The sequence below is a fragment of the Ruminococcus sp. 1001713B170207_170306_F1 genome, assembly GCF_015668065.1.
GTDB lineage: Bacteria > Bacillota > Clostridia > Lachnospirales > Lachnospiraceae > Blautia_A > Blautia_A faecis.
The window spans coordinates 57672-143158 of sequence record NZ_JADPEX010000007.1; the positions used below are offsets into that span (position 1 = coordinate 57672).

The 85487-nt window shown below is 43.1% G+C and carries 81 protein-coding genes and 2 pseudogenes (1 of these 83 only partly in view); 67 read left to right on the forward strand and 16 right to left on the reverse strand.

Annotated elements, in window-relative coordinates; all coding sequences use genetic code 11:
- The 12 genes from I4V84_RS06380 to I4V84_RS06440 all read left to right on the forward strand — a co-directional run.
- On the forward strand, nucleotides 1-737 hold the 3' end of the coding sequence (locus I4V84_RS06380; RefSeq protein WP_195991448.1) for a GGDEF and EAL domain-containing protein. Its footprint begins 946 nt before the window's first position; 737 of the gene's 1683 nt are visible here — the last part of the coding sequence; its start codon lies off the left edge, out of view; the stop codon is at nucleotides 735-737.
- A 576-nt stretch (nucleotides 738-1313) separates the two neighbouring features.
- Nucleotides 1314-2285, forward strand: coding sequence for a hypothetical protein (locus I4V84_RS06390; RefSeq protein ID WP_226815465.1), 972 nt, complete (start codon nucleotides 1314-1316; stop codon nucleotides 2283-2285).
- Nucleotides 2286-2538: 253 nt separating this feature from the next.
- Nucleotides 2539-3255, forward strand: a complete 717-nt coding sequence (locus I4V84_RS06395) for an ABC transporter ATP-binding protein (protein ID WP_118583251.1) — start codon at nucleotides 2539-2541, stop codon at nucleotides 3253-3255.
- A gap of 7 nt (nucleotides 3256-3262) precedes the next feature.
- Complete coding sequence (locus I4V84_RS06400) at nucleotides 3263-7333, forward strand: FtsX-like permease family protein (protein ID WP_195991449.1); 4071 nt, start codon at nucleotides 3263-3265, stop codon at nucleotides 7331-7333.
- 441 nt (nucleotides 7334-7774) lie between these two features.
- Nucleotides 7775-10426, forward strand: coding sequence for a valine--tRNA ligase (locus I4V84_RS06405; protein WP_118583247.1), 2652 nt, complete (start codon nucleotides 7775-7777; stop codon nucleotides 10424-10426).
- A 14-nt stretch (nucleotides 10427-10440) separates the two neighbouring features.
- A complete protein-coding gene (locus I4V84_RS06410; RefSeq protein ID WP_195991450.1) occupies nucleotides 10441-12453 on the forward strand; it encodes an LTA synthase family protein in 2013 nt (670 codons plus the stop codon).
- A gap of 373 nt (nucleotides 12454-12826) precedes the next feature.
- Nucleotides 12827-14119, forward strand: coding sequence for a folylpolyglutamate synthase/dihydrofolate synthase family protein (locus I4V84_RS06415; protein ID WP_173735234.1), 1293 nt, complete (start codon nucleotides 12827-12829; stop codon nucleotides 14117-14119).
- 67 nt (nucleotides 14120-14186) lie between these two features.
- Nucleotides 14187-14339 carry a hypothetical protein gene (locus tag I4V84_RS06420; protein ID WP_021925740.1) on the forward strand — a complete coding sequence of 51 codons (153 nt, stop codon included), beginning with the start codon at nucleotides 14187-14189 and terminating at the stop codon, nucleotides 14337-14339.
- 15 nt (nucleotides 14340-14354) lie between these two features.
- Complete coding sequence (locus I4V84_RS06425; protein ID WP_173716392.1) at nucleotides 14355-15719, forward strand: hypothetical protein; 1365 nt, start codon at nucleotides 14355-14357, stop codon at nucleotides 15717-15719.
- Nucleotides 15720-15842: 123 nt separating this feature from the next.
- Nucleotides 15843-16187 carry an STAS domain-containing protein gene (locus I4V84_RS06430; RefSeq protein WP_173716393.1) on the forward strand — a complete coding sequence of 115 codons (345 nt, stop codon included), beginning with the start codon at nucleotides 15843-15845 and terminating at the stop codon, nucleotides 16185-16187.
- On the forward strand, nucleotides 16187-16612 hold the full coding sequence (spoIIAB, locus tag I4V84_RS06435; protein ID WP_118583239.1) for an anti-sigma F factor: 426 nt from the start codon (nucleotides 16187-16189) through the stop codon (nucleotides 16610-16612). Before I4V84_RS06430 ends, spoIIAB begins: the two co-directional genes overlap by 1 nt.
- Before the next feature lie 12 nt (nucleotides 16613-16624).
- Entirely contained in the window at nucleotides 16625-17347 is a 723-nt protein-coding gene (locus I4V84_RS06440) for a SigB/SigF/SigG family RNA polymerase sigma factor (protein ID WP_195991451.1), read from the forward strand.
- A gap of 93 nt (nucleotides 17348-17440) precedes the next feature.
- On the opposite strand, the gene sstT is transcribed toward I4V84_RS06440, so the two are convergent.
- From sstT to I4V84_RS06455, 3 genes are all read right to left on the reverse strand, one after another.
- On the reverse strand, nucleotides 17441-18664 hold the full coding sequence (sstT, locus tag I4V84_RS06445) for a serine/threonine transporter SstT (protein WP_118578572.1): 1224 nt from the start codon (nucleotides 18662-18664) through the stop codon (nucleotides 17441-17443).
- 202 nt (nucleotides 18665-18866) lie between these two features.
- Entirely contained in the window at nucleotides 18867-19367 is a 501-nt protein-coding gene (locus tag I4V84_RS06450) for a QueT transporter family protein (protein ID WP_148461260.1), read from the reverse strand.
- A gap of 253 nt (nucleotides 19368-19620) precedes the next feature.
- Nucleotides 19621-20244 carry a helix-turn-helix transcriptional regulator gene (locus I4V84_RS06455; RefSeq protein WP_148461261.1) on the reverse strand — a complete coding sequence of 208 codons (624 nt, stop codon included), beginning with the start codon at nucleotides 20242-20244 and terminating at the stop codon, nucleotides 19621-19623.
- A 176-nt stretch (nucleotides 20245-20420) separates the two neighbouring features.
- Between I4V84_RS06455 and I4V84_RS06460 the strand changes: the two genes are divergently transcribed.
- The 10 genes from I4V84_RS06460 (at nucleotide 20421) to I4V84_RS06505 (ending at nucleotide 26423) form a co-directional block, all read left to right on the forward strand.
- Nucleotides 20421-20612 (forward strand): DUF6462 family protein, encoded by a 192-nt coding sequence (locus tag I4V84_RS06460; protein WP_148461262.1) that lies wholly within the window; start codon nucleotides 20421-20423, stop codon nucleotides 20610-20612.
- 15 nt (nucleotides 20613-20627) lie between these two features.
- Nucleotides 20628-20948: a hypothetical protein gene (locus tag I4V84_RS06465; protein WP_148461263.1), complete on the forward strand. Its 321-nt coding sequence runs from the start codon at nucleotides 20628-20630 to the stop codon at nucleotides 20946-20948.
- Nucleotides 20879-22114: an AAA family ATPase gene (locus I4V84_RS06470; RefSeq protein ID WP_148461264.1), complete on the forward strand. Its 1236-nt coding sequence runs from the start codon at nucleotides 20879-20881 to the stop codon at nucleotides 22112-22114. The genes I4V84_RS06465 and I4V84_RS06470 overlap by 70 nt, the downstream gene beginning before the upstream one ends.
- Nucleotides 22115-22188: 74 nt before the next feature.
- Complete coding sequence (locus I4V84_RS06475; protein ID WP_148461265.1) at nucleotides 22189-22617, forward strand: hypothetical protein; 429 nt, start codon at nucleotides 22189-22191, stop codon at nucleotides 22615-22617.
- Nucleotides 22592-23017, forward strand: coding sequence for a hypothetical protein (locus I4V84_RS06480; RefSeq protein ID WP_148461266.1), 426 nt, complete (start codon nucleotides 22592-22594; stop codon nucleotides 23015-23017). The genes I4V84_RS06475 and I4V84_RS06480 overlap by 26 nt, the downstream gene beginning before the upstream one ends.
- Nucleotides 23018-23032: 15 nt before the next feature.
- On the forward strand, nucleotides 23033-23314 hold the full coding sequence (locus I4V84_RS06485; RefSeq protein ID WP_195379275.1) for a hypothetical protein: 282 nt from the start codon (nucleotides 23033-23035) through the stop codon (nucleotides 23312-23314).
- 63 nt (nucleotides 23315-23377) lie between these two features.
- Complete coding sequence (locus I4V84_RS06490) at nucleotides 23378-24259, forward strand: sigma-70 family RNA polymerase sigma factor (protein WP_148461268.1); 882 nt, start codon at nucleotides 23378-23380, stop codon at nucleotides 24257-24259.
- A gap of 345 nt (nucleotides 24260-24604) precedes the next feature.
- Nucleotides 24605-25009 (forward strand): RusA family crossover junction endodeoxyribonuclease, encoded by a 405-nt coding sequence (locus I4V84_RS06495; RefSeq protein WP_227198737.1) that lies wholly within the window; start codon nucleotides 24605-24607, stop codon nucleotides 25007-25009.
- 323 nt (nucleotides 25010-25332) lie between these two features.
- Nucleotides 25333-25536, forward strand: coding sequence for an antA/AntB antirepressor family protein (locus I4V84_RS06500; RefSeq protein WP_227198736.1), 204 nt, complete (start codon nucleotides 25333-25335; stop codon nucleotides 25534-25536).
- Between the two features lie 230 nt (nucleotides 25537-25766).
- Nucleotides 25767-26423: a Rha family transcriptional regulator gene (locus I4V84_RS06505; protein ID WP_148461271.1), complete on the forward strand. Its 657-nt coding sequence runs from the start codon at nucleotides 25767-25769 to the stop codon at nucleotides 26421-26423.
- 164 nt (nucleotides 26424-26587) lie between these two features.
- Here I4V84_RS06505 and I4V84_RS06510 read toward each other — a convergent pair whose 3' ends face one another.
- Nucleotides 26588-27130 carry a Uma2 family endonuclease gene (locus I4V84_RS06510; protein WP_148461272.1) on the reverse strand — a complete coding sequence of 181 codons (543 nt, stop codon included), beginning with the start codon at nucleotides 27128-27130 and terminating at the stop codon, nucleotides 26588-26590.
- Nucleotides 27131-27177: 47 nt separating this feature from the next.
- On the reverse strand, nucleotides 27178-27411 hold the full coding sequence (locus I4V84_RS06515) for a helix-turn-helix transcriptional regulator (protein ID WP_148461273.1): 234 nt from the start codon (nucleotides 27409-27411) through the stop codon (nucleotides 27178-27180).
- 410 nt (nucleotides 27412-27821) lie between these two features.
- On the opposite strand from I4V84_RS06515, the gene I4V84_RS06520 reads away from it, so the two are divergent.
- Together I4V84_RS06520 and I4V84_RS06525 are read left to right on the forward strand one after the other, a co-directional pair.
- The gene (locus I4V84_RS06520; RefSeq protein WP_195991452.1) at nucleotides 27822-28430 is read left to right on the forward strand and encodes an ElyC/SanA/YdcF family protein; all 609 of its coding nucleotides are present in this window, start codon (nucleotides 27822-27824) and stop codon (nucleotides 28428-28430) included.
- A gap of 136 nt (nucleotides 28431-28566) precedes the next feature.
- Nucleotides 28567-28953, forward strand: a complete 387-nt coding sequence (locus I4V84_RS06525; RefSeq protein ID WP_173769813.1) for a HEPN domain-containing protein — start codon at nucleotides 28567-28569, stop codon at nucleotides 28951-28953.
- 97 nt (nucleotides 28954-29050) lie between these two features.
- Here I4V84_RS06525 and I4V84_RS06530 read toward each other — a convergent pair whose 3' ends face one another.
- The 4 genes from I4V84_RS06530 to I4V84_RS06545 form a co-directional block, all read right to left on the reverse strand.
- Nucleotides 29051-31693, reverse strand: coding sequence for a DEAD/DEAH box helicase family protein (locus I4V84_RS06530; protein WP_195991453.1), 2643 nt, complete (start codon nucleotides 31691-31693; stop codon nucleotides 29051-29053).
- Between the two features lie 15 nt (nucleotides 31694-31708).
- Nucleotides 31709-33388 carry a site-specific DNA-methyltransferase gene (locus I4V84_RS06535; RefSeq protein ID WP_173769815.1) on the reverse strand — a complete coding sequence of 560 codons (1680 nt, stop codon included), beginning with the start codon at nucleotides 33386-33388 and terminating at the stop codon, nucleotides 31709-31711.
- 21 nt (nucleotides 33389-33409) lie between these two features.
- Nucleotides 33410-33844 (reverse strand): helix-turn-helix transcriptional regulator, encoded by a 435-nt coding sequence (locus I4V84_RS06540; protein ID WP_173769816.1) that lies wholly within the window; start codon nucleotides 33842-33844, stop codon nucleotides 33410-33412.
- Nucleotides 33845-34027: 183 nt separating this feature from the next.
- On the reverse strand, nucleotides 34028-34786 hold the full coding sequence (locus I4V84_RS06545) for a hypothetical protein (protein WP_173769817.1): 759 nt from the start codon (nucleotides 34784-34786) through the stop codon (nucleotides 34028-34030).
- A 6-nt stretch (nucleotides 34787-34792) separates the two neighbouring features.
- Here I4V84_RS06545 and I4V84_RS06550 point away from each other — a divergent pair, with 6 nt between their 5' ends.
- The 5 genes and pseudogenes from I4V84_RS06550 to I4V84_RS06570 all read left to right on the forward strand — a co-directional run bounded on the left by I4V84_RS06550 (nucleotide 34793) and on the right by I4V84_RS06570 (nucleotide 38355).
- Nucleotides 34793-34945 (forward strand): hypothetical protein, encoded by a 153-nt coding sequence (locus I4V84_RS06550; RefSeq protein WP_173769818.1) that lies wholly within the window; start codon nucleotides 34793-34795, stop codon nucleotides 34943-34945.
- A 115-nt stretch (nucleotides 34946-35060) separates the two neighbouring features.
- The gene (locus tag I4V84_RS06555) at nucleotides 35061-35246 is read left to right on the forward strand and encodes a hypothetical protein (protein WP_173769819.1); all 186 of its coding nucleotides are present in this window, start codon (nucleotides 35061-35063) and stop codon (nucleotides 35244-35246) included.
- Nucleotides 35230-36240, forward strand: coding sequence for an Rpn family recombination-promoting nuclease/putative transposase (locus I4V84_RS06560; protein WP_173769820.1), 1011 nt, complete (start codon nucleotides 35230-35232; stop codon nucleotides 36238-36240). Before I4V84_RS06555 ends, I4V84_RS06560 begins: the two co-directional genes overlap by 17 nt.
- 87 nt (nucleotides 36241-36327) lie before the next feature.
- Nucleotides 36328-36621: pseudogene (locus I4V84_RS06565) on the forward strand (recombinase family protein); the annotation flags it as partial.
- A 144-nt stretch (nucleotides 36622-36765) separates the two neighbouring features.
- On the forward strand, nucleotides 36766-38355 hold the full coding sequence (locus I4V84_RS06570; protein ID WP_195991454.1) for a glycoside hydrolase family 43 protein: 1590 nt from the start codon (nucleotides 36766-36768) through the stop codon (nucleotides 38353-38355).
- Between the two features lie 319 nt (nucleotides 38356-38674).
- Here I4V84_RS06570 and uvrB read toward each other — a convergent pair whose 3' ends face one another.
- Entirely contained in the window at nucleotides 38675-40663 is a 1989-nt protein-coding gene (gene uvrB, locus I4V84_RS06575; protein WP_173735237.1) for an excinuclease ABC subunit UvrB, read from the reverse strand.
- Between the two features lie 250 nt (nucleotides 40664-40913).
- On the opposite strand from uvrB, the gene I4V84_RS06580 reads away from it, so the two are divergent.
- The 10 genes from I4V84_RS06580 (at nucleotide 40914) to I4V84_RS06625 (ending at nucleotide 50885) form a co-directional block, all read left to right on the forward strand.
- Nucleotides 40914-41489, forward strand: a complete 576-nt coding sequence (locus tag I4V84_RS06580; protein WP_187564997.1) for a chromate transporter — start codon at nucleotides 40914-40916, stop codon at nucleotides 41487-41489.
- On the forward strand, nucleotides 41486-42055 hold the full coding sequence (locus I4V84_RS06585) for a chromate transporter (RefSeq protein ID WP_173769825.1): 570 nt from the start codon (nucleotides 41486-41488) through the stop codon (nucleotides 42053-42055). Before I4V84_RS06580 ends, I4V84_RS06585 begins: the two co-directional genes overlap by 4 nt.
- A gap of 92 nt (nucleotides 42056-42147) precedes the next feature.
- Nucleotides 42148-42690, forward strand: a complete 543-nt coding sequence (locus tag I4V84_RS06590; RefSeq protein ID WP_118578562.1) for a TIGR00730 family Rossman fold protein — start codon at nucleotides 42148-42150, stop codon at nucleotides 42688-42690.
- Between the two features lie 444 nt (nucleotides 42691-43134).
- Entirely contained in the window at nucleotides 43135-44175 is a 1041-nt protein-coding gene (gene hrcA / locus I4V84_RS06595; protein ID WP_187564996.1) for a heat-inducible transcriptional repressor HrcA, read from the forward strand.
- A gap of 28 nt (nucleotides 44176-44203) precedes the next feature.
- Nucleotides 44204-44854, forward strand: coding sequence for a nucleotide exchange factor GrpE (gene grpE, locus I4V84_RS06600; RefSeq protein ID WP_195991463.1), 651 nt, complete (start codon nucleotides 44204-44206; stop codon nucleotides 44852-44854).
- A 115-nt stretch (nucleotides 44855-44969) separates the two neighbouring features.
- Nucleotides 44970-46853 carry a molecular chaperone DnaK gene (gene dnaK / locus I4V84_RS06605; protein ID WP_148461282.1) on the forward strand — a complete coding sequence of 628 codons (1884 nt, stop codon included), beginning with the start codon at nucleotides 44970-44972 and terminating at the stop codon, nucleotides 46851-46853.
- Nucleotides 46854-47008: 155 nt separating this feature from the next.
- Complete coding sequence (dnaJ, locus tag I4V84_RS06610; RefSeq protein WP_195409404.1) at nucleotides 47009-48196, forward strand: molecular chaperone DnaJ; 1188 nt, start codon at nucleotides 47009-47011, stop codon at nucleotides 48194-48196.
- 160 nt (nucleotides 48197-48356) lie between these two features.
- The gene (locus I4V84_RS06615) at nucleotides 48357-49037 is read left to right on the forward strand and encodes a phosphatase PAP2 family protein (RefSeq protein ID WP_243284041.1); all 681 of its coding nucleotides are present in this window, start codon (nucleotides 48357-48359) and stop codon (nucleotides 49035-49037) included.
- Between the two features lie 145 nt (nucleotides 49038-49182).
- A complete protein-coding gene (prmA, locus tag I4V84_RS06620) occupies nucleotides 49183-50136 on the forward strand; it encodes a 50S ribosomal protein L11 methyltransferase (RefSeq protein ID WP_195991455.1) in 954 nt (317 codons plus the stop codon).
- A 2-nt stretch (nucleotides 50137-50138) separates the two neighbouring features.
- Entirely contained in the window at nucleotides 50139-50885 is a 747-nt protein-coding gene (locus tag I4V84_RS06625) for a 16S rRNA (uracil(1498)-N(3))-methyltransferase (RefSeq protein ID WP_173716407.1), read from the forward strand.
- Here I4V84_RS06625 and I4V84_RS20345 read toward each other — a convergent pair.
- A pseudogene (locus tag I4V84_RS20345) lies at nucleotides 50882-51052 on the reverse strand (DUF6783 domain-containing protein); the annotation flags it as partial. The gene I4V84_RS06625 and the pseudogene I4V84_RS20345 sit on opposite strands and share 4 nt — an antisense overlap.
- A 47-nt stretch (nucleotides 51053-51099) precedes the next feature.
- Here I4V84_RS20345 and I4V84_RS06630 point away from each other — a divergent pair.
- Nucleotides 51100-52254, forward strand: a complete 1155-nt coding sequence (locus I4V84_RS06630; RefSeq protein WP_118578554.1) for a cysteine desulfurase family protein — start codon at nucleotides 51100-51102, stop codon at nucleotides 52252-52254.
- An 82-nt stretch (nucleotides 52255-52336) separates the two neighbouring features.
- Nucleotides 52337-53518: a tRNA uracil 4-sulfurtransferase ThiI gene (gene thiI / locus I4V84_RS06635; protein ID WP_118578552.1), complete on the forward strand. Its 1182-nt coding sequence runs from the start codon at nucleotides 52337-52339 to the stop codon at nucleotides 53516-53518.
- Between the two features lie 91 nt (nucleotides 53519-53609).
- Here thiI and I4V84_RS06640 read toward each other — a convergent pair whose 3' ends face one another.
- On the reverse strand, nucleotides 53610-53846 hold the full coding sequence (locus tag I4V84_RS06640) for an HPr family phosphocarrier protein (protein ID WP_021925019.1): 237 nt from the start codon (nucleotides 53844-53846) through the stop codon (nucleotides 53610-53612).
- 295 nt (nucleotides 53847-54141) lie between these two features.
- On the opposite strand from I4V84_RS06640, the gene mtaB reads away from it, so the two are divergent.
- From mtaB to I4V84_RS06685, 9 genes are all read left to right on the forward strand, one after another.
- Nucleotides 54142-55473 carry a tRNA (N(6)-L-threonylcarbamoyladenosine(37)-C(2))-methylthiotransferase MtaB gene (gene mtaB, locus I4V84_RS06645; protein WP_195991456.1) on the forward strand — a complete coding sequence of 444 codons (1332 nt, stop codon included), beginning with the start codon at nucleotides 54142-54144 and terminating at the stop codon, nucleotides 55471-55473.
- A gap of 265 nt (nucleotides 55474-55738) precedes the next feature.
- A complete protein-coding gene (locus tag I4V84_RS06650) occupies nucleotides 55739-56011 on the forward strand; it encodes an IreB family regulatory phosphoprotein (protein ID WP_021925017.1) in 273 nt (90 codons plus the stop codon).
- A 2-nt stretch (nucleotides 56012-56013) separates the two neighbouring features.
- Nucleotides 56014-56463, forward strand: coding sequence for a Holliday junction resolvase RuvX (ruvX, locus tag I4V84_RS06655; protein ID WP_118578548.1), 450 nt, complete (start codon nucleotides 56014-56016; stop codon nucleotides 56461-56463).
- On the forward strand, nucleotides 56450-56704 hold the full coding sequence (locus I4V84_RS06660) for a DUF1292 domain-containing protein (protein WP_118578546.1): 255 nt from the start codon (nucleotides 56450-56452) through the stop codon (nucleotides 56702-56704). The genes ruvX and I4V84_RS06660 overlap by 14 nt, the downstream gene beginning before the upstream one ends.
- Nucleotides 56705-56902: 198 nt before the next feature.
- Nucleotides 56903-58765 carry a ribonuclease J gene (locus I4V84_RS06665; RefSeq protein WP_226815527.1) on the forward strand — a complete coding sequence of 621 codons (1863 nt, stop codon included), beginning with the start codon at nucleotides 56903-56905 and terminating at the stop codon, nucleotides 58763-58765.
- A gap of 11 nt (nucleotides 58766-58776) precedes the next feature.
- Nucleotides 58777-59115 carry a YlbF family regulator gene (locus tag I4V84_RS06670; protein ID WP_148461290.1) on the forward strand — a complete coding sequence of 113 codons (339 nt, stop codon included), beginning with the start codon at nucleotides 58777-58779 and terminating at the stop codon, nucleotides 59113-59115.
- A gap of 9 nt (nucleotides 59116-59124) precedes the next feature.
- Nucleotides 59125-59673, forward strand: coding sequence for an endolytic transglycosylase MltG (locus I4V84_RS06675; protein ID WP_118578542.1), 549 nt, complete (start codon nucleotides 59125-59127; stop codon nucleotides 59671-59673).
- Nucleotides 59670-60326 carry an O-methyltransferase gene (locus I4V84_RS06680; protein WP_195991457.1) on the forward strand — a complete coding sequence of 219 codons (657 nt, stop codon included), beginning with the start codon at nucleotides 59670-59672 and terminating at the stop codon, nucleotides 60324-60326. Before I4V84_RS06675 ends, I4V84_RS06680 begins: the two co-directional genes overlap by 4 nt.
- Complete coding sequence (locus tag I4V84_RS06685) at nucleotides 60319-61545, forward strand: U32 family peptidase (RefSeq protein ID WP_118578538.1); 1227 nt, start codon at nucleotides 60319-60321, stop codon at nucleotides 61543-61545. Before I4V84_RS06680 ends, I4V84_RS06685 begins: the two co-directional genes overlap by 8 nt.
- Nucleotides 61546-61634: 89 nt before the next feature.
- Here the strand turns inward: I4V84_RS06685 and sigK are convergent, their stop codons facing one another.
- Entirely contained in the window at nucleotides 61635-62264 is a 630-nt protein-coding gene (gene sigK / locus I4V84_RS06690; RefSeq protein WP_118578536.1) for an RNA polymerase sporulation sigma factor SigK, read from the reverse strand.
- Nucleotides 62265-62573: 309 nt separating this feature from the next.
- Between sigK and I4V84_RS19875 the strand changes: the two genes are divergently transcribed.
- The 12 genes from I4V84_RS19875 (at nucleotide 62574) to thrS (ending at nucleotide 79063) form a co-directional block, all read left to right on the forward strand.
- Nucleotides 62574-66167, forward strand: coding sequence for a DUF5717 family protein (locus I4V84_RS19875; protein ID WP_243284042.1), 3594 nt, complete (start codon nucleotides 62574-62576; stop codon nucleotides 66165-66167).
- A 4-nt stretch (nucleotides 66168-66171) separates the two neighbouring features.
- Nucleotides 66172-67449, forward strand: coding sequence for a DUF5716 family protein (locus tag I4V84_RS06700; RefSeq protein WP_187564991.1), 1278 nt, complete (start codon nucleotides 66172-66174; stop codon nucleotides 67447-67449).
- A gap of 12 nt (nucleotides 67450-67461) precedes the next feature.
- Nucleotides 67462-68244: a hypothetical protein gene (locus I4V84_RS06705; RefSeq protein ID WP_173719316.1), complete on the forward strand. Its 783-nt coding sequence runs from the start codon at nucleotides 67462-67464 to the stop codon at nucleotides 68242-68244.
- 132 nt (nucleotides 68245-68376) lie between these two features.
- On the forward strand, nucleotides 68377-69270 hold the full coding sequence (locus tag I4V84_RS06710; protein ID WP_195589042.1) for an amino acid ABC transporter substrate-binding protein: 894 nt from the start codon (nucleotides 68377-68379) through the stop codon (nucleotides 69268-69270).
- 186 nt (nucleotides 69271-69456) lie between these two features.
- Nucleotides 69457-70107: an amino acid ABC transporter permease gene (locus I4V84_RS06715; protein WP_173716412.1), complete on the forward strand. Its 651-nt coding sequence runs from the start codon at nucleotides 69457-69459 to the stop codon at nucleotides 70105-70107.
- Nucleotides 70108-70177: 70 nt separating this feature from the next.
- Nucleotides 70178-70870: an amino acid ABC transporter ATP-binding protein gene (locus I4V84_RS06720; protein ID WP_195991458.1), complete on the forward strand. Its 693-nt coding sequence runs from the start codon at nucleotides 70178-70180 to the stop codon at nucleotides 70868-70870.
- Nucleotides 70871-70966: 96 nt separating this feature from the next.
- Complete coding sequence (purB, locus tag I4V84_RS06725) at nucleotides 70967-72400, forward strand: adenylosuccinate lyase (RefSeq protein WP_118578518.1); 1434 nt, start codon at nucleotides 70967-70969, stop codon at nucleotides 72398-72400.
- A 61-nt stretch (nucleotides 72401-72461) separates the two neighbouring features.
- Nucleotides 72462-73742 (forward strand): adenylosuccinate synthase, encoded by a 1281-nt coding sequence (locus I4V84_RS06730; RefSeq protein ID WP_118578517.1) that lies wholly within the window; start codon nucleotides 72462-72464, stop codon nucleotides 73740-73742.
- Nucleotides 73743-73992: 250 nt separating this feature from the next.
- Complete coding sequence (locus tag I4V84_RS06735) at nucleotides 73993-74814, forward strand: HAD family phosphatase (RefSeq protein ID WP_118578516.1); 822 nt, start codon at nucleotides 73993-73995, stop codon at nucleotides 74812-74814.
- A gap of 347 nt (nucleotides 74815-75161) precedes the next feature.
- Nucleotides 75162-75677: an SEC-C metal-binding domain-containing protein gene (locus I4V84_RS06740; RefSeq protein ID WP_118578503.1), complete on the forward strand. Its 516-nt coding sequence runs from the start codon at nucleotides 75162-75164 to the stop codon at nucleotides 75675-75677.
- A 207-nt stretch (nucleotides 75678-75884) separates the two neighbouring features.
- Nucleotides 75885-76631, forward strand: a complete 747-nt coding sequence (locus tag I4V84_RS06745) for a YdcF family protein (RefSeq protein WP_195991459.1) — start codon at nucleotides 75885-75887, stop codon at nucleotides 76629-76631.
- A gap of 494 nt (nucleotides 76632-77125) precedes the next feature.
- On the forward strand, nucleotides 77126-79063 hold the full coding sequence (gene thrS, locus I4V84_RS06750) for a threonine--tRNA ligase (RefSeq protein WP_334285731.1): 1938 nt from the start codon (nucleotides 77126-77128) through the stop codon (nucleotides 79061-79063).
- Nucleotides 79064-79235: 172 nt separating this feature from the next.
- Here thrS and I4V84_RS06755 read toward each other — a convergent pair whose 3' ends face one another.
- The gene (locus I4V84_RS06755) at nucleotides 79236-80105 is read right to left on the reverse strand and encodes a shikimate dehydrogenase (protein ID WP_173716416.1); all 870 of its coding nucleotides are present in this window, start codon (nucleotides 80103-80105) and stop codon (nucleotides 79236-79238) included.
- A complete protein-coding gene (locus I4V84_RS20350; RefSeq protein ID WP_306467801.1) occupies nucleotides 80102-80302 on the reverse strand; it encodes a DUF6783 domain-containing protein in 201 nt (66 codons plus the stop codon). The genes I4V84_RS06755 and I4V84_RS20350 overlap by 4 nt, the downstream gene beginning before the upstream one ends.
- Between I4V84_RS20350 and I4V84_RS20355 the strand changes: the two genes are divergently transcribed.
- The 5 genes from I4V84_RS20355 (at nucleotide 80222) to I4V84_RS06775 (ending at nucleotide 83806) form a co-directional block, all read left to right on the forward strand.
- Nucleotides 80222-80605 carry a DUF6783 domain-containing protein gene (locus I4V84_RS20355; RefSeq protein ID WP_334285732.1) on the forward strand — a complete coding sequence of 128 codons (384 nt, stop codon included), beginning with the start codon at nucleotides 80222-80224 and terminating at the stop codon, nucleotides 80603-80605. The genes I4V84_RS20350 and I4V84_RS20355 overlap by 81 nt on opposite strands.
- Nucleotides 80499-81227: a type I 3-dehydroquinate dehydratase gene (aroD, locus tag I4V84_RS06760; protein WP_334285733.1), complete on the forward strand. Its 729-nt coding sequence runs from the start codon at nucleotides 80499-80501 to the stop codon at nucleotides 81225-81227. The genes I4V84_RS20355 and aroD overlap by 107 nt, the downstream gene beginning before the upstream one ends.
- Nucleotides 81228-81478: 251 nt before the next feature.
- On the forward strand, nucleotides 81479-82324 hold the full coding sequence (locus I4V84_RS06765) for a sigma-E processing peptidase SpoIIGA (protein ID WP_195991461.1): 846 nt from the start codon (nucleotides 81479-81481) through the stop codon (nucleotides 82322-82324).
- 15 nt (nucleotides 82325-82339) lie between these two features.
- Nucleotides 82340-83068, forward strand: coding sequence for an RNA polymerase sporulation sigma factor SigE (gene sigE, locus I4V84_RS06770; protein WP_118584312.1), 729 nt, complete (start codon nucleotides 82340-82342; stop codon nucleotides 83066-83068).
- 192 nt (nucleotides 83069-83260) lie between these two features.
- A complete protein-coding gene (locus I4V84_RS06775; protein WP_334285730.1) occupies nucleotides 83261-83806 on the forward strand; it encodes a hypothetical protein in 546 nt (181 codons plus the stop codon).
- 107 nt (nucleotides 83807-83913) lie between these two features.
- On the opposite strand, the gene I4V84_RS06780 is transcribed toward I4V84_RS06775, so the two are convergent.
- Nucleotides 83914-84798, reverse strand: a complete 885-nt coding sequence (locus I4V84_RS06780) for a hypothetical protein (protein ID WP_148463753.1) — start codon at nucleotides 84796-84798, stop codon at nucleotides 83914-83916.
- Between the last annotated feature and the right edge of the window lie 689 nt (nucleotides 84799-85487).

Consider the following 85487-nt stretch of genomic DNA (forward strand, 5'->3'; position numbering starts at 1 on the left):
ACCAGCCTCTGGTGAACGGAGAGACTCAGGAGGTTTATGGTGCTGAGACTCTGATGCGTTTTTATCTGCCGGATGGAACGCTGGTTTCCCCAATGGAATTTATTCCGATCCTGGAGGAAGACGGAACCATCCGACAGGTGGGAGAGTGGCTTTTGAATAAGGCACTTGCCCAGGCGGCACTGTGGCGCATGGAGAATTCTGATTTTGTAATTTCCGTGAATGTTTCTTATATCCAGATACTTCAGGAAGGTTTCAAGGAAATGGTGACACGGATCGTGGAAGAATCCGGCACACCGGAGAAGCAGCTGATCCTGGAGCTTACAGAGAGCTGTAAGGTATCGGATCCCAACGGTCTTCGGGATGATTTTGAATATTTTAAAAATATGGGGATCAATATGGCACTGGATGATTTCGGCACGGAGTACTCTTCCATTGCATTGCTTCGCAAGCTGAAACCGCAGTGGATCAAGATTGATCATACTTTTGTCAGTTCCATTCAGGATGATGAGATGGATCAGGCGATTCTGGAATATATTATGAATCTGAGTAAGCAGACCAGAATAAAGGTTTGTGTGGAAGGTGTGGAGAATGAGGAAATCCTTTCCGTTGTCCAGACTTATAAGCCGGAATTGCTTCAGGGATACTATTATTCCAAACCCTGTCCAGCGGAGGAATTTTCGAAGAAATATTTCAATGGGAAAGATAAGACAGGCAGCTACGGTTGTCTGAAAAAATAATTCTGATAAGCGCTTTTTTATACGCTCTAAGGGAAATACTAGTACATCGTTTTCGAAATAACTATACCACTCACTTGTCTGTGAATCCGATTGCACAGGTATAAAAGCCTCGGCGTAGCCCGCTACGCCTACGTTTTTATACCTGCACACTCGAATCCACATCCTACGTGATTGGTATAGTTATTTACGAAGCGATGTACTAGTCTTTCGTCTATTGCAAGTGCCCCCGATACAGATCGGTATAGCTTTAAACTGTAATTTGATCATTACATTAAAGGGCAGACCTGCTATGGTTTAGATAAGCTGATCCTGAATAATAATTATGCAGACGCTACCAATATGAAAGAAGCTGTAGAGGACAGTTTTATGCTGCGCAATTATGGCACAGAAGATGGAAATGAAGCATTACAAAAAACAGAGTCAGGTGGTGTATAATAAGAAAAACGGAGTTGAAAAGCCATGGTTAATCCGTTATAATTTTCATATATAAATACATGAAAAAAGTGTTTTTTCAGAAAATTGTATGTTGCTGGTCATGGGGTGGACAGCAACGACTATATGAAGGGGGATTTTTCTATGACGAAAATGAAGAAGATTTGCATACCTGTTCTTGCAGCTGCAGCCCTTGCATTTTCAGTTCCCGGAACTACGCAGGAGGCAGAGGCTTCCTGTAATACTTACCGTGTGAATGTTGTTACTGGATATCTGGCTTTGCGGACAGATACATCCTATAATAGCGGTAATGAGATCGGAGAACTTTACAGTGGTGATCTGGTGGAGGTACTGGATTATACTGGCGCCACTGGTTACTGGTATGTATACTCTCCTAAGTATGACGATTTCGGATATGTGAATAATGATTATCTGGATTCTGTGACATCTTCCGTATCTTCCTATAATACAATGTGGACCGTAAGCGTTTCCACCGGATATCTGGCTCTTCGCAATGCACCGGAATATGATGCATCTAATGAAATCGGTGAGCTCTATTCGGGAGATACCGTCTGGGTTTCCGACAGTAGCAATTCTCAGTACTGGTATGTGTATTCCCCGAAACTGGACGGCTATGGATATGTGAACCAGGAGTACCTGTACAGAGAAGAGGGACTGGATACAGATTCCAGCTATTTTGGCGAAGTAAGAACGGTCAGTGTAGCCAAGGGCTATCTGGCACTTCGCAATATGAAGGCATATGATGCTTCCAATGAAATCGGGGAATTATATTCCGGCGATACCGTACAGCTTCTGGACACAAGTGATTCCCAGTACTGGTATGTGTATTCCCCGAAATATGATACCAATGGATTTGTAAACAAAGATTATCTGGTGGGTGGAAATGCATATGCTACCTTGTATGTAAAAGTGCCTACCGGATATCTGGCTCTTCGATCCGCTATGGGATATGATGCGGCAAATGAGATTGGTGAACTGAATACCGGTGATACTGTGGTAGTAATTGATTCCAGTTCAGATAAATACTGGTATGTATATTCTCCACGCCTTATGAAATACGGATATGCAGATTGTAATTATATATTCTGCAATTGATGAGCAGGAAAGAAAAACAGCCTCTGACTTTTTTACTGGGAAAGTCAGAGGCTGTTTTTGAAATAACTATAATTTTTATAACTGCACACTTGAATTCATATCCTACGCGATTGGTATAGTTGTTACTGTTTACTCCGTGACCAGTAACGTATAGTTATCTTTATAGAAATTTCATACTTTCTCTGATTGAACAAAAAAACCTGCAATGCTATACTAAAATTAAAATATATTTGAAAAACAGGAGTGTGATAAATTGCAGGGTACCACAGAAAACTATATTCACCTTGAAAAGGTTTCTAAGATTTATGGAACGAAAGAAGTAAAAATAATCGCGGTAGATGAGATCAGCTTTAACATAGCTAAAGGCGAGTTTGCCGTGATCGTAGGGCCCAGTGGTGCTGGCAAGACTACGGTTCTGAATATTCTGGGCGGAATGGATACTGCCACCAGCGGTCAGATCTGGGTAGATGGAAGGAATATAGCGAAATACAATAACCGCCAGCTCACCAGCTACCGCAGGGACGATATTGGATTTGTTTTTCAGTTTTATAATCTGGTTCCCAATCTGACAGCCTTGGAAAACGTAGAACTGGCAGGACAGATCTGTAAGAACCCCATGGATCCGAAAACTGTTTTGGAAGAGGTGGGGCTGAAAGACAGACTTGGAAATTTTCCTGCCCAGTTATCAGGTGGTGAACAGCAGAGAGTTTCCATTGCAAGAGCTCTTGCTAAGAATCCGAAGATGCTCCTTTGTGATGAGCCAACAGGCGCTCTGGATTACCAGACTGGTAAGGCGATTCTCAAGCTTTTACAGGATATGTGCCGCCAGAAGGGGATGACAGTAGTGGTTATCACTCATAACTCTGCATTGACGCCTATGGCAGATCGCGTGATTAAAATAAAGAACGGCAAGGTGGCACAGATGACTTTGAATGCCCACCCAACCCCGGTAGAAGAAATTGAGTGGTAGGTGAGAGATGAAAGCATTAAGAAAAGAATTCTGGATGGAGATCCGAAAAAGCAAATCCAGGTTTATCTCCATTCTTCTGATCGTGGCTCTTGGAGTGGCCTTCTTTTCCGGTATTCAGGCTTCCTCGCCGGATATGCGCTATTCCGGGGATGCCTATTATGATGAAAGCAGCCTGATGGATATCAAGGTTGTGGGCACAATGGGCCTGACATCTGATGATGTTTCTTCCATAGAAAGTATAGATGGCATCGAGTCCGCAGAAGGTGCCTGGTCTGCCGATGTGATGTGCGGAGAAGGCCAGAAGCAGAAGGTTCTTCACATTGAATCCATAAATGACACAGTGAATAAACTGGATGTGCAGGAGGGACGCCTTCCGGAAAAAAGTGGAGAGATTTTTCTGGATAGCACATTTGCCTCTGCCAATGAATATAAGGTAGGAGATAAGGTTGCTTTACGTGAAGATGGAGATTCCACCCTTCTTGTGACCACAGAATATACGGTAGTGGGAACTGGAAGAAGTCCTCTTTATATTTCCTTTAATAGAGGAAATACTACCCTTGGAACTGGTGAAGTCAATGGATTTGGATATGTGCTTCCAGAAGATTTTGACCAGAAAATTTATACGCAGATTTATGTGACCGTTCATGGGGCAAAGGGTCTTACAAGTTATACAGACGGTTATGAGAATCTGATCGCCAAGATCAAAGGCCGTGTTGAAAACATAGCGGATGATCGCTGTCAGATCCGCCTTGCAGCTGTGAAGGCAGATGCACAGGAGGAAATCGATGATGCCCAGAAGAAGCTGGACGATGGGAAAAAAGAGGCAGATGAAAAGCTTGCTGACGCAAAAGAAGAACTGGATAAAGGTGAAAAGGATTTAGAAGACGGCAGGAAAGAGTATGAAGATGGAAAATCCCAGTTAGAAGACGCAAAAACAGAGCTTGCCGATGGAAAAAAACAGCTGGAAGATGCGAAGACAGAGCTTGCTGATGGGAAAAAACAGTTAGAAGATGCAAAAGCGCAGCTTGCTGATGGAAAAAGTCAGCTGGAATCTGCCAGGAGTCAGCTTTCCTCCAGCAAAAGCCAGCTTGACACTGCCAGAAGCCAGCTGGATGATGGATGGAGTCAGGTAAATGCAGCAAAAGCCCAGCTTGCTGACGGACAGGCTCAGCTTGATTCCGCGCAGAAGCAGGTAACCAGTGGTCTGGCAGAATTAGAGGAAAATCAGAAGACTTTAGATGAAAATAAAGCGAAACTTGCAGATGGAAAAGCCCAGATTGAGGCAGGCGAGCAGCAGTTAGAAGCCGCAAAGCAGACTTTGACAACAAAGCAAAGTGAACTGGATCAGTCAAAAGCGGAGATCATTGCCGGACAGCAGCAGATCGAAAGTACCAGAACCCAGTTAAATGCCCAGAAGCAGCAGATTACAGATGGACTTTCCCAGGTATCAGCAGGAGAAGCACAGCTTCAGGATGGAATAAGTGCTTTGGAAAGTGCAAAAGCTCAGCTGACGGAGCTGCAGAGTCAGCTTGAGATAGTACGCGCAAGTTACAACGCAGCACTGGAAAATCCGGATGCTTCCCAGGAGGAAATAGATATTCTGGCAGCTCAGGTGTCTGCACTGGAAGAACAGGAGGCGGCGGTAAGCCAGCAGATTCAGGCAAGTGAAGCGCAGATTGAGAGTCAGCGGCAGCAGCTTGCAGCGACCAGAAGTGAGTTGGAAAGCGGGCTTGCAGCAGTCGAGGATGGACTTTCCCAGCTTTCTCAGAAAGAAAGCGAGCTGAATGCTGGACGGGAACAGATAACAGCAGGTCAGGCAGAGATTGACGCCGGATGGATTCAGATTCAGGAACAGGAGAATACTCTTGCTGCTTCGAAAGCTGAGATAGAGGCAGGGGAACAGGAACTGGAAAAAGGTCAGAAGCAGTTAAAGGCAGCAAAGAAAAAACTGAATAAAGCCCAGAAAGAAATTGATTCCAATGCAGAGACCCTGGCTGCCGGACAGGCGGAATTGGATGCCAATGTGGCAAAGCTGAATGACAGTGAAGCGCAGTATGCTTCCGGTCTGGAACAGTATAATTCCGGTGCCCGGCAAATCGCGGAAAATGAGGCAAAGCTTACTTCCGGAGAGCAAGAAATTGCAGAAAATGAGGCGAAGCTTGCCGATGGTGAGAAAGAAATCGCAGACAATGAGAAGAAGCTTGCAGACGGTGAAAAAGAGATTACAGACAATGAGAAAAAGCTTCAGGATGCGGTTAAAGACTTAAAAAAAGGTGAGAAAGACCTTGCAGATGGAAAGAAAGAGTACGAAGACGCCAAAAAAGATGCGGAGGATGAGATTGCCGAGAATCAGCAGAAGCTGGATGATGCGAAAAAGGAACTGGAAGATCTGGAAATGCCGGAGTGGATGGTCACAGATAGGGAGGAGCTTCCGGAATATACGGATTACGGTGATAATGCAGACCGTCTTCGAAACATCGGTCAGGTTTTCCCGGTCATCTTTTTCCTGGTAGCGGCATTGATCAGTCTTACCACTATGACTCGTATGGTGGAGGAGCAGCGAACCCAGATCGGTACCTTGAAGGCATTGGGATATAAGAAGTCTGCTATTGCAGCAAAATATATCTGTTATGCATTTTTTGCAACTCTTCTTGGCAGTGTGCTGGGAATGCTGATCGGAGAGAAAATCATTCCATACATTATTATAACTGCTTATGGGATTATGTATCACAATGTGGCAAATACCATTTCCATTGATTATCAGCCTGGCTTCGCATTGATCGCTTCCACAGCCTCTGTTGTATGTACAGTTGGAGCGACTCTTTTTGCAAGTGGAAAGGAGCTGCAGGAGACACCGGCCTCTCTTATGCGCCCACCGGCTCCGAAAGAGGGCAAGCGGGTATTGCTGGAGCGGCTCACATTTATATGGAAGCATTTAAGCTTTTCCTGGAAGTCCACAATTCGAAATCTTTTCCGTTACAAGAAGCGCCTGATCATGACGGTCTTTGGAATTGCAGGAAGCATGGGACTGATGCTGGTTGGCTTTGGGATTCAGGATTCCATCAGTGATATTGCCGCTATTCAGTACCGGGAGCTTCAGCATTATGACGGAATGGTGATTGAGGACAGCGATGCTACAGAGGAAGAACATGCAGAGCTGTTTGAATACATGAAGGAAAATGAGCAAATCGCCCATTGCAATCGGGTACAGATGACGAAGATCAGTGCTCCGAAAGGCAGCTCCAACATCAGTATTTATCTGTTTGTGCCAGAGAGCCTGAGTGAGTTTGCAAGGGATGTAACCTTAAAGAACCGTATTACCGGGGAAACATATGAGCTTACCGACGAAGGTGCTGCTATTTCCGAGAAAACAGCATCCCTGCTGGGATTAAAGGTGGGGGATATGATTCCCCTGAAAAAGGGAGATAAGGAATATAAGGTGAGGGTGGCTGTGATCACAGAGAATTATATGAGCCATTACCTTTATATGACGCCCAGGGTTTATGAGCAGACGTTCGGGGAAATGCCGGAGTATGAGAACATTGTGTTTACTATGCAGGAAGACTGCAAGGATGATCTGGAAATGGCAGGAACCCGGATCCTTGCTAATCCTGGTGCTCTCAGCATCAGTTATACCAGTAGTCTGGCATCACAGGTTGACCGTATGCTGAGCACTCTGGATGCGGTGATCCTGGTGCTGATCGTTTCCGCAGGAATGCTGGCTTTTGTGGTATTGTATAATCTGAATAATATCAATATAACAGAAAGACAGAGGGAACTGGCAACTTTGAAGGTGCTTGGATTCTATGACGGAGAGGTCTCTCAGTATGTGCTTCGGGAAAACGTGATCCTGACAGTGCTTGGAATTATGTTTGGAGCAGTGTTTGGAATTCTCATTCACAGGTATGTGATTACTACGGTTGAGGTGGATGCAGTTATGTTTGGACGTAATATTAAGCCGTTGAGCTTTTTATACAGTGGAATTCTGACAAGTATATTTTCCATTGTGGTGAATGGGGTGATGCATTTTAAGCTGAAAACCATTGATATGGTGGAATCCTTAAAGAGTGTGGAATAAAAATTATTGTAATTGTGAAATTTTTAAATTAGCTTGACAAGCCGGAAGAATGCAATTATAGTTATATCCATAAAAGTGGCGGCTTTTTCCGGCTATTTACAAGGAGATCAGACCGCTGCAGCGAAAAGCGTTGAAGAAGAGGAGTAAGTAAATGCCCTCCCAGAGAGAAATGTCCAGGGATAACTGTGGTGGAAGACATTTCGAGATCCGCATTCACTGAAGGTAGCTTCTGAGCCGGGAAACTGAACAGGCAGTGATATCTGCAGTAAGTTTTCACGCAATTCCAGCGTTACAGGAAAGAGATATGTGTACAACAGAGCGAAGACTGTAAATACATTCAGGGAAACAGTACTTTGCATTTTGCACATAATGAAGGTGGTACCGCGTTAATTTCGCCCTTCACACAATTGTGTGAGGGGCTCTTTTTTTAGGAGGAAAATTATGAGCAAAGAACTTGCAAAGACCTACGATCCAAAAGGAATCGAGGAACGTCTTTACCAGAAATGGATGGACAACGGATATTTTCATGCAAAAGTAAACCCGGATAAGAAACCATTTACCATTGTTATGCCGCCGCCAAACGTAACAGGACAGCTGCATATGGGACATGCACTTGATGAGACCATGCAGGACATTCTCATCCGTTTCAAGAGAATGCAGGGCTACGAAGCACTGTGGCAGCCGGGAACTGACCATGCAGCTATTGCTACAGAGGTTAAGGTTACTGAGAAACTGAAAAAAGAAGGCATCGACAAGGCAGAAATCGGCCGTGAGAAATTCCTGGAATATGCCTGGGAGTGGAAAGAAGAGTACGGCGGAAAAATTATCAACCAGCTGAAGAAGCTTGGTGCTTCTGCAGACTGGGAGCGAGAGCGTTTCACCATGGATGAGGGATGCTCCAAGGCCGTACAGGAAGTCTTCATCAAGTTATATGAAAAAGGCTACATCTACAAAGGTTCCCGTATTATCAACTGGTGTCCGGTATGCCAGACTTCCATTTCCGATGCAGAGGTTGAGCATGAGGATCAGGACGGATTTTTCTGGCACATCAATTACCCGGTTGTTGGAGAAGAAGGAAAATTCGTGGAAATCGCAACAACACGTCCGGAAACACTTCTTGGAGATACTGCAGTTGCAGTAAACCCGGATGATGACCGTTACAAAGACATTGTTGGCAAAATGCTGAAGCTTCCTCTCACAGACAGAGAGATCCCGGTTATTGCCGATGAGTATGTTGATAAAGAATTTGGTACCGGATGCGTAAAGATCACACCGGCACATGACCCTAACGATTTCGAGGTTGGAAAGAGACACAACCTTCCGGAAATTAACATCATGAATGATGATGCTACCATCAATGAGCTGGGTGGTAAATACGCCGGCATGGATCGTTACGAAGCAAGAAAAGCCATGGTAGAGGATCTGGACAAGCTTGGTCTTCTGGTAAAGGTTGTTCCGCACAATCACAGCGTTGGAACTCATGACCGCTGCCATGCAACCGTAGAGCCGATGATCAAGCCTCAGTGGTTTGTAAAGATGGATGAAATGGCAAAAGCTGCTATCAAGACTCTTGAGGATGGAGATCTGAAATTCGTTCCGGAGCGTTTTGACAAGACTTACCTTCACTGGCTGGAGAACATCCGTGACTGGTGTATTTCCCGTCAGCTGTGGTGGGGACACAGAATCCCGGCTTACTACTGCGATGAGTGCGGTGAGACTGTAGTTGCAAGAGAAATGCCGGAAAAATGTCCGAAATGCGGATGTACGCATCTTCATCAGGACGAGGATACGCTGGATACCTGGTTCAGCTCTGCTCTGTGGCCATTCTCCACACTTGGCTGGCCGGATAAGACACCGGAACTGGAGTACTTCTATCCAACAGATGTACTGGTAACCGGATATGACATTATTTTCTTCTGGGTTATCCGTATGGTATTCTCTGCTCTTGAGCAGACTGGCAAGACACCGTTCCATCATGTACTGATCCATGGTCTGGTAAGAGATTCCCAGGGCCGCAAGATGAGTAAATCCCTTGGAAATGGTATTGACCCGCTGGAAGTAATCGACAAGTACGGCGCAGATGCTCTTCGTCTTACTCTGATGACTGGTAATGCACCTGGAAACGATATGCGTTTCTACTGGGAGCGTGTAGAATCCAGCCGTAACTTTGCAAATAAGATCTGGAATGCTTCTCGTTTCGTTCTTATGAATCTGGAAGGAAAGGATGTAACGGAGCCGGAGATTGGTTCTCTTTGCGCTGAGGACAAATGGATCCTTTCCAGACTGAACAATGTGATCAAAGAAGTAACCGACAATATGGAAAAATATGAGCTGGGTATTGCGGTTCAGAAGATCTATGATTTCCTGTGGGATGAGCTTTGCGACTGGTACATTGAGATCGCCAAGGTTCGTCTGTGGAAGGCAGAAGAGGATCCAAAGGCGGCAAACGAGGCTCTCTGGACACTTCGCACAGCGCTGACCCAGGGACTGAAGCTGCTTCATCCGTTTATGCCATTTATCACAGAGGAAATTTATTGCACACTGCTTCCGGAGGAAGAGTCCATAATGATCTCTGACTGGCCGGTATATAAGGACGAGTGGAATTCTCCTGAGGCTGAGCTTGCAATCGGAAGTTTCCAGGAAGTTGTCCGTGGCATCCGTAACACAAGAACCAGCATGAATGTTCCGCAGAACAGAAAAACACATCTGATCATTGTTGGAAAAGATGCTGCTATCTGTCAGATGTATGAGAACAGCAAGAAATCCTTTGCAAATCTTGCTTTTGCAAAAGAAATCCATGTTCAGCAGGATAAGACTGGTATCGGTGAGGATGCAGTTTCTGTTGTTGTTTCCAATGCAGTTGTTTATATGCCTCTGGAAGACCTTGTTGACAAGGAAAAAGAACTTGAGAGACTGACAAAGGAGCAGGAGAGACTGACTAAGGAAATCGCCCGCTGTGAGGGAATGCTGAATAATCCAAATTTCGTAAATAAGGCTCCTGCTGCCAAGGTTGATGCAGAGAAGGAGAAGCTTGCGAAGTACAAAGAGATGAAAGATAAGGTTGAAACACAGCTTGAGCAGCTTAAGAGATAAAAAGGAGATTTTGCATGAAGCTGAGCAAATTTTGCAATAAGATTTCCCTGATTCTCCAGGCACTCTGGTGCACAGTGCTCTATTTCCTTATAGAGGCACTGTGCCGCCATTCTGTAGTGGAGGCCTGGGATTATATGACGGGAAAACCGTTGGTATTTGCTTATAATACGATGTTTATTTTTACTACAATGCTGATCGTTTATCTGTTTCACAGGCGGTGCTTTTGGAGAGTTGTGGTTTCCGTTTTCTGGCTGTTTCTGGGAATCGTAAACTGTATTCTTCTGATGAACCGTGTTACACCATTTACCGGACCGGATCTGCATATGCTGACGGATGGTATTGCAATCATGCAGAAATATCTGCCGTTTTATGGTGTGGTGATCGGATGTATTTTGATCGGAATTGTGGTGCTGGGGCTTTTGATCCTACTGGTCAAGGGACCGAAGTATGAGCAGAAGATTAAGTACCGGTATGTGATTCCGCTGGTAATTGCTGGTTTTGTGGCTTTTGGAGGCGTGACACAGCTGGCTCTTGAAAAAAGGGTTTTGTCTAATTATTTTGGCAATATTGCGTTTGCTTATGAGGATTATGGTTATCCTTATTGTCTGGCGACTACTATTTTTAATACAGGCATCAGTGAGCCGAGGGATTATTCTGAGGATGAGATTAACCGGATCGAGAAGACAGAGTCCAATCTTCCAAAGACCAAGGAGGATGGAAAGAGACCGAATATTCTGTTCCTTCAGCTTGAGTCTTTCTTTGACCCGACACTGGTAAATTACCTGGATATTTCTGAAGATCCAATCCCGAACTTCAGGAAGCTGATGAAAGAGTATTCTTCCGGATATTACAAGGTTCCTTCTGTTGGAGCTGGTACGGCAAATACGGAATTTGAGACCATTACAGGTATGAGTCTTCACTATTTTGGACCAGGTGAATATCCTTATAAGAGTATTCTTAAGGAGACTACCTGCGAAAGTGTGCCCTATGTTCTGAAAAATCTGGGGTATTCTACACATGCGGTACATAATAATGAAGCCAACTTCTATGGAAGAAGGTCTGTTTTCCCCAATCTGGGATTTGACACCTTTACTTCTGAAGAGTATATGGCAGATGAGAACCTGCAGAATCCTCTTGGATGGGTAAAAGACAGTGTGTTGACGGATGAAATCATTAAGTGTCTGGATTCTACTGACAGTCCGGATTATGTGTATACCATTTCCGTGCAGGGACATGGTGATTATCCAAGCGAGCCCATTCTGGACAATCCTTCTATTACAGTTTCCGGTTCTCCTACGGATGAGCTGAATTGTAAATGGGAGTACTATGTGAATCAGATTCATGAGATGGATCAGTTTGTGAAAGAGTTAACAGATGCTTTGGCAGACTATCCGGAGGATGTGATCCTGGTTATGTATGGGGATCATCTGCCGACTATGGGACTGACTGTGGAAGATCTGAAAAATAAGTATCTTTTCCAGACGGAGTATGTAATCTGGGATAATATGGGACTTACCAAGAAGGATGAGAATCTGGCTTCTTATCAGATCGCAGCAGAGGTTCTGGACAGAGTTGGTATTCATGAGGGTACGATCATGAAATATCATCAGGCAAGAAGAAATACCAAGAATTATCAGGTCGATCTGGAGACACTGCAGTATGATGTGCTGTACGGTCAGCGATATGCTTATGGAGGAGAAAATCCTTTTGAGAGAACAAAGATGCGGATGGGACTTTATGATGTGACCTTAGATTCCATTCGGTTAGTGTCGGATACAGATTGGACTTATTATATCCAAGGCACGAATTTCACCCCGTCCAGTCAGGTGAAGCTGAATGGGGAGTGGTATGATACGGCATATGTAAGTCCGAACATGCTGGTGATCTCGGGTACGGAGCTGTCGGATTTTGACAGACTGGCAGTTGTACAGAGAAGTAACAGTTCGACGAGGAAGGCTCTTAGTAAGAGCTTTGACAGAGCGGTTTATGCATTGTATGATAGTCAGTGGAAGGTGAATTCCCGATAGGAACGTTTCCCGGCTGGGCACCTGGTCTCATCAGGTCTGCTCTGAGCGCGGTGTGCGGCCCAAAAAAATTAAAAACATCAGAATTTTGCTGAAACCGAAGAAAGGAGAGGACAAATTTGCTCCGCTGGAGCTCAGACTGTGTCCTCTCCTTTATTAACCCCAAATTCTGCCGTATGAGATTTTTTCGGAACCTCTCTGATTTCTTCTGTGCGAGGTTTGTCGGATAAAAAGTTACGATTAGGGGTGGACTTCTGGTGTGACTATTATATAATGGTAGAGTAATGTAACGATTCAGAAGGCAGTATTCTGCCAGGCTTACTATGAGCATGAGAAGTTACGGACGAAATACGATAGATAAATGGTGGTTTAGATTATGAATTACGAGGAAGCGGTTGCTTATATTGAGGAGACTCCGAAGTTTACCAAAAAGAACAGTCTGGAGCATACGAAGGAATGTTTGAGGAGACTGGGGAATCCACAGGAGAAGTTTAAGGTGATACATGTTGCGGGAACGAATGGAAAGGGGAGTACCTGTGCGTTTCTCACATCTATTCTCAGGGAGGCAGGGTATTCCTGCGGTCTGTTTACGTCTCCCCATCTGGTGAAGATCAACGAGCGGTTTCAGATCAATGAGGTGAATATTGATGATGACACCTTTTTGAAAGCTTTTGAGAGAGTGAAAGTGCTGGCGGACGAGCTTGTGGCTGAAGGTAGTTACCATCCTACTTATTTTGAGATGCTGTTTCTTATGGGAATGGTGATCTTTGCAGAGGCAGGGGTGGACTATGTGACTTTGGAAACCGGGCTTGGCGGAAGGCTGGATGCGACTACAGCGGTAGAGAATCCTGTGGCTTGCGTGATCACATCTATCAGTCTGGATCATATGCAGTTTTTGGGAAATACGGTAAGAGAGATTGCAGGGGAGAAGGCTGGAATCATTGTTCCGGGAGTTCCTGTAATCTATGATGGAAATGACAAGGATGCGGCAGAAGTGATCGCTGCGAAGGCAAAGGAGCTTGGAAGTCCGGCTTATAAAGTAATTCAGGCTGGAGCAAAGGTACTGGGAAATAATAAAGACGGCATTGATTTTTCCCTGGAGGACGATTATTATGGGGATACCAGGTTCCATATTCCTTTTATTGCATGGTATCAGGTGATGAACGCATCTCTGGCGCTTACAACTATGGAAGTGCTGAAAGACAGGATTCCGGTGACCATGGAACAGCTGCAGGCAGGAATTGCAAATACCAGATGGCAGGGCAGAATGGAGACCATTTTGCCGGGCGTGATCGTGGATGGTGCGCATAATGAGGATGGCGTGCGCAGGTTTGTGGAGACTGCAGAGCGGTTTCAGAAGGAGTATCCGCTGACACTTTTATTTTCTGCTGTGAATGATAAGGATTACCAGGATATGATCCATACAATTTGCAGTAGGATAAAATTCCGTAAAGTTGTGACCACAGAGGTTGGGGGATACCGTGAGGTGCCGTCTGCGGAGCTGGCAGAGATCTTTTGCAAAGAAGGCTGTAAGGATGTTGGAAACTCTGATAATATTGAAGAAGCTTTTCATATGGCGCACGAGGCCAAAGGAGAGGACGGAATGCTGTTCTGCGTGGGTTCTCTTTACCTGGTGGGAGAGATTAAGACACTCTTGTTGAAAAAGTAAATTGTCTGCAGAAAAAAGAAAACATGGGATTTCTGGTTGATTTTTCAGGAGTCTGTGGAGGAATTTTATGATCGATTACGAAGAGGAACTGAAGAAATTTGAGCCCTGTCTGGATGTGACAGACGCGGAAGAGGCTATTTACGATAGAGAGCTGACGGATATTCTGGACATTCTTCAGGAAATGCTCAGGGAGTCCAAAAGCGGACGCAGGATGAAATAGAATAGGAGATACTTAATGAACTGTATGAATTGCGGTGCGTTCCTGGCTGATAAGGATCTGGATTACTGTCCTCATTGCGGGTGCAACGTCCTGATCCAGAAAAAGGTGGAGTATCTATCCAAACTTTATTACAATCAGGGCTTGGAGAAGGCAAGTATCCGGGACCTTTCAGGAGCTGTTAACTGTCTGAAGCAGAGCCTTACCTTTAACAAGAGAAATATCCAGGCGAGAAATCTTCTGGGTCTTGTGTATTTTGAAATGGGAGAGGTGGTCGCTGCTCTTAGCGAGTGGGTGATCAGTAAGAATCTGCAGTCTACCCGGAATATTGCGAATGAATATATTAATCGTCTTCAGGCGAATTCGAATAAACTGGATGCTATTAATGAGACAATAAGAAAATATAATAATGCCCTGGCTCTTTGCAGGGAAGGTCATGAGGATATGGCTGCTATTCAGCTTCGCAAAATTCTGAACCAGAATACCAAGCTGATCAAAGGCTATCACCTGCTGGCGCTGATCTATATGAAGAATCATGACTGGGGCAAGGCAAGAAGAACCTTGAAAAAGGCGGCTCGTATTGATAAGACCAATACAACTACATTACGTTTTCTTCGTGAAGTAGATGAGAGAACTGGTGTAACGACCAGACTTGAGAAACAGAAAAAAGGACTTTTTGGTGCCAAGGGCAAGACAGAAGGTTCGGATGAGATTTCCAGAAGTACTGTGGTACAGCCGGCAGTTTACAGGGAAAATTCCAGAATTTCACTGTTTGTGACACTTATGGCGGGTGTGGCAGCAGGTGCGGCTGCATTTTGGTTTCTGGCAGTTCCGGCTATCAAGCAGGGGATTTACAGAGAAGCCAATCAACAGATTGTAAAGTACAGCGAGTCTCTGGTCAGCCAGGGTGCGGAGCTTTCCAAAGCCCAGGGTGAGGCGAAGGAATCCGGAGATGTGGCAGAGGAAATCACCCAGCAGCTTGATGCCGAGCAGAAGAAGAGTACCAGTTATCAGGCACTTCTGAATGCGTATGCAGCGTATACACAGAATGAGTATGATGCAGCTGCATTGGAAATCCAGAAGGTTTATGAAGATCAGCTGGGAGATGATGTAATGGGAATTTACAATACCATCTGTTCAGCTACTGGTGTGTCTGGAATCACGGAAGACAGTAAGTCTGAGGGCAGCGAAGATTCCTCTGATTCCGAAAGCAATGATGGAACTGACAATACAACAGATGGTTCTGAAACGGATTCCTCTGGTTATGACAGTTCTTACAATGATGCATCTGGTGACAGTGGGTATGATGAATCCGGATATTCTGATTACAGCGACGAAAACGGCTATTATGATGAAAATGGTGATTTTCAGTATTATGAATAAAAATTTCTGAATTACAATAATGAGAAACCTCTGAACCGGGGATGTGCGGGATAGACCTGCACATCTCTTTTTCTTTTTTCTGTGCAGAGGGTCAAAATAGAGTAAAAAAGGGGGATTTTATTTATGAAACCTGTTTTTGAAACTACGGGAACCTGTCTGAATATTAAACTGCCTGAGGAACTGGATCATCCGGCTTCTGAGCTGATCCGGAGAGAATCAGACAGGATTATGGGAAAAATATATATCAGAACCATTTGTTTTGACTTTGGAAATACTGTTTTTATGGACAGTTCGGGCGTAGGTTTGATCATGGGGAGATACCGGGCTCTGGGGATGCGCTCTGGCTGCATGAAGGCCTGTCATGTAAACGGATATATTGAAAAATTGCTGCGGCTTTCAGGTGTGAGTAAATTTCTGGAACTGGAAAGAACAGAAAATGAGATGCAGCTGGAAGGGAGGGGAGTCTGATGGGAAATTCCAACGAAATGACCATTATTTTTGACAGCCGTCCGGAGAATGAAGGGTTGGCAAGGGTAGCTGCCGCGGCATTTTGCACCCAGCTGAACCCCACACTGGAGGAAGTAGCAGATTTGAAAACGGCTGTGTCAGAGGCTGTAACCAACTGTATCATCCATGGCTATCAAGGAGAGGTACATAAGATACGGATGAAGTGTGTCAGAAAAGAGAGAACAATTTATCTGGATATTGAGGATGATGGCATAGGAATTGCAGATGTGGAAAAAGCAATGGAGCCCTTATATACGACCCGCGCTGATCAGGACAGATCAGGAATGGGGTTTACTTTTATGGAAGCATTTATGGATGAGGTTAAAGTCACCTCACAGGTTGGAAAAGGAACCTGTGTGCATATGAGCAAAAAAATCGGTAATTGATCAGGAGGAAACATGGATCACACTCTTGCTCTCATTGGGCGCATTCACCAGGGAGATAAAGAGGCAAGAGATACTTTGTTTTCGGAAAATATGGGACTGGTATATAGCGTTGCCAGGCGTTTTCTGGGGAGAGGGGTGGAAATGGAGGATCTTTTTCAAATTGGAAGCATCGGGCTTTTGAAGGCTGTAGATCATTTCAATCCTGAATTTGATGTGAAGTTTTCTACTTATGCAGTACCAATGATCATTGGAGAGATTAAGCGGTTCCTTCGGGATGATGGAATTCTGAAGGTGAGCCGCTCCATAAAAGAGAATCAGTATAAAATCTGTAAAATGAGGGAGGAATTGGAGAAAAAGTTAGGCCGTGAGCCGGATCTAAGAGAACTTTCAGATGCTATGGATATGCCGATGGAAGAATTGGCGATGACGCTGGAATCGGCTGCAGAGGTAGATTCTATTTACAAGACTGTGTATCAGGGAGATGGAACGGATTTGCAGCTTGTGGACAGGCTTCCGGAAAAAGAGGATCGCCATGAAAAGCTTTTGAACCGGATTTTTCTGGAGGAGATTCTGGAAAAACTGGAAGGAGAGGAGAAAAGACTGATTGTATTTCGGTATTTTCAGGATATGACACAGACAGAGGTTGCAAAAAAAATGGAAATGTCCCAGGTTCAGATTTCCAGAATGGAAAAAAGGATATTGAAGAAGCTAAGAGAAATCTCCCACAAATTGTGACGCACATCTTGCAGAAAGCCTTTTTCAAACACGCTCTGGAAAAGGAGAAAAAAGCAAAGTATTTTCTCATATTTTCCAGAGCATTATTGGGTGTTAGAATTTAATCTCTTTTCCTTCCAGACGCCACTGTCTGAACTCTGCAGAAGCAGAGAGAAGCAGGTCAGAAGAGGAGTTAAGGGCTGTCTCAACTGAGTCCTGGATAACTCCGATAATAAAGCCTACGGCTACAACCTGCATGGAAATGTCGTCAGAAATTCCGAAAAGGGAGCAGGCCATAGGAATCAGAAGGAGGGATCCGCCGGCAACACCAGAAGCACCACATGCAGAAAGGGCTGCAAGAAGGCTGAGGATGATAGCTGTTGGGATATCAACGTGGATTCCAAGGGTAAAAGCAGTTGCCATTGTCATAACGGTGATGGTGATAGCAGCTCCGTCCATGTTGATGGTTGCACCAAGAGGAATGGTTACGGAATAGGTGTCACGGTCGAGCCCCATCTCCTCACAGGCTTTCATATTTACTGGAATATTGGCAGCAGAACTTCTGGTGAAGAATGCGGTGATGGCACTTTTTTTCAGGCAGTGCAGAATCAGCGGATATGGATTCTTTCGGATACACCAGTAAACCAGAAGCGGGTTTGTTACAAAGTAGATGAAAAGCATGCTGCCTACCAACAGCAACAGTAGTCTTCCATAGGTAGTGAAAATGTCTAATCCATTGGTGGATACGGTGTTAAATACCAGACCGAAGATTCCGAAGGGTGCCAGGTTGATGATCCAGCTGACCACCAGGGATATTCCGTCTGCAATGTCAGCAAGGACTTTTTTTGTGGTGTTATTTGCTGTACGAAGGGCAAGACCAAGAAGGATGGCCCAGGTAAGGATACCTACATAGTTTGCATTCACCAGGGAAGATACCGGGTTGGCAACAATATTCAGAAGAAGGTTGCTGAGGACCTCCACAATACCCTGTGGGGCACTGGCGTCTGCGGCTGCATTGGTAAGTGTCAGGTGTACAGGGAAAATCATGCTGGCGAAAACGGCAATCACAGCTGCCAGTACAGTGCTGAACATGTAAAGGGCAACTACTGTTTTGATAACGCCGCCATGGGATTTTCCTGCGTTGCACAGTGAACTGAGAACCAGAAAGAATACCAGAAGGGGTGCGATGGCTTTCAGAGCACCTACAAATACATCGCCAAGGATGGCAATGCTGGTTGCACCGGGGGCTGCAACTCCAAGGATGGCACCAAGAATCAGACCAACGACGATTCGTTTCACCAGTGCAATCCCGGTCCATTTGTTCCATAAATTTTTCATTTGTTTCTTTACCTCTTTCCCTCTTTAATTTGATAAAAGATTAATCAATTAATTATATAGTATGCAGGGAGGATTCGCAATAAAATATATGATGAAATTGATGAAAATGAGAGACTTTTTTGGAAAAAAGAAAAAATAGAGAAAAAAATCCGGGTAAGGAGGATCATAAAAACCTCTTACCCGGGTTTGCAAATTAAAAAAATTATTTAGCAGCAGCCTGTTTGCCAAACAGTGTATTCTTGTACTTGGAAAGTGCAGTGAGAAGTACCATTCCAAAGATTCCGCAGGAAATGATCTCTCCGGCACCTACCGTAAGCATCATAAGTGGAATCGGAAGATTGACGGAATAGCCGTAACGAAGTACGAATGGAACCAGAACTGCATTGGCTACGATTGGTGGAACTGGCGCCAGCCATTTGTTGCTGTTACGAAGTTTGTAGGTAAATACAGCTCCGATGAGGGTAGCGATACTTCCGAATGCAATATCCAGAGGAATTGCACCGCCAAGCAGGTTGGCAAGGATACAGCCTACAAAAAGACCAGGAATGGCAGCTGGTGTGAAGAATGGAAGAATGGTCAGGGCCTCGGAAATTCGAACCTGAATCTCTCCATAACTAAACGGTGCAAACACCAGTGTCAGTACAACATAGACAGCCGCAATCAGCGCTGCCTGCACCAGAAACAGGGTACTTTTGTTTTTCATATTCATTTGTCTCCTTTAGTTTTGTTTTACGAGTGGAAGGTCACGAACACTCGATTCATTTTGCGCCGGGAATCGGCGGAAAAGCCGCTTAAGACCTTATTTTTCTGGGCTTTTCAACGGGCATGAGTATAGCATATTTAGGAGAGAAATGCAAGGGGAAATGTGGTCGTACCCACAATTTACCCACAATGGAATTTTAATAATCAAAAAGTTGCTTTAATGCTGCCAATTGGAGAGGATAATTGGCATTTAATTATTCAAAAGGTTGGATAAGACTTAGGGAACTAACTACCGCGTCATATTGGCTACATAATTCATTTCGGTGCAGATCTCGATATGCACTAAAAAAGTCTTCCCATGAATTATCATCTTTTAATATAGGATTGTTAAAATCGCGCAGGATTTTTTCTTTCCATGCCTGGTATATTGTACTGTCAATGGTTCCATCCAGATAGAGAGCACGAGTCTTTTTCCAAGCTGTTAAAAACGTATTTAAAACAGAATCTGTAAATAAAATTGCAAGGCGAGCTGTTTCTGTGCAGGGATCGGTTTCGTTACAAGCATCAAACCACAAAGAAACTGAGCCATCATCTAACGCAAATAATCTTTTTATATAATCTGAATAGGTTTTTGCTGCAGGTTCTTCATTTCCTGCAGTAGAATCATCTCTTAAGCCAAAGAGCCAGTCAATAGAACAATCACATGTTTCTGCCATTTTTATAAGCGTCGGTGTTGGTGGCACTTTGGAACCATTCTCGTAGGCTGAAATTGAAGCCATTGTACATCCTACCTTTTCTCCAAATTCTTTTTGGGTAGAACCATCTCTTTTTCTCAATTCTCTTAAACGCTCGGGAATAAAATTTATTTTTTTCGTCATAATATTGAGCCTCCATAAAATTATTTTAACGTTATCTTTGTTTATTACATATTATCACTGTACATGTAAAAAATCAATAGAAATTAACAATAAAAACCTGTATTGACAAAATATATATTACAGTTCATAATATCAATATAAATTAATAAATATCAACGATAAAAGGAGAGGACAACATGAGAGAAGCGAGAAAAGAGATGCCAGAAATTAAAACTGGAAAGATTGAACAAGCGTGTGCAAGGTACGGATTAGGACGGAATACCATGCGTAAGGTAGCAGGTGAAGCCGGTGCAGAAATTAAGATTGGTAAATGTTATCTGATCAATTTTTCAAAAGTAGATGCTTACATGGACAGCCTGGCAAACTAAAAATGGTATCGCGAAATGACAGTACAAGAAGAAGTAAACGCGGTTGTGAAAGCTGCAAAAGAGTATCGGTGGGGATCAGAACTTTATGAGCGGATGAGAAACCTAATCATTCGGGCAAATGTGAATATATTTAATATTCTCAGAAATAACCTGCTGCCAGAGGAATATGAGCAATTAGATCTGGAATATTGCGAGTATTTCCGCCCAGGACAAAAAGAGCTGAGCGAATGGGTAAGATCAGAAAGAAAGAGAGGTGAGCATGAAGCGTGGAAGGAAAAAAGAAGACGGCTTCTGGAACAGAAAAAGAAGCTGCTCTTGCGGAGCTTGACAGAGTAGAAAGGGAACTGGCAGAGCTTGGCCCGGATCCAGCTCTGGAGGCAGACAAGAAAAGTAATGCAGTCCTGGATAAGGGAAAAACCAGACCATTGAAAGAAGTTAAGTATCCTGTAGCAGTGAGTGCAAGTGAATTAAAAAAGATGGAAATACCACAAATTGTGTGGATTGTGGATAGGCTTCTTCCAGTTGGCGTTTCAATGATTGGTGCACCTAGTAAGTATTTTAAGAGTTATATGGCTCTGGGACTGTGCCTGGCTGTATGTACAGGTGAAAAGTTCTTAAGTTTTCAGTGTAACAAATACGCCTGTCTGTATCTGGATCTGGAAAGTACAAAGCGTAGACCAAAGAGCCGGTTAAAACAAATTATCCCAAACGGTGACTGGCCTGAGAATTTTTACATATTGACTGCAGAAGATGAAGTAAGCAAGATCAATGAAGGATTTACAGAACAGATTGAACATCAGTTAAATCAGCATCCAGATATCAAACTTATTATTGTAGATGTATTCCAGATGATTCGACAACCTGCTAAAAGAAACCAATCGGGGTATGATCGAGATTATGACGATTTTAAGGTTTTGAAAAGAATTGCAGATAGTCATGAAATTGCATTACTACTCATTCATCACACAAGAAAGATGAAAGATCCAGGGGATGTTTTTAATGAATTGTCAGGATCTGTTGGAGTTATGGGAGCATTAGACTGTGCGTGGATTATCACGAAAGAAGATCGGTATTCTGATGAGGGTACTTTGAATGTTACAGGACGTGATATGGAAAGTCAGAAGCTGAAGATACGTTTTAATAAATGTACATTTCAGTGGGAGTATGTTGGCACAGAGGAAGATGTAAATAAACAGAGAAGAATAGCCTGGTTTGCTCAGAATCCTATTAGAGAAACTATCCAGAAATTGGTGCAGCAAGGGAATGGATATTGGGAAGGTACTGCAGATGATATAAAAACAGCTAGTAAATATTTATCTTGGGAGATTAATGAAGATGTACGAAAAATAGGAAAATTTATTAGAGAGTTTGATGATTTATTTCAGGGGATTGATGGGATAAATGCAGTGCCCGGAAATTCAAAAACAAGAAGGTGGAAATTTAATGCTACTGATGATACTAATAATACTAATAATACCAATGCTACTAATGCTACTGAGTAATATAGGGAGCGATAGGTAGCGTTGTAGCATGGTAGCATGTGTTTTTTTACACAGGCAAAATCAGGTAGTGGAAAATGAAAGATTATTTCAAATATTGTAATGCTTTTGTCATTTTAACAAGAGAAGGAGTGGTTTTAACCTCTGATGATACAAGAATTACCCCAGAAGAGGACAGATATTTGCAGAATTTAAACAGAAGATTAAGTGAAAGAAAGTATAAGCGAGGAAAAGGTAGCATGACATTGGATATTAAAGCTTTAAGAGAACAGCTAAATAAAACCAGGCGTGATATTGATCGGAATGTTTATCTTATAAAATCGGCTGAAGCTAAGATGTTGAGAGTGGATCCGGGTGGCGGTGAATTTTACGATCTGATTGATACAGTAGAAAATGTCAAGAGTGAAATTGAAAAGTTGAAATGTAGTGAAGTACAGTTGATGAAAAAAGCATGGGACTTAGAGCAAAAGGAGCGGTCTGATGAAAGAACAGCAAATATGGATTAAGACAATGGATTCGGCAGCAGAGGTTGGAAACCTTATTCTTGCACTGTTTGAAGAGGATGAGGATTATAGCGGAGAAATGCGTGTTCTGGTTGGAAAGCCAGAAAGTGGGGGATATGAAAAGCTGAGCCACATATATGACTTGTCAAGTATGGCTGTGAATGTTATGAAAGAGCATTATGGAGACAGAAATGTGGAAGTTATCACCAAAGAAAACGGCTATGGTCTGCTGCCAGATTATGAAAAGGGAAGTATGGAAGCGATAGAGGAACAGCTGAAGAATATTGATCATCATTTAGAATCTATCAGTGGTTCTTTGAAAAAGCTTTCTCGCTGTGTAACGGAAGCTCCGGAAAGAGATGTCTTTACTATTTGCGGAGCTGTTTCAACCTCGGAGTACTAGTGAGAAAGGAGAACAATGGTAGAAGAAGTTTTGAAAACAGGTCAGCGCAATGCTCTTTCACCGGAATATCTGGCAAAGAGGTTGAACCTTGGAACAGTCAGGGCATTGCAGAAACAGGTAGAGAAAGAACGCTGGGAAGGTGCTGTTATTCTTTCTACGTCCATTCCTCCGGGCGGTTACTATCTGCCAGAGAATGAAAGAGAGGTAAGGCAGTTTATCAGAACCTTGGAGAACAGAGCTGATAATACCCTGGGAGCACTGAAAAGTGCCAGGGCATATCTGGAAAAAGCAAAATAGCCCACTGCACAAGGCAGCAGGCAACCGGATTGTATGCAGTTATTGTAAAGGGGGTGTTGCCTTGTGTCAAGCCAGAAGATGAGCAATAAGCAGCTTGTGTTGAGAATCAAAGCCGGTGAGAACGTTGCTGATAATATGCTGCAGCTCTGGCAGCAGAACCAAGGATTTATCAGATCTATTGCAAAGAAATATGCAGCTTATGAGGAAATTGAGGATTTGATCCAGCAGGGATATTTTGGAATGTGCAATGCAGTAAATGGGTATGATCCAGAAAACGGTGTTTCTTTTCTGCACTATGCTTCTTTCTGGATCCGGCAGAGTATACATGGCTACATAGAAGATTGCGGAAAAATTGTGAGATTGCCAAGACATTTCCGGGGGAAGTTGACGAAATACAAGCAATTCACTGCTGCCATGTATGCGGAGCTTAACCGGAGACCGACTGATCAGGAACTCTGCTATTATCTGGATGTCGGATATGAGAAGCTGGAAGAACTGAAGCGGGCAGCAGTCTTGGATAAAATGGGGAGTCTTGATGTACCAGTAGGAGAAAACGAAGAAAGTACTCTGTGTGACGTCGTAGCGTGTCCAGATTGCTCCGAAAATGAAATCCTGGATAAAATACAGGCTGAACAGTTAAAAACGGTTATTTGGACTATTGTGGATGATTTGCCGGGAATAGCTCCGGAAGTTCTCAGGGCAAGATTCCAGGAAGATCTGACACTGAAAGAAACTGCTGCAAGGGTAGGGACCACAGTAGAAGCAGTCAGGCAATGGCAGAGCAAGGGACTTAGAGAACTGCGGAAACCTTCCATGAGCAATGAACTCAAACCCTTTATCTGGGATGATTATGTATACAATCAAGCTCTTCGTGGTAATGGTGCAGAGCACTTCAATCGGACTTGGACAAGCAGTACGGAAAGGATTGCCCTGGAAGAATGGTAGGATGGAAATTCCAAAACGAAACGAATCTTTCCTATACGCGCGTAGAATGTCAAGTTTTCTCAGGTTTTTGCTGTAATGTCCATGGGTTTTAAAACGACGAAACAACACGAATCAGGCTGCTTAAAAACAAACACGAATACCTTATAAAACCAACGAATCTGTGGCATGTAAAGGGCGGAATGTTCCGTAAATACTGGCTGGAACGCTCCATAAAAAAGCGAGCGTTCGGAAAAGAAAAACGAACGTTCGGGAAGAAATTGCATTGCAGCGTTGCAAAAGACAAATGCAACGCTGCGATTTCGGGATGTTAAGAAATGTTAAGGTTTTGCGGAGGTTATTCCGGGAATACTCAAGAAAACTCCAGTTTTTAACGCAGTAGTTACTGAAGCTGCCGGGGAGCAGCGTTTTCTCAATGAAGCATATATCAAAGTGCGGATCCAGGCTTTTTATGAGGTCCCCAAGAGCTGTTCCAAGGTAAGAAGGACGGCTATGTTAAACGGGGAACTCCTTCCGGCAAAGAAACCGGATATTGACAACATCGTAAAAGCTGTTCTGGATGCCCTTAATGAGGTGGCATACCGGGATGATACACAGGTCGTGGAGCTGCAGGTAAGAAAGCAGTACAGCGAAAGACCAAGACTGGAGATCTGCAATGAACGGCTGGAAGAGTTTTTATCCTTTGAAAAAGGGAAGGACCAAGAAGGCAGAAGCAAAGAATATTTTGCTTATCAGATGTTTGCAGGGCATTAGAAATAGCAAATGTAGGAAATGTAAAACAGTGGTTATCTGAAATGGGTATCCGTACTGTGGAGCCCCTTTTGACCGAACAAATCGTTATATCCGGTCGAAAACGAGGGGGGATATTTATCAATGAATCGAGGCTTTGCAGCCTTATTCTATCCAGTTGGACGCTGATAAACTTAGCGACAAAACAGCGTCGAGTTTAGGAAAGCGCGGTTGTTGGCTTATCAATGAATCTGGTCTTTACAGCCTTGTATTGTCCCGTAAGCTTGTATCTGCAGAGCAATTACAATACATGGTAATGAGGATGACAAACTTAATAACGATTTGTTATCGAATTTGTAGACTGGTTTCCTAGAATGGCAGAATATGGTTTTGAAGCAGAAAAAGACTTTTGCTCAAAAATGAGCGAAAGTACAGGAGGTAGACCGGTTGCGGATTATGAGATCTCCGTAGACGTGATGAGACATATTTATCTTATAGGAGGAACCGGCGCAGTTAGGAGAAGCCAAAATTGGATTGAGCTCAAAAAATAAGTTTGCCAATAAAATAGTTTGGCAGAATAAGAAAGGCGCTGGCAATTTTTCCTTGGGGTGGAACTAAGAAGAAGCAGCTCAACGCAAAATTGCGTTCACCGCTCAGAGGCATCTGATCAGAAGGAACAAATGGTGGAATCCATTGTCAACAGAGTACCGGTGCAATATTGCTCAAAATTAAGCGGCGATTCTATTGCTGAAAACTCAGCAGTGCAGAAGGGAGAAAATGAATGAACGAACTTGTTTATTTGAAAAATGATGAAGCGGTATGTGATAGTCTACAGGTGGCGGAGAAATTTGAAATGCGACATGATAATGTGCTACGTGCTATTGATAATTTGCAGAAATCGCTCCTCAATTTTGAGGAACCCTCAAAGATGTTTATTGCCAGCAAAAGAAAGGCAGATGATGGACAGTATCATAGAATGTATCTGATGAATCGGGACGGTTTTTCCCTGCTGGTAATGGGATTTACTGGTAAAGATGCCCTTGCATGGAAATTGCAGTATATAAAAGCATTTAACCAGATGGAAAAACTTATCCGGGAAAAGGGGACTGCTGCCTACAGGATCTCTGATCAGGAAGAGAGGATGACCAGGAGGACAGAAACAGATGCTATCAAGGAATTTGTGGAGTATGCCAGAGCGCAGGGAAGTATTCATGCAGATCATTATTACAGCAACTGTACCAGGCTTGCATATAAGATTGTGGGGATCACAGATAAGGGAACTGCGGCCGGATCTCAGCTGGATGATTTGTCCCTGGTGGAGCATCTGATTGCGCATACTTTGAGAACCGGTATGGCAGCAGGACGGGGCTACAAGGATATTTACCTGGACTGCAAACACCGGCTGGAATCCATGAAATATCTGCAGTGTACAGCGTGATAGGTGGGAAATCATTGGTGTGAAAGCATAAAACCGGGGCAAAAACGGATGAAAACCATGTGAGGGTAGAATTTAGGGTAAGACAAAAAGAGCAGAAAAAAGCCGCTTGTTATATTGGCAACAAACGGCTAGGGGATAGAATCCTGAAATGGAAATCCACTATTTTAAAAATTGAGTTGATTGAAATCAATATACAGGTCTTCATAAATACCTACTTTGATCGTGTCAGCAAAGGTGTATTGTTCGGAATCGCTGGTATCGAAGTTGTAGACAATGACAAAGTTCTTGAGTGGATCCACAATCCAATATTCACGAACACCTGCGGTCCGGTATTTGAATAGCTTGGTGAAATAATCCATTCGCCTGCTGCCGGGGGAGACAATTTCAACGATCCAGTCCGGGGCACCAGTACAGCCCTTATCGTTGAGCTTGTTTGGGTCACAGATCACGGAGATATCCGGCTCTACATAGTTTTTATCATTCTCGCTTAGAAATACGGCAAATGGAGAGACATAGATTTTGCAGGAACCTCTCTTGGAATCAATGTAATCTGCAATCTTCCGATACAGTGCGCCAACGATATCTTGGTGTTTTCTGGTAGGTGGTGCCATGTAGTAGATCTGACCGTCAATCAGTTCTGCCCTGGTTCCTTCTGGTAAAGCATAAATATCTTCGATAGTGTAATCTTCTCGTTGTGGTAATGGCATAGTAACACATCCTTTCTTGGAAAACATTAATAAGTTTCAAGTAAGTGTTATGGTTGTGGTGGTGTTGCTTGTTGGAAGTCAATAACTAAATCATAGCCCATTGCAGAGAGGACTTTTTGAGCATCTTCGAATCCAAAGTTTTTCTTGTTTAGTAGTTTGGTAAGTCCTTGGGGCTTTATGTTTAACTGTTCAGCAATTTCCCTTTGTGATATTTGTTTTTCAAGCATGAGCTTTTTTATCTCAATAACGATTTGTTCATTATCTTTGTAATGTATGGACATATTGCACCTCCTTTTTACTAAAGTATAATAAAAATAAGGTTATAAGTCAATCTAAAAAGATGAAAAATAATACAAAATATATTACAAAATGGTTGACAAGTAACCCAAAACGGGTTATACTATAATCAGTTCAAGGGAACAGTACAACAGCGAAGGGTGAAAACGAAGTAGCGGAAGTACACCGGAGACACCAACATAATACCGGGCAAGGGTAAGCAAAGGAACAAAAGTTGCCGAGATTGGTTTAAGACCTGCCGGAGCTGATCGGGATTCCTAGAAGAGAAAGGAGATGCATACATGAGATATAATTTATCAAAAATCATGTTGAAAGCCTGGAAGGTTTACCGCAAGACAAAGGGTATCAGTTTTGCTGAAGTATTCTTTGTGGAGGAGATATTCTGGCACAAGCAATGAGAAACCAGATTGCAAAGAAATATATTATTGTAGGGGGTGCTGGTCATACCACAGAAACGTTGCGACAACTGGTCCACAGGGAATATCCTCAGATTGTCACAGAAAATCTTCCAGAAGCAGAGGTGTTTTCCTGCTATTTAAAAGAAGTTTATCAATTAGAAGCCGATGCCCTGGAAACCCGGTCGTCCAATTGTGGAAATAATATTACCAATCTGATTGCATTACTAGAAGAAAAGAATATAACCTGGAAGAGTATTATTCTGTGTCAGGATGCAACTATGCAACACCGCATGGAAGCAGGGCTTCACAAATATGCATCAGAAAAACTTATTATCAATTATGCATCTTATCAAGCGAAAGTTTGCTATCAGGAAGCTGAATTGCAGTATCAGATTCAAATACATGGAATGTGGAAAATTGACAGATACATAAATCTGCTTATGGGAGAAATTCCCCGTCTTACAGACAATGCGGAAGGCTATGGACCAAATGGTAAAAAATTTATTTGCCATGTGGATATTCCAGAAAATGTTCGGGAGGCATTTGAATTATTGAAAACAGTTTATGGAGAAGAAACAAGAGCTGCAAATCCTTTGTATGCGTGAGAAACTGGAGACAGAGAAAACGCTTAGATAGAACAGGATGTGTAACCGCATATGGGCTAACCTTAATGTTAGATTACTGCACCAGTAATCGTGTTACTTGTTAAGTTAATTGACCGCCGTGTACCGGACAGTATGCATGGTGGTGGGAGAGGTCAGGGAAGCATTGTTAGGCAATTTACCATGGTCGGATTTAAGGGGAAAAATAGAATATGCTATCAACTTATCTACAGATATAAGTCGTATTTTTAAATATGAAAGAGAGCATACAGATGAAAAAAATAATAGTTTATATGAAATATTTATAAACAAGGCACGTACGCATCGAAACTGGTTATCCCATATGTTTGAGAGCAAAGCTCCACAACATTTTTCAGGGGCTGAAATAGATCTAGCAGTTCGTAAACTTAAATTTTTATTCAGAATACTGCTGTTACATGATATTAATGCAGAAATAGAAGATGGAGAGGTTGACAGAGTTTGCAGAAATATTGATAAATGGTATGAAAAGAATACATTATCATGATTAATGATTAAGAGGAAAGTCAAACCTATGGCTTTCCTCTTAGTCAAAAATGATATGGTATCAATTAAGCTTTCTCCCACCCCAATATTTAGTGGCGTTAAATTTCTTTTATAATGTCAGCAAATCTATCGAGAGTGTATGCACCGTCCATATCGAGTTCTTTGTTGTTAAAAACCATAAAGTAGCGATAAATGCGTCCCGCCTGTTCCTGCCATTTTCTGCCGAGTTCCAGCTTAGATTTGCTGTCATCTCCATCAAGATAATCACCTTTGGCTTCAACCAGAATAAATTTCCCGGATTTCATCATTACCATAAAATCTGGATAATGATTGAGATAGCCGTTTATGTAGAAGTCCTTTCGTTCAATAATTCTGTGCCACCAGCGGATGTTATCTGTGCCAACAATGATATCAATTACTTTTCGTTCGAAGTCATTCATGTCATCTTTTTCAGCTTCATAGAGAGAATAAGGGATTGAGTCGATCGTGGAAGATGGAGTGATTACAGGTTTGAGAGCATATGAATCACGGCATACGATTTTTCCGCTGTCCAGCCATTTTTTAAACTGCTTATTACGGTATGTATTTTCAAGAGTTTCAATTTTTTTCTGTATTTTTCTTGCGTATACAGGGATGGCGGTTTCCATAGTAGCCAACTCATTTTCAGTCATACCATTAACAACCCTGCGCACATAGTTTTCTATGTCAGATGTAGCATATCGGTTATTTTTATTAATTTGTGCAGCAATTAAGGATGTACATTGACGTAGTCTGTTTTCTGGAGGCAGGCTTTCCAGATATTTTCGGATGTATGTAATATCAGGCTTGGAGATACGTTTGTATTTTGGAACGGCTTCCCCCTGTTCTTGAATATCAACTTGATACATTTCTCCAGTTGCCAGTTCAAAACTAATCTGGGCATCCTGCCCGGACAGTGAGAACCCCTCAGATAGGTTTTCAGGCTCCAAAAACTCATATGTACTGCCAAATAAGTCTGGTTCACCTTTGATATAAAATTGCGGTATTCTTAAATTTTTAACTTCTTCCAGATATTGACTTTGCATTGTATTTTGATTTAACATTTCTCCAAGCTCACCTCCTGTGAAGAAGCTATCTTTGGTGGCATTTATCTCTGCTGTATATTTTTCAGACTGGGCCGTGGCCGCAGTAATCATGGAGGTAAGAGTAGTGTGCATTTCCCCAGGATTTGCAGCTGCCTTTTCGGATGTTCCTGTTGCAAAGAGAAACTGTTGAACTTCCGCTGGATTTACATCGTCAAAGCAATCGGCTTTTTCAGTTTGAAGCAGTTCTGGTGAAAATGTTTCCTGAACTGGTTCGGGCTGTTCTGGTGTCTCCTGAGGAGGCAAATCCTCTGCAATACGGTAGTCTTTCCGGCTGAAACCGGATTTATTCAACCCCACAATAATGCTGTCCAGAGTAGAATGAAAATCGTTCGAGCAGGTTAGTACATACGAGGTGTTTAAAAGCGGTGCTGTATGTTGCTTTGCATATGGCTGACGTAGGATTCTACCGAGAATCTGTTCAACATCTACTTTGGAGGTTTTGTTAGCAAGAGAAGCAAGGATGTATGCAAATGGGCAATCCCAGCCTTCTTTGAGCGCATTAACAGTAATGATATATCGAATTTCACAGTTTGGACTAAGCAAATCGATATTTCCAAGATCATCTACTTTTGAAGTTTTAACAGCAATTTGTTCCTTTGGAATGCCCATCTCAACTAAAAGTTCTCTGATTTTATCGAAGGTATCGCTTTCTTCATTGATTTTTGGCTGTGCCTGAAATAGCACAATTGGACGTATATATTTTCCACCAGAAAGCTGTTCGGCGTTGGCTTGTTTTTCCAGATTACCGCGAAGCTGAATTGCGTCCTGAATAACCGCCTGTCTGCTGTTTCTGTTGAATACAACAACAGGCAGTTTAACCATATTTTCTTTTTTTAGTTCCCTGGCATCCACATAAGAGATGATATTACTGGTGCTACGAGGTGTTGCTGTCAATTCCAATATAAAAGATGGATTTAGGTTATTGAGCATTTCGGCACTAAGAGTAGATCCTGCATTGTGGCTTTCATCAACTACAGTTACAGGAGAGAGGAATCGCAGAATCTGAATTAGTGCAGTATCCGGGGTATCCGCAAGTAATACGGATTCGTCATCGAATTGTTCAGCAAAGCGGAAAAGATTTCCGTTTTCCTGATAGACTTTGCGGACATCTTTTTTTCTACTGTCAATACGCAGAGAGGAATAGCTCAATACACAGATTGTCAGCATTTCACGGACACTATCTGGGGAAAAATTTTGTCCGTTCAGCAGCATTTCTTTAGTATAAACACCTACACGTCCTGCAAAATCCATGTCCAAACGCTGGCGGTATGGATGGTTTACATCTGATAAAGTACGGAGTGTCTGGGTAAGAATTGAATCGGATGGCACGAGCCATACAACTACTTTTGGTTTGTTGACTGGAAAATGTTCAAATATTGTTTTTACGGCAGAACAGGCTATAAAAGTTTTACCGCCGCCTGTAGGAACTTTTATGCACACATGAGGTGTGTTTTCTATTTTATTCTGATAGTATGGAACACCGTTAAATCCAACAGGAATATCTTTATTCCCCCAGTATTTTTTCCAACCCTTTATAATATCATTTTCACAATCTACTGCATCAATAAAAGAGGATAAATCCTGTAAAACAGTTTCTTGATAAGTTTTTAATTTCATTTATCCATCTCTCCTTTACATTTTTTTGATGTCGCGTGGTATTTTTTTGAATGAAATATGCCATTTTTCTAGTTCACGTTGACTGAGTGTACAAAGATCAGCATAAATTACATATTCATCTGCTTTTGTTTGTATTGTGTGTAAGAAATCTCTGTTCAGTGTGGTAGTGTTTCCTTTTTCATAATTAAAATAATAAGCGACATCCATATGTGTGCCCATATAGCAAGGCTCTTCAGTGTGGAGTGGCTCAAGCTTTTGCTGGGTTTCTGTAAAATATACATATTTGCGAATGTCATCAAGACCAATGGAAGCATTCAGTGCTTCTCCATCAAAGATGGATTCACCAAGTTCATAGTAGCTAAAATTTCCACCCGTGCCTTCAGTAGCATTTTTTTCGGTTCCATAGCCATTTATTACACGTTTTACTCGCTCAGCGGTGATGGTATCAGCATAATTACCCATTTCCACCAGAATGAATTTGCGGTTACCACCGTCTATTTTGTTCATGTTTAGAACAGCATGAGCAGTAGTGCCAGAGCCTGCAAAGGAGTCGAGAATAATGGAATTAGAGTCTTGTTGCGAAATTCTTAACATATACTCGATTAACCTTACTGGTTTAGCATAGTTGAAATTTAATTGCAAATTCTTTAATTCAGCTGCGCTTTGTCGATTTTCATATTCTGTAATTAAATTTGAGGGAACTACTCCTTTTTGTTGTTGCTCACTCAGCCAAAGTTTGTTATAGATATTCCATGTACTTTTATTGCCATTTTGATCTACTAATCCAGAAGTTGAAGTCTTTTTAAATACAATATTTCCAGCTTCAAGCTCTTTTTTATATCGTGGGTAAATCCATTTCCAAACTTTATCAGTTTTTAATGGTGTTACTATTAATCCTTCTTCAAGTTTGTTAGGAAGACTATTCCCAGGAGGGATTGCAAATGTTCCATCTGGACATTGTATATAATATCTTTGATTAGCACGAGCTTCAAGACTGGATTTAAACAGCCTCTCTTCACCGTACAATTCTCCTTTTCTGGAACCTTCTTGTTGTGTAAATTTATAGAAGGTTTTAATTTGTTTTTGAGTCATGACAGCTCTAAAGTATGGTAAAACATTAATATTCTTTGCATATGCTAGAATATAGTCAAGGCTAGGTGTATAATAATGCCCTTTTGCACCGCCTGATTTCATTTGTCTACTAAAGTCAGTTATATAATTTCTTGCACTAAAAATTTCATCGCATATCAATTTTAGATTTGAATGTTCGTCTTCACCTATATTTATAAAGATAACTCCATCTTCAGCTAGTAATTTTTGTAATAATCTTAGTCGCGGATACATCATGCATAGCCACTTATCATGACGACTCAGATCTTCACCTTGTTTGCCAACCGTTTCACCGAGCCATTTTTTTATTTGTGGATCATTCACATTATCATTATAAACCCATCCTTCTTCTCCAGTATTGTAAGGCGGATCAATATAGATACATTTTATGAGTCCCTCATATTGAGGCAGAAGACTTTTTAGCGCAAGCAGATTATCTCCATGGATAATCATATTTTCACTGCCATTATCTTCTTCATGTTGTCCGTTTTCGTCAAAACTATATTTGCGGTCAAGAACACAGTAAGGTACATCCAAATGATGATTTACTACTTTGCTCTTGCCAATCCAGTCTAATGTTGGCATGGTAGAATGCTCCTTTATTATTTATTCGGCATTGGAGGTGCTTTTATTAAGATCAATCGAGAGGGTATAGGCACTATTTTGCACCAATGTTTTTTGAGCAGAACACCGTTGATATTCACTCATGATTACCTGTGTTGCTGCGTTTATGCCATAAGGATCCAGTGCCAGGAATTTGCGGAAGGTATCATACAGTTCATCTTCAACCGTCCATGCCGAAAGCTTTTTCTTTTCGTCAGTTATTAAGGTATTATGAGCAGTTTCTTTTGATTTACCAGTCAAATAGTCATAAGATACATTTAACAAAGAAAGCAATGCTTCCAGAGTTTCAAATTCCGGATTCCGTTTTCCTGTTTCCCACATTGCTACAGAACCCTTTGAAACATTTAGGGCCTTTGCAAGAGAAACTTGAGTATATCCACAAGCTTTTCTTGCCTTTTTTAGTCTTTCACCGTTCATATTATTACCTCCATGTGAGAATAATAACAGTAATTGTGAGAAAAATCAATGAACTCTATGAAAATATATTGAATTACTGTATTATATGTGAGATTAAGAACCAATACTTGCAATAAAAATGGAGACGTTGCAATATATAATCTAACAATAAGTTGTAATTTTTGAAATTTCAAATACTATGCGTTAATTATTGTCCAGCTGATCTACTTGCAGGACATCTGTGTCCATCAACAGATCTATTGTTTCACCCTGGACATATTTTAACGGATTTGGGAATACTTCTTCACTGCAATATTTTGCTTTTTTCTCTGAGAGAGTTATTGGAGAAATGTCAAGTTCATTAAAATAAGGCATGACAGCGGAAAGCATATCTGGATCAAGGTTATTTTTTTGTGAATCAAGTCCATGTCTTTTTTTGATTGCACATAATACATTTAACATTTTACGTTTTACTCTCTTTGAGTAACGGCTGTTCGCAATTTGTTCATGGGCATCGTTATACAGTAGAAAATCACCAGTACCGTACATTCGCTTCAGAAGTTTGCATATCGTTTCACGAGGACGTATATTTGAGCCGTCTAATAGTTCTGACTCTGTACAATGACATTTCTTTTTATCGCTTAACAGTTTTGGACGTCGTTCACGTAATTCTATTCGGAGCTGTCCAAGGGCATTGTTGAGTTCTTGTTGATCGTCCAAGTAACCTTGAGCATGTTTAATCTGTAACTGAGGATATTTCAAATATATTGAAAGCTCATAGCTTTTACAACTGATTGTAATGGCGAAGGCTTCTGGAGTATTTCTTTTCTGTTTCTGATTGTATCGTTTTTCAATATTGAAACGGTGAGGTATTTTTGCTTGTTTGAGTAAATATAGATATACTTCGGCAGTTTTTTGATCGTTGGGGCAGAAGGCTTGTATCTGGCATTTACAAGCGTTCATGAGGTAATGCTCCATGATGCGGAAAGTGTGGAGCCTGAAGAACTGAAAACAATTCTGGAGGCTACTATAGAAGAAGCAACTCCGGAAGAGGATGTGCTTACCAGACATATTTATCATTATGATCTGAAATCAGACCAGATTGAGATGATGGCGGCATAGTGTTGTGAATTAGTTTCTGGCTGGTGATTTTGGGATGACCGGGATCACCAGCAGGTACTGTCAGAACGAAACGGTATCAAATCTAACTGTCGTTAGATCTGGAACGGTATATACCGTGGCAAAGCTAGTGGAATGGGTTACTTTTGATACTTTTTTTGATAACGTCAGTTTTGATACAGATGTAGCACTGAGGTTTATAAAATTTTCAGATTTAGGTAATTTCTTTTCATGGAAATATCGTATGGATTATGATATATTAAATATAGAAGAAACGGATATAGGAGGTGTCGAAAACGGCTGAGAAAAACAACATAAAACCGGATACCATACTAAAGACATTTTGGCGGGATAATGATCATTTCGCAGATTTATTTAATGCAGCGTTATTTGATGGAGAACAGGTACTGAACCCTGCTGATCTCATGGAAGTAGATACAGATGTTTCCTCCATGGTGAAATTTAACAACCATGCAGAGACGGTTCAGAAAGTCCTGGACGTGGTGAAGAAAACAGCCTATGGCGTGGATTTTGTAATCTGGGGGCTGGAGAACCAGAGTAAAATCCACTATGCAATGCCTTTACGGCATATGATCGGGGATTCCCTTTCGTATCTGAAGGAATACAACGAAATCGCAGCCAGGAACAAGGCTGAGAAAGGGTGTGAGTCTTCTGACGAATTCCTTTCCAACTTAAAGAGGACAGACAGGCTCCATCCAGTGATAAGCCTGTGCGTATATTATGGGGAAAAAGAATGGGACGGACCGTTCTGTCTGGCAGATATGCTGGAAATCCCGGAAAGACTGAAACCTTTGGTATCCGACTATAAAATGAACTTGCTTCAGTTAAGGAAAAGCGGATCACTGCGGTTTCATAATGCAGATGTGGATACCGTATTTGATGTAAGCCGTTCTATTTATGAAAAGGATTTTCAGAAGATCAATACTGTGTATAAAGAAAAGGCAATCCCTGCAGAACTCGGAGTCGTGATCGGAGCAATCACAGAATCCCAGAGACTGATTAACCATGCTTTGCAATCAGAGAAAAAAGGAGGGCAGATTTATATGTGTGGTGCATTAGAGGAATTGGTAAACGAGGGCGTTCAGCGCGGCAGACAGGAAGGAAGAATCGAAGGTCTCCAGGAAGGAATTCTGAAAGGACAACTGGAGGGAATCCATGCCAATATTCGTACTTGCAAAACGTTTAAGATCAGCAAATCAGACACAATCAAGAACGTTGCGAAAGAATTTTCACTGTCAGAGGACGAGGCAAGAGATTACGTGGAGAAATACTGGTAGGAATCAAATATAATCAGAAGTGTATGTGGAGCAGAATCTATAATGGTTCTGCTCCAATTTTGTTTATAGCAGAAAGGAAATAATAAAATGAAAGTCTATGGGTATTGCAGGATTTCTACATCCAAGCAGTCAATGGAGCGGCAGATCAGAAATATTAAGCTGGCATATCCAGACGCAGTTATTGTAAAAGAAACATACACAGGAACGATAATACAGGGACGAAAAGAATTTGAAAAGCTGCTCAAAATAGTTTCTACTGATGATACGCTGGTCTTTGATTCAGTATCTCGTATGAGCCGTACTGCACAGGAAGGGTACGAAATGTACCAGAAACTATATAACCAAGGCGTATCCCTGGTATTTTTGAAAGAACCTCATATACCCATATTTGCAGTGCCGTTTATACAATTTTTCCTATAATACAGCAAAAGTTTTTAGGGTTGTTATTCTTTCTGAATCATAGTAATCTATAGATATCTTATGAAGAGAACCGCATTTGTCGGTTTGCAGGTCAGGAGGAAAAATATGCCAGATATCAGAATACAAAAATACAAAAATCCCATTATTTCTGGTTACAATCCAGATCCGTCGATTTGCAGAGTCGGGGATGATTTTTATCTTGTAAATTCAACTTTTGAATTCTATCCCGGAGTGCCGGTTTACCACAGTAAGAATCTTGTGAACTGGGAATTGATCAATTACTGTCTGAGAGATAAAGAGCAGCTTTATCTGGACGGTGTTCGGCCGTCAGGCGGAATTTATGCGCCGATGCTCTGTTACCATAACGGTGAGTTTTTTATGACCACTACCAATGTGTCACATAAGGGGCATTTGATCGTACATACCAGCGATATTTATGGGAAATGGTCAAAGCCGGTATGGATTGATCAGGGAGGGATTGATCCTACTTTGCTGTTTGATGGTGAAGATGTTTACTTCGCCTCTACTTCCAGAGATAAAGATGACAGGGATGGAATTTTTATGTGTAAAATCAATCCATACACAGGAGAAAAGCTGTCCGAAAGTGTATGTATCAGTCATGGATGCGGCGGAATCTGTCCGGAGGGACCTCATATTTACAAGCTGAATGGAAAATATTATTTGCTTCTTGCAGAGGGTGGCACAGAATATGGACATATGGTTACCATGCAAAGAGCAGATTCTCCATTTGGACCGTATGAGGCGTGTCCCCATAATCCGATTCTCAGTCACCGGGATAATCCGGATGGCTCTATTTCCTGCACTGGACATGCTGATCTGGAAGTAGATCAGAATGGAAACTGGTGGCTGGTTTGTCTGGGAATCCGGCCTTCTTGCACTCCGCAGCGAGGTCTGAAACTTCATCATCTTGGAAGAGAGACCTTTTTAAGCCCTGTAATCTGGGATAAAGAGGGTTGGCCGGTTGTTGGAAACGATGGCAGAATCGCTTTGGAAATGAAGGGACCACTTCCAGGCGACCAGGTGCAGCCGATATGCCGGGATTTTACAGATGATTTTTCGGAAGAGAAATTCAGCCTGCATTATAACTGGGTTCGAACTCCGCATATGGAAAATTATGTGCGTGATACCGCTGCCAGACGGCTTATTTTGAAAGGAACAAGCGTAACTTTAAATGACACGGATACTCCGACATGGGTCGGAATCAGGCAGAAGGAATTTGATGTTGAGGCAGATGTTGTGGTGAGTTTGAAAGGAAATTTTTCAGATGCCTGTCCGTTTTCCCAAGACAGCAACGTCAAAGGTCTAAATAAAAGAGTGGGACTGGGTACATTCTACAATCAATTTTATCATTATGAAATTTACTTAACCAGAGAGGGCGGACAGTACAAGGTTTGTTTTTCCAGGCATATTCATGATATGTTTGCAAGAACAGCTGAGAAGGTAGTATCCTCTGGGGAAAATATTCATTTTCGTATTATCGGTAATCCTCTGGAATATGATTTCTGGTACAGCGAAGATGGAAAATACTATGAGAAGCTGGGCAGCGGTTCTACTGCAGGGCTGGCTACAGAAGGAACTATGTACATGAGTTTTACCGGAACTTATATCGGAATGTTCTCAGAAAAGGCGGAAGGGCATTTTAGAAATTTTTCAGTGAAGATAAATAAAAATTAATTGCTGAATAATCAAGGTTAACGGAACCCCCTGCCGGGCGGGATCGCACTGCGGCGCAAATATAAATGTGGCCGGAGGCGATCCGCTGCAGGCAGAGAATCCTGTAAATTGTGACGTACATCTTACAGAAATCCTTTTCAAACAAAGACTGTGGGAAAAAGTCTGTAAATAAGATTCTTCTATGATATGCAAGGGTGATGAGCCTGAAAATTAGGCTTTTCACTCTTCAAACACGCTTTAATCAGATCGTGAAGCGCTCTCTTGAAGCTGATAAATAGTGCCAAATCTGACTGGCAAAATGCATGGGGAAATCGAAGGATTACTTTTCCGCATCTGCAAGATTTTTCTTCAATTCTATCATTTTATCACGCAGCTCTGCTGCCTGCTCGAAATTCAAGTCTGCAGCAGCCTGGCGCATCTGTTTTTCCAACTGGGAGATCAGGTTCTTCAGCTCTTTTTTGCTCATGGATTCCGGATCCTTCTTCAGCTTCACTTCAGTTTCAGCAACTGCCTTGGAAACTGCAATCAGATCACGGACTGCCTTCTTAATAGTAGTAGGAGTAATTCCATGCTCTTTATTATAGGCTTCCTGGATTTCCCTGCGACGGTTGGTTTCCTCAATGGCATTTCTCATGGAATCCGTCATCACGTCTGCATACATGACAACGTGTCCTTCGCTGTTTCGGGCAGCACGGCCAATGGTCTGGATCAGGGAAGTCTCAGAACGAAGGAAGCCCTCCTTGTCTGCATCCAGAATAGCAACCAGAGTGATCTCAGGAATATCAAGTCCTTCTCGCAGAAGGTTAATGCCTACAAGCACATCAAATACATCCAGACGCATGTCGCGGATGATTTCTGCACGCTCCAGGGTATCAATATCCGAATGAAGATAACGGACACGGATTCCCACATCTTTCATATACTGGGTAAGATCCTCGGCCATTCGTTTGGTGAGAGTTGTGATCAGCACTTTGTTTTTTCTGGAGGTTTCTTTCGTTATTTCAGAAATCAGGTCGTCTATCTGTCCCTCTACAGGGCGCACCTCCACTTTCGGATCCAGAAGACCGGTAGGACGGATGATCTGCTCGGCGCGGAGAAGCTCATGGTCGTATTCATAATCTCCCGGGGTAGCAGATACAAACAAAACCTGGTCAAGTTTATTCTCAAATTCTTCAAAACTCAGAGGGCGGTTATCCTTAGCAGAGGGCAGACGGAAACCATAGTCTACCAATGTCTGTTTACGGTTCTGGTCGCCAGCATACATAGCGCCAACCTGTGGGACTGTCTTGTGCGACTCATCAATAATAAGAAGAAAATCATCCCCGAAATAATCCAGCAGAGTATAAGGCGGCTGCCCTGGCTCCAGTCCGGAAAGATGACGGGAATAGTTCTCAATACCGGAGCAGAAGCCGGTTTCTTTCATCATTTCAATATCAAAGTTGGTACGCTCGGAGATACGCTGGGCTTCCAGAAGCTTGTCTTCGCTTTTAAAGTAGTCTACCCGTTCTTTTAATTCCTCTTCAATGGCAATGGCTGCTTTCTGAATCTGCTCCGCTGGTACTACATAATGGGAAGCAGGGAAAATACCGATGTGCGCAAGCTGACATTTGATTTCTCCGGTGAGCACATCAATCTCAGAGATACGGTCAATCTCATCTCCGAAAAACTCCACTCTGACAGCGGTATCTGAGCTGTTAGCCGGAAAAATCTCCAGAGTGTCGCCACGGACGCGGAAGGTACTTCGGTGGAAGTCCATTTCATTTCGGGTGTACTGAATGTCGATCAGCTCCCGGATAACCTCATCACGATCCTTAGTCATGCCAGGACGCAGGGAAATCATCATGTCCTGAAATTCCTGAGGAGAACCCAATCCATAGATACAGGACACAGAAGAGATGATAATAACATCTTTTCGCTCTGACATGGCGGCAGTGGCAGAAAGACGGAGCTTGTCAATTTCATCATTGATCGCAGAGTCCTTGGCAATATAAGTGTCAGAAGAAGGCACATATGCTTCTGGCTGGTAATAATCGTAATAGGAAACAAAATACTCCACCGCATTCTCCGGGAAGAATTCCTTAAACTCACCGTATAACTGTGCTGCCAGAGTTTTATTATGGGCCAGGATCAGAGTAGGCTTATTCAGCGCCTGAATAACGTTTGCCATAGTAAAAGTTTTACCAGAGCCGGTGACACCAAGCAGCGTCTCAAACTGATTTCCCTCTTTAAATCCCTTTACCAGTTTCTCAATAGCCTGTGGCTGATCGCCGGTTGGTTTATACTCGGAATGTAATTCAAAATGATCCATATGAGTCCTTTCTTTTATAAAATCAAACACGCTTTAACTGTTTTCAGTATAGCATCCTTTTTTATAAAAGTACAGCAGAATCGAATATTTGTTCTGCCTTCTGAAATGCCAGAAGCATTCCAAAACTTTAATTGACAGACATACCTATAGTGCGTTATCTTAAAAAAGAAAAGCGTGATTGTTCATGACCTGACCAGTAACACGCTTCGCGATGCACAGAAATCATGCAGAATTATTAGGAGTGCTGGAAATGGAAGAAAAACAAAAGAATAAAAGATATGTGCTGAGAAAGCTTTTTTTTGCCTCGTTATATCTTAGTACGTTTACTTTTGGCGGCGGATATGTGATCGTTACTTTATTGAAAGAGAAATTTGTGGATCAATATCACTGGATCGATGAGGAAGAAATGCTGGATCTGGTGGCAATCGCACAGTCATCTCCAGGAGCAATTGCAGTAAACGGAGCAATTGTGGTGGGATACAAGCTTGGGGGAATACCGGGAATGCTGCTGTCGGTTCTGGGGGCTATTATTCCGCCAATGGTGATCCTGTCCCTGATTTCCTTGTTTTATGATGCATTCTGCTCTAATTATTATATAGCAGCTCTTTTGAAAGGCATGACTGCCGGCGTAGGTGCTGTGATCATTTCTGTGGTATACGACATGGGGAAAAACGTGGCGAAATCAAATGACTGGGTAAATGTGGTTATTATGGTCATCAGTTTTTGTGTAAGCTATTTTCTGAAGGTAAACATTATTTATATAATACTTATTGTGGCTGTATTTGGATTTGCGCGTACACTTGTGAAGGAGGGCAGCAAAAAATGATTTATCTTCAGCTCTTTTTCAGCTTCCTTCAAATTGGTGCATTAAGCTTTGGAGGTGGATATGCAGCAATGCCTCTTATACAGGAACAGGTAGTGACTATGCATGGCTGGATTTCCATGGAAACTTTTTCGAATCTTGTGACCATTGCAGAGATGACTCCTGGTCCTATTGCAGTAAACTCCGCAACCTTTGTAGGAACCAGGATTGCTGGTCCTGGTGGCGCAGTGGTGGCTACTCTTGGCTGTATTTTACCCTCCTGTATAATTGTAACCCTGCTGGCATATATTTACACGAAATACCGGAAAATGTCCCTTCTCCAGGGAACTCTTACATCCCTTCGCCCGGCGGTTGTGGCCATGATCGCCAAGGCAGGAGTTACCATTTTAGTATCATCTTTTTTTATAAATGGTGCAGTGGAACTGTTTCGGGAAAACATATGCATTCGAATGGTGGTGTTCTTTACTGCCGCACTGGTGCTTTTAAGAAAATTTAAAATGAATCCTATTCTGGTGATGGTTTTGTGCGGTGTGGCAAATATGGTGTTTTGCGCGGCTGCCGGAAGCTGACTGGAAAAGATATGCCAGCTGACTTTCGTATATGGTGCTGCCGCAGGTAGGCTGCACCTGTGTTTAGAAGAAAAAATAAGGGGGATAACAGATTGAACATATGTGTATATGGCGCTTCAAGTGCACTGCTTAAAAACATTTATTATGAAAAAACAGAAGAGCTTGGAAGAGCAATGGGAAAAAGAGGTCACGGTCTGGTGTTTGGCGGCGGGGCTACCGGAATGATGGGAGCAGCAGCCAGAGGCGTGGCAGCAGAAAATGGTTACATACTTGGAATTGCTCCCCGATTTTTTGATCAGCCTGGAGTTCTGTATGAGAAATGCACGGAATTTATTTTCACAGAGAATATGAGAGAGCGCAAAAAACTTCTGGAAGAAAAATCAGATGCTACGATCGTAGCACCTGGCGGAATTGGTACCTACGAGGAATTTTTTGAGATTTTTACCTTGAAAAGCCTGAAACGTATTGACCGCCCAATTGTGCTGTATAACATTGACGGATATTATGACAAGATGAAAGCATTGCTGGAGTACACAGCAGAAGAGAAATTCATGGATTTTTCCGTGCTGGATCTGGTAGTCTTTCTGGATGAGCCGACAGCAGTTCTTGACTATCTGGAAAATTATAAAAAATAGAGGCTGCTATTCAGCAGGGGCTGTTTTGCGAAACATATAACTGTGAAGGTGCTGAACAGTTACAAAACGGACATGTCGCCTATGGGCGGTATTCCTATATAGGAAAGAAGATGCCAGGGAAAATTTTCTCAAGGCATCTTTTTCATTTATGCGGCAGCAAACATAAGACTGCGTTGGCAGATACCTGATAGTATCCTTGCTGTCCAAAAAAAGTATTGCAGTAAGGAGAATTTAGCCAGAATGGTAAAGTATAGGGTAAAAACTATCAAAAAAGATGAAAAAAATTTGTAAAAAATATTGACAAAAGGAATACTGAGGTGTATCTTAAGAACATAGATGTTAGCACTCCTAAATAATGAGTGCTAACAAAAGGAATTCGAAGAAGCCAGACGGAAATCAGAATCAGGTTTGACCGTCTGCTTTTCAGGAAGGAGCAGATATTTCATGGATGAAGTATTAGATGAGCGCAAACGGAAAATACTGAAAGCAATCATCAAAACTTATATGGAAACAGGTGAGCCTGTAGGCTCCAGAACTATTTCCAAGTATCCGGATCTGAATGTCAGCTCTGCTACTATCCGAAATGAGATGTCCGACCTGACGGATATGGGCTACATCGTACAGCCCCACACCTCAGCCGGAAGAATTCCATCAGATAAAGGCTATCGCCTTTATGTAGATGAGCTTACCAGGGAGAAGGAAGCCGAGATCGCAGAAATCCGTGATCTGATGATTGAGAAATCAGATAAGATGGATAAGGTGCTCAGGCAGGTGGCGAAGGTTCTTGCCACGGATACCAATTATGCGGCTATGGTTGCGGTTCCCCAGTATAAGGGAAGCACCCTGAAGTTCATTCAGCTTTCACGAGTCAATGAGCGGCAGCTGATTGCCGTAGTTGTATGTGAGGGTAATGTCATTCGGAACCAGATCATTAATATTGATGAGGAGATGGATGATCAGACGATCCTGAAGCTGAATCTTCTTCTTAACACGAACCTGAACGGCGTACCCATCCAGGATATTAATCTGGGCATGATTGCTAGATTAAAAGAACAGGCGGGTAGCCACAGCGGTGTGGTTGCAGATGTGCTGGACGCAGTTGCAGCTACAATTCACGTGGACGAAGAAGATATGAAAGTATATACGTCGGGAGCGACCAACATATTTAAGTATCCAGAGCTTGCAGATACATCCAGAGCCAGTGAGCTGATTTCTACTTTCGAGGATAAGCAGGAACTTGCGGATATGGTCCGTGAGGAAATGGGAGACTCGGAGAACACAGGAGTTCAGATATACATCGGGGATGAAGTTCCGGTACGTACCATGAAAGACTGCAGTGTGGTCACAGCTACTTATGAGCTGGGAGATGGAATGCGTGGAACTATTGGAATCATCGGTCCCAAGCGAATGGATTACGAGAATGTAGTGGACAGCTTAAAGAAATTAAAAGTCCAGCTTGACGAAATGGTAAATAAGAAAACCTAGAAAGGCGGTTGAAAGCGTGTCAGAAGAAATGAATAAAGAAGCCGAAGTACAGGAAGAAGCAGTTGACATTCCGGTAACAGACGGAAGCGAAGAAGAGGCAGCAGATACAGCCCAGACAGCAGAAGAGGAGACTTCCGAGGAACCTGCACAGACAGAAGAAACTGAGCAGTCAGATCAGGAAACCGAATCTCAGAAGGAACCGGAAACCAAGACAAAAACTTCTTTCTTCGGTAAGAAGAAAAAAGAGAAAGATAAATTTGAACAGCAGGTCGAGGAGCTTACAGACAGACTGAAGCGCAGCATGGCTGAATTCGATAACTACCGTAAAAGAACGGAGAAGGAGAAATCCAGCATGTACATCATCGGCGCCAGGGACATCGTTGAAAAAATGCTTCCGATCGTGGATAACTTCGAAAGAGGTCTTGCACAGGCACCGGAGGATGATTCATTTGCAGAAGGCATGAAGATGATCTACAGGCAGATGATGACAGCTTTTGATGAGATGGGTGTGAAGCCAATCGAAGCTGTAGGTAAGGAATTTGATCCGAATCTGCATAATGCAGTGATGCATGTGGAGGACGAATCCGTTGGCGAGAACATCGTCGTAGAGGAATTCCAGAAGGGATATACCTACAAGGATTTCGTTGTAAGACACAGTATGGTAAAAGTTGCTAATTAACAGAAAGCAGCTTGGAGAATCAAACTTCATCGACATTTTCTAAAAACAAAGTATAAATGTTACTGTTCGTGTAATGGACAGCAACCATGAATTTTTAAACAGGAGGAAAATTATCATGGGAAAAATCATTGGTATTGATTTAGGTACAACAAACAGCTGTGTAGCTGTTATGGAAGGTGGACAGCCAACCGTTATCGCAAATACAGAAGGATCCAGAACAACACCATCTGTTGTAGCATTCACAAAGACAGGTGAGCGTCTGGTAGGTGAGCCTGCAAAACGCCAGGCAGTAACAAACGCAGAGAAAACAATCTCTTCCATCAAGAGAGAGATGGGTACAGATTACCGTGTAACAATTGATGATAAGAAATATTCCCCACAGGAAATTTCCGCTATGATTCTTCAGAAACTGAAAAAAGATGCTGAAGGATACCTTGGAGAGTCTGTTACAGAAGCAGTTATCACTGTTCCGGCATATTTCAATGATGCTCAGCGTCAGGCAACCAAGGATGCTGGTAAGATTGCAGGCCTTGATGTAAAACGTATTATCAACGAGCCTACAGCAGCAGCTCTTGCATATGGTCTTGACAATGAGAAAGAGCAGAAGATCATGGTTTATGATCTTGGTGGTGGTACATTCGATGTTTCCATTATTGAGATTGGTGATGGAGTTATCGAAGTTCTGGCAACAGCTGGTAACAACCGTCTTGGTGGTGATGACTTTGACCAGAGAATTACAGACTATATGCTTTCTGAGTTCAAGAGAACAGAGGGCGTTGACTTAAGCAACGATAAGATGGCTCTTCAGAGACTGAAAGAAGCTGCTGAGAAAGCTAAGAAAGAGCTTTCTTCCGCAACAACAACCAATATCAACCTGCCATTCATCACAGCAACAGCTGAAGGACCGAAGCATTTTGATATGAACCTTACAAGAGCTAAATTTGACGAACTTACACACGATCTTGTTGAGAAAACAGCAGAGCCGGTTCGCCGTGCACTTTCTGATGCAGGACTTACTGCTTCTGATCTTGGACAGGTGCTTCTGGTTGGTGGTTCTACACGTATCCCGGCTGTACAGGATAAAGTAAGACAGTTGACTGGCAAAGAGCCAAGCAAGGCCCTGAACCCGGATGAGTGTGTTGCACTTGGTGCTTCTATCCAGGGTGGTAAGCTTTCCGGTGAGGCTGGTGCAGGTGACATCCTTCTTCTTGATGTTACTCCACTTTCCCTGTCCATCGAGACAATGGGTGGTATTGCAACACGTCTGATCGAGAGAAATACAACAATCCCGACCAAGAAGAGCCAGATTTTCTCCACAGCAGCTGATAATCAGACCGCTGTAGATATCAATGTATTACAGGGTGAGCGTCAGTTCGCGAAAGACAACAAGTCCCTTGGACAGTTCCGTCTGGATGGAATCCCGCCAGCACGTCGTGGTGTTCCGCAGATCGAGGTTACATTCGATATTGATGCCAACGGTATCGTAAATGTATCTGCTAAGGATCTTGGAACAGGTAAAGAGCAGCACATTACAATCACAGCTGGTTCTAACATGTCCGAGTCTGATATTGACAAGGCTGTTAAAGAAGCTGCTGAGTTCGAAGCTCAGGATAAGAAACGTAAAGAGGCAATTGATACAAAGAACAATGCAGACTCCATGGTATTCCAGGTTGAGAATGCACTGAAAGAAGCAGGCGATAAACTGGATGCAAATGACAAAGCTTCCGTAGAGGCTGACTTAAATGCATTAAAAGATATCCTTGCTAAATATGCAAATACAGATGAGATCGGAGATGCTCAGGTCGCTGAGATCAAAGCTGCTCAGGAGAAGATGATGGAAAGTGCTCAGAAGCTTTTCGCAAAAATGTATGAAGCACAGAACCCACAGGGTGGTGCTGGTCAGGCAGGCCCTGGACCGGACATGGGAGGAGCTTCCCAGGGCGGTAACGAGGCTGGTTACGGCGATGATGTTGTAGATGCTGACTACAAAGAGGTTTAATTGAATAATAAGTTCCAATATTTCGGAACATGAAACTACAGCCCGGTCATGATTCATGACCGGGCAGTGGTGGTGAAAGACATATTACAGGAAATGCGCCGCTGGCGTCTTCCATAAGATAACCAAATACAAAAAGTTAGGAAAAGAAAGAAATCATGGCTGATAAAAGAGATTACTATGAAGTCTTAGGCGTTGATAAGAGCGCCGATGACGCTACATTAAAAAAAGCATATCGTCAGCTTGCCAAGAAGTATCATCCCGACGTAAATCCGGGAGATAAGGAAGCTGAAGCGAAATTCAAAGAGGCAACAGAGGCTTACAGCGTCTTAAGTGACCCGGACAAGAGAAGACAGTATGATCAGTTTGGTCATGCCGCTTTTGAAAACGGCGGCGGTGGCGGAGCAGGCGGTTTCGGCGGCTTTGATTTCTCCGGCGCAGACATGGGGGATATCTTCGGAGATATTTTCGGAGATCTGTTTGGAGGCGGCGGAAGCCGCAGACGTGCCAATAATGGACCTATGAAGGGGGCAAACCTGCGTGCACGCGTGAACATCACCTTTGAGGATGCTGTATTTGGCTGTGAGAAAGAACTTGAGATTACTCTGAAAGAGGAATGTACTTCCTGTCACGGTTCTGGAGCTAAGGCTGGTACCTCACCGGTTACCTGTCCGAAATGTAATGGTGAAGGACAGATCGTTTACACCCAGCAGTCCATGTTTGGCATGGTTCGTAACGTTCAGGTGTGTCCGGATTGTCATGGGACAGGTAAGATCATCAAAGATAAATGCCCGGATTGCCGTGGTACCGGATACATTTCCAATCGCAAGAAAATTAAGGTATCTATTCCGGCTGGTATTGACAATGGTCAGAGTATCCGTATCCGTGATAAAGGTGAGCCTGGCACAAATGGAGGTCCGAGAGGCGATCTGCTGGTAGAAGTAAATGTAGCACGCCATCCGATTTTCCAGAGACAGGATATGAATATTTACTCTACTGCACCGATTACTTATGCACAGGCAGCGCTTGGCGGCGAAGTCAAACTGAATACAGTAGATGGAGAAGTTCTCTATGAAGTGAAACCAGGAACTCAGACAGATACCAGAATCCGTCTGAAGGGCAAAGGTGTTCCGTCCCTTCGAAACAAGAATGTTCGTGGTGATCACTACGTAACTCTGGTTGTTCAGGTACCAACCAACCTGAATGAGGACGCGAAAGAAGCTCTCCGCAAATTTGACGAGGCATGCGGCAATCGTCCTGCAGGCAGTGCCGGCGATAGCACAGAAAAGTCCGAAAAGAAGAAAAAAAGCTTCATGGACAAATTAAAAGAGACCTTTGAAGAGTAAAAAATCAGTTTTTCCATAAAAGAATAAAGAAAAGGGGAGATATCCTCTTTTCTTTTTTTGTTACTTATTGTATATTAAAGGGTAGCCGCAACGTTACTGTCCGTGCTGCTGGTCAGGAAATGAGCAGTAACATCGCAAGAGTCCGGAAAGGAGTTTTGCCTTGAAAACAAAGAAAAGAGATTTGTTAAACCGATATATTCCCCTGTGGTCTATTGTACCTCTTGTGACCATCATGGCAGTGAATTGTCTGATTTACTGGGGAAGCAGTGCGCTTACAGCTGGCAGGTATCACTTTGATTTTACGATGGCATTTGACAGGGAAGTTCCTTTACTGCCTGTATTTGTGTGGTTTTATATTCTGGCATTTCCATTCTGGGCGGTGGGGTATTTGCTGGTGGCAAGGCGTGGTAAGGATATGTTTTACCGGTTTGTTGCCACAGATCTGACCATACATTTTATTTGCTTTATCTGCTTTATTTTAATACCGACCACCAATATAAGACCGGAGATCCCAGGAAATACCCTTTCGGAAAAGATTCTCGCTCTGGTATATTCCCTGGATGGCGGGAACAGTCCTTCTAATTTGTTTCCCTCTATCCACTGCTATGTGAGCTGGATGTGCTGGAAAGGTGTGGAAGGCTCAGAGAAGGTGCCGAAATGGTATCAGAGATTTTCTCTGGTATTTGCAATTCTGATCATTATCTCTACCCAGGTGCTGAAGCAGCATTACATTGTGGATGCAGCAGCGGCGTTGCTTCTGGTAGAGTTTTTCTGGAGATTTTATCAGAAAGGGCAGCGACATAAGTGGGTTGTGCATATTTTTGCACATAAAAAGAAGTAACATGGACATAAAAAACCAGTAATTGGTCAGGTGAATTGAAAAATCAGAATAAAGTAACAGATAACAACCGTTTCGAAAGATGTAAAAAAATACCATATTGTGATTATGAAGAAACAGCTTTCAATAAAAAGATTGGAGAAATAGTATGAAGTGGAATCGCTTTACCATCAAAACAAAAACAGAAGCAGAAGACGTTATCATCTCTGCCCTTGCAGACGTTGGAGTTGAGGGCGTAGAGATTCAGGACAAACAGCCTCTTACCGAGACAGATAAAGAGCAGATGTTTGTGGATATTATGCCGGAAGGTCCAGCGGATGATGGAATCGCCTATCTGAATTTTTATCTGGAAGAGGACACAGAAACTACGCCTGTTCTCGAGAGAGTACGTGCTGTCCTTGAAGAAGTACGCGGATACATGGATATCGGTGAAGGCACCATCACAGAATCCCAGACAGAGGACAAAGACTGGATCAATAACTGGAAGGAATATTTCCATCAGTTCTATGTAGATGACATTCTTATTGTTCCATCCTGGGAAGAAGTGAAGGAAGAAGATAAAGATAAGATGATCCTTCACATTGATCCAGGTACAGCTTTTGGAACTGGTATGCACGAGACAACCCAGCTGGTAATTCGTCAGCTGAAGAAATTTGTGACAAAAGACACCCAGATGCTGGATGTTGGAACCGGAAGCGGTATTCTTGGAATTGTAGCTTTGAAGCTGGGCGCTGCTCATGTTGTGGGAACTGACCTTGATCCCTGTGCAATTCCGGCAGTGGCAGACAATAAAGAGGCTAACGATATTAAGGATGAGACTTTTGACATGCTCATTGGAAACATCATTGATGATAAAGAAGTTCAGGACACGGTTGGATATGAGAAATATGACATTGTAACGGCTAATATCCTGGCAGATGTACTGGTGCCTCTCACACCGGTTATCGTAAATCAGATGAAAAAGGGTGCTTACTATATCACCTCTGGAATCCTGGATGTGAAAGAAGAAGTAGTGGTAAAGGCAGTGAAAGACGCCGGGCTTCAGCTGGTTGAGGTAACCCATCAGGGAGAATGGGTATCTGTCACAGCCAGAAAGGAATAATTATGCAGCGCTTTTTTGTGGAGCCTTATCAGGTCCTTGAGGAAGAACACAGGATTACCCTTACCGGCCCGGATCTGAACCATATGAAAAATGTTCTTCGCATGCGCATTGGTGAGGACGTTTGGATCAGCGATGGCAGTGAGAAGGAATATCACTGTACCATAGAAGAATTTCAGGAGGACAGCGCAGTTCTTCATATCCTTTATGCCCAGGAATCCCAGTATGAGCTCCCAAGCCGGATTTATTTGTTCCAGGGACTTCCTAAAGGGGATAAAATGGAACTGATCATTCAGAAGGCTGTGGAGCTTGGCGCTTACGCTGTTGTTCCAGTTGAAACAAGGAGATGTGTGGTGAAGCTGGACGCAAAGAAAGCGCAGAAGAAGGTTACCAGATGGCAGCAGATTTCCGAGAGCGCAGCTAAGCAGTCTAAGCGTATGCTAATCCCGGAAGTGAAAAATGTAATGAACTGGAAAGAAGCACTTGCCTTTGCAAAAGGACTGGATGTGGTTCTGATTCCTTATGAGCTTGCCCAAGGTATGAAAGAGACCCGGGAAATCCTGGCGGCAATTCAGCCTGGACAATCTGTGGGGATTTTTATTGGCCCGGAAGGCGGTTTTGAGGAGGAAGAAGTGAGAGATGCCATGGAAGCCGGAGGGAAACCGGTGACCCTGGGAAAAAGAATCCTGCGCACAGAGACAGCAGGTATGACCATGCTGTCTATTCTGATGTATACGCTTGAGTCTGTTTAAAAATATTTTAGCAATCTGCAAGACGTGCCAGAGCCTGTTTGAAAAATCATTTCAGCAATCTGCACGCCCCACTTTGCGGTATGCTTCACCTGAATTCGGCTGCCGCAGCTCGCTGCTGCGCCCTTATCCGGGTAAAGGCTTCCGCAAATTGTGATGCACATCTTGCAGAAAGCCTTTTTTTAACATGCTCTGGAAAAAAGAGGAAAAGTAAGAAATGGAAGCATATTTTGATAACTCTGCTACCACAAGATGTTATCCTGAGGTGGCAGAGATTGTAGTAAAAACAATGACAGAGGATTTTGGAAATCCTTCTGCCATGCATTTAAAAGGTGTGGAAGCGGAAAAGTATGTCCGTGAAGCTGCACAGATACTTGCCAAAATTCTCAAGGTAAATGAAAAAGAAATCATTTTCACCTCTGGCGGAACAGAGTCAAATAATCTGGCCTTGTTTGGCGGAGCGGATGCAAATAAAAGAAGCGGAAACCATATTATCACCACTTCAGTGGAGCATGCAGCTGTAGGACAGCCTGCAGAGCGCCTGGAACAGATGGGATATGAGGTGACGATAGTTCCTGTAGATCACAGGGGTGTGGTTCAGCTGGAGGCGTTAGAGAAAGCTTTGCGCCCGGATACGATTCTGGTATCTACTATGTATGTAAACAATGAGGTTGGTGCTGTGATGCCAGTGGAAGAGATTGCAAAACTGGTTCATGAGAAAAGCCCGAAGGCTCTGTATCATGTAGATGCGATCCAGGCATTTGGAAAATACCGTATTTATCCCAAAAAGGCAGGAATTGATATGCTCTCTGTGAGCAGCCATAAGATTCACGGGCCTAAAGGTGTAGGATTTTTATATATCAATGAGAAAGCCAGGATTCAGCCTCAGATCTTAGGCGGCGGCCAGCAGGCCGGTATGCGGTCCGGTACAGATAATGTACCTGGAATTGCAGGACTGGGTGTTGCTGCAAAGATGGTCTACACGGATTTTGATAAGAAAATTGAGCATATGTATCAGCTGAAGGAACGCCTTGCAGAAGGTTTTCTGAAACTTCCTGATGTTCGTCTCAACGGAATGGAGATAAGAGAAGGTGCACCTCAGATCTTAAGCGCCAGCTTTCTGGGCGTGAGAAGCGAAGTGCTGCTTCATACTCTGGAAGAAAAAGGCATTTATGTTTCAGCCGGAAGCGCCTGCTCCAGCCACAAAAGAAAAGCTGCCGGAACCTTAAGTGCAATGGGAATGGAAGCAGCCCAAAGAGAAAGTACGCTGAGATTCAGTTTTTCAGAGGAAAATACATTTGAAGAAGTGGATTATGCATTGGAAGTGATCGGGCAGGTACTGCCTATGCTTCGGAGATATTCCAGACACTGATGCAGTGAGGAAAAGAAGAATGAAATGCAGCGCCGGGGAAAGTCCGGCAGCCGCATAACATAAAGAAACAGGAGGAAATCAAATGATATTTCACGCATTTTTAATAAAATACGCAGAAATAGCTATCAAGGGTAAAAATCGATATCTGTTTGAAGATGCCCTTGTGAAGCAGATGAATATTGCTCTTTCTAAGATAGAGGGCGATTACCGCGTTGTGAAGGAGCAGGGCCGTGTTTATGTATTCTGTCCGGAGGAATACGATTTTGAGGAGGCTGTAGCTGCATTAAAAACAGTATTCGGTATTGTTTATATCTGTCCGGTAGTGATCTACGAGGACAAAGGATTTGAGCAGATGCGCTCTGACGTTGTGGAGTACATGAAGAATGTACATCCGGATTATCACGGCACCTTCAAGGTATATACAAGACGTGCAAAGAAGTCCTATCCGGTAAATTCCATGGAAGTAAGTGCAAGAATCGGTGAAAGCATTCTGGATGCTTTTCCGGAGGCAAAGGTGGATGTACATCAGCCTGAACTTACCGTTTCTGTTGAGATCCGTGAGAAAATTTATGTATATTCCAAGAGCATCAAGGGACCTGGCGGAATGCCGGTTGGAACCAATGGAAAGGCAATGCTGCTTCTTTCCGGCGGAATTGACAGCCCAGTGGCCGGATATATGATCGCAAAGCGAGGAGTTAAGATTGAAGCCGTTTATTTCCATGCTCCGCCGTATACCAGCGAGCGTGCGAAACAGAAGGTTGTGGACCTGGCGAAGCTGGTGGCAAAATACAGTGGACCGATCAGGCTTCATGTAGTAAATTTCACAGACATTCAGCTGTACATTTACGATCAGTGTCCACATGATGAGCTTACTATCATTATGCGCCGTTATATGATGAGAATTGCAGAGCATTTTGCAAAGAAGGATAACTGTCTTGGACTTATTACCGGTGAAAGCATTGGACAGGTTGCAAGCCAGACCCTGCAGAGTCTTGCAGCAACAAATGAAGTGTGTACATTACCGGTATATCGTCCGGTGATTGGGTTTGATAAACAGGAAATTGTAGAGCGTTCCTGGGAGATTGGAACTTATGACACTTCTGTTCTTCCATATGAAGATTGCTGTACTATTTTTGTCGCAAAGCATCCGGTTACAAAGCCGAATCTGAATGTGATCCGCAAGTCAGAGGAGAAACTGGCTGAGAAAATTGATGAACTGATGGAAGCGGCACTTAGCACTGCAGAAGTGATTGAAATCCAGTAAAAAAGTGGAAAAGTACTCAGAGACTGCATGAAGTCATCGAAAAAACAAAAAGAGGAACTGTGAACAGTTCCTCTGACAATCGAATATTTAATTATTCAACTGTATATTTGTCGATGATTTCCATAACGCTGTCAAGAGCAGCTCCGTCAGCATGGATATTGAGGTCGATCGGTTTGGATAAATCCAGGCTGAAGATACCCATGATAGATTTAGCGTCAATCACATATCTTCCGGATACCAGGTCGAAGTCGCAGTCAAATTTGCTGATCTCGTTTACAAATGCTTTCACTTTATCAATAGAGTTAAGTGAGATTTTTGCTGTTTTCATTGTGATATAACCTCCCTTGGATTGTTAGTAGTTTGCTTTACAGTACTCATATTACCTGTAGGCAGGATAAAAGTCAAGGTGAAAAAAGAGAAAAAATGGCAGCAGAATTAGTGAAAATGTATAAAAAATTTACAACATTACTGTGTACTGGTAATATTCCGCGGGATGCTTTTCGTGAATGAAATTTACAGAAGATCCGGGAAGTGCGGCACGAAATCACGTATTTGCATGAATTCTGTGCACCGCGGAGAAATTATCCTGCATGGTGTGGACAGTACTAGTTTTGGAGGAAAAAATGAAAAAAAAGGTTGCATTACACAATCTTGGATGTAAAGTAAACTCTTATGAGCTGGAAGCTATGCAGCAGCTTCTGGAACAGGCAGGGTATGAAATTGTACCTTTTGAACCAGGTGCTGATGTTTACGTAATAAATACCTGTACGGTAACAAATATTGCAGACCGTAAGTCCCGTCAGATGCTTCACAAGGCGAAAAAGATGAACCCGGATGCGGTGGTAGTAGCAACAGGATGTTATGTACAGACTGACGAGGGAAAACTGGAAACGGACGAAGCAGTAGATCTGGTACTTGGAAATAACCAGAAAAAAAATATTGTGGAAGTTCTGGCTGAATTTGAAAAAGAACACCAGCGTCAGGCTCATATTATTAAGATTAACCAGACAAAGGAATATGAAGAACTGGAAATCAGCCGTACAGCTGAGCATGTACGTGCTTATATTAAGGTGCAGGATGGCTGCAACCAGTTTTGCACCTATTGTATCATTCCCTACGCAAGAGGCCGCGTGCGAAGCAGGGAAAAAGAGAATATTTTAAATGAAGTGCACAAGCTGGCCAAAGCCGGCTACAAAGAAGTGGTGCTTACAGGAATTCATCTCAGTTCCTATGGAGTGGATTTTCCTGAGGACAAAAAAGAAACTTTGCTTTCTCTTATTCAGGCAGTAAATGAAGTGGAAGGAATTCAGAGAATCCGCCTTGGTTCCCTGGAACCGGGAATCGTCACAGAAGAATTTGCAAAAGAGCTGTCTTCTATGTCAAAAGTCTGCCCTCATTTTCATCTTTCTCTGCAGAGCGGATGCGATACGACTCTGGAGAGAATGAACAGACGATACAGAAGCGCGGAGTATAAAGCAAGATGTGAACTTCTTCGCAAATATTTCGGAAATCCAGCACTGACAACAGATGTGATCGTTGGTTTTCCAATGGAAACAGAAGAGGATTTTCAGGCTTCCTATGATTTTGTGAAAGATATTTATTTTTATGAAACCCATATTTTTAAATATTCCCGTCGCCATGGAACTAAGGCTGCGGCTATGTCCGGTCAGCTGACAGAGGCAGAAAAAGCTGTGAGAAGTGACAAAATGCTGGAGCTGCACCAGAAGCGTGCAGCAGAATATGAGACTTCTCTTCTTGGAAAGACTCTGGAGGTACTTCTGGAGGAGGAAGTGGAAATTGATGGAAAAGCATATTATCTGGGACATTCCAGAGAATATGTGAAAGTGGCGGTGCCGAAAACGGAGAAATACGGTGTAAATGATATTCTGGCGGTGAAAGTGGAAAAAACTTTGCAGCCACATATTCTGCAGGGAGAAGAAATACAGGTTCTGTAGGGCGTGACCAGTAACATAATTATTACTGTTCACTGGTAACGTTCCGCGAGGTGTTTTTTGTGAACAAAGTTCACAGAAAACCCGAGAATCTCAGCGCGAAATCATGCGAATGCATGATTTCTGTGCATCGCGAAGCGGGTTACTGGGCAGGTCGTGACCAGTAACCACACAATTGCGGAAATGACAGGCAATGCAAAATTAGGATTGTAATTTACACGTAATTATATTAAAATAAAAAAGAAATAATCGTAAGGACGTGAGAAAAATGGCAGAAAATAATCTGGGAAGTACACAATATTTCAGAACAAAACCAGATCAGGAGCTTGAAGTAAAAGAAATCCTGGACCTGGTTTACAACGCAATGGAAGAAAAAGGCTATAATCCTGTGAATCAGATCGTAGGTTATATTATGTCCGGTGATCCGACTTATATCACCAGCCATAAGGGTGCCAGAAGCATGATCATGAAGGTTGAGCGTGACGAACTTGTTGAGGAATTGCTGACCGAGTATATTAAGAACAGATCCTGGGAATACTGATTATGAGATTAATGGGATTAGACTACGGTTCCAAGACGGTGGGCGTTGCCGTCAGTGATCCACTGGGACTTACCGCACAAGGTGTGGAGACTGTCTGGCGCAAGCAGGAGAATAAGCTTCGCCAGACGATGGCACGGATTGAAGAACTGATTTCGGAGTATCAGGTAGAGCGTATTGTACTTGGATATCCGAAGAACATGAATAATACTGTAGGCGAGCGGGCGGTGAAATCTCTTGAGTTTAAAGAAAAGCTGGAGAAGAGGACTGGCCTGCCTGTTGTGATGTGGGATGAACGACTGACTACGGCAGAAGCGGAGCGTACTTTGATGGAGACCGGTGTCAGACGTGAGAACAGGAAGCAGTTTCTCGATCAGATGGCTGCGGTTTTGATCTTACAGGGATACTTAGACCGAATGAATATGAATAAGGACGAAAATAATGGAGAAAATTAAATTTCAATCTGAGGATGGGATTATAGAATTTTTTGTGGAAGAACAGACTACAGTTGCAGGAATCACTTATCTTCTGGTTTCCGATTCACAGGACGATGAGGCAAATGCCTATATTATGAAAGATGTTTCAGAAGAGGGAAGCGAAGAAGCCAGCTATGAGATGGTAGAAGATGATGAAGAACTGGTGGCAATTTCCAAAGTATTTGAACAGATGTTGGACGACGTAGATCTTGAAATGTAATAATTTGCTGGGCAGATCGTGAACAGTGATGCGAAATCATGCTTTGCATGTTATTTTGTGCATCGTGAAGCGTGTAACTGTGAAGTTACTGAACAGTTACCAGCCGAAACAAAATAAAGTCGCTTTATCCTGGTAGCGTGAGTTTGGAGGATAAAGTGCGCAAAATGGAGGATAGATTGATTGAAGACGGAAAATGAAATGAACAACAACGGGCAAAGGACTCCGGCAGCCGGAAACGGAACAAGAAAACCAAATTTCAGACATAAAAATTACAGATATAAGGCACAGCCGAAAAAGGAAGGAAAAGATGGTCAGAAACAAGGACAGGATAAGCAGACTAAGGGGAATTATAAACCTCAGTTCCGCGGTCAGGGCAAGCCTGCCTTAAAGAGACCACGTAAAACTAACAATGGCTCCAAGCTGAAGATCATTCCACTTGGTGGTCTGGAGCAGATTGGAATGAATATTACAGCTTTTGAGTATGAAGACAGTATAGTGGTAGTAGACTGCGGACTTGCTTTTCCAGAAGATGATATGCCGGGAATCGATCTTGTAATTCCGGATATTACCTACCTGAAAGAGAATATTTCCAAGGTGAAAGGATTTGTGATCACCCATGGTCATGAGGATCATATTGGTGCGCTTCCATATGTACTGAAGGAAGTAAATGCACCGATCTACTCCACCAAACTGACTCTTGCGCTGATCAGCAACAAGCTGAAAGAGCATAATCTGACTAAGACTACCAAGTTAAAAGAAGTAAAACACGGTCAGGTGATCAATCTTGGTGATTTTGCTATTGAATTTATTAAGACGAACCATAGTATCCAGGATGCATCTGCACTGGCTATTTATTCTCCTGTGGGAATCGTCGTACACACAGGTGACTTCAAGGTGGACTATACCCCTGTATTTGGAGATGCCATTGATCTGCAGAGATTTGCGGAAATCGGACGAAAAGGCGTTCTTGCCCTTATGTGTGATTCTACAAATGCGGAACGTCCGGGCTTTACCATGTCTGAGCGCACAGTTGGTCATGTTTTTGACAATCTTTTTAATGAATATAAGACTGCAAGAATCATTATCGCAACGTTTGCTTCCAATGTAGACCGTGTACAGCAGATCATCAATACCGCATACCGCTTTGGACGTAAAGTGGCAGTAGAAGGCCGCAGTATGGTAAATGTTATTACCACTGCCGCAGAACTTGGCTATCTGCGTGTTCCTGACCAGACTCTGATCGAGATCGACCAGGTAAAGAACTATCCGGATGAGCAGCTTGTTCTGATCACTACAGGAAGTCAGGGCGAGTCCATGGCTGCTCTTTCCCGTATGGCTGCTAATATCCACAAGAAGATTACCATTAAACCTAATGATGCAATTATTTTCAGCTCTCATCCGATTCCAGGTAATGAGAAGGCTGTATCCAAGGTTATCAACGAGCTTTCCATGAAAGGTGCAAAGGTTATTTTCCAGGATGCACATGTATCCGGACATGCCTGCCAGGAGGAGATTAAGCTGATCTACTCCCTTGTGAAGCCGAAATATGCAATTCCGGTACATGGTGAATATCGTCATCTGACTGCCCAGAAGCTTGTTGCAGAGGAACTTGGATATTCCAAGGACAATATTTTTATTCTGAAATCCGGAAATGTTCTGGAGATTGATGAGAATAGTGCGGCTGTTACTGGTTCCGTACACACAGGTGCAATTCTTGTAGACGGTCTTGGAGTCGGAGATGTTGGTAATATTGTACTTCGCGACAGACAGCATCTTTCCGAAGATGGTATTATGATTGTTGTCATGACATTAGAGAGACACAGCAATGTGGTACTGGCAGGACCGGATATTGTTTCCAGAGGTTTTGTGTATGTAAGAGAGTCAGAAGACCTTATGGATCATGCAAGAGAAGTGGTGGAGCTGGCTCTTGACGGATGTCTGGATAAAGGTATCACAGACTGGAGTAAGATTAAGGCAGCAGTGAAGGATGCACTCAGCGACTACGTATGGAAACGTACCAAGAGAAGTCCGATGATCCTTCCAATCATTATGGAGGCATAAGCTGAGGCGCGATGAACGAGATAAAAGACTGTATAGATGCACTTCTTGCAGCTGTACAGAACAGTGAAGAATATCAGGAATTTGAGAAATACAGAGATCTTCTGAAGGAGAACCCGGAGCTTATGGACCGTGTGAATGCATTCAGAGGAAACAATTTCAGACTACAGAATGAAGCAAACAGAGATGAGCTGTTCCGGGGAACGGAGCAGCTCAACAGAGAATCCAGGGAGCTGCGCAGAGATCCCCTTGTAAACGCATTTCTTGATGCGGAGCTTGCTCTTTGTAAACTTATGCAGAAGATATGCAGGACACTTACAGAGGGAATCGATCTGGACATTCCTGAGTTATAAGGAGGAAACATGGGTAATACAAGAGATCAGGTGGGAAAAGCAGGGCTTTTTGTAGCTGGTGGAATTTTCCGTACTGCTTTTTACGTCTGTGTTGCAGTGCTGATTTTCTGGATTGGAAAGTCGGCCTATCAGTTTGGCTACAATGTTTTTAACCAGCAGGCAGTCAGCCCGGGAGCAGGTCAGGAAGTGACAGTTGTGATTCCGGAAGGCTCATCCACGTATGATGTAGCCAAGATCCTGAAAAGCAAGGGACTGATCGACGACAGTCTGGTGTTCTTTGCACAGGAGAAACTTTCTACATATAAGGGACAGATGCAGGCTGGAACTTATCTGTTAAGTACAGCTTACACTCCTACACGTATTATGGGTATTCTTGCTGGTGATGAGGAGCAGACTGGTGTTACGCAGGATAGTGCCACAGCAGCTGATACAGCGGCCCAGACAGATACTCAGACTACAGATGCAGGAACTGATACAGCTGATACCCAGAGTGCAGATGGTACAGCAGATACTCAGGCAGCTGATGGAACTGCAGGGGAAGGAGAGTCCGGACAGTGATCGTAGAGGAGAGAATGCGCACTTACATCAATTCTCTTGATATGGGGAATACTCCTTTTCTGGAAGAACTGGAAAAAGAAGCACTTGCAGGAAGGGTTCCCATTATCCGCAAGGAAATGCAGAGCTTTCTGAAAATGTTTCTTGCAGCAACCCGGCCGATGAAAATACTGGAGGTCGGAACTGCAGTAGGTTTTTCCACTCTGCTGATGTGCGAATATGGACCTGAGAATCTGAAAATAACAACAATTGAGAATTATGAAAAAAGGATCCCTATTGCCAGAGAGAATTTCAGGAAGGCAGGACGGGAATCCCAGATAGAGTTCCTTACCGGGGATGCAGGAGAGATCCTGAAAGAACTTACTGGAACTTATGATCTTATTTTTATGGATGCTGCCAAGGGGCAGTATATGAACTGGCTGCCGGATGTGCTTCAATTAATGCATAAGGGCAGCGTTCTTGTTTCTGATAATGTTCTTCAAGAAGGGGACATTATCGAATCCCATTATCTTGTAGAGAGACGCAATCGTACCATTTATAAGCGTATGCGTCAGTATCTCTATGAACTGAAGCACAATCCGCTGCTGGAGACCTCCATCCTTCTGTTAGGAGACGGAGCCTCCATCAGTGTAAAGAAAGAGGAGTCATATGCGTAAACCAGAATTATTAGTTCCGGCAAGCAGTCTTGAGGTTCTGAAGATTGCCACGGTTTTCGGAGCAGACGCTGTTTATATCGGAGGAGAGGCTTTTGGGCTTCGTGCCAAGGCCCGCAATTTTTCAAAAGAAGAGATGGCGCAGGGAATTGCATTTGCCCATGAGCATGGTGTAAAAGTCTATGTGACAGTGAATATTCTTGCGCATAACTATGATCTGGCTGGTGTAAGAGAGTACTTGAAAGAGCTTAAGGAATTAAAACCGGACGCCTTGATCATCGCTGATCCTGGTATTTTTACCTATGCCAAGGAAATCTGTCCGGAGATTGAGCGTCATATCAGTACCCAGGCAAATAACACTAATTACGAAACCTATCGCTTCTGGTACAAGCTTGGAGCGAAGCGTGTGGTAACTGCCCGTGAGCTTTCTTTAGAAGAGATTCGCCAGATCCGTGCCAATATTCCAGATGATATGGAGATTGAGACTTTCATTCACGGAGCGATGTGTATTTCCTATTCCGGACGCTGTCTTCTCAGCAATTTCCTGGTAGGAAGAGATGCCAATCAGGGATCCTGCACACATCCGTGCCGTTGGAAATATTCCATTGTGGAAGAGTCGAGACCCGGGGAGTATATGCCGGTTTATGAGAATGAGCGTGGTACTTACATTTTCAATTCCAAGGATCTTTGCATGATCGAGCACATGGATGACATTCTCACAAGCGGAATCGACAGTTTGAAGATCGAGGGTCGTATGAAGACAGCTCTTTATGTAGCAACTGTCGCACGTACTTACCGCAAGGCTATTGATGATTATCTGGAAGATCCGGCCAAATATCAGGCAAACATGTCCTGGTATCAGGAGCAGATCGCAGGCTGCACTTACCGTAAATTTACAACTGGCTTCTTTTATGGCAAACCAAGCGAGGAAGCACAGATCTATGACAATAATACCTATGAGAAGGGGTATACGTATCTGGGATTTGCAGAAGCTGTAGATGAGAGAGGCTATGTGCAGATTACACAGAGAAACAAGTTTACAGTAGGAGAGATGATCGAGATCATGAAACCGGATGGAACCAATCTTCTGGTTCCTGTAAAAGCTATCTATGATGAGGAGGGCAATTCCGTAGAAAGCGCTCCCCATCCGCAGCAGAAGCTGTTTGTAGATCTTGGCGGTGAGGCAGAGGTTTATGATATCCTCCGCCGTAGTGAAGCATAAGTCTGAGAGTAATTCAGAAAAATAATCGTTACTGGTCACGGAATGAACAGTAACAAATAATCATAGAGGTAAAACTCGCAGAGCGTGTTTTACCCGTTTTCAGGAAAAAGCGTCCGCAATTTTTGCAGGGCGTTTTTTTCAATTCTGGATACATAGGAGCGGCTGATGTGAAGGTGCCTGGCGATTTCCCGCTGCGTCTGTTCCTTTTGCCCAAAGAGACCGAAACGGCAGCAGATCACCTCATATTCTTTGGAAGACAGTACAGACTTCATGGAATCCAGTACATGACGGATATCTTCTCTGGTGGAATACTCTTCCACAACGTCCACTGCCGGTCCTTCCATTACATCCAGAAGACTGATCTCATTGCCTTCTTTGTCTGTACCAATGGGTTCATACAGCGAGATTTCCCGGGAATGCTTCTTGCGGGAGCGGAATAACATAAGCAGTTCATTGTTGATACACTTTCCAGCATATGTGGACAGCCGGGCTGCTTTTGTGGAATCAAATGTGGAGATGGCTTTCATTAATCCAATGGTGCCAATGGAAATCAGATCGTCCAGTTCTACATCTGTTCCCTGATATTTTTTTACTACATGGGCAACAAGCCGCAGGTTACGTTCTATGAGAATATTTTTTGCTTCCATATCGCCCCTTTGGTACTGCTGAAGATAATACTGCTCCTCGGCCATTGTCAAAGGTTTCAAAAATGTCTTCAAATCGCTACCTCAAAGGGGATTTCTATATAGTCTATGAAAAATACAGGCTTTAAGTGCCTGGCTGCCTTTTTTTTACTGCGAAAAAATCGTGGCAGGATTCTTTTTATATTTTACATTGAAATAAAGGGTGAAAATCATTATAATAATGTCAGAGTAACTGCCTGGAGCGTGTTTGAAAAAGGCTCTGGTTCGAAAGAGGCAGTGACAGCGAGTAACAGGATTACTGTTCCGCAGCAATGTTCTGAGAAGCGTGTTGCTGTGAAGTTTGTGGACAGTAACAAGAACACGAAAGACGTAAGGTGAATGATTTTGAAAAAAAAGATCGAACAGCTTTTAAACGGAAAGTTTGAATATGAACAGCCCCAGCTCCTTTTTTCCAAGGAGAAGATTTCCCTGACCATGAAAGCAGGGGAGACGAAGAGAGGGGAAGTGTACGTTGGAACAGAGGATAATCAGAAGATCCGCGGTTATGTTACTTCCTCCAGCCGCCGGGTGGTACCGGGAATGGACCATATTTCAGGAACTACTGTGCGTCTCCCGCTTGGAATTGATACGGTAGGACTTGCTCCCGGAGAAAACCTGAAGGGATGGCTGTGCTTTACTACAAATATTGGAGAGGCCCGTCTTCCTTTTGAAATTGAGATCGAAAAAGAGGAAATACGCAGTTTTTCAGGTGTGGTAGGGAATCTGGACGAATTTGTAAAAGTTGCCCGGGATGATTTTAAAGAGGCATTCCGTATTTTTAAAGATGCCAGCTTCACCAGAATTCTGGAAAATGAGGATCAAAAGATCCAGACACTTTATTATGGTCTGTCCAGACAGCCGGTGACATATCAGCATCTGGAAGAATTTCTCATTGCCGCAGGCAAGAAGGAAAAAGTAACCATAAGTGCCAGAGAGGTGGGCAAAGAATACTATGAGTTGAAAGACTCTTTGAAAGAATCTTTTTATATTCAGAGAAGCGGATGGGGGCATCTGCGCCTTGATGTGGAAGCTGTTGGAGAGTTTCTGGAAGTTCCCCGCAAGGTGGTAACAGACGAAGATTTTATTGGCAGCCATTATGAAGTGGAATATCTGGTACACAAGGAGAAATTAAGACAAGGCAATCAGTTTGGCAAAATTGTAGTAAAAAGCCCTTATCAGGAGATTACTTATACCGTTGTTGCATCCACAAGTGGTAAACTGGATGTAGATATCCGTCTGACTCAGGAGAAGAGTAAACTGGATCTTCAAAAAGACTGTCTGGCCTACTTGTGCTATGAGACTGCTGTGGCAAGCTGTCTTGCGGGAAAGGAGAATCCAGGGGTCAACAGCTGGATGGATTTTTCCACCTGGAGTGCAAGCAGCCACTATATTCTGAACCAGCTTCACCAGTCCGGATGTGATTATCCGGAATACCAGATGTATGAGGCCTTTCTTCTTTACATGGAGAACCATCATGAGGAAGCAAGAGCTCTTCTGGAAAGCTATCAGGATAAATCCTATACAAGAGATGATCTGGAGTTTGCTGGAATTTATCTGTATCTGTGCACGCTTACCGGTTTATATAAGGACAAGGTTCACGCCCTGTCCAGAATACGCAATTTTTACATGCAGAAAAGTGACAGTTTTCCGCTTTTATGGATTCTGCTGAAGCTGGATCCTGCATACAAGGAGACTCCGTCCAAGGCATTATTTGTGCTGGAAGAGCAGTTTGGCAAGGGCTGCAGGAGTCCGTTCCTCTATCTGGAAGCATGGAAGATCATCTGCAAGGACATGACTCTTCTTCACAGGCTGAACAGCTTCTGGGGACAGGTATTCCGTTTCGCGGCAAGAAGAAACCTTCTTACAGAGGAGCTGGTAATGCGCCTTGCATACCTTTCCGGATATGAGAAAGATTATAACGAAAGTATTTATCAGGCATTGGCAAAGGGCTATGATCAGTATTCTTCGGAGGATACCCTGGAAGCCATCTGCAAATATGTGATGAAGGGAAACCCAAGAAAGACCGAATATTTCCGCTGGTTTTCCCTGGCAGTGGAGCATGGGCTGCGTCTTACAAGACTTTATGAGTATTATGTGGAGACTATGGATACTTCCAGACGGATTGAGCTTCCAAAGGCTCTTCTCATGTATTTTACTTACAATAGCGATTCTCTTGGAGATTCCAAGCGGGCATTTATTTATTCCTGTATTATTGCAAATAAGGAAAAAGAGCCGGCAGCATACCAGCGCTATATGTCAGGTATGCGGGATTTCGCCAGGAAAAAACTGGCTGAGGGCAAAATGAATGAGAGCTATGCCGTCTTATATCAGGAGTTTCTGATGGAGCCTCGCACAAAAGAGGCGGCAGATTCCATTGCGCAGAAAATGTTTACCCACCGCCTTTATTTTGATGATAAAAAAGTCCGCTATGTGATCGTGCGCCACAGTCAGATGGAATCAGAGGAGACTTATACCTGTGTTCAGGGTGTAGCTTATCCAAGAATTTATACAGAAGATGCTGCTATCCTTTTTCAGGATGACAAGCAGCGCAGATACAGTGCTACTGTAGATTACAGTTTGAAGAAGACCATGGATGAGGATGGGGCAGTGAGAAAAGTTCTTGCCCTTGGCGTGGACGAGCCAGGTGTGCTTCTTCATTATTGCGAAAGCCATGAACTGGACAAAGATAATCTGGATATTTTTCAAAGACTGGTCAAATCCGATGCTTTTTGCATGGAGTATAAGCAGAAGGTACGTCGCAGGATTCTGGATTATTATGCAGAGCATGTATTTGGCGAAGATCTGGATCAGTATTTAAAGCAGATGGATTACCGGGAATATGCCCGTGTGGACAGGCAGAAGCTTCTGGTGGTCCTTATAAGCCGCGGCCTTTTTTCCCAGGCACAGGCCATTGTGGAGGAATTCGGCTATGAGGGCGTGGACATGCGAAGCCTTCTGAAACTGGTGAGCCGCATGATCGTGCGATGCGATATGCTGGAAGATGAGGAACTTCTGGCTTTGGCATCTGATGTTTACAGAAATGGATTTTATGATGAGGTGATCCTCACCTATCTTATGAAATATCGTTTTGGACCTGTGGATGAAATGTTTTCCATCTGGAAAAGTGCTGTGGGATTTGAAATGGATACCTATGATCTGGAGGAAAAAATCCTTCAGCTTCTCATGTTTACCACGGATTACCGCAAGGAGGGAGAGCATGTTCTGGAATCCTACATTCGCCATTCCGGAAGGGAGTGGATCGTAAGCGGATATCTGACCCATGTTTCCTATGGCATTTTTGTAAAAGAATACACCATGAGTCCTTTTGTGAAAAACTGTCTGTTGAATGCATATATGCAGAAATGGATGGTAAATGAAGTATGCTATCTGGCTTTGTTTAAAGAGCTTTCCAGGGAAAAGAGCAGAAAAGAAGCTCTTCTTTCCATAGAAAAAGAGCTTCTGAAAATGTGCATGGACAAAGAAATGGTATTTTCTTTCTTCCACAGACTTCCACCGGAAATTCTGAGCCTGTATCAGATGGATGATAAAACATGTGTGGAATATCACACCAGCCCGGAGGCGAAGGTAACCCTTGTATATGCTTTGGATACCGGACTTGGACGTGCGCTGGAATATAAGACAGAGCCTCTTAAGAATGTATATGAGGGTATTTTTACCAAGCCGTTTACCATGTTTTATGGGGAAACTTTGCATTATTATTTTTCAGAGGAATGTAATGGACAGACCAAAAGAACGCCAGAGCGGGTACTTGGAATGAGCAAGGTGGAAGGTACACCATTCAGCAAGTACCAGATGATTAATCAGATTTTGTCTGCGCGGAAACTGGACAAGCATCATGAGGTGAAACAGGGACTGAAGCAGTATTTCCGCCAGGAACAGTATGTAAAAGAAATGTTTGTCATTACAGAAGAGGACTGAATATATGAATGAAATTCGTGATTTGATCATAGGAATTGATTTTGGAAAAGATTATTCCCAGATCTGCTATTATGACCGGAAAGGGGAGGAACCCTGCTCTGTGTCCATGAAAGTTGGTGCCCAGGAGTTTGAAGCACCTACCTGTATTTGCAGGCGCGGAGAGCATAAAGAGTACACCATTGGTCTTGAGGCAGTTTATTTTGCCCGGGAAAAAGGGGGACAGATGGTGGATGACCTGTATGGAATCTGTAAGAAAGAAGACAGTGTGCAGATTCTGGGAGAACAGGTGGAGCCATGGGAGCTGCTTCAGGTTTTTCTGGAGGGTATGCTGAAATTTCTGGGAGTTGCAGATCTTGTAAAAAATACAAAATGCCTGGTGATCACAAGTCCTGAGCTTGAGGACCCCCAGGTGAAAAATATGGAAAAAGCCTGCCAGGCCATTGGTTTTTCGAAGAATCAGTACATGCTGATAGACCATGGAGAGAGCTTTTATTATTATTCCCTTACCCAGAAAAGAGAGACCTGGAACCGGAGTATCGGCTGGTATTCTTTTCACCAGGATGAAGTGAAGTTTCAGCAGCTGACTATGGACAGCAGCACAAGGCCGGTGCTGGTACGCCTTGAGGAGCCGAAGAAGACGGTCCTCCCATCTCTTACAGCACCTGAAGAAGAGGGAGAGAAGGCCGTGGAAGCCAGAGATGAGGCTTTCCGTGATTTTATTAAGGAGACTCTTGGAACCGGTCTTTTTTCCAGCATTCAGATCACAGGATATGGATTCAGCCCGGATTGGGCGAAAATATCCATTGGAAGCCTTTGCATGCAGCGAAGAAAGGTTTATTATGGAAATAACCTTTTTGCAAAAGGTGCATGTGCAGCTGGAAAGGAGCGCCTTGAGGATAAGATCCTGAAGGGGTACCGTTATATGAGTCCTGCTCTTGTGCTGAAAGATGTGGGAATGGAAATGCGGGTGATGGGTGCACCGGCATATTACCCGCTTATTGAGGCTGGTAAGAACTGGTATGAGTGTAAAGCTGGCTGTGAGCTGATCATGGATGATATAACAGAGCTCGTTTTTGTTGTTGGAACCTTCGGCGAGAAGCACAAGAAGAAAGTAATTATGGGACTGCCCGGACTTCCTGAGCGTCCCAATAAGACTACAAGACTGTCTCTGGCCCTTGCATATGTGTCACAGAAGAAATGCCGCGTTGTTGTAAAAGATCTTGGATTTGGAGAAATGTTCCCTTCCAGCGGCAAGGTCTGGGACGAACTGGTAGAGTGGTAAAGGAGGCTGGAAATGAGCGGTTATATTTTATGTCAGACAAAAAAGGCGGACAAGCCGTTTTTTGTGGAGAGTATCAATACCAATATTTACTCACTGGAGGAGCTTTGCTACTTTCTGTACCACAATCTTTATCTGGTGGATTCTTCTGTTATAAATGAAAATCTCTGTATCTGGATCAGCGAGGAACTGGATCTGCCAAGGCTGGCAGCCAAGCTACGTCCTCATCTTGGTAAATTTGCCAGTGCGGAGGATGTGCTTTATCCGGTATTTAAGGAGATCAATTATCTTACTTACGATGAGCTGAAGGCATTGAATGTAAAGCTTGCCAAGCTGGATCAGGAGGCACCTCTTCTTCGAAAAAAGAGAAAAGGGGATGCCCTGGTAGCGAATAAGATGTATGTAAGTGCCATCAAGGTGTATCAGCAGCTTCTGAAAAAAGAAGGGCTGGAGCAGATAAGACCGGGACTGACCATGAGTGTGTGGCATAACCTTGGATGTGCGTACAGCTATCTTTTTCAGATGGAGAAAGCAATGGAGTGTTTCTGGGAGGCGTTCCTTACCCAGAGCGATCCTAAGGAGCTGGTTTGCTATCTGCTTGCTTATCGTAGCGTGAAGAAGCCGCAGGAGTATGAGAACAGGCTGAAAGAGCTGAATGTATCGGAGGAAGTGAAGGATACTTTAAAAAAGGCATTGGATGAGTTTGCGCAGAAAAAGGAGGTCAGCATAAGACCAGGGAAGGCGGATGAAATGCTGGAGAAGCTGACTGGAGAGTATCATAGGAGCACAGGTTCGTGATGAACCTGTGCTTTTTCTAAAAAACTATATTGACAGAATTACTTTCGTATGCTACCATACAACCATGCTTTAACATGGTAGAGTGAAAACGCACTAAAATAATGAGAATTAGATTTCAGGAGGATAGATATTATGAAAAAAAGAATGCTGGCGATTATGATGAGTGCCTTGATGGCAGCAGGTATCTGCTCTGGTGTGACTGTTTATGCAGATGCCGACAGTAAGACCCTGACTGTTGGATTTGATGCAGAGTACCCGCCTTTTGGTTATATGGATGAAAGTGGCGAATATGTTGGTTTTGACCTGGATGTGGCGCAGAAGGTATGTGATAATCTTGGATGGGAGCTTGTAAAGAAGCCGATTAACTGGGATTCCAAGGATATGGAGCTGAATTCCGGAAATATTGACTGTATCTGGAATGGCTTTACCATCAATGGACGTGAGGATGATTATACATGGTCTGATCCATATCTGAATAACGAGCAGGTTATGGTAGTCACTTCCGATTCCGGAATTGAGACACTGGCAGATCTGGCAGGGAAGAATGTTGTAGTACAGGCTGCATCTGCAGCACTTGATGCTTTGAACAGCGAGGATAACAAAGAACTGACAGACAGTTTTGCATCCCTTACAGAGAATCCGGATTACAATACCGCATTTATGAATATTGATTCTGGCGCAGCTGATGCTGTTGCTGTTGATATCGGAGTTGCCAAATATCAGCTGGCTCAGAGAGAAGAGGGCAAATATAAGATTCTGGACGAGCCGATCCAGAGCGAGCAGTACGGCATTGGCTTTGCCAAGGGAAATGAGGAGCTTCGTGATACCGTATGGGCTGAGGTTATGAAGCTGTACGACGAAGGTGAGATTGATAAGCTGGCTGAACAGTATGGTGTGGTTGACATGCTTTGCCTGGGAGATGAGGAAGCAGCTGATAAGACAGAAGAGAGCACAGATGCGGCAGAAGAAAATGCAGATTCTGATGAGGCAGCTGATGCAGATGCTGCTGAGGATGAGGCTGAATAATTCACATAGAATATAAACAAGAATATATGTAAAAAAGAGGGTACCTGGCGCACCCTCTTTTCTTAGCGAGAAGGGGTCTGCTCCAAAAGAAGGAGCTTGATTCGCAGAATGTGAATTATAGAATGAAATGAAACGTGAAATGCGATCCCTTAGAACACAAGTATCAACAGGAGGAACACAGTAACTATGAGTTTTAGTGTAATGTTAAGCCAGCTTGCAAAGGGAATGACCGTAACTACGGAAATTTTCTTTGTAACCCTTATATTTTCCCTGCCACTTGGCCTTCTGGTCTGTTGGGGTAAAATGTCCAAAATAAAGATAATCAGATGGATCGTTTCTGCTTATATCTCCATTATGCGCGGAACACCTCTTATGCTGCAGCTGATGGTAGTATATTTCGGACCATATTTTATTTTTGGAATCCGAATTTCCATGGGTTACAGCCTGATCGCTGTATTTATTGCTTTTGCAATTAATTATGCCGCTTATTTTGCAGAAATCTACCGTGGTGGAATTGAATCCATGCCAGTAGGTCAGTATGAAGCAGCCAGAATCCTTGGCTACTCAAAAGCACAGACCTTCTTCCGCATCATTCTTCCCCAGGTATTTAAACGGATTTTGCCATCTATTACCAACGAAGTAATCACTCTGGTAAAGGATACTTCATTGGCGTTTGTTGTAGCGGTAGCTGAAATGTTCACTTTGGCGAAACAGATTGCCAGCTCTCAGACCACGATGGTGCCGTTTGTGGTAGCGGCTGTATTTTATTATGTATTTAACCTGCTGGTAGCAGTGATTATGGATAAAGTAGAGAAAAAACTGAACTATTACCGCTAATAATTTATCATCAACCTGCAGTGAATATACATTGTAAAACTGTGTGCGGGTAACCAGAAGGAGTCACTATATGAAATTATTTGAAATGAAACACATAAAGAAAAGTTTCGGAGCCCTGGACGTTCTCCCTGACATTTCCCTGGAAGTAGACAAGGGCGAGGTTCTTAGTATTATCGGTCCCTCCGGCTCTGGTAAGTCTACATTGCTTCGCTGTGCCACTGGTCTGGAGACACCAGACGGCGGCGAAATCATCAAAAACGGAAAAATCGGATTGGTTTTTCAGAATTTTAACCTTTTTCCCCATTTTTCCGTGATTAAAAATATTACAGACGCTCCTATCAAAGTCCAGAAACGAGACAAAAAAGAAGTCTACGCTCAGGCCAGAGAACTGCTGAAGAAAATGGGACTCTCAGATAAAGAAAACTATTATCCATACCAGCTTTCAGGTGGACAGCAGCAGCGAGTTTCCATCGCCAGAGCCCTTTGCATGAACCCGGATATTCTTTTCTTCGATGAGCCCACATCTGCTTTGGATCCGGAGCTCACTGGCGAAATCTTGAAAGTAATCAAAGACCTGGCAGCCGAGCATATCACCATGGTGATTGTTACCCACGAGATGAGCTTTGCCCGTGACATCTCCGACCGGATTATCTTTATGGATGACGGTCTGATCGCAGTGGAAGGCACCCCGGAAGAGGTATTTTCATCAGAACATGTAAGAATGAAGGAATTCCTTGGGAAATTCCATCAGGGGCTTGCTTAAAATCTTTGGATGTTATATAATCCCCTTGTATGTGGAAAAAAACAGTTGATCCGCAAAGTAAATGATAAAAACTTACTTAGAAACAGGAGAGAAAGAATGAGTACAGACAGATATACAAGCCCTTTGTCTGAGCGTTATGCCAGCAAGGAAATGCAGTACATTTTTTCACAGGATATGAAATTCCGCACCTGGAGAAGACTCTGGATCGCTCTGGCAGAGACTGAGAAGGAGCTTGGACTGAACATCACCCAGGAACAGATTGATGAACTGAAAGCTCATGCAGACGATATCAATTATGATGTTGCCAAGGCACGTGAGAAAGAAGTACGTCACGATGTTATGTCCCATGTATATGCTTACGGTGTGCAGTGCCCGAAAGCAAAGGGAATCATCCACCTGGGAGCAACATCCTGTTATGTAGGAGATAATACAGACATTATTGTTATGACAGAAGCTCTGAAGCTGGTTCAGAAGAAACTGGTAAACGTAATTGCAGAGCTTTCCAAGTTCGCTGACAAATATAAAGATCAGCCTACACTTGCATTTACCCATTTCCAGCCTGCACAGCCAACTACCGTTGGAAAGCGTGCCACACTGTGGACACAGGAATTTATGATGGATCTTGAAGATCTTGAATATGTTCTTGGCACCATTAAGCTTCTTGGTTCTAAAGGTACTACAGGTACACAGGCAAGCTTTCTGGAACTGTTTGAAGGAGACCAGGAGACCATCGACAAGATCGATCCGATGATCGCTGCCAAGATGGGATTCAAGGAATGCTATCCGGTATCCGGACAGACCTATTCCCGTAAAGTTGATACCCGTGTTGTCAATGTTCTGGCAGGAATTGCAGCAAGTGCACACAAGATGTCAAACGATATCCGTCTTCTTCAGCATCTGAAAGAAGTAGAGGAGCCATTTGAGAAATCCCAGATCGGATCTTCCGCTATGGCTTATAAGAGAAACCCGATGAGAAGTGAGCGTATTGCTTCCCTTTCCAGATATGTGATGGTAGATGCCCTGAATCCAGCCATCACCTCTGCTACCCAGTGGTTTGAGAGAACCCTGGATGACTCCGCCAACAAGCGTCTTTCCGTACCGGAAGGCTTCCTTGCAATTGACGGAATCCTGGATCTGTGCCTGAATGTTGTAGATGGCCTTGTGGTTTATCCGAAGGTTATCGAGAAACACATGATGGCTGAGCTGCCATTTATGGCAACTGAGAACATTATGATGGACGCAGTAAAAGCAGGTGGAGACCGTCAGGAGCTTCATGAGCGCATCCGTGAGCTTTCCATGGAAGCAGGCAGGAATGTTAAGGTAGAAGGTAAGGACAACAACCTTCTTGAGCTGATCGCAGCCGATCCGGCATTTAACCTGACTCTGGAAGAGCTTCAGAAAACCATGGATCCGAAGAAATATGTGGGACGTGCCAAAGAGCAGACCGAAAGCTTTATTGCAAAAGTTGTAAATCCGGTTCTGGATTCCCACAAGGAAATGCTTGGAATGACAGCTGAGATTAATGTATGATAAAAGGTTGTTGTTTTCTTTTTTAATGAAATTCAGATCAGACACAGGAGGAATTTGAGTTATGATCAAAGCAGTAGTTGGAGCAAACTGGGGAGATGAAGGTAAGGGGAAAATTACCGACATGCTCGCTGAGAAAGCTGATATTATCGTTAGATTCCAGGGTGGTGCAAATGCAGGACATACCATTGTAAACGACTATGGTAAATTCGCACTTCACACTCTGCCGTCAGGTGTATTTTATGGACACACCACAAGTGTGATCGGCAACGGTGTTGCACTGAATATCCCTGTATTTTTCAAAGAATACAATGAGGTTGTAAGCAAAGGTGTTCCGGCACCGAAGATTCTGATCTCTGACAGAGCACAGATGGTTATGCCGTACCACATTCTGTTTGACCAGTATGAGGAAGAGCGTCTGGGAGGCAAATCTTTCGGTTCTACTAAATCCGGTATCGCACCTTTCTATTCTGACAAATATGCAAAAATCGGTTTTCAGGTAAATGAGCTTTTTGACGAGGATCGCCTGAAGGAGAAACTGGCAAGCGTTTGTGAAACTAAGAACGTTCTTCTTGAGCACTTATACCACAAACCGCTTCTGAACGTTGATGAGCTTTTTGCAGAGCTGATGGAATACAAGAAGATGGTTGCACCATATGTATGCGACGTTTCCTTGTATCTGAATAATGCACTGAAAGAGGGCAAGGAGATCCTTCTTGAGGGACAGCTTGGAACTTTGAAAGACCCTGACCATGGTATTTACCCAATGGTTACCTCTTCTTCCACACTGGCAGCATATGGTGCAATCGGAGCAGGTGTGCCTCCATATGAGATCCAGAAGATTGTTGTTGTAAGCAAGGCTTATTCCAGCGCAGTAGGTGCCGGTGCATTTGTTTCCGAGATTTTCGGAGAAGAGGCTGACGAGCTTAGAAGACGCGGTGGTGATGGCGGAGAATACGGCGCTACCACTGGACGTCCGAGACGTATGGGATGGTATGACTGTGTTGCATCTAAATACGGCTGCCGTCTTCAGGGGGCTACAGATGTGGCATTTACAGTACTTGACGTACTTGGCTATCTGGATGAGATCCCGGTTTGTGTTGCTTACGATATCGACGGAGAGATTACCACAGACTTCCCGACCACAGCCAGACTTGAGAAAGCAAAACCGGTGATCGAGAAGCTTCCAGGATGGAAATGCGATATCCGTGGAATAAAGAACTATGAGGATCTTCCGGAGAATTGCAGAAAATACATCGAATTCATCGAGGAGAAGATCGGATACCCGATCACCATGGTTTCCAACGGACCAGGAAGAAACGATATTATTTACAGAAATAAATAATTTGGAAAAAAGCGGCTGCGTATCAGACGCTTGTAAGTAAGAATACATTACTGGTTACAGAGTGATCGGTAATTGAAATGTGACTGCGCCGGAGGTTCTCTCCGGCGTATCTTGTATCTAGTACATCGAATATTAAGTAACTGCCATATTGACTTGTCTGATTTTTATTTGCTGCGCCAATATAGCAGAAACTTAATTTTCGATGCTCTAGATGACAAAAAAGAAAACGGATTTTATAAAGGAATAAAGAATGAAAAATTTTAAACGTGCAGCTGCCATTCTGGGAGTGGTAGTCTTACTGGCAGTTTGCTGTCTGCCTATGATCTTTGCTTTTGGCAGCGGCGACAACGCACAGGGGAATTTTAAGGCAGCAGTAGGTACTGTAATTCTGGTGCCAGTGCTGGCTTATGTATTTCTTATGGTTTATAAACTTTTGAAGAAAGAGGAAAAGGAGGTCGCAGGCGAAGTGAAAAACATAATTTTTGATGTGGGACAGGTATTGGTTTCCTATGATTGGGAAAGCTATTTGAAAGCGTTCCACTTTTCGGCAGAAGAAGAGAAGCTGATTGCTGAGAAGGTTTTTAAGAGCCAGATCTGGAATGAGCGTGACCGTGGCCTGTTTCCTGAAGAAGAATACCGGAAACAGTTTATCGCAGAACTTCCGGCCGAGTACGAAGCGGATGTAAAGCGTGTGATCGAAGAATCAGGAAAAACAATTGGAATTAAGGATTACGCCGAAACCTGGACCAGCTATCTGAAAAGCCAGGGCTATCATCTGTACATTCTGTCAAACTACAGCCAATTCATGCTGGATCAGACAAGACCAGGTAAAATGCCTTTTCTGAAAAATATGGATGGTGTGATTTTCTCCTGTGAGGTTCAGCAGATCAAACCGGAGGCTGATATTTATGAGACACTTCTTTCCAGATTCGGTTTAAAACCGGAGGAGAGCGTTTTCCTGGATGACCGCCCGGAGAACTGCGAGGCTGCAAGAAAGCTTGGTATTCATGCCATTGAATTCCATGATCTGAAGCAGGCTGCAAAGGAACTGGAGAAGCTTGGAGTAAAATAGAAAAAAACAGCAAAACAGGAAAGTTAACGCCCCGGCTTCAGCTAGTACTTCAGAAGCCGGGGCGTTTCGGGGAGGATATAAGTTAATCTCGCTTATCTTTTGTATTGCATCATCATTGAAGGGGGTTCAATGAATTTGTTGGTTCATTTTACTGAACACTCATAGTATGAACCTGTTGCAGTCTTTTTATACATATGTTACAGAAAAATAGTATGAATTTTATGAAAAATCTGGAAGAAAATTTTGGAGAAAAAATAAGATTTGTGTTTTTCAGCAAAAGATGGTATAATAATTTTCAGCTGTAAAACGGCATAATTACGAAATTTTGTTGAAAAGAGGAATAAGAAATGAGCGACAAGACCATTTTAGAGCAGTGGCGTGCCATTGCCTATGACCAGCAGGCAGATCGTAATAAACTTCAGCAGTTCTGGGCAAAATATTTTAACATTGAGAAGAACATTTATGCACAGCTTCTTGAGAATCCGGACGAAGTAGTTACTGGTACAGTTAAAGAGCTGGCTGAGAAATATAATCAGGAAGTGCTCACCATGGTTGGTTTCCTTGATGGAATCAATGACAGCCTTAAGGTTCAGAATCCGATCGAGACTATGGATGAGAATACTACCGTAAGTCTTTGCTTTGACAAAGAGCTTCTTTACAAGAATATGGTAGACGCTAAAGCTGACTGGCTTTATAATCTTCCACAGTGGGACAAGATCTTTACCCCGGAGAAACGTAAAGAGCTTTATCTTGAGCAGAAGAAATCCGGTACTGTTGTTAAGGCACACAAGATCGGACGTAACGATCCGTGTCCATGCGGAAGCGGAAAGAAATATAAATTCTGCTGCGGAAGAAATAAATAAGAGAATGTGAATACTGACCGGGATCCGGTGGATTCCGGCTGTGGGGACGGATTGCAATGGTGGATAACTGCCAGGCAATCCGTTTCGTGTATATTTATAGGAAAATTAGTTGATTTATGAGTTCTACAAGTATGAATCAGTTTGCTTTGTGCGAGTAATGAGTGAAACACGCAGAGTGGATTTGAATTTAGAAAGAGAGAAGAGAATTTGAGTTTATTTTGTTTTTGCGCCGGGATTTTAAGCCTGGCTTATTATGTGCTGATCGTGGTATATGCTGGCATTACAGCTGATTTTGCCTGGTTCTGGGTACTGCTTACAGCGGTTCTGGAAGGCAGCGCAGTACTGATCCGCTATGGCAGAAATCATCCGGGAATTTTCCCTGGATGGCTGGGAACTGTGATCATGGTGGCTGTGCTGATCGGAAGTGTCTGTTTTGGATTTATCTGCAGCCGTGTAATTTCCGGAATGAAGTCTTCCGGGAAAAAGAACCTGGATTATGTAGTTGTGTTAGGTGCTCATGTAAAAGGAGATGTACCATCCAAGGCTTTGGAGCTTCGTCTGAAGGCGGCACTGAAATATGCCAGGGAGAATGAAGATACCACGCTGATCCTTTCCGGCGGACAGGGCTTTGGGGAGGATATTACGGAAGCAAAATGTATGGAGAATTATCTGACAGCGCATGGTATTTCACAGGAGCGGCTGGTGTTGGAAGAGAAGTCTACAAGCACGAAAGAAAATCTGAAATTTTCCGATGAGCTTACCGGGTGCAGTAAGAAAAATACGGGAATATTGTCAAATAATTTTCACGTGTACCGGGCAGTAAAATTGGCGGAAAAGCTGGGATATAAACATCCTTATGGAATTGCGGCGGTATCAGATCCTATTATGCAGGTGCATTATGTGGTGCGGGAAGTAGCAGCACTTGTAAAAGAAAAACTTCGGGGAAATATCTAATTTTTTATCATCTTTATTTTGCAGATTATTGACAAACCCAAAACCCAAGGCTATAATGGGACACAGTGATAAGAAAACACGTTGACGAGAAGAGTAAACTGTGGAATGTTTCAGAGAGAGGCAGGCGGCTGGAAATGCCTTATCAGGAAACAGTTGAAAACTACCTCCGAGTGGCCCTAATCCGGTCCGGTGATTCCGTTACCATCAAATAAGTGGCCTGGTTTACAGATACGTATGCTATGGCAAGCAGGGTGGAACCGCGAGTATATTCGTCCCTTACAGTGTGAGAGCATTGTAAGGGACTTTTGTTTTTCACGAGCAATGAGTTAAAGTCCACGTTTGTATGTGACCTTGGAGACTGCAGCTCGTCTCGTCCCTGCATGGGAGTACAGAAAATGTTTGGTTTTCAGTGCTCAGTCAAACGTTACCATACGTTTTTCGTATCAGACAGTTTCCTGCCGGATACAGTTTCAGAAAAAGAAAAGGAGACACGAATCATGATTATCACATTAAAAGACGGTTCTAAAAAAGAATACGCAGAAGCAAAATCCGTTATCGACATTGCATCTGATATCAGCGAAGGCCTTGCAAGAGCTGCATGTGCAGGAGAGGTTGACGGAGAAGTTGTTGACCTTAGACATGTAGTTGACAAGGACTGCGAGTTAAGCATCCTGACATTTGAGGATGAGGGTGGAAAAGGCGCTTTCCGTCACACCACATCCCACATTATGGCACAGGCAATCAAGAGACTGTACCCGGATGTAAAGCTTGCAATCGGACCATCTATTGCAGACGGATTTTATTATGATATTGACAGCGAGAACCCGATCACCACAGAGGATCTTGCAAAGATCGAAGTTGAAATGAAGAAAGTGGTAAAGGAAGCACTTCCGATTACCCGTTTTACCAAATCCAGAGAAGAAGCGATCGCATTCTTCAAAGAGAAAAATGAGCCATATAAAGTGGAACTTATCGAAGATCTTCCAGAAGATGCTGAGATCAGCTTTTATCAGCAGGGTGAGTTTGTTGACCTTTGTGCAGGACCTCACCTTATGACAACCAAACCGGTAAAAGCATTCAAGCTTACCAGCATTGCAGGTGCTTACTGGAGAGGAAGTGAGAAGAATAAAATGCTTACCAGAATCTACGGAACTTCTTTCACAAAGAAAGCAGATCTGGAAGAATATATTACCCGTATGGAAGAGGCGAAGAAACGTGACCACAGAAAGCTTGGTAAAGAGCTTGGTCTGTTCATGATGAGCGACGAAGGTCCTGGATTCCCGTTCTTCCTTCCTAAGGGAATGGTTCTGAAGAATACTCTTCTTGATTACTGGAGAGAAATCCATCAGAAAGCAGGATATGTTGAGATTTCCACACCGATCATGCTGGCACGTCATCTTTGGGAGACATCCGGACACTGGGATCATTACAAAGAAAATATGTATACAACTGTAATTGACGATCAGGATTTTGCAATCAAGCCAATGAACTGTCCGGGAGGTATTCTTGTATACCAGTCAGAACCACGTTCTTACCGTGATCTGCCGCTTCGTATGGGTGAGCTTGGTCTGGTACATCGTCATGAAAAATCCGGACAGCTTCACGGACTTATGCGTGTACGCTGCTTTACACAGGATGATGCCCATATCTTTATGATGCCGGAGCAGATCCGTGAGGAGATCAAAGGGGTTGCAAAACTGATTGACGAGGTATATCAGCTGTTTGGTTTCAAATATCACGTAGAGCTTTCCACACGTCCGGAAGATTCCATGGGAAGTGATGAGGACTGGGAGATGGCTACAGACGCTCTTCGCGGAGCTCTTGACGACCTCGGGCTTAATTATGTAGTAAATGAGGGAGACGGAGCGTTCTACGGACCGAAGATTGACTTCCATCTTGAGGACTCCATCGGAAGAACCTGGCAGTGTGGTACTATCCAGCTTGATTTCCAGCTTCCGCTCCGTTTTAATTGTGAATATGTTGGTGCTGACGGCGAGAAACATCGTCCGATCATGATCCACCGTGTTGCTTTTGGATCCATCGAGCGTTTTATCGGTATTTTGATCGAGCATTTTGCAGGTGCATTCCCAACATGGCTTGCTCCTGTACAGGTGAAGGTGCTTCCGATTTCTGATAAATATATGGATTATGCAGAAAAGGTTGTAAACGAGCTGAAAGAGGCTGGTATTCGTGTCGAAATTGATACCCGTGCTGAGAAAATCGGTTACAAGATCCGTGAGGCAAGACTTCAGAAGATTCCTTATATGCTGGTTGTTGGTGCCAAAGAAGAGGAAGAGGGCAAAGTTTCTGTAAGAAGCCGTTTCCTGGGAGATGAAGGTGCGAAGGATCTTGGGGAGTTCATTACTTCTATCAAAGCTGAGATCAAGAGCAGAGAGAACCGTAAGGTAGAGGTTCAGGAAGAGCAGAAATAAGCCGGATTTCCTGAAAAAGTTTTAAGTGAATAAATAAGAAAGTGATTTCCATATAAAAGAAAGGCGCTGCTGTGAGATGCGGCGCCTTTCTTGAAAATATTAATATTGTTATAAAATATAGCTGGATTAGGTGGAAAATATATAATCTTGTGAATTATAGCAGATGAATACATTATTCGGAAAAGTATTTCGCCTTGATCTCATCTACTGGCATTTCTTTCCCTGTCCACAGACGGAAAGCTTCAGCCCCCTGGTAAAGCAGCATATACATACCATTGAAGGTACGGCAGCCAGCCTCTCTTGCTTCGCGCAGGAAGCGCGTCTCACGGGGATTGTAGATCACATCTGACACGATCAGATCCGGATGATAAAGACTGGTATCTTCAATAATGGACCCTTCTGTATCAGGAGCCATCCCCACTGAGGTGGCATTGAGAAGAAGCGCACTCTCGGAGATAGCCTGTGCCAGTTCTTCTTTATCCTTGTTTTCGTGAAGAATGGCCTGGCAGGGAAGAGTGGCGTTGATATTTTCCACCAGCTTCTGTGTGCGGTTCCAGAAACGACTGGTCTCACGGGCAAAAATATGGATTTTTTTTACCCCGTCAAGGGCAGCCTGTGCACAGATGGCAGTAGCTGCACCACCGGCTCCCATGATGGTGATGGTTTTTCCGATCACATCATATCCTGCATCTCTGACAGCCTGCATGTAGCCTACACCGTCAGTGTTATAGCCGGTAAGGCGTCCATTGTCATTGACTACGGTGTTCACAGCGCCGATCAGTCGGGCAGCAGGGGAAAGCTCGTCCAGAAGCTCCACGATCTTGTTTTTGTTTGGCATGGTAAGGTTGAAGCCACGAATTCCGCAAGTTTTCAGTCCCATGACAGCAGTTTCCAGATTTTCCTCGTTTACATTGAAGCAAAGATAAGTGTAATCAAGATCAAGAAGATGGAATGCTTCATTGTGCATAAGTGGTGAAATACTGTGTGCCACCGGACTTCCAAGAAGTGCGGTAAGCTGTGTGTGACCGGTAATTGGGATCATAAGGTACCTCCTGAAGTTTCTATTATTTTGAAAGTCCAAGGCAATAGCAGTGACTGATCTGGGGTAGAGCGTGTTTGAAAAATCATTCCCGCAATCTGCACGCCCCACTTTGCGGTATATTTCACCCGAATTCGGTTGCCGTAGCCCGCTACGGCGCCCTCATCCGAGCGAAATCTCCCACAAATTGTGACGCACATCTTGCAGAAAGCCTTTTTCAAACACGCTCTAGTATGAACAGCCTTAAGATATTGGAACATGAACTTTCATTTAGTTTAAAACTGGAAATCATTAAAGTATTACTAAGTATATATTATTCTATGAGAAAGGAGATGTCAAGAAATGACAAAACCTATTCAGATAAAGAACCTGACCATTGGAGCAGGAATTCCGAAAATCTGCGTTCCTCTTACTGGAACCACCAGAGAAAAAATCTGCCAGGAAGCAGAGGATGCGAAAAAAGCGGCTGCAGATCTGGTGGAATGGCGTGCAGATTTCTTTGAAGAACTGATGAATCCGGAAGCCTGCCAGAATGTGCTTGAAGCGTTGGCAGAAATTCTTGGTGAAACACCACTGCTTTTTACAATCCGGACAAGTGAGGAAGGCGGAAATATTACCATTTCTCTGGAGGATTACGCTGCCTGCAATATAAATATTGCAAAAGGCAAAAAGGCAGACCTGGTTGATGTGGAAGTTATGAGTAATTCGGAAGAGAAGAAAAAGCTGGTGGCAGAGCTTCAAAAAGAAGGAGTCAAAGTGATCGCTTCTTCCCATGATTTCCACAAAACAGACAGCCAGGAGGTTCTTTTAAACCGCTTCCGCGAAATGGAAAAATCAGGCGCTGATATTTTGAAAATGGCGGTAATGCCTCATGGTTTCGAAGACGTGGCAGCAATTATGGAGGCAACAAATGCTATGAGACAGGAGTGCGAAAAGCCTTTGGTATCCATGGCAATGGGAAGTATTGGTTCTATTACCCGAATTTCCGGAGAGAACTTCGGCTCTGGCATTACCTTTGGAACAGTTGGCGCCGCATCTGCACCGGGACAGTTTCCGATTGGAGAACTGAGAAGTCTTCTGGATGCTTTACATGAGAAAAATGAAGAAGACGAATTAAAGCAGTAGAATTAATTTTGCACGAAGCATGAAAAAATGAATTGCTTTAATTGAAAATAATATTGACAGAATTAATTTAGAACAAAATAACGAAAAATGACAGATCATGCTGTCGATTTGAGGCGAGAAATTCTTAGGATTTCCCGCCCCTTTTTGACAAAATCTGCGCCCTCTGTGACCGTATAATGGGTTCACTTACCAAAGTGAAGGATTGACGTTACCGCAAAAGGTAACGGACGACAGGCCACAGGGGGCTTTTTATGTATTATGATGTATACATAGACATCGTCTTTCTGACGAATCTTTTAATGGATTACGTTCTTCTTCGCATTGTAGGAAAGCTTTTCCTGCGAAAAAGAAATCGTGGAAGGATTTTGCTGGCGGCAGCCGTTGGCGCTCTGTTTTCCTGCCTCATTTTATATGTACTGCCGGATATGATTTTTCCTGCAAAGGTACTGCTCCATGGCGGCTGTGCCTGGGGCATGCTGGTTCTTGGACTGGATCTTAAGAAAAACGGACTTCTGGTAAAAGCTCTGGTGACTGTTTACCTGATGGCTTTTTTCATGGGAGGTCTTATGGAAGCGGCACCTGTAAAAAAGGCGACACCCATACGTTTTTTGATTGTTGCCGCAGGAGCCTACATGGGACTTAGTGCACTGATCTATCTTAGCGATTCTTTCCGTGCCAGATGGAAAAATATTTATCCAGTTACCCTGTCCTATCGGGGAAATGTACAACCGTTTTTCGGGCTTTTGGATACAGGAAATTTTCTTGTAGACCCCATCAGCCAGAAGGAGGTTTTTATTATAAAACCGGAGGTTCTGGAAGCATTGCTTCCTCAGGAAAATGCAGACAGGCTGAAACACCTTAAGGAGAACCCAGGGGAGCTGGAAGGTACAGAGCCGGCTGACTTGCATCCGCACTTTTTGCCCTATAAGACAATCGGGGAGGAAGGCGTGCTGTTGGCAGTGGTGTTAGATGACCTTTGTATTCACACTCCCAGGGAGGTGATTCATGTGGCAAATCCGGTGCTGGCGCTGGCCGTGGAACCCTCTGCTTTGGGAAAAGAGTACCAGGTACTGTTGAATTCCAGAATATTGCATTAGGAGGGGGACTTATTCATGAACAGATCAGCAAGTGCAGCTTATTATCCATTTCAGGTAATGCCCAGATTCCTGCTCGGCAGACAGGGAGAGGTTTATTATATTGGTGGAAGTGATATTCTGCCGCCGCCACTGGAAACACAAAGAGAAGCGAGGATCCTTGAAAAACTGGGTACACCAGAAGAGAAAGAAGCTAAGTCTACCTTGATCGAGCACAATCTCAGGCTAGTGGTCTATATAGCCAAAAAGTTTGATAATACAGGCGTGAGTGTGGAGGATCTGATCTCCATTGGTACTATCGGGTTGATTAAGGCAATCAATACTTTTAACCCGGTAAAAAATATTAAGCTGGCTACGTATGCATCCAGATGTATTGAAAACGAAATTCTTATGTATCTCAGACGTAACAGTAAGACGAAAATGGAGGTTTCCATAGATGAACCACTGAATGTGGACTGGGACGGAAACGAACTTTTGCTTTCTGATATTTTGGGAACGGATGATGATGTGATCTCCCAGAGGCTGGAGAACGAGGTGGAGATCAAGCTTCTTGGAAAAGCAATTTCCAAGCTTTCTCCAAGGGAGCAGACGATTATCAAACTGCGGTTCGGGCTTGGAAGACAGGAGGGAAGGGAGAAAACACAGAAAGAAGTGGCGGACCTTCTGGGGATTTCACAGTCTTATATTTCCAGGTTGGAAAAAAGGATCATGAAGAGATTGAAGAAGGAAATTGTGAAGTATGAGTAAAAGTGAATAGCTGCAAGTTGAGGCTTTGCATGGTCTGCTTCTGTTGTTCATACTGTCCAGCCTTTCAAATATTTGTGGCTTCTTTGTCCATGTAAGCATGGCTTGGAGGGAATCTTTATCAAAATAACAAAATGGCGCAAGCAGGCTATGGGTTGATTTGGAAATTATACTTAGCGAAAAGAAGGGCAGAATATGGGCGTGTATTGGAATAATAACGGCAAAAATGGGAATTCTACAATAGACATAGAGGATAGTTTTATTATTTCATATGTAAAGAAATGGATTTACAGTAAAGGAGATACGCTTATGAATGCCGATGTAGAATTTCTAAATTATGTGTATCAGAATTCCCAGATGGGCATAGACACTTTGGAGCAGCTGCTTGAGATCTCGGAAGACGAAAAATTGCAGACATGTCTGGAAAAGCAGATTGAGGGCTATCGAAAGTTCCATAACGAAGCCAGGGATATTCTGAATCGGAGCGGATATGACGAAAAAGGTCTTGGCACCTTCGAAAAAATCCGCACCTACCTTATGGTTAACCTCCAGACCATGGCCGACGACTCCACCTCCCACATCGCCAAAATGCTGATCCAGGGCAGCAGCATGGGAATTACGGAAGCCGTGAAAAAGCTTCATCAGTACGAAAATGACGTGGAGAAAGACATCAAAAAACTGATGGAACGGCTGCAGGAATTCGAAGAGGAGAATGTGGAGAAGCTGAAGGAATTTCTGTAGGAAATAAGGCGGCGGGGGAGATGCTTCCAGATGAAGGAAGTATTTATCCTCCGCCAGTTTTGCGCAAGGATATTATGAAATTACAATTATTCATAGAAAAAATTAGTTTAAGAATTTTGAGCTATATAGTTGTCTAGATATTCCTGTGCCTGGTTTTCAGAAAACTGAAATTTCGTCATTAGTTTTTGAACAATGGCATCTGAAGAGAGGTTAAATTCCAAACACATTTCAATAGTTGCCTGGATTTTTCCATTCCGTTCTCCGTCTTCATAACCCTCTTCCCGAAACATACGCAAGGTTTTCTCTTCATCATATTCATAAATACTCATAGCTTTCGCCTCCGCTCGGTTCTTTAGTAAAAAATCCCGCAGGATGTTTTCATGGATACATTCGGTAATTGCCTTCTCAACTGCGTCAGTCAGTGGCATTTCAGCAGAATAGGTACGAATGCGAGCAACATATTCGGAGTAATCACGAAGGGTATGACAGGCATTCATTAATTCCTGGTTATGCCCCTTATTGATGTTAAGCATAACCGCTTTCAATTCCAACGCTGGTTGGTCGGTTGTTGGATGAAATAACTCTGAAAGAAGAAATTCTGTCCTGTCTGGCTGCGACTTCACACCATTATAAAAGATTACGAAGGAAGGCAGCGGAATCTGCACTTTCTTGGAACCATATATGTTCATGTCTTTCGTATAGGCTGAATAAATATCTGTTATGTACATGAGAAAGCGTAAAGGTAGGTTGGGATTTACCGTGGACTGTTGTTCATAAAGTGCCAGGCGCATATCAATAATAAAGGAAAGATCATTTTCCATTGTCATGTAGATTGCGTTATCCAATGTAGTAATTGTTAGCATTGCAGGATCATCATAATGAGTTCCGTTAATTGCATTGTAAAGTTTCAGTAATTCTGATTTGTCATTAAAAATCATCTTGTAGAGTCGATCCTTGTAAATACGGTTTACAGGTAAAGATACATTGTTCATAGAAGACCTCCTTATAAAGATGGTGGAAGGCCTCTTAATGTAAATCTCTACATTTTGGTCAGAAACCTTCCTGCTGCTATATGGGAAAAGCATGAGATTTCTGAAGCGGCAGAGCGCCGAAGATACCAGAGATGATATTAAATAGACTTACTGAAATGAAATGCTTTGTTATAGTATAGCCCATGGCGGGCTAAAATGCAAGAAAAAGAGTTCGACATGATTCGACAAATAATTTGAACAAAAAAATATAAACTTTTTTGTAAAAAGTGCTTGACGATTCCTTGCGGCAGTGGTATAGTAAACAAGCTGTCGCAAGGAATTGCTTCTGAAATACTGAAAAATAAAATAGTTTTCAGAAAATTCAAATTAACTGTTGACAATCGACTGAACTTATGGTAAAGTAATCAAGTCGCTTGAACAGAACGACAGAAACAAACAACTTTATACAGCTTCTTGAAGGTCTGAAAAAACTTTATGAAAAAAGTGCTTGACAAGATCTGAAAGATATGATAGAGTGAATAGGCTGTCGAAAAGAGATGACAGACAAACAACCTTGATAACTAAACAGTGAAACACATACGATTCTCGAAAATTCTTAACGAATCATCATTCAAAAGAATGAACTTTTTATAACAGTAATGACGAGAGATAACTAAGCTAGTTGGTTGTCTTGAGTGCATCAAACACTT

Bases quoted from the DNA above. Each gene is read 5' to 3' on its own strand.
- I4V84_RS06515 (WP_148461273.1), bottom strand. From the start codon at position 27,411: ATGTCCATACATTACAAAGATAATGAACAAATCGTTATTGAGATAAAA.
- uvrB (WP_173735237.1), bottom strand. From the start codon at position 40,663: ATGGATCATTTTGAATTACATTCCGAGTATAAACCAACCGGCGATCAG.
- I4V84_RS06660 (WP_118578546.1), top strand. From the start codon at position 56,450: ATGGAGAAAATTAAATTTCAATCTGAGGATGGGATTATAGAATTTTTT.
- I4V84_RS06775 (WP_334285730.1), top strand. From the start codon at position 83,261: ATGGGCGTGTATTGGAATAATAACGGCAAAAATGGGAATTCTACAATA.
- mtaB (WP_195991456.1), top strand. From the start codon at position 54,142: ATGAAAAAAAAGGTTGCATTACACAATCTTGGATGTAAAGTAAACTCT.
- I4V84_RS06440 (WP_195991451.1), top strand. From the start codon at position 16,625: ATGGATCACACTCTTGCTCTCATTGGGCGCATTCACCAGGGAGATAAA.
- I4V84_RS06710 (WP_195589042.1), top strand. From the start codon at position 68,377: ATGAAAAAAAGAATGCTGGCGATTATGATGAGTGCCTTGATGGCAGCA.
- I4V84_RS06480 (WP_148461266.1), top strand. From the start codon at position 22,592: ATGAAAGAACAGCAAATATGGATTAAGACAATGGATTCGGCAGCAGAG.
- purB (WP_118578518.1), top strand. From the start codon at position 70,967: ATGAGTACAGACAGATATACAAGCCCTTTGTCTGAGCGTTATGCCAGC.
- ruvX (WP_118578548.1), top strand. From the start codon at position 56,014: ATGAGATTAATGGGATTAGACTACGGTTCCAAGACGGTGGGCGTTGCC.
- I4V84_RS06510 (WP_148461272.1), bottom strand. From the start codon at position 27,130: ATGCCATTACCACAACGAGAAGATTACACTATCGAAGATATTTATGCT.
- I4V84_RS06465 (WP_148461263.1), top strand. From the start codon at position 20,628: ATGACAGTACAAGAAGAAGTAAACGCGGTTGTGAAAGCTGCAAAAGAG.
- I4V84_RS06420 (WP_021925740.1), top strand. From the start codon at position 14,187: ATGATCGATTACGAAGAGGAACTGAAGAAATTTGAGCCCTGTCTGGAT.
- I4V84_RS06410 (WP_195991450.1), top strand. From the start codon at position 10,441: ATGAAGCTGAGCAAATTTTGCAATAAGATTTCCCTGATTCTCCAGGCA.
- I4V84_RS06525 (WP_173769813.1), top strand. From the start codon at position 28,567: ATGGTGGTGGGAGAGGTCAGGGAAGCATTGTTAGGCAATTTACCATGG.
- I4V84_RS06540 (WP_173769816.1), bottom strand. From the start codon at position 33,844: ATGAACGGTGAAAGACTAAAAAAGGCAAGAAAAGCTTGTGGATATACT.
- I4V84_RS06535 (WP_173769815.1), bottom strand. From the start codon at position 33,388: ATGCCAACATTAGACTGGATTGGCAAGAGCAAAGTAGTAAATCATCAT.
- I4V84_RS06475 (WP_148461265.1), top strand. From the start codon at position 22,189: ATGAAAGATTATTTCAAATATTGTAATGCTTTTGTCATTTTAACAAGA.
- I4V84_RS06485 (WP_195379275.1), top strand. From the start codon at position 23,033: ATGGTAGAAGAAGTTTTGAAAACAGGTCAGCGCAATGCTCTTTCACCG.
- I4V84_RS06550 (WP_173769818.1), top strand. From the start codon at position 34,793: ATGCTCCATGATGCGGAAAGTGTGGAGCCTGAAGAACTGAAAACAATT.
- I4V84_RS06625 (WP_173716407.1), top strand. From the start codon at position 50,139: ATGCAGCGCTTTTTTGTGGAGCCTTATCAGGTCCTTGAGGAAGAACAC.
- I4V84_RS06430 (WP_173716393.1), top strand. From the start codon at position 15,843: ATGAAACCTGTTTTTGAAACTACGGGAACCTGTCTGAATATTAAACTG.
- I4V84_RS06715 (WP_173716412.1), top strand. From the start codon at position 69,457: ATGAGTTTTAGTGTAATGTTAAGCCAGCTTGCAAAGGGAATGACCGTA.
- spoIIAB (WP_118583239.1), top strand. From the start codon at position 16,187: ATGGGAAATTCCAACGAAATGACCATTATTTTTGACAGCCGTCCGGAG.
- I4V84_RS06735 (WP_118578516.1), top strand. From the start codon at position 73,993: ATGAAAAATTTTAAACGTGCAGCTGCCATTCTGGGAGTGGTAGTCTTA.
- I4V84_RS06670 (WP_148461290.1), top strand. From the start codon at position 58,777: ATGAACGAGATAAAAGACTGTATAGATGCACTTCTTGCAGCTGTACAG.
- I4V84_RS06400 (WP_195991449.1), top strand. From the start codon at position 3,263: ATGAAAGCATTAAGAAAAGAATTCTGGATGGAGATCCGAAAAAGCAAA.
- I4V84_RS06425 (WP_173716392.1), top strand. From the start codon at position 14,355: ATGAACTGTATGAATTGCGGTGCGTTCCTGGCTGATAAGGATCTGGAT.
- dnaJ (WP_195409404.1), top strand. From the start codon at position 47,009: ATGGCTGATAAAAGAGATTACTATGAAGTCTTAGGCGTTGATAAGAGC.
- thiI (WP_118578552.1), top strand. From the start codon at position 52,337: ATGATATTTCACGCATTTTTAATAAAATACGCAGAAATAGCTATCAAG.
- I4V84_RS06415 (WP_173735234.1), top strand. From the start codon at position 12,827: ATGAATTACGAGGAAGCGGTTGCTTATATTGAGGAGACTCCGAAGTTT.
- sigE (WP_118584312.1), top strand. From the start codon at position 82,340: ATGAACAGATCAGCAAGTGCAGCTTATTATCCATTTCAGGTAATGCCC.
- I4V84_RS06630 (WP_118578554.1), top strand. From the start codon at position 51,100: ATGGAAGCATATTTTGATAACTCTGCTACCACAAGATGTTATCCTGAG.
- I4V84_RS06665 (WP_226815527.1), top strand. From the start codon at position 56,903: ATGAACAACAACGGGCAAAGGACTCCGGCAGCCGGAAACGGAACAAGA.
- I4V84_RS06740 (WP_118578503.1), top strand. From the start codon at position 75,162: ATGAGCGACAAGACCATTTTAGAGCAGTGGCGTGCCATTGCCTATGAC.
- I4V84_RS06455 (WP_148461261.1), bottom strand. From the start codon at position 20,244: ATGACGAAAAAAATAAATTTTATTCCCGAGCGTTTAAGAGAATTGAGA.
- dnaK (WP_148461282.1), top strand. From the start codon at position 44,970: ATGGGAAAAATCATTGGTATTGATTTAGGTACAACAAACAGCTGTGTA.
- I4V84_RS06720 (WP_195991458.1), top strand. From the start codon at position 70,178: ATGAAATTATTTGAAATGAAACACATAAAGAAAAGTTTCGGAGCCCTG.
- I4V84_RS06530 (WP_195991453.1), bottom strand. From the start codon at position 31,693: ATGAAATTAAAAACTTATCAAGAAACTGTTTTACAGGATTTATCCTCT.
- I4V84_RS06580 (WP_187564997.1), top strand. From the start codon at position 40,914: ATGGAAGAAAAACAAAAGAATAAAAGATATGTGCTGAGAAAGCTTTTT.
- I4V84_RS06755 (WP_173716416.1), bottom strand. From the start codon at position 80,105: ATGATCCCAATTACCGGTCACACACAGCTTACCGCACTTCTTGGAAGT.
- I4V84_RS06780 (WP_148463753.1), bottom strand. From the start codon at position 84,798: ATGAACAATGTATCTTTACCTGTAAACCGTATTTACAAGGATCGACTC.
- I4V84_RS06460 (WP_148461262.1), top strand. From the start codon at position 20,421: ATGAGAGAAGCGAGAAAAGAGATGCCAGAAATTAAAACTGGAAAGATT.
- I4V84_RS06585 (WP_173769825.1), top strand. From the start codon at position 41,486: ATGATTTATCTTCAGCTCTTTTTCAGCTTCCTTCAAATTGGTGCATTA.
- prmA (WP_195991455.1), top strand. From the start codon at position 49,183: ATGAAGTGGAATCGCTTTACCATCAAAACAAAAACAGAAGCAGAAGAC.
- hrcA (WP_187564996.1), top strand. From the start codon at position 43,135: ATGGATGAAGTATTAGATGAGCGCAAACGGAAAATACTGAAAGCAATC.
- I4V84_RS06520 (WP_195991452.1), top strand. From the start codon at position 27,822: ATGAGAAACCAGATTGCAAAGAAATATATTATTGTAGGGGGTGCTGGT.
- I4V84_RS06765 (WP_195991461.1), top strand. From the start codon at position 81,479: ATGTATTATGATGTATACATAGACATCGTCTTTCTGACGAATCTTTTA.
- I4V84_RS06650 (WP_021925017.1), top strand. From the start codon at position 55,739: ATGGCAGAAAATAATCTGGGAAGTACACAATATTTCAGAACAAAACCA.
- I4V84_RS06640 (WP_021925019.1), bottom strand. From the start codon at position 53,846: ATGAAAACAGCAAAAATCTCACTTAACTCTATTGATAAAGTGAAAGCA.
- I4V84_RS06685 (WP_118578538.1), top strand. From the start codon at position 60,319: ATGCGTAAACCAGAATTATTAGTTCCGGCAAGCAGTCTTGAGGTTCTG.
- I4V84_RS06570 (WP_195991454.1), top strand. From the start codon at position 36,766: ATGCCAGATATCAGAATACAAAAATACAAAAATCCCATTATTTCTGGT.
- I4V84_RS06390 (WP_226815465.1), top strand. From the start codon at position 1,314: ATGACGAAAATGAAGAAGATTTGCATACCTGTTCTTGCAGCTGCAGCC.
- I4V84_RS06730 (WP_118578517.1), top strand. From the start codon at position 72,462: ATGATCAAAGCAGTAGTTGGAGCAAACTGGGGAGATGAAGGTAAGGGG.
- I4V84_RS06405 (WP_118583247.1), top strand. From the start codon at position 7,775: ATGAGCAAAGAACTTGCAAAGACCTACGATCCAAAAGGAATCGAGGAA.
- grpE (WP_195991463.1), top strand. From the start codon at position 44,204: ATGAATAAAGAAGCCGAAGTACAGGAAGAAGCAGTTGACATTCCGGTA.
- I4V84_RS06505 (WP_148461271.1), top strand. From the start codon at position 25,767: ATGAACGAACTTGTTTATTTGAAAAATGATGAAGCGGTATGTGATAGT.
- I4V84_RS06450 (WP_148461260.1), bottom strand. From the start codon at position 19,367: ATGAAAAACAAAAGTACCCTGTTTCTGGTGCAGGCAGCGCTGATTGCG.
- I4V84_RS06675 (WP_118578542.1), top strand. From the start codon at position 59,125: ATGGGTAATACAAGAGATCAGGTGGGAAAAGCAGGGCTTTTTGTAGCT.
- sstT (WP_118578572.1), bottom strand. From the start codon at position 18,664: ATGAAAAATTTATGGAACAAATGGACCGGGATTGCACTGGTGAAACGA.
- I4V84_RS06700 (WP_187564991.1), top strand. From the start codon at position 66,172: ATGAATGAAATTCGTGATTTGATCATAGGAATTGATTTTGGAAAAGAT.
- I4V84_RS06545 (WP_173769817.1), bottom strand. From the start codon at position 34,786: ATGAACGCTTGTAAATGCCAGATACAAGCCTTCTGCCCCAACGATCAA.
- I4V84_RS20350 (WP_306467801.1), bottom strand. From the start codon at position 80,302: ATGTGCGTCACAATTTGTGGGAGATTTCGCTCGGATGAGGGCGCCGTA.
- I4V84_RS06705 (WP_173719316.1), top strand. From the start codon at position 67,462: ATGAGCGGTTATATTTTATGTCAGACAAAAAAGGCGGACAAGCCGTTT.